Below are 113552 nucleotides of genomic sequence, written 5' to 3' on the forward strand. Positions count from 1 at the left end.
ATATGGCGGAGAGGGTGGGATTCGAACCCACGTACGAGCTATTAACTCGTAACTCGATTTCGAGTCGAGCGCGTTACGGCCGGACTTCGCTACCTCTCCAATATGTCCACTTGCGCTGTTGACGTGCTGCGGAAGGGGCCGGGAATTTCCAGGTTGTTCCTTCCGTCGCCCCGGTGCATGTGCTGAACTGTCTGTTTTGTTCAAAACATGCGGAGCGCGTTGTGGAATTGGGTTTATAAACAGAGTCGGCGCGGCTGGCAAGCACCTTTTGGGATTTGTCGGGGGCGGGATGCTGTTTTGTTGGCGGAAGATAATGAAAAACGCCTCGCGGTTTGGCCGGGAGGCGTTTTTGCCGGGGGTGCAAAGTTAATTTTAAAGCGGCTTCAGGTGGTTGTGGTCGTGACCTTCGTGATGGTCGCAATCGTGGTGATCGCAGGTGATCTGGTTGTCCTTCAATTCGCCGGACAGCCATTTGTCAAGGACGTCCTCGATGGGGCCGGAGCAGCCTCGGATTACTTCGATGCCGGCATTTTTCAGGATATTCAACGCCCCCTGGCCCATGTTGCCGGCCAGCATGACCTTGACGCCGCGTTCGGCCAGAACCGGGGCGATGTCGGATTTGCAACCGCACCCTTGGGGCGAGTCCATGCGCTCGCTGAAGGTGATCCGATTGTCCTCGATGGTTACGAGGGTGTAATGGTCGCAATGGCCGAAATGATCGTCGATGAGCCCTTCGCGGGTGGGCAGTGCGATTATCATATGTCTCTCCTGGATGGATGAATGGGTTCGAATGAAATATGATAAGACAAAATCATTCCATGTAAAGGGGACTATTTCCTGCGTTCCAGAAAGAACCGTTTGAGCAGGGACGAGCATTCGCTGCCCATGACGCCTTCCACGGTCCACAGTCGGTGGTTTGCGAACGGCAGGGAACAGCCTTGCAGATTGGAGACGAGAGCTCCGGCACGGTCGTCCCTGGCCGCGAAGACCACTCCGGCCACTCGGGCGTGAATGAGCGCACCCGTGCACATGAGGCAAGGCTCCAGGGTCACGGCCATGATGGTGCCGGGCAGCCGGTAGTTGCCCATTATCCGTGCCGCCTCGCGCAGGCAGAGAATTTCCGCGTGCCCGGTCGGGTCGTGGGTGGCGATGGGCTTGTTGTGGGCCGCCGCGAGCAATGTGCCCGTAGGTGTGAACAGGGCCGCGCCAATGGGGGCCTCTCCAGCCTTGGAACCCTTGCACGCCTCTTCGAACGCAACGTCCATAAGGGCGCGCCAGGTTGTTCCGGCGGGCGGCTGGGGGGCGACGGGCGCGGCCATGGGCGGTGACTACCTGTCCTTCAGGTAGCGCACCCCGGCTTCGAGCATGACCAGGCCAAGCGGCATTTCCGGGTCTGTGCCGCGCGTCCAGGACGGGTGATTGGTCTTGTGGTTGTACGCTTCGGGGTGGGGCATGAGGCCCAAAATACGGCCCGTGGGATCGGTCAGCCCGGCGATGCCGAGCGGCGATCCGTTGGGATTGTACGGATATTCCTGCGTCACTTCGCCGGTCTCGGGATGAATGTATTGGACCGCGATGAGATTATCTTTTTGCAGGGTCTGGAAGGTGGCTTCATCCATGGGGATGATCTTGCCTTCGCCATGGCGGATGGGCACGTCGAGGCAGTCGATGCCCTTGGTGAAAACGCAGGGCGAGGCGGGGTTGGCCTTGAGGCGCACCCAGCGGTCTTCGAACCGGCCGGAGTCGTTGTAGGACAAAGAAACCTGGCGTTCGAAATACCGCCCGCCGATGGCCGGAAGCAGGCCGAGCTTGCACAAAAGCTGGAAGCCGTTGCAGATGCCGAGGATGATGCCGCCTTTCTCGAAGAAACCCTTCAGTTGATCGAGAACGGGTTTGCCGTCCGCGTCGATGGACCACCGCCAGCGCAGGGCCGCCGCCTGGGCCGCTCCCAGATCGTCGCCGTCCAAAAATCCGCCGGGGCAGAGCAGGTAATTGTATTCGTCCATGCGGACATGGCCCGCTGCGAGATCGGAAAAGTAAACGATATCGGCATTATCCGCACCAGCCTGTTGCAAGGCGTAGGCGGATTCCTTCTCGCAGTTGGTGCCGTATCCGGTGATGACGAGTGCATTGACGCGGGCCATGAAATTCTCCTCTTCATATTGACTTTGTCGCAGTACCCTGCAAAATTCGCGAAGTAGCGACGTGCTGGGCAGGAACATACGTGTCCGGCGCACGACAGTCAACATGGCCGGTGAACGAGACCGGTTATGATATATCCTTACAATTCAAGCATAACCAAGGGGCTTTCTGACGCATGAAAACCAAGTTCATATTTATCACCGGTGGTGTCCTTTCTTCGCTGGGCAAGGGGTTGGCCGCTGCATCCATTGGAGCGCTTCTCCAGGCCAGGGGGCTCAAGGCCACCATCCAGAAGCTTGACCCCTACATCAACGTCGACCCCGGCACGATGAACCCTTTTCAGCACGGCGAAGTTTACGTCACTGACGACGGCGCCGAGACCGACCTCGACCTCGGCCATTACGAGCGCTATCTCGGAACGGCCCTGACCCAGCAGAACAACTACACTTCCGGCTCCATCTACAACTCGGTCATTCAGAAGGAACGCCGCGGCGACTACCTGGGCGGCACCGTGCAGGTCATCCCGCACATTACCGACGCCATCAAGGAAGCGGTCATCAACCTGCCCAACGGCGAGGATGTGGCCCTGATCGAGATCGGCGGCACCGTCGGCGACATCGAGGGACAGCCGTTCCTGGAGGCCATTCGTCAGCTCAAGAACGACCTGGGCAAGGAAAATGTCCTGTTCATTCACCTCACTCTGGTGCCGTTCATCAAGGCCGCGGGAGAGCTCAAGACCAAGCCCACCCAGCACTCCGTCAAGGAGCTTCGGAGCGTCGGCATCCAGCCCGATATCATCATTTGCCGTTCCGAAGTGGAACTGCCCGAGGACCTCAAGAAGAAGATCGCCCTGTTCTGCGATGTAGATCAGGACGCCGTCTTCACCTGCGTGGATGTGGATTCCATCTACAAGGTGCCGCTGAAACTTTACGATGAAGGCGTGGACCAGAAGATCGCGATCCTGTTGAAGCTGCCCGCCAAGAACGCGGAGCTTGGTCCGTGGGAGAAGCTCAACGAAACCCTTTCCAATCCCAAGGGCTCGGTCAAGATCGGCATCGTCGGCAAGTACGTGGACCTGACCGAGGCCTACAAGAGCCTGCACGAAGCGCTGATTCACGGCGGCGTGGCCAATGAGGTCAAAGTCGAGCTGGAATACGTGAACTCTGAAAAGGTCACACCGGCCAACGTCGAGAAGAAGCTCAAGGGCCTGGACGGTATCCTGGTACCCGGTGGCTTCGGTTCGCGGGGCATCGAAGGCAAGATCCTGTCCATCAAGTACGCTCGCGAGAACAAGGTCCCGTTCTTCGGTATTTGCCTGGGTATGCAGTGTGCCTGCATCGAGTTCGCCCGCAACGTTATCGGCCTGGAAGGCGCCAACTCCGAGGAGTTCGACAAGACCACCCCGCACAATATCATCTATTTGATGAAGGAGTGGTACGATTTCCGGACCAAGAAGACCGAGACCCGTTGCGAGGATTCCGAGAAGGGCGGCACCATGCGCCTGGGTTCCTACCCCTGCAAGCTCAAGAAGGACACCAAGGCTTACGAGGCCTACAAGGCCGTGAACATCGACGAGCGGCATCGCCATCGTTTCGAGTACAATAACAAGTACATCGAACAGTTCGAAGCGAACGGCATGGTTCTGTCCGGCACGGCTCCCGACGAGTCCCTGGTGGAAATTGTCGAACTGCCGGGTCATCCGTGGTTCTTGGGCTGCCAGTTCCACCCGGAATTCAAGTCCAACCCCATGAAGCCGCATCCCCTGTTCCGGGAATTCATCAAGGCGGCCAAGGACGAGAAGGCCAAGAAGTAGTCTATGGCGGACCTTTATCAAGTCAGCAGGTCCGGCCCGTTCATTCTGGCCGGACCCTGCGCCATTGAGAGCAGGGAAATAGCCCTCGAAACCGCCGGCGTGCTCGCCGAACTGGCTTCGAGACTGAATATCCCCATCATTTACAAGAGTTCCTTCGACAAGGCCAACCGGACCTCCGTGACCAGTTTTCGCGGCCCTGGCCTGGAAAAGGGCCTGGATATCCTGGCCGAGGTGAAGCGGACCACAGGGTTGCCCGTGGTCACGGACATTCATCATCCGGAACAGGCCGCGCCTGTGGCCGAAGTGGCGGATGTCCTGCAGATCCCGGCGTTCCTGTGCCGTCAGACCGACCTGCTGGTGGCCGCGGCCGAAACGGGTCGGGTGGTCAACGTCAAGAAAGGGCAGTTCCTGGCCCCCTGGGACATGAGGAACGTGGTGGACAAGATTCGGTCCGTCGGCAATGACAAGGTCTGGCTGACCGAGCGGGGTTCCACCTACGGCTATAACAACCTGGTCGTGGATATGCGTTCCATTCCGCAAATGAAGGCGTTCGGTGTTCCCGTCGTCATGGACGCCACCCATTCGGTTCAGCTTCCCGGCGGGTTGGGCGGAGCTTCGGGCGGACAGCGGGAATACGTGTCCGTCTTGGCCTCGGCCGCCGTTGCCGCCGGGGCGGACGGCGTGTTCATGGAAGTCCATCCGAACCCGGACAAGGCGCTGTGCGACGGTCCCAACAGCCTGCCGCTCGCCGAGGTGGAGAGGCTTTTGAAAAGACTTCTGGCCTTGTGGGAGATCAATCGTGGCTGACGTGACCGCCCTGGCGCGGAAAGTCCGTCTGTTGGTGCTCGACGTCGATGGCGTGCTCACCGACGGCGGCCTTTATTATGGCGAAGACGGCCTGCTCATGAAGCGATTCAATGTACAGGATGGTCTCGGAATCAAGGTGGCCCAGGCAATGGGGCTTGAGATTGGGGTCATTACCGGATTGAACCAAGCTCCTGTGGAGAATCGAGTCCGGGAGCTGGGCATCAAATTCTATTACGCAGGCCATCACCGCAAGCTCCCGCTGTTTGAGGAGATATGCGAAAAGGCCGGTGTCGATCCGAGCGAAGCCGCTTTCATGGGCGACGACTGGATCGATCTGGCGGTGATGAAGCGCGCCGGTTTGGCCCTTTGCGTGCCCAATGCCGTGCCCGAGGTGGTCGAGGCAGCCGATTGGATGTCCACTCGCAAAGGCGGGGAGGGCGCGGTTCGCGAAGCCATCTCTTTCATCCTCGAAGCCAAGGGCCTCAAGGAACAAGCCCTCAAATACTGGGTGGATTAGATGAAAAGCCGTCCGGCTCTGATTCTGCTCGTCATCTTCGCTCTTGGGCTGCTTCTTGGCGTAGGCGTCAACGAACTCTTTCTTTCCGATCCCATTCTGGAATCGAATGACGCCGCAGACCATGCCCCTGTGTCCCGCGAAGCCATGTTCGCCGACGCCGATATTTCAGCCGAGGACATCGAACTGGTGCAGGGCAAGCAGGGGAGTCTGGACTGGAAACTCCTGGCCAAGAGCGCGAAATATAATCAGGAGCTCGGTGTCATTGCCGTGGAATTCCCCCAGCTCACCGCCTTTTTCGGCGATGACCGCCAGGAGGTCTATGTCCAGTCCGAGCGCGGCGAGGTGGACCAGGGAAATGACAACCTCACGTTGTACGACAGGGTTCGCGGTCGATTCGGAGATCTGGCCCTGGACGCGCAGCAGCTTGATTATGTGGGGGCGATAGGTAAGGTGTACCTCAAGGGCGGCGTTTCGTTGCGTCGTCCCGACATGACCGTCCAGGCGAAGGCCCTGGAGATCGATCTTGTCACGAGACAACTGGTGGCCGCGGGCGGCGTGGAAGCGTTGCTGGCCCCCGAAGGGCTGGATGGAAGCCCTTTGCAAGACGACAAGGAATAAGACGTTGCTGAATACGGTTCGCCAAACGGTTCTTTTGCTGATGCTGGTTTTGCTCCTGGTTCCGGCAGGAGCCATGGCCCAGGATTGGGGTAATGTGTCCGAAGCCACTGTCAACCTCAATGTCCGCAAGGAGCCTGCGCCGGGTTCCGCTCATGTGGTCACCCTGACCAAGGGGGAGCGGGTGAGGACCGACTTTCCGCAAAATGGATGGGTGGCCGTATTCAAGCTTGAAGAACAGGAGCGGGACCTGTCCAAAGCCATCGGGTATGCCAACGCAAAATATTTCAAGACAGTCCAGGTGAAGAAGGCTGAGCCGACGCCCGCTGCCGCTCCGAAACTCGACTCCGGCGAAGGCGAGGTCAAGGCGCCTGTTGCCGTGACTCCGCCGCCCGCGCCGGTGCAGGTGGGCATTGATCCAAGCCGTGTGCCGGTAAAGATCACGTCCGATCGCATGACCTACGACGAGGCGGGCAAGATAATTTCCTTTGTGGGCAATGTGGTCGCCATTCACGGCGAGCTTACCCTTTGGGCCGACAAGCTTTCGGCCTACCTTCTGGCGAGCGGGCAGAGAAAATTCTCGGCCGACAGCATTGAGCGTATTGTCGCCGAGGGTAATGTCCGGGCGAAGAAGGGGAATACCGAGGGGACCTGCGGAAGGCTGACGTATATGGTCGGTCCGCAGCTTCTCAAGATGGAGCAGAATCCCAAATTGCAGGACGGTCCCAATTCCCTGACGGGCGAAGTCATCAATTTCCATATCAAGGACGACCGGTCCGAGGTCATCGGTGGCGAGCAGCGCGTCAAGGCCATCTTCATGACTCCCGGCAACGTGAAGGTGCAATAGATGGGCGAAGGTCTTCGCGCAACCAACCTGTCCAAGCGGTACGGCCAGAAAGAGGTCGTGCACGGCATCAACATTGAGCTTCACCCCCGGGAAGTCGTCGGTCTGCTCGGGCCAAACGGCGCGGGAAAAACCACGACGTTCTACATGCTTGTAGGCATCGTGCGGCCCAACACCGGAGTTGTGACCCTTGACGGGAAGGAGCTTACGGACAAGCCTCTGCACGAACGCGCGAGGCTCGGGGTGAGCTACCTCCCGCAGGAAAGCTCGATCTTCAAGAAACTGACCGTGCGCCAGAATTTGGAGATCATCCTCGAACAGACTTCCATGACTTCCAAGGAGCAGCGGGCCAGGGCGGACGAGCTGCTTGAGATGTTCACCATCACCAAGCTGGCGGATCAGGCGGCCATGTTCCTGTCCGGCGGCGAGCGCCGCAGGCTGGAAATAGCCCGGGCGCTGATCCTCGACCCACAGTTCATTCTTCTCGATGAGCCGTTCGCAGGTATCGACCCCATTGCCGTTATCGACATTCAGGAGATTATCTCCGTGCTCAAGTCCATGGAGATCGGCATCCTCATTTCCGACCACAACGTTCGGGAAACATTGAATATCTGCGACCGGGCCTACCTCGTTTACGAGGGTACGGTCATCCTGGAAGGTGCTCCGACCGATATCGTGAAGTCCAGCCGAGCCCGCCAGATTTACCTGGGCGAAGACTTCCGGCTCTAATCCAAAGACCGAATCTTTTTTTAGCTTTCTCGATTTACACCGTACCCAAAGGTTGGTACACTTTTTTCATGCCATATAGTGCCCGATGGATTGGCAGTAGAAACAGGATGTTATCACCATGGTGTTGCATCCTTTAATTCGTTGTGGCATAGTTCAATCGAAAGAAATGGCAGGCTGTGTAAAAAAATTTTCTTTATCCGTCAGCCGATAAACACAACCCTAAGTGAGTGACGAATCATGGGATTGGAACTTCGACAACAGCTCAAGCTCTCGCAGCAACTGGTCATGACGCCTCAGTTGCAGCAGGCCATCAAGCTGCTGCAGCTCTCCCGTCTTGAACTGTTGGAGACGGTGCAGCAGGAATTGTTGGAGAATCCTTTCCTGGATGAAACGGAAACGGAAACCGAGGTGCCCGACAAGACCGAGGTCCTGACCGAGTCCCAGGCGGAAGAGGAGTTGGTTCGGAACGCGGATTGGGAGAACTATCTCGGCGAATTTTCCTCCACTTCCAAGCAGGCGTTGTCACGCGACCTGGAAATGCCGGAAGAGGGTGTTTCCTTCGAGGCGCGGCTCGCTTCCAAGCCTTCCCTGGAAGGCCATCTCAATTGGCAGATGCGTCTTTCCAGCTTCACGGAAAGCGAGTTGGCGATTGGTGACGTCATTCTGGGCAATCTCGATTCCAACGGCTACCTTCAGGCTTCCATGGAAGAGATAGCCGCCATGGTTCAGGCTTCCGAAGAGGAAATCGAGAGCGTTCTCACCCGCATCCAGCATCTCGACCCGGTGGGAGTGGGGGCGCGCACTCCTCAGGAGTGTCTTCTGGTCCAGATGGAAGTCCTGGGCTATGACGATCCGATTCTTGTCTCCCTGGTGCAGGACCACTTGGAAGACCTGGAAAAGAACCGCTATAAGCCTCTCGCCCGCAAGTTCAAGATTTCCATGGAGGAGCTCAAGGATTATTTGGATTTGCTCCAGACCCTTGACCCCATGCCGGGCGCCAGCTTTTCCAGCACCGAGCCGCATTACGTAAGCCCTGATGTCTTCGTCTACAAATACGGTGACGACTTCGTCATCATCCTCAACGAGGATGGTATGCCCCGTTTGCAGATGAACACCTTCTACATGGATTCCATGAAGGGCGCTGCCGACAAGGAAAAGGAATATTTCCAGGAAAAGATGCGTTCCGCCGCATGGTTGATGAAAAGTCTGTACCAGCGGCAGCGAACCCTGTATAAAGTAGTCGAAAGCATTGTCGGATTCCAAAGAGCCTTTTTCGAGGAAGGCGTGACAAAGCTCAAACCCCTGATCCTCAAGGAGGTGGCAGAAGATATAGAGATGCACGAGTCCACCGTGAGCCGGATCACTACCAGCAAGTATGTTTCGACTCCTCACGGCATTTTCGAGTTGAAGTTCTTCTTCAATTCGGCCCTGGACCTCAATGACGGTTCCCAGGTGGGTTCGGAGAGCGTCAAGGCGCTCATCAAGCAAATGATCTCAGAAGAAGACACGAAGAAACCGCTCAGCGACGAGAGAATCGGCGAAATCCTCCAGGAAAAGCTGGAAGTGAACATCGCCCGGCGCACGGTCGCCAAATACCGCTCGGCCATGGGCATTCCTTCGTCTTCGAAACGCAAGCAGTATTTCTAGATTCTGCTTGCCGCAAACACAACCAGGAGGCAGCGTATGAACATCAGCTTCACTTTCAAGAATTTCGAGCCTTCCGATCACCTCAAGGGGTACGCGGAAAAGCGTTTTGAAAAGGTAGCAAAGTACGTTTCCGATGCGGAGGCAGATCTCCAGGTCAACCTGCTGGTCGATAAGTTCCGCCATAAGGCGGATGTGATCCTGAATTCGGATCGCATTCATATCTCGGCCTACGAAGACTCTGAAGACATGTACTCCACCATTGATATGGTCCTGGACAAGCTGGAAGCCCAGCTCCGCAAGATGCGGGAAAAGATGAAGAACCGCCCCAGACAGGCGCGTCCGAATAAAATGGTGCAGATGAACTACCTGTCCTTCGAGGACGGCAGCGGTTCCGCTCCCACCATCGTCGGCACCGATGCATACGAGCCCAAGCCCATGTCCGTGGACGAGGCCGCCATGCAGCTGGATGCCCTTGATAACGAGTTCCTGGTGTTTCGCAATTCGGAAACCGAAGGCGTTAACGTCATATACAAGAGAAAGAACGGCGATTACGGACTGATCGACCCCGGTAACTAAGCATGAAACTCAGTGACTACCTGGCGAAGGAGTTGATCCTTCCCGAATTGCAGTCCGAAGACAAATCGGACGTGTTGCATGAACTAGTCGCCCCCTTGGGCGAGCAATATCCAGAGATGGACACGGACCAGGCGGTCCGTGTCCTTCTCGATCGAGAAAGACTCGGCTCCACAGGCATCGGGGATGGCATCGCCATCCCGCACGGCAAGCTCGAGGACCTGGAGAAGGTTATCGTGGTCGTGGGGCGCAGCCGGAAGGGCGTGGAGTTCGAGGCGCTCGATCACAGTCCTTGCCATATCTTCTTCCTGGTGCTCGCGCCGGAACAGGTGGCGGGTATGCATCTGCGCGTCCTGGCCCAGATATCCCGCCTTCTCAAGGACGAGGAATTTCGCAAGGAGTTTCTTGCGGCCGAAGATCTCGAGGCCCTCTGGTCTCTCCTCAAAAGCGTCTAAATCGAAGGGTGGGCTCCTTTGACGTCGAACAATTCATTCCCCGTGGTCATCGTTACCGGACTTTCCGGTTCCGGCAAGAGTACCGCACTTCGGGTTTTTGAGGACCTCGGGTTCTTTTGTATCGACGGACTGCCGTCCGAGATGTCGCCCAAACTCGCCGATCTCATTCTCAAATTCGACACCAAATACCGTGGCCTGGCGCTCGGCATGGACCTTCGCCAGTTCGAGTTCGTTGACGGATGGGGACAGGCGTTGGAAGGGTTCCGGGAACTCGGCATCACGCCGCAAGTCCTTTTCCTTGAGGCTAAGATGGCCGAGTTGGTTCGCCGTTACGCCACGACTCGCCGTCCGCATCCGCTCGAGTGCCGTAATCTCGGGCTGGAACAGGCCCTTGAAAAGGAAAAGCAGCTCCTTGAGCCGGTGCGTTCCCAAGCCGCCCTGGTCTTGGACACCACGGACTATTCCATCCACGATCTGCGCAGGGTCATTCAAACCAAATGGTCGGCCCTGGAAGACGTGCGTATGGGGATGCGGGTGCACATCATCACCTTCGGCTTCAAGTATGGCGTGCCGTCCGAGGCTGATTTGGTCTTTGACCTCCGTTTTCTGCCTAATCCCTATTTCGACAAGTCGCTGCGCCCATTGTCCGGCATGGACAAGGCCGTGTCCGACTATGTCCTCGATAATCCCGCCGGGAGCGGGTTTATCAAGCGGTTTCATGAATTTCTGCTTTATATCCTTCCGCTTTACGCAGACGAAGGACGCTACAGGATAACTCTGGCGCTGGGTTGCACCGGAGGCCGACACAGGTCGGTATCCGTTGCCGAGTCGGTACTGGCGACACTCAAGGAAAAAGGGTATACAGTATCGATTGAACATCGACATATGGAACTCGGTTAGACATGGTTGCAAAGACTGAAAAAAAGGAAGGCGTGATCGGCGTGGTGCTGGTTACGCACGGAACTTTCGGCGAAACCCTGCTTCAGGCGGCGGAGATGGTCCTGGGTCCCCAGGTGAACTGCCTGGCCGTGGGGATCGACGTGCAGAAGGGTGTGGACGAGGCATTGGAGGGCGTAAGAAAGGCCATCCAGTCTCTTGAACAGGGGAAGGGCGTCCTGGCCCTCACCGACTTGTTCGGCGGTTCTCCCACGACCATGTCCCTGTCGCTTATGAAATCGGAAAATGTCGAGGTTATCACCGGCGTCAATCTGCCCATGCTCGTGGCGGCCCTGCAAGGGAGATCCATGCAGTTGCATGAACTGGCCGAACGGGCCATGGTCGCAGGTCAGCAGGGAATCAAGGTCGCCGGGGCGATGCTGCGTAAAAAAGCAAAGAAGTAGGAATAAAGCCGTGACTCTCGTTCGTATCGACAACCGCTTGATTCACGGCCAGATCATCGAGACGTGGCTGCCGTACACCGGAGCCAGGACCGTCATCGTAGCCAACGATGAACTGGCCCACGACATTTTGCAGCAAGAGATCATGTCTCTGGCCATTCCCCAGGCGGTGAAGAGCTCCTTCATCACCGTGGACGAAGTGCCTGAAGCCGTTACCAAGCTGAGTTCCAATCCCGGCGAATACGCCGCAATCATACTTTTTTCCAACTGTTCCGACGCGCGCCGGGCCTTCGATTCCGGCTTCGGCTTTCATGTGCTCAACATCGGGAATGTCCATTACAGCCCGGGCAAAAGGCAGATTTCCCCAAGTGTGGCCTTGTCCGATGAAGACGAGACCTGTTTGAGGCACCTCAACCGGAAGGGCGTTGAACTGGATTTTCGATGTGTTCCCAATGATCCCATACAGGTGAGGTTCTAGCCGCCATGATTTTGCACCACTCCTTCGCCTGGTTCGCTCTGGTCGCTTTTTTTTTGCCCTCTTCTCCCTCTTTCGATCAGCGCTAAGCATCGGGCTTCTTGAACGCCCTCTGGTGGTGGGTTTCTTCTGGGGCGCCGCTACGGGAGAATTTACCACCAGCCTTTATATCGCCATTTTCTTTGAACTGTTCTGGCTCGACCTGATTCCCGCAGGCACCTACATCCCCCCGCAACTCACTGCCGCGACGTTTTCCGCCCTGACTCTGACCACCTACTTCGGCCTGGAGCAACCGTCCCGAATAATGCCGGTGCTTTTTGCCAGTATGCCTTTGGCCTGGATTGGCACCAAGGTGGAAGGATGGTTGCGCGAAAGAGAGCAGGGCAGCTACAACTCGCTGTTGAATTGGGTTCGCAATCCCGGCACCGTCCATCTTCCAGGCGTACTCATTTTGCGTTCCATGACAAGAAGCCTGTTCATGAGCTGGATTTCTTTTCTGGCGGCGGTTCTCGTTCTCAAGCAGGGGTTTGAGATCATCTTCACATTGTATCCGGCGATTTTTTCCCGGCTCGGTGTTACCTGGGCCTACCTTTGGGTGGCCGCGTCCCTCGGGGGACTAATGGCACTGCGGCTGAAACGGGCATATGTCGTTCTTGCGACGGGTATAATTCTTTTCTCGCTTTTCTTGCTTTGGCCCTCCATTTTAGCTTGGCAGCCGGTATAGTTTGTGATATCTGTCACATTCTGTTTTAGATGCTCAAATTCCTGATAAAGGATAATTCAATTAGGAGGACTTGATATGGCTATTTTGGTTGTTGGACACAAGAATCCCGATACCGACACCGTTGCTTCCGCGATCGGTGCCGCCGACCTGTACAGCAAACGTGGCATGGAGGCCAAGGCCGTCACTCAGGGCGAAATCGCTCCCGAAAGCGCATTCGTGCTTGAGAAGTTCGGCTTCGCTGCTCCCGAGATCGTCACCGACGCCACCGACCAGAAGATTATCCTGGTCGACCACACCGACATTTCCCAGACCATCGACAACCTGGACAAGGGTGAACTCCTGGCCGTCGTCGACCACCACAAGCTGGGCGACGTCACCACCCCCGGTCCGCTGGAAATGTGGGTCTGGCCCGTGGGCTGTTCCGCCACTGTTTTGAAGTCCATGTATGACTTCTACAACGTGGAGATTCCGGCCAACATCGCCGGCATTATGCTGTGCGCCATCCTGAGCGACACCGTCATGTTCAAGTCCGTTACCTGTACCGACGCCGACAAGGCCGCCGTCGAAGCTCTGGCCAAGATCGCCGGTGTTGACGACGTTATGGCTCTCGGCATGGAGATGTTCAAAGTCAAGTCCGCCGTTGACGGTGCTTCCGCCAGCGAGCTGGTCTTCCGTGATTACAAGGACTTCGATATGTCCGGCAACAAGGTTGGCATCGGCCAGTTGGAAGTCGTGGACCTGTCCATGCTCGACGCCCACAAGGCCGCCCTGCAGGCCGAGATCGAGAAGGTCAAGGCTGAAGGCCGTCACTCCGTCTTCCTGCTCCTGACCGACATCATGAAGGAAGGTTCCGAGATGCTCATCGCCTCCGACGACCCCGCGGTTGTCGAGAAGGCCTTCGGCATCGCCACCAAGGGCGAGCCCGTCTGGTTGGACGGCGTCATGAGCCGCAAGAAGCAGGTCGCCCCCAACTTCATCAAGGCTTTCGAAGCCTAAGCTGAAGACTGCTGATTTAGTGCGCAAAGTCAGGCCCGCCAGCATTGTGCTGGCGGGCTTTTTGTTTTGTGGGGGGGACGCATTGGAAGAACCCATGGCCGCAATTGATTAAATTAGCCGACAATTAAAATCTTGGAATATGCAAATAAAATAATGCCTCGGCTTTAGTCAGAGGAGGAAATCAACTCCCCGCCTTCGCGGCTAAACGCTGATGATAAAAAAACGCGCCGAAGGCGCATATATGGGATGCAAGGGTGCGAACCCTTGCCCGCCGGAGGCGAAATTACCTGACTATTGCCGCGAAGCGGCTTTCAACTCCTGATTTTCCTCTTCAGGGAGTAACGGCGAAATCCGAACTTGATGAACATCAAGGCTCAATCAAGGGCAGGCGTTGTGTCAATCTTGATATGAACGGAGATGACACAGGCCGCCAGCGATAGCCGGTTCCGAAGCTCTGGCCCCTAGCCCGACTTTCAAGAGTGTTTAACGGCAACCAAAAAGGGACGGCTTTGGGGCCGTCCCTTCGGGGGAGATGACGAAAAAGGCCCCGGCAAAAGCCGAGGCCTTGGAATATCACAAAAGACCGGCAGTTTTCAGCACGGCTTCCAGTTTGGGTTTGTTCTCGTCCAGCAGGGGAACGATAGGCAGACGGAACTGGGCGTCCTTGAAAATGCCCATCATGGCCAAGGCTGTCTTGACCGGGATGGGATTGGTCTCCATGAACATGGCGCGGTTGACCGGAGCCATCTTGAGGCTCAACTCAAGGGCCTTTTCGTGGTCCTTATCAAAAAAAGCGCTGCACATGTCGCTCATGGCCTTGGGCATGATGTTGGAGACGACGGAGATGACTCCGACGCCGCCCACGGCCAGCAGGGGCAGGACCGTGAAGTCGTCGCCGGACAGCAACTTGAAGTCGCGTCCGCAGAGCTCGACCACTTCGGCTCCCTGACAGAGATTGCCGGTCGCTTCCTTGACGGCGATGGCTTCGGGAACCGCGTCCTTGATCATCTTGAGGGTGGACGGCAGGCAGTTCAGGCCGGTCCGGCCGGGAACATTGTAGATGACCAAGGGCATGGAAGCTGCTTCGGCAATGGCTTTGAAGTGAGCCACCAAGCCGCCGGGGGTGGGCTTGTTGTAGTAGGGGGTGATCTGCAGGGCAGCGTCGGCTCCGGCATCCTTGGCCATCTTGGTCAGCTCAATGGCTTCCTTGGTGGAGTTGGATCCGGCTCCGGCGATAACGGGAACGCGGCCTTTGGTCTGGTCGACGCAAATCTTGATGACCCGTCCCTGTTCCTCGTGGGACATGGTCGCCGCTTCTCCCGTGGTGCCGCAAGGCACCAGGCCGTCAATACCCTGCTCGATCTGCCATTCAATGAAATCGCGATAGGTCGGTTCGTCGACTTCGCCATCCTTGAAGGGCGTCGAGAGAGCTGTAAAAGCTCCTCTTAATTCCATCGTCATCTCCTCCTGAAGTATACGTAGCTATCCGGCATTTTCGCCGTTTCTATTCGAAGAGGGCGTTAATGTCCGGATTGTCCTTGATTGCGTCGTTCATGCCTACGGAAGCCGATGTATAATTCTTCGCTTCATCCCACGCAAATGAATTTTCTCTTTTCGGCCATTGCAGGACATTGACTTCGGATATGCTGCGCCCCTTATCATAGGGCCGGACCCACAGACAGCGGCCATCTGCCAGCACCCGTCCGTTGATGCCCGATCCGTTTCCGCTGCCGAAAAGCATGTCCGGCACGTACTCGGGATTTGATTTGAGATAGGCGTTTTCCGCAACCCAGCCCCAGTCAGTCAGGGCGATGAGCAAATCCACCTTGCTACGATTCTCTCGTATTTGCTTCGAGAGACGGGTCACAAGGTCTTGCGGAACTTCATCATCGGTCCCATTGGGCAGGGAAGGGAAACGCAGGAAGCCGATTTTGCGGCCGTCCTGTATCGTCACCACGGTGAAGGCCTCTTGCTCGGCGCTCTTTCTCCAGGATGGAAGTGGAACGTCGTCTTTTCGAAGAGCCTCGGCTTCCCTGGCGGAGAGCAGGCCGACGTCATAGCGCATGACGTTGAACGCCTCGTTCAGAGCCGCCAAGGTTTGGCCGGGTTCCGGATCACCTGTCGGGCGCAGGAATTCCCAAGCTCCGGAAACCAGCAGTCTTGGGGCGTCGGTGCGGCGAACGTCCATAAAATACGTGGCCCGACGGGCCACCCCTCCGAGGGTTTTACCGCCTCAAGTGGGGCATGGCCGCACCGCGCCATACGTATTCGCCGAATAAAGGATGGTCAGAACAGAACCCTGCGCGCGGGCGTCGCCGCACACAAGGATCAGAGCTGCCAGAAAAAGGCAGTATGAAAGTCGTCGCATCCTACTGGTTGATATATTCCTTCAGCTCTTTGCCGGGACGGAAGAAAGGAAGCTTTTTGGGCTTGACCGATACGACGGTCCCGGTCTTGGGATTGCGTCCAGTGTACCCTTCGTAGTCCTTGATCTTGAAGCTGCCAAAACCGCGAATCTCCACACGGTCGCCGCGAAGCAGGGCTTCCTTGACCGAGTCCACGAAGGCGCCAACCACTTTGGTGGCCTCGTCAACGTGCATTTTCTTCTGTTCCGACAGAGCCTTGATCAATTCGCTCTTATTCATGGTGTTCCCCCTGAAACAGGCATTTCCCGCTGGTCCCGACAATGGGCCTGCGAGGTAACTATAAAGGAATCAATTCCGTAATTCTCACTAACTATGCCGAAAAATGGCTCTTTTCGTCAACTATTATTTCCTGAATTTCATTCAGAGGGAAAATTTTTTAAAATGGGCCGTCCGGCGATGCGTTTCAGGTTGTCTTCACGGTAGCGAAGAAGCTTCTTGGCGATGCCGACGATATCCTTGCTGGCAGTAGTCTGCGGGGCGAATTTAAGGAGCGGGGTCTGGTGGCGAACGGCCTCGACCAGGGTTCGATCTTGATGCACGAAGCCGAGGCTGCGCAGCTCGATGTGCAGGAAATTGCGGCAGGCCGCGTCAAGCCTATCAAAGGTTTGCTTGGCCTCCTTGGCGCTGGTGGCCTGGTTGATGAGCACCAGGAAATCTTTCACGTCGTGCTGGGTGGTCAGTACTTTAATCATGGCGTAGCTGTCTGTCAGCGAGGTCGGTTCCGGAGTGACGACCACCACGCGTAGTTGGGTCAGCGAGGCCAGGGAAAGTACGGTGTGGCTGATGCCCGCTCCGAGATCAAGCATGAGAAAGTCGTATTCGCCTGCCAGGGTGATGAGTTTCTTGAATAGGATATCCTGGAGGTCTTCATCCATTTCAACCAACTCGGGGACGCCGCTGGTTGCGGGGAGCATGTCGAAGCCGTTTTCGATGGAGACCAGGACATCTTCGGCGTCCACCCCGGTTTGCAGCAGGTCATGCAGGTTGCGGTCGGGGGATATGCCGAGCAGGACATCAAGATTGGCCAGCCCGAGGTCGCAGTCCATGAGCAGGGACGTGATTTTCATGGCGTGCAGGGCATAACCCAGATTGAGAACTATATTGGTTTTGCCAACGCCGCCCTTGCCGCTCATGATCGAAAGGCTGAGTGTTTTGTTGTTGTTCATTATACGTCTCCGTTATTTCCCGCCGAACAGGAACTGCTTTTCGTTGGCGTGAACCAGGGTGTCGTTGGGGACATTGTCCGCAAAGGGGAGTCTGGATACCCTGATTTGATCCTTGCCAGCGGCTTTGGCGTCGTAGAGGGCGCCATCCGCCATTTCGATCAGTTCCTTGTCAGTGATATTCACGCTCCCCTTGTAGCAGGTGAGACCGATGGAGCAAGTGACGTTGAAGGTCTCGCTGCCATCCGGAGCGGTGAATTCCAGTTGCCTGAACTCGCCGAGCAGGCGGTCGAGCATCTGTTGCGCCCGGACCACACCGGACCCGGCCATGACCAGGGCGAACTCTTCGCCACCGAACCTGGCGGCCAGGTCGTAGCGTCGGGTGGTTGCCTTGAGATGCCCTGCAAATGCGCGGAGAACCTCGTCGCCCTTGGAGTGCCCGTAGGTGTCGTTGACGCTCTTGAAGTCGTCCAGATCGAAAATGGCCAGCGAAAGCGGGGTGCGCGCACGTTTGGACCGTTCGATCTCGATATCCAGAATACGGTCGAAGGCACGACGGTTGGCCAGTCCCGTGAGGGGATCGTGATCGGTCTGGTAGGCCAGTTTTTCCAGGGTTTCCTGGAAGCGCTTGAGATTCGGGTAGGCATCGCTGTCGATGGGCAGCGAGAGCCATTGCCCGAGGTCGTGTTCGGCGGCAAAGGCGTCCCAATCCTCGGGCGACATTCCATTGAGGAGCCGGAAGATCCAGACAGCCTGGTCGAGAGGCGCGGTGCACTCGTTGTAATGCTCGCACAGCTCCTTCTGGAGCGAAGAGAGTTCCGAAGCGAGCGCCGGCTCGGGGAAGTTAATCTTTTTGTCCGTGGGCATGGATGAATAATAGGTAGTTTCTGATCATTTCGTCCAGATCCCCATCCAAAAAGGCGTCCACGTTGCCGCTTTCGCAGTTGGATCGGTGGTCCTTTATCAGGCGATACGGTTGCAGCGTGTACGTCCGTATCTGGCTTCCCCAGGCGATGGCTCCCTTGGACTGGTAGTCCTGCCTGCGGCTTTCTTCGATCTTCTTGAGCTCCTGTTCGTACAGGCGGGCCTTCACCAGGCGCAAAGCGGTGGCCTTGTTGCGGTGCTGGGACTTTTCGTTTTGGCACTGGGCCACGATGCCCGTGGGGATGTGCGTGATGCGCACGGCCGAGCTGGTCTTGTTCACCGACTGGCCGCCGGGGCCGCTCGATCGGAATGTGTCGATGCGCAGGTCCTCGTCCCGGACTTCGATTTCGATGTCGTCATCCATGTCGGGATAGACGTCGACCGAAGCGAAGGAGGTATGCCGCCTGCCCGAAGAATCGAAGGGGGAAATGCGGATGAGCCGATGGACGCCGGTTTCGCCTTTGAGCAAACCGTAGGCGAACAGTCCTTCGATTTGAAGGGTCACGGACTTGACGCCCGCTTCGTCGCCCGCCTGGTAGTCGAGTTGCGTGACCTTGAATCCCTTGCGTTCGGCGTAGCGGTTGTACATGCGCAGGAGCATTTCGACCCAGTCCTGGGATTCGACGCCGCCCGCGCCGGGATGGATTTCGAGGATGGCGTCGCCCTTGTCGTGCTCGAAAGCGAACATGGTCGCCAATTCAGTGCCGGACAGCCGCTCCCTGAGCAGGCCGACCTGCTGATTCAGGGCGGCCAGGGATTCTTCCTCAGGATTTTCGTGGGCAAGTTCGAGCCATGCGTCCAGGTCGTCCTTTGCTTCGGACAATCTGTTATACATTTCGAGCTTGGAAGAAAGCTGGCTCTTTTCCTTGAGCAGCGGAGTGAGCGCTTCGGGGTTGTCCCAGGCCCCGGGCTTGGAGATCTCTTTTTCTATCTCGTCGAGCCGCGTTTTGGTCTCGGCATAGTCAAAGACGCCCCCAAAGGGATTCGTATTGTTCGATGAGATCCGCGGAGGCGGCTTTGAGTTCGGGATATTCCAACATTATTCAGTGATTCCTTTATTTCGTCTGGCAGCATAGGCGATAAAGCCGAAGGCGGCCACGGTCATGACGTACACGAATATCTCCAGCCTGCGGCTGACGGCATGATACACGGTATTCGCCGAGAGGGCAGCGATTTTCATGCTGAGGTTTTCCGCCCGGAACTGTTCGGCCTGCGCGGCCCTGCGTCCCACCGGATCGATGAAGGCGGAGATTCCGGTGTTGGTGCAGCGCGCCAGCCAGCGTCCCTGCTCCACGGCCCGCATGGTCGCCAAGTCGAGGTGCTGCCCGGGAGCGGATGTGTTGCCGAACCAGGCGTCGTTGCTGATGTTCACCAGCACGTTTGCACCGCGCTCCACCTGTTGCTGGGCCAGCTCCGGGAAGATGGCTTCATAGCAGATGAGCATCCCCAGCGCAACGCCGTTGAGTTTGAGCGGCCTGTTGTTCTCGCCCGCCTGGAAATTGCCCGCTGCCTGGACCAGCTTTTCGAAGGGCACCCATTTCTCGAAAGGCATGTATTCGCCGAACGGGACCAAATGCTCCTTGTCGTAATACTGTGTGGTTCGCCCTGTCGAATCCATGAGCCAGGCGCGATTGTAGAGAACGTAGGCGTTGGTTTTCGTGTCGGTCACGCGATAGGCGGGCGAGCCTGCGATGATCGGAGTTCCGGTCTCGCGGGCCAGGATTTCAACCGCCTTGCGATGGGGAGTCTGCTCCTGAAGATAGAAGGGCATGGCCGTTTCAGGCCAGATAACGACCTCTGGGTGTTCGGCAGTGATGGCCTCGATGCTCAGCTTACCGTATTTTTTGATAGTTTCCGCCTGGTAGGAGGGAACCCACTTTTCTCCCTGGTCAACATTGCCCTGCACCATGCTGACCATGTAGTCGCGGTTGCCGACATTGAAGGTGGCGGTCCGGTAGAAACCGAAGCCCGAGATGAAGGCGGCCAGGCCCACGGCCAGCCAGAGAGAACTGCGGTATGTCGAACAGAGCAGGATGGCCGTGGCCAAGGCGGCGAACACGCCGGACAGGCCGAAAGCTCCGACAAGCGATGCTCCCTGCACGGCAAAAGGCCAGGACGCGAAGGCCGAGGACAGTGTCATCCAGGGAAAGCCGGAAAACAGGCTGCCCATGAGCATTTCCATGCTTGACCAGGCGAATCCGGCCAGGAGGCAAAGGGGAATGCCGTCGATGAGCTTCCCCGCGTGATGGATGCCATAGGAGAAAAGTCCGAAATACAGGCCGATAAACGCGGCCAGAAGAACCGGGCAGGGCAGGGCCACAAACCACGGGAGGCCTCCGTATATCTGTACCGGAATGACCATCCAGTAGAAGCAACCCGTGGCGGCGAGCGTTCCCGCCAGCCAGCCGTATCGGAAGCTGCGCCCGCCGGAGGTGGCCCGCAACCCTATCCAGGCCAACCCCAGAGGGAAGGCGAGCGCGGCCAGGGGGAAATGGAAAAGGGGATTGGCGAATCCTATCCAGGCCCCCACGGTCGCAAGAAGAACCAGCTTGAGCACGGCTTACATTTGCCCCAGAGGTTCGACCTTGATGGTCCAGATCTGACGCTCGTCGGCTTCCATGATGGAGAACCGCCATCCGGAGAAAGTGTAAAGCGCGCCCGGCTCGGGAATACGTCCGGCCATGGCGGCCAGGTAGCCCCCGATGGAGTCCACTTCCTCGCTTTCAAGGTCGAGACCGAACTTGCGGTTGACATCCTCAAGGGGCGCACGGCCAGAGACCATGAAGGTGCCGTCCGGGAAATCCTGGATTTCGTCGGGACGCTGTTCATCGTATTCGTCAGAAATCTCGCCGACGATTTCTTCGAGCACATCCTCCATGGTTACCATGCCGGACGTTCCGCCGTACTCGTCCTGAACGATGGCCATGTGGAGCTTTTCCCGCTTGAAGTAGGCGAGCACCTCGTCCAGGGGCTTGTCCTCGGCCACAAAGAAGGCGGGCCGCAGAAGCTCCATCACGGACCGGTCCAATTCCCCCTTGAGCAGAGGCTCGAGGAGGTCCTTGGCGTGGACCACTCCGAAGATGTGATCCTTGTTGTCCTGGTAGATGGGGATGCGCGAGTGGGCGCCCTGGGTGAAGATGAGCTCGGCCACGTCCTTGACCGTGCTTGCCGCGTCGGCGCACACCATGTCCGTCCGTGGGACCATGATCTCTTCCACGAGCTTTTGGTCCAGTCCCAGAACGTTCAGGAGCATGGAAACCTCGTGGCTTTCCAGCTCGCCGTCAGCCTTGGCTTCGAGGATGTGCTCCTCTATCTGATGATCGTTATTGCCAAATAATTTCTTGAAGATAGTACGAAATCGACTGTCGGAACCTTCGTCCAAGACCAGACTCCTTGAAGGGGTTCAAAACGATGCGCATGGCGCAGATCCTTTTTCGTGCGAATGTCGCATCGATATTCATGTATTTAGACAGACTGCGACACCCTGTCAACTCGCGAAAATGAACGGTCTGTTACGATAGACCGAGTTTTTTCATGTGGATTTCCAGGCAGGAGAGCGCCGCAGGAGTGACGCCGGAAATACGTCCGGCCTGGCCCAGGGTCCTGGGCTGTATGCGGGACAACTTTTCCACGACTTCTCGCGTCAGGCCGGATACTGCGGAATAGTCCAGGTCCTCGGGCAGGACTTTGTCCTCAAGGGACTTGAACTTTGTCACCAGTTCCTCCTGCTTGACCAGATAGCCCTCGTAGCGCACCTGGACTTCGGCCTCGCACAGCACTTCTCCGTCCATATCGGCCAGTTCCGGGAGAAACGGGGTCAGTCTGCCGATTTCCATTTGCGGCTGACGCAGCAGGGCGGCCAGTTCCACAGCCTTGCCCGGCACGGACGCGCCGATACTTTCGAGAAGCTCACGCGTGGGCGCGTCGGGCTTGATGCGGATGGTGCGCATTGCTTCAAGCACTGCTTGAAGTTTTTCCCGCTTGTCGGTGAACAGCCGCCACTGGTCGTCATCGACGAGACCAATATCACGGCCCAAGGGCGTCAGCCGTTCATCGGCATTGCCTTCGCGCAGCAGCAGCCTGTGCTCAGCTCGGGACGTGAACATGCGGTAGGGTTCTTCAGTGCCCTTGGTCACCAGATCGTCCACCAGTACGGCCATATACGCCTGATCGCGGGAGAGCAGGAAGGGCTCCATCCCGCGCAGCTTGCAGGCCGCGTTCAGGGCGGCCCACAATCCTTGGGCCGCGGCTTCCTCATAACCGGACGTGCCGTTGATCTGTCCCGCGCAGTATAGCCCGGGGAGCGCCTTGGTCTCCAAGGTGGGCTTGAGTTGCGTGGGGGGGAGAAAATCGTATTCGATGGCATAGCCAGGCCGGACGATCTGGGCGTTTTCGAGGCCGCGAATGGCCCGGATCATCTTTTTTTGGACGTCGAAGGGCAGGCTGGTGGGGATGCCGCTCGGATACATCTCCGGACTGTCCAGTCCCTCCGGCTCGACAAATATCTGGTGCCGGTCCTTTTCGGGGAACCTGGCCACCTTGTCCTCGATCGACGGGCAGTAACGCGCTCCGGTTCCTTCAATGATTCCGGTGAACATGGGCGAACGGTCGAAGCCGGAGCGGATGGCCTCGTGCGCCTGCTCGTTGGTATAGGTCAGCCAGCAGGACACCTGGGGCAGGGAGACGGACTTGTTTCGGAAGCTGAAAGGCACGGGCGGGTTGTCGCCCGGCTGTTCCTGCATGGCCGTGAAGTCTATGGAGTCCCGGAGCAGGCGGGGCGTGGTGCCGGTCTTGAGACGGCCCAGCTCGAAGCCAAGCTCGCGCAGGTTGGCGGACAGGGAATTGGCTGCCGGATCGCCCATGCGTCCGCCGCTGAAATGCTCCAGGCCGATATGCATCAGACCGCGCAGGAATGTGCCGGTAGTCAGGAGGACGGCCCTGGCTGGGAATATCTCACCCAGTTTGGTGCGCAGACCGGACACGCGGCCGTTTTCGGCCAGCACCGCAGCGCCCATGTCTTGGAACACCCAAAGGTTTTCCTGTGAAAACACTGACCCTTGGACCGCCTGCATGTAGCGGGCGCGGTCTATTTGGGCCCGGCTCGATCGGACGGCCGGGCCCTTTCTTGTATTCAGAATGCGGAATTGGATGCCGGCGGCGTCGGCCCACAGTCCCATCATGCCGCCCAGGGCGTCGATCTCCTTGACCATATGGCCCTTGGCCAGGCCGCCGATGGCCGGGTTGCAGGAGAGGTGGCCGATGCGGTCGACATTGATGGTCAACAGCAGGGTTTTCAGGCCGAGCCGGGCCGAGGCCACGGCGGCCTCACAACCGGCATGGCCCGCGCCGACCACGATGAGGTCGAACTCGGCTGGGATCGCTCCTGTGCGCTGCATGATTCCTCGTCGCCGCTATTTGGTCAGCAGCATGTCCGCCATGACTTTGGCGTCATTGATGGTGTTCTTGATGGAAGACCACTCGTTGGGCTGGTGCGCGGCGTGGTTCAGGGTGGACCAGACCACGGCGGGATAGCCCTTGCGTCGCAGGATGGCGGCAACCGTGCCGCCGCCGACGCCCACGGTGCGCGGATTGTTGTTGTAGATCTTGCGCACGGAAGCCATGGTCCGGGCCACGATCTCGGTGTCGGCCGAGGTGGCCGGAGCGGCCTGTTCCCACTGGGCGGGCTCGCACTCGATGGTCACGCCGTATTTCTCGGCGACTTCGGCGGCAAACCCCTTGATGGTGGCCAGGACGTCTTCCAGATCGTATTCGGGCATCACCCGGCTGTCCACATAGAACACGTCCCGTCCAGGGATGGTGTTCACGTTGGCCACGTTGGCTTCGCGCATGGTGGGCTGGAAAGTGGAGCAGGGCGGGTTGTAGATGGCGTCCTCGGCAGGATACAGGGCTTCCAGTTCCTTGATGCGCAGAATGAGTTCAGCGCTGGGGTACATGGTGTTGATGCCCTGGGCCGGGGTGGACGCGTGGCACTGCTTGCCGATGACGGTGACTTTGAGCCAGAACATGGACTTTTCGGCGATCTCGACCATTTCGGAGGAGGGTTCGCCGGAGTCGGGAATCAGGAACAGATCGTTCTGGCGGAAAATGTCCTCATGCTTGGCGACCATGTATTCCAGGCCGAAAGCGGAGCCGGTCTCTTCGTCGGCCACGAAAATGAGGCCAAGATTGATTTCGGGGGTGATCTTCAGGTCAAGCAGGGCTTGGGCCGTCAGGATGGAAGAAACCATGCCCTGCTGGTTGTCCTCGACGCCCCGGCCGACCAGCGTATCGCCGTCGCGCTGAACCGCGTAGGGATCGGAATTCCAGAGGCCGAGGTCTCCCGGAGGGACCACGTCGATGTGGGAGATGATCCACAGGGTCCTTTCCGTGTTTTTGCCGGGGATGACGGCCACGATGTTGGGCCGGTACCCGCAGGGCACATCGGGAGCGGGCGCGTTGTACTCGCGGATGTCCTCGATACCCATGGATTTGAGATAGTCGAGCAGAAAGTCGGCCTTGGCCTTCTCGCCTTCGCCGCCATTGCGGGGGCCGAGTGCGGGAATGGCCGAAAGTTTGGTCTGTAGTTCGACAACCTTCTCGGTCTGGTTGTCCAATTCGGAAAAGAGCGCGTCCATGAGACCTCCGATGTAGTTTTCGATGAAGCTAGCCCAAAAACCGGCCCGCACAAACAAAAAAAAGGCGGGGACATCGCCCCGCCTTTTCTGCTTGCAGAGGTCTACCGACCGCGTGCGGCGCGCTTGGAAGCCTTCAGCGGGTTGACCTTGACCTTTCCGGCCTTGTCCATCTCGGCGCGCATGTGAGTGGCGAAGTTGCACACACCGGATGCCCACTTGCGGGAGGGCTGCGCGTAGGTCGGGCAGTAGTTCACGTCTTCGAAGGGAACGATACGATCGCAACCTTCGCATTTCTCATCAATGGGTTCCATGATGACGCCCTTGTAGGTCAGACCTTCAGCGGTCTTCACGGCGCCTTCCAGGGAAACGATACTTTTTTTCTTGGCCATGTCGTGCCTTCCTCCTAAAAATAATGCGGCTCACGGGATGCCAGCGGCATACGTAATTTCATATTGGTGCAAGAGCAGACTTCGATATGCACCCATGGTGGGTGTTGTCAAGCTATTTGCTGTCTTTTTCAATTTCCGGAGGCATGTCGGACCCATTTCGCGCAACGCATCGCCTCCTTGCGGAGGCCGTTGAGATCGAGGGTTCGGAACTCGCCGTACAGGTATAAAACCTCGCCCGCGACCATCGTCATGCAGACCTCCATGCCCGTCGCGGCGTAGACCGCGTGGGACACATGGCTGAATACGGGCATTAGATTCGGCGAGGACAGGTCCAGGGCGATCATGTCCGCCGGGTATCCCGCTTCGATCCGGCCCAGTTCGGGCCAGCCGAGGCAGCGGGCCGAGCGGCGGGTGGCCATGTCCAGGGCGGTCTGGGCGTTCAACGCCGAAGCGTCGCCATGGCGGACTTTCCCCAGCAGGGCGGCCAGCCCCATATCGCGGAACATGTTCAATTGGTTGTTGCTTGAAGCGCCGTCCGTGCCCAGGCCCACGTTGACGCCCGCGTCGAGCATTTTTTGCACCGGGGACATGCCGGAACAGAGCTTGAGGTTGGAGGCCGGATTATGGACCACGTTGACCCCGGCCCCGGCAAGCAGCTTTATTTCCTCGTCGGTCACGTCCACGCAATGGTGCAGTGTCGTGCGCGGCGAGAGAAGGCCGTTCCTGCGCAGGATTTCCACCGGGCGCATACCGTATTTGCCCAGGCAAACGGATGTTTCCGTGGGTGATTCAGCCAAATGGGTTTGCCACGGGACGTCCAGTCTCTCGGCCAGCTCGAAGCTCGCCTTGAGAATCTCGGGGGACACGGTGAAGGCCGCGTGAGGCGTGACCGCCGTGCGGATCAGCGGATCGCCGCGGAACCGTCCCTCCAGCTTCAGTATGGTCTCCCAACACGCCTCAGCCGTAGGAAAGAAGGGTGAGGGAAAGTTGAAGAACCCCTCGCCCAGGACCGCGCGCAGGCCGCAGTTCGATGCCGCCGCGCCAGTGATTTCCTCGTGGAAATAACCGTTCATGAAGGCCGTGCATCCGGTGCGTATGAGCTCGGCGCAGCCAAGTTGTGCGCCGACGCCGAGCAAATCCTCATCCAGATGGGCTTCCACCGGCCAGATGTGCCGCTCCAGCCACTCCATGAGCGGAAGGTCGTCGGCAAACCCTCTCATCAGGGTCATGGGCAGATGGGTATGCCCATTGACCAGTCCGGGCAAGAGCATCTTGCCCGACATGTCCAGCCGTTGAACGGGTGCGTAGCGCGCCTCAAGGCCCGTGTAATCACCCGTTTCGACCACAATGCCGTCGCGTATGGCGACAGCCGCGTCGGTCAGGACGCGGCGTGCGTCGTCCTGGGTGACGATCGCATCGGCGCGGACCAGCAGATCGCAGGCTATGGGCGAGATTTCAGCGGCGGGACTCGACATGCGTCAATCCATGTTGGAAATGACTTCGACCAGCAGCGACGTGACTTTTTCCACGTTGCCCTTGAAGACTTCGAGAATCTCCTCCCAGGTGACGGGAGCCTCATCGGTCTTCCAGCAGTCGTAGTCCGTGCTCATGGCCACGGCTCCGTACGGCAGGCCCGCCTCGTTGGCGAGGATGCACTCCGGAGCGACGCTCATGTTGATGACGTCCGCGCCCCACATGCGGAACATGTTCGACTCGGCCCTGGTGGAGAACCTTGAGCCCTCGATAGTGATGACCGTGCCGGTTTTGTGATGAACCAGGCCGAGCTTGTCGCACGCCTGGTTGAACAGGCCGCGCAGATTCTCGTCGAACGGATCGGCCATTGCCGTGTGCACTGCGCCATGGGGCGGAAATTCCTCGAAGAAGGAAACCGCCCTGCGTCGTGTGAAGTCGATGAACTGATCCAGGATGACCAGGTGCCCACGGTCGATCTCCTCGCGCAGGGAGCCGCACGCGGTGGTGGCGAGAATGCTTGTGCAGCCGACATCCTTGAGAGCCTGGATGTTGGCCCGGTAATTGACGAAGGTGGGCGGAATGGTGTGCTCGCGGCCGTGCCGGGCGAGAAGCGCCACGTCCCGGCCCGCGATGGTTCCCATCTTCAGGGGGGAAGAGGGCTTGCCGTAGGGGGTATCCACTTCGATGTCGCGGGCGTCGCGCAACAGGTCAGGGTTGTCCAGGCCGCTGCCTCCGATAATGCCTATTTTGGTCATGGCAGAGCCTTCCTATTCAATTTCCAGCAGAAAATCATGTTTCACATCGGCCGCCCGCATGACCTCGTCCCCATCCAGGAAAGAAAGCTGGATGACGAAGCCCGCTCCCACAATGTCGCCGCCTGCCTCTCGAACGAGCTTTATCATGCCTTCGGCCGTGCCGCCTGTGGCGAGCAGGTCGTCTATGAGCAGGACTTTGTCGCCTTCCTCAATGGCGTCCACATGCATACAAAGGGTGTCCGAGCCGTATTCGAGGTCGTAAGTGACGCAACGGTTCTTGAACGGCAATTTCCCCGGTTTGCGGATGGGCACGAAACTGACGCCCATCTTGAGCGCCAGGGGCGCACCAAATATGAATCCCCGGGCGTCGGCGGCCGCGATCTTGTTTACGCCGCAGTCCTTATACTTGTCATAGAGTTGATCGATGACATAGGCGAACGCCTTGGGGGAACTCAGGATGGGCGTTATATCGTAAAAAGTGATACCTTTCTTGGGATAATCCGGGATATCCCGAACATAATGGCGTAGATTCATGAATCCTCCTCATAGAATGAATACCGAGGATTCATACGTTTTTCATGGAGAATGTGTCAATGCTGTTGCCAGCCGGGCGGGCTTTCGCTATCCGTGGGCGACGGAGAATTCACATGCCACGACAAGACCCGCCGCATAGGGCCAAGAAAAGCCTTGGCCAAAACTTCCTGACCGACCCGAACATCTGCCGCAAGATAGTGGACGCCCTGGCGCCTTCCGCGGACGATTATATTATAGAAATAGGGCCTGGGCAGGGCGCGTTGACCGAGCACCTGGTGGAAACCGGCGCCCGCAGGCTGCGCGCGCTGGAAATGGACTACGATTTGGCCGACCGGCTCGCCGAGCGCTGGCCCCGGCTTGAAGTGGTCGGAACGGACGCCCTCAAGTTTCCTTGGGAGGAACTGAACGGAACTGGCCCGTGCAAGATTATCGGGAATCTCCCGTACAACGTCGGCTCCAAGCTCATCTGGGATATCGTCAGCAGGGTGGAGACCCTTTCGAGGGCGGTATTCATGGTGCAGCATGAAGTTGCGTTGCGTCTGACCGCCGACCCCGGCACCAAGGCCTACGGCGGACTGACCGCGTGGGTGAAGAACTATTGCGACACACGGTACCTTTTCAAGGTGCCGCCTACGGTCTTTCGACCGCGGCCCAAAGTCGATTCGGCCGTTGTCCGCTTCGATCCGTTTCCCTTGGAGGAACGTCCGTTGGATCGGGAAAGGCTGTCCGGCCTGGTCAAGCTGCTTTTCCAGCAGCGTCGCAAACAGATTTCGACCATACTGCGGAAGCACATGAAGCCGGAAATTGAAGAATGGTTTCAAAAAGAGGGCGTCAGCCCGTCGTTGCGGCCAGAAAACCTCACTCCGTCGCAATTCCGTTCACTTTCCTTAATATATTAGTACCAATTTTCACAAGTTCCCGCCGAATACCGATCCGCGACTGCGTAAACAGGGCGGCTTCGGGCTCGGAAAAATTGAGTACAAAAGGCCTCGAAAGCACCATATAGCGTAGTTTTTTCGATTTTTTCCAACACTCGGGCTGGACACGGCTTGAAAGTTCATTTAAAGGCCAAGAGGTGAGTTGGTGACGGAAACAAGGTGCAAAAGCATTTTGTGCTCTGGCTGCACTTAATTAATACCATCAGGTTATTATTTCACCGAGGAGGAAGGACTGATGACAAAGGCTGAATTGGTTGTCAAAATCGCGGAAAAGGCCAATCTGACCAAAGCGAACGCCGAGCGCGCGCTGAATGCGTTCTTGGAGACCGTCGAGAGTACTTTGGTTTCCGAAGGCAAGCTTACCCTGACCGGGTTCGGCACCTTCGTTGTGGAGCTCCGCAAAGCCCGCGTGGGCCGCAACCCCCGCACTGGCCTCGAACTCAAGATTCCCGAGACCAAGGTCGTCAAGTTCCGTCCCGGCAAGATCCTCAAGGACGCCATCAACTAGCCTGGAGATTAAGATGATGATTCACGGTGAAACCGTTCACAGCCCTCTGCCCATGGATCTTCCTTGGTGGATGCCTGACCATTTCGTTTTTTTCGGTGTCCTTTACATCGTCCTCGGCGTAATCGGAGTCGCCTTGACGGTCACGATCATGCAGTCTCTGCGCGACGCGAAAAAGGCGGAACACTAGTTCCCGCACTTCAACGATATTAAAGGGGCCTGTCGGCACATTGCCGGGCGGCCCTTTTTTCATGCGTGGAAAATTTCGCGCACTCCGGTTTTTGTGGTTGCTTTTTCTGATTTTTATATATATGAAGTGTCTCTTATTTCGCCAGCCCGACATAAAGGACGGGCGGTTCACCGAGGAGGTGATTTCCATTGCCCGGAGTGTATTTCGACGATAGCGACAATTTCGACATCTCCCTGCGTCGTTTCAAGAAGCAGGTCGAGAAGGCCGGAATTCTGTCCGAGCTGAAGAAACGTCAGCACTACGAGAAGCCCAGCGTGCAGAAGAAGAAAAAGAAAGCTGCCGCCAAGAAGAGGCTCGCCAAAAAAATGCGCAAAATGCGCAGCATGTAGATTATGAGTCTGTCAAAGCAAATAGACAAAGACTACATTGAGGCCTATAAGGCCAAAGCTACGGTAAAAGTGGCCGTCTTGAGACATCTCAAGACGGCCATTAAAAACCGTATGGTTGAAGATATGGTGCAGGATCTGTCCGACGAGGTCGTCCTTGATCTCATCGCCAAGCAGGTCAAGCAGCGTAAGGATTCCTTCGACCAGTACTCCAAGGCGGGACGGGACGACCTGGCTCAGGTTGAAGCCGAAGAACTCGCCGCCCTCGAGGTTTACCTGCCCACACAGCTCTCCGACGAGGACCTCTCCGCCGCCATCGACAAGGCCATTGCCGACCTTGGAGCATCTTCCATGGCCGATATGGGCAAGGTGATGCAGGTCGTGCTCGGCGCGTACAAGGGACAAGTCGACGGCAAGAAGGCCAGTGGGCTGGTAAAGTCCAAGCTCTCTTGAATTTTCAGCAGCCCGGCTCATCCATGGAGTCCAGAACTTTCCAGGTATTGGAGTTCCCCAAGATTCTTGGGGCGCTGTCCGGTTTCGCCGTGTCCGAACCCGGTGTTGACGCATGTCTGGCCGTCCGCCCTTATGACACCCTCGCGGACGTGCATCGGGCGGGTTCCCTGTTCGATCAGGCCGCGGCCTGGGTGGGCGAATCCGGCTTCCGTATGCGCGCATTTCCGGAGCTCGGCGGTATTTTCCCGCACCTGGGGAGCGAACTGGCGGTGCTCGATCAGGACGCGCTCTTCGCGCTCAAGGTCATTCTTGACCTGGCCCGGGACGCCAGAGACTCGCTGACAAGCTTTTCCGAGCGTGGCTGGGACGTGCTCGAAGAGGAACTCTTCGCCTATGCCTGGCCGCAAAAGACCGTGTCCGGCATCGGCCGCTGCCTGGATTTGGAAGGGCAGATCAAGGACGAAAGTTCTCCCGATCTGCTGGCCGTTCGCCAGGAGATTCGGGCCATTCATCAGCGTTGCACCAAACGGGTCAAGGATTTCATCCTACAGGAAAACCTGGGTGCGGCCATGCAGGACGAGTACATGACCATCTCGTCCGACCGTTACGTTCTGCCCATCAAGGCGAATTACAAGAACAAGACCAAGGGCATCATCCACGACTACTCGCAGACCGGCGAGACATGTTATTTCGAGCCCCTCTTCCTGGTAGAGACCAACAACAGGCTCCAGGAGCTCAAGCGTGAGGAGCGGGCCGAGGAGTACAAGGTCCTTCAATACCTGACCTCGCTGGTGCGCCAGGAGCAGGACCAGGTGCGCGAAGCCTACGACGGGCTGGTCACACTGGATGTGCTCATGGCCAAAATTCAGTTGGCCGCCGCCTACGGAGGCCGGACCATCCATGTGGTGGAGCAGGGCGCGCCCAAGCTTCTCAAGGCCCGTCATCCGCTGTTGGCCCTGACCGACGAATCGGTTCATCCGGTGAGCATTGAGTTGCAGGACGACCAGAAAGCCATGATCGTCAGCGGCGGCAATGCCGGCGGCAAGACCGTCTGCCTCAAGACCATGGGGCTTATCGGGCTGATGGTTTTTTCCGGGCTCCCGGTTCCGGCCGCAGAGGGCAGCTCCCTGCCTTTGTGGCGCGATATTTTCGTCATCATGGGCGACGAGCAGTCCCTGGAGGAAAACGTCTCCACCTTCACCGCGCAGATTCAATACCTGCGGCGGGTATGGGACAAGGTGGATGAACGTTCCCTGTTCATTCTTGACGAGTTCGGCGCAGGCACCGATCCGACGCAAGGCGCGGCCCTGGCCCAGGCGGTCATAGATTCGCTCCTTGAAAAGCGGGCAACCGCCTTTACCGCCACCCATTTTCCGGCCCTCAAGGCCTACGCCATGGCTACCAAGGGCGTGCGGGCCGCCAGCGTTCTGTTTGATCCGAACACCAAGAAGCCGCTGTTCAGGCTCGCCTATGACCAAGTGGGCGCGTCCATCGCCCTGGATGTGGCCCGCGAGCACGGCCTGCCTTCCGTAATACTGGAGCGGGCCGAGAAGTATCTTTTGCTGGACGGTTCGGACACCTCCGCAGTCCTGGACCGCCTCAACGCCATGGCCGTGAAGAAAGAGGCCGAACTGGACGCCATTGAAGAGGAACATCGGCGCATCGAGAAAAAACGGGCCAATCTCGAACAGAAATTCGAGAAGGAACGTACCCGGCTTCTCAAGGATGTCCAGACCAAGGCTCAGGAAGTCGTCAAGCAGTGGAAAAGTGAGCGCATCGGTCAGAAAGAGGCGCGCAAAAAACTCCATCAGGCTCGGCTGCGCATCGAGGACGTCGTCCCCGAACGCAAAAAAGAACCCGTCTTTTCTTTCTCGGATATTGTCCCGGGCCAAAAAGTATCGTATTCGGCATGGAACAAGTCGGGTACCGTGCTGGAAATCAACGAGAAAAAGAAGCAGGCCAAAGTCGACATCGGCGGGGTTGCCATGTGGGTCAAGGCCGAACATCTGGGCCCGGCGGACAAGACTTCCGTCGGGGCTTCCAAACCCCAGGCCAAGACGCCGTCTCCAAGCGATTTGGTGGTCGAGATCGACCTGCGCGGCAATAGGGCCGATGTGGCCATCAGCGAATTGGAGCGGGCAATGGACGGGGCTTTGCGCAAGGGCGCCGGCAAGCTGGAGATCGTGCACGGCCGGGGAACCGGTGCGCTCCGGCGGGAAGTTCACGATTTTCTGAAGCATTACCCGGCGGTGGAAAGTTTCACCCTGGCCCCTGAAGACCGGGGCGGAGACGGAATGACCGAAGTGACGCTCAAATAGCGGCGTCGCCGGAGGCTATTGGTGGACAGAAGTGATGTCGAGGCCGTCAAGGCCCGAATCAACATATCGGATATTGTGCGTCGGTATGTCGACCTGAAACCCGTTTCAGGCCGATGGATGGGCGCATGTCCGTTTCATCAGGAAACAAAGCCCTCCATGTCCGTTAATGACGACGAGGGCTTCTTCTATTGCTTTGGTTGTCAGGCGTCGGGCGACGTCATCGATTTTTACGGGCGAATCAACGGGCTGGATTTCCGTGAATCCCTTGAACAGCTTGCCGCCGAATGCGGAGTTGAACTGGGCTCTGCCCCGCGCGATCCGCACGCCGCTGAGCGCAAGGCCAAGAAGCAGATGCTCCTTGACATGCACGACGAAGCCAACAGTTTTTTCCAGCGGAATCTGTCCCTCGCATCCGGGGACCATTGCCGCCGCTACCTTGCCGACCGGGGGATGACTCCGGAAATGATCTCCAAGTTCGGTTTGGGCTATTCGCCGGACGATTGGCACGGGTTGGACAATTTCCTGCGCACCAAGGGAAGAAGCCCGGAAGCGGGAGTTGAAGCCGGACTTTTGTCGAAAAATGAAAAAGGTAATATATACGACCGGTTTCGGGGAAGATTAATCTACCCTATTCAAAATTTGTCGGGGCGGGTTATTGCTTTTGGCGGCAGAATTATTACTGATGGAGAACCCAAGTATCTGAACAGCTCGGATACGCCTATATACAAGAAGGGCGACCACTTGTATGGGCTTAACTTGGCCCGGTCCACCATGACTCGCACCAAGCGGGCCATTCTGACCGAAGGATACATGGATGTCATATCGCTCCATCAGTTCGGCTACACCGACTCCTGCGGCGTTCTGGGCACTGCCCTGACGGCCGATCAGGTGAAGAGACTGGCCGGATTCTGTTCGCGCGTTGACCTGGTTTTCGACGGCGACGGAGCGGGCCGCAAGGCGGCCATGAAATCCAGCAGAATGATTCTGCTGCAAGGCGTGGCCTGCAAGGCCATCCTCTTGCCTGACGGCGAGGATGTGGACAGTCTGCTCCAAACCAGGGGAGCGGAAGGATTCGAGGCCTGCATGAACGAGGCCCCGGACGGATTGACCTTTTGCATGAATACCCTGCGGGAGCAGTATGCCCCGAGGGATATCATGGCTTGGGCGAAGAGTTTTTTGTCGGAATTGTCCGACGCGTCCTTGAGGGCGTATTACCTGCCCCGTTTGGTGAGCGGGCTCGGGTTGTCGGAGGCTGATTTCAGGCGCGACGCAGGTGCAGCGGCACCGCAACAGCGCAGCGTACGGCAGCAGCCTCGGCATACACAGCGAGCCGCCCGGCAACCGGCTATGGGCGTCGGCAAGGATTATGCTGATGATAGGTATTTTTTGCGGTTTACGATCCAGTATCCGGACTATGTGCCGGAACTGGCCAAAAGAGGACTGACTCAGATTCTTCGTACCCCTTGGGCGAAGGCGCTGTGGGAGAAGCTCGAAACGACGCAGCAAGGCCATGTCGTGAGCCTGCTGAACGAACAGGAAAAAGGCTTCTACATCCAGTGCCGCGAAGAGCTGCATGAAGAAACCCTCTCCGGCCGGGAATTGCTGGCGGAATGGGATCATATTTGTCGCACAATTGCGCAGGAACAGCAAAAGCTGGACATGCGCCAGCTCACAGAGGCCATACGACAGGCACAGCAGAGCGGGGACACCGAAAGGGCGTTGCAACTACTGGCCTTGAAGGAATCTCGCAGGAGGGAAGATGAGCAACATTAAGGAAATCCAACAGATCAAAGATCTTATCGCAGAAGGTAAGAAAAAGGGATTCCTGACATACGAGGAGCTGAGCAAGGCGTTGCCTTCGGACTGCACCAGCCCGGAACAGCTCGAGGAAATTCACGCCATCTTCGACCAGATGGATATCGCCCTGGTGGATTCGGACGATTCCGACAAGAAGCTGACCGATGATGATGACGACAAGGAATTGGAATTCGACGACGCCGATGACGATTCCACGGAATACGCTTCGCGAAGCACCGACCCGGTGCGTATGTACCTGCGCGAGATGGGAGCAGTTCCGCTCCTGGATCGCGAGGGCGAAGTGGTTATCGCCAAGAAGATCGAAAACGGCGAAATGGACGTTCTGTACTCCCTGGTGGAGGTCCCCGTCGCCGTCGAGGAACTTATCGCCGTGGGCGAGGATCTCGAAGACGGCCGCATCAAGCTTAAGGACGTGGTCAAGACCATCGAGGAGGACGATCCGTCCGAAGATGAGATGAACCAGCGTCAGCGGGTCATCTTCCTGCTCGACGAGATCAAGAAGCTCTATCACAAGAAGAAGAAAATCTACGAAAAGCTCGACTACTGCGCCTGTCTGGACAAGCGCGTGTACGGCGTGCAGCAGGAGATTCTCAGCTACAAGGAAGAGATCGTCACCCGTCTGCGCGACATCAAGCTCGAAAAGACCCTCATTGATCGAATCATCGAGACGGTCAACGACTACGTGCGGCAGATGCACAACTGCCAACGCGACCTGTCCGCCTATGTCTTGTCCGTGGGCATGACCAAGGCCGAGATAAAGGATCTGTTCAAGCAGGTGGACGACCGCGAGATCAATCCCGTGGCGGCCGCCGACCAGCTCGGCATGACCGTGGAGGAGTTTTTCTCCTTCAAGGAAATGCTGGCCGGCAAGTTGGAGATCATGACCCGCTTGCAGGACAAGTGCTGCCACTCCGTACACGACCTCGAAGAGGTCCTGTGGCGGATCAAATCCGGCAACCAGACCGCGAGCCAGGCCAAGCAGGAGCTCATCCGCGCCAACCTGCGTCTGGTGGTTTCCATCGCCAAGAAGTACACCAACCGCGGCTTGCAGTTCCTGGACCTCATTCAGGAAGGCAACATCGGCCTGATGAAGGCTGTCGACAAGTTCGAGTACCAACGCGGCTACAAGTTCTCCACCTATGCGACCTGGTGGATTCGTCAGGCCATCACCCGCGCCATCGCGGACCAGGCCCGGACCATCCGCATCCCGGTGCACATGATCGAGACCATCAACAAGCTCATCCGCACCTCGCGATATCTGGTGCAGGAGCTGGGCCGCGACCCGTCGCCCGAAGAAATTGCCGAGCGTATGGATTATCCGCTCGAAAAGGTCAAGAAGGTGCTGAAAATCGCCAAGGAACCCATTTCCCTCGAAACCCCCATTGGTGACGAGGAAGATTCCAGCCTGGGCGATTTCATTGAAGACAAGAAGGCCACCGCGCCTGCTGAGGAAGTGGTTTCCACCAAGCTCAGCGAGCAGATCGCCTCTGTCCTGTCCGACCTGACTCCGCGCGAGGAACAAGTCCTGCGCAAGCGGTTTGGAATCGGCGAGAAGTCCGACCACACCCTTGAGGAAGTCGGTAAGCTCTTCAACGTCACCCGAGAGCGTATCCGCCAGATCGAAGCCAAGGCGTTGCGCAAGCTTCGCCACCCTGTGCGAAGCGCGCTCCTCAGGTCCTACTTCGAAAACTAGACGCTTACAGGGCCGGGAAGAATCTTGCTTCCCGGCCTTTTTTTTACTCCCAGTTCTCGCGGCAGAACGCCGCGGAGCAAAAAAAACGCGCCGAAGGCGCTTACAGGGGATGCAAGGGCGCGAACCCTTGCCCGCCGGAGGCGAAATCACCCGACTATTGCCGCGAAGCGGCTTTCAACGCCTGATTTTCCTCTTTACGAAGTAAAAGGGGTAGTCCCCTTTTTTTACGCTCATGAATCAATTCACCGCCATCTTCATCGTGCCTGCCGCCGCCGTCCTTCTGGATATCTTTCTTGGCGACCCCGCGAAGTTCCCGCATCCGGTCAGAATCATCGGAAAGGGTCTTGATCTCTACGAATCCTGTGCCCGCCGTCTGGGCGTGAATCTTCGATGGGCAGGCTGGGCCGCTGTCTTGATTTTCGCCGGGGCAGCCTGGTTCACCGTAAGCGCGCTCGCCCGCATCGCATACCTCGGCCCCCTGCTTGCCGTGTATTTCGCTTATGCAGGATTGGCCTTGGGCTGTCTGATGCGTGAAGCCGGGAAGGTGGCATCGCTTCTGGATTCCGGGAATATTCCCGGTGCGCGGCAAGCTTTGTCCATGCTCGTAAGCCGGGAGACCGCCGAACTGGACGAATCCGCCATACGCCGGACCTTGGCCGAAACCGTCAGCGAAAATCTCAATGACGGTTTCACGGCCCCCTTGTTCTATCTCGCGCTTTTTGGCCCTGGCGGCTTGTGGGCCTACAAGGCCGTCAGCACCATGGATTCCATGTGGGGATACCGCACGGACCGTTTTCGCGATCTCGGACAGGGCGGGGCCTTGACCGACGACCTCTTGGCCTGGATTCCGGCCAGGATTACGGCGGGCCTTTTGCTGTTCACCGGCAGGGGGCTTGGCCTGGATGCCGTCATGGCCAAAAGCCGATTCCGCGCCGACGCCGTCAAGATGGAAAGCCCCAATGCGGGTTGGCCCATGGCCGCGGCGGCCTGGCTTCTTCAGGGGCAAATGGGCGGTCCTACCGTTTATTTTGGAAAGGTGAAGGAAAAGCCTGTGCTCGGTCCGGAAGGACGGCCTTGGACGCGGCAAATGCTCCGCACGCTTTTCGAGTTGACGCGAAAAACCGGCATACGCACAGCTTTGGTGTTGATTCCGGTCCTTGGCCTGGCCAGGCTGTTACTGTTTTCCTGACGGCTTTTTCCTGGCCGGGAAGAGCCGCCTTGCTTGCGTGTATGGAGTCGGGGCCAGGACTGTTCCCGAACGACAGGCGTGTATAGCCGAAGTCTTTTTTCCCAGATTCGAATGGATGCGATATGAAAAACGGGTTGCCGGTTCAAGCCGACAACCCGTTGAAATCAAGGAGAAGTGATCGCCTCGCGAAAGCGTGGCTGCCGTTACCGGCTTCCCTTCCTTTTGGTCGTTATTGTTCGCCGAGTTCCATGCTCCGATAGTAGCACTCGAAGACGCCGTCGATGATGTCGCCTTTGAGGGCCTGCCTGTCGAAATGCATGAGGGCGCGGATGGTCGTTCCCCCGGGGGAGGTGACCATTTCGCGAAGTTCGGACACGGAGTGTTCGCTCTTGTCGGCCATGACGGCGGAGCCGAGGAACAGTCCCTTGACCATCTCCACGGATTGAGCCCGGGTAAGGCCCAAGGCTACGCCGGACTCGATCAGGGCTTCCATGAAATAGAAGACGTAGGCCGGTCCGGAGCCGATGACGCCGGTGAAGGCGTCAAAGAGCTTTTCAGGGAGAATGTGCACCTGCCCGACAGAGGCGAAAAGTTCGGGAACCAGCGCCTTGTTCTCGTCGGTCAGATTATGGTTGTCCAGACAGACGGCCGACACGCCGTGGCCCACCAGGGCCGGTGTGTTGGGCATGATGCGGACAACAGGGCAACGGTCTTCCGTCCAATCTTCGTAGGTGGACAGGGGAATGCCCGCGCAGATGGCGATCAGGCATTTGTTCATGTCCAGCAGGGGCGTCAACTCCTTGACCACGGGTTCGGCATGTTGCGGCTTGACTGCCAGGACAATGTAGTCGCACGCCTTGGCGAGGTCGGCCGCGCTCTCCTGCACGATAAGCCCCAATTCCTTGTTGAGCTTTTCAAGATTGGCCTTGTTGAAGTCAACCCCGTGCAGTTCGATGTCATCGCGGGAGGCCAGCCCCCTGGCGATGGCGGACCCCATATTCCCTACGCCTATGAACCCGATTTTTTTAGTCATTATCCCACCAGCTCGTCGTTATTGAAGAAGTAAGCCACCTCGGTCCTGGCGGTGTCGGGACCGTCGGAACCGTGGCAGGAGTTGTTTTGGATGCTCTGGCCGTACGTGGCGCGGATGGTGCCCTCGTCGGCATTTTCAGGATTGGTCGCGCCCATGAGGGTGCGGTACCGCTCGATGGCGTTTTCACCTTCGAGACAGGAGACGACCACCGGGCCGGAGATCATGTAATCGACCAGTTCGCCGAAGAAGGGGCGTTCCTTGTGCACCGCGTAGAAGCCTTCGGCCTTGGCGCGGTCCATGTGGATCATTTTCAGGCCTTTGATCTTGAGGCCGGAATCGGTGATCATTTTCAGTATTTCCGCGATGAGACCGCGCTCGACCGCATCGGGCTTGATGATGGAAAAGGTCTGTTCAATAGCCATGTGAGCCTCCGTTTGTCAGTTACTATCTTATACCTGTAGGCAGCGATTTGCCAGCATATGGATTGAAGCCCGCACCGGCCTCAACCCAACAACATGCGGTCGGAGACACCCTCGTCCCCGCGTAGGCGCGAGAAGCGTTCCAGGAGGTCTTCGACCTTGAGATTTCGTTTTTCCTCGCCTTCGATATCCAGCACCACCTGACCACGATGAAACATTATCAGCCTGTTGCCCAGGGCGATGGCCTGTTTCATGTTGTGAGTCACCATGAGCGTCGTCAGGTTGAGGGAACCGACGATTTCTTCGGTCAGGTCCAGAACCATGCTCGCTGTTTTGGGGTCCAGGGCGGCGGTATGCTCGTCGAGCAGGAGCAGGCGGGGTCTCACCAGTGTGGCCATGAGCATGGTCAGGGCCTGCCGCTGGCCGCCGGAAAGCAGGCCGGTGTGCGTTTTGAGGCGATCTTCGAGCCCAAGCCCGAGTATGGAGAGTTTTTCGCGGAAATATTCGCGGTCCCTGTTCTTGACCCCTCTGGAAAGCCCTCGGAATTTGCCGCGCTTGTTGGCCATGGCGAGATTCTGTTCGATGGTCGCTCCGGCGCAGGTTCCAAGCAGCGGGTCCTGAAAGACGCGTCCGATGAGCGCGGCGCGTTTGTGTTCCGGCCATTTGGTGATGTCCTGCCCGTCCAGAACGATCCTGCCGGAATCCACGGAAAACGTTCCTGCGAGGGCATTGAGGAAAGTGGATTTTCCTGCGCCGTTTGAGCCGATGATGGTGATGAAATCGCCATCCTTGACTTCGAGATCCACGCCGCTGAGCGCGGTGACCTCATTGACGTCGCCCCGGTTGAAGGCCTTGGTGACTTGGGAGACGGAAATCATTTGGCCCTCCCGGCAAGGAATTTGCGCTTCATCTTGGGCATAATCAGGGCGAAGACCACCAGGATGGCGGTTATCAGGTTCAGGTCGCTGGGAGTGATGGAGAAGGAGCCGAGTTTCAGCCCCAGGGCCAGGCCTATGGCGATGCGGTAGAGCACGGAGCCGAGCAGGGCGGCGATGAGCGCACGGGAGATGGTCTTGTCTCCGAATACGGTTTCACCGAGGATGACCGAGGCGAGCCCGGCCACGATGGAGCCGACGCCCATGTTCACGTCCGCCGCCCCCTGATTCTGGGCCACCAACGCTCCGGATGCGGCCACCAGCGCATTGGACAAGCCCACGCCGAAGATGATGATGTTGTCGGTGTTCACGCCCTGGCTGGTAATCATCTGCTGGTTGTCGCCCGTGGCCAGAAAAGCCAGTCCAAGCTCGGTATGCAGAAACCAGATCAGCACGGCCACCACGGCAAGGCAGATGAGGGCGAAGAGCAGCGGGGTGGCGTGCTGCGGCAGCAGGCCTGAAAAACCGACGAACTTGTCCACCACGGTTTCCTGCCCGAGCAGGGCCATGTTGGGCCTTCCCATCACACGCAGGTTGATGGAATAAAGCGCGGTCATGGTCAGGATGGAGGCGAGCAGATGAAGGATCTTGAACTTCGTGTTCAGGATGCCGGTGACCATACCGGCTAAAAGTCCGGCTCCGGCGGCCATGAATATGGACAGGAGCGGGGAATAGCCGGAGGTGATGGCCATGGCCGAGACGGCCGCGCCCAAAGGAAGGCTGCCGTCAACGGTAAGATCCGGGAAATCGAGCACTCGAAAGGTCAGGTACACACCGATGACCATGAGGCCGTAGGCGAATCCCTGCTCAATGGCGCCGAATAATGCGTAGAGAGTCATGTAGTAGTCCTAATGGTTGCCGGAGCCAAACCATAGCGGTCCGGCCAAAAACAAAAAAAAAGGCGCGTTGTCGAAGCAACGCGCCTTGTATCGTTTATAGGCTCGATTGGCAAATGCGATTCACTCTATTCAATGACCTTGGATGCGCGGTCAATGACGGATTGGGGCAGGGTCACGCCCATCGCCTGTGCAGCCTTGAGATTGACGTGCAGATTGAGATCGTTGAGGAATTCAACGGGCATGTCGGCGGGATTGACACCGTCCACCAGGATGCGGGCGGCCATGTCGCCGGTCTGGAGTCCCATCTTGTAGTAGTCTACGGCCACGGCCGCGATGGCGCCGCGAGCCACGGAATCCACATCGCCGACGATCAGCGGCAGCTTGTTGTCCGTACAGACCTTCACGGCGGACTCGATGGCCGAAACCACGGTGTTGTCCGTGCCGATGTAGACCACGTCGCAACGTCCCACAAGGCTCTTGGCGGCTTGATAAACGCCGCTGGAATTGGCGATGGTCGCCTCTTCGACATTGATGCCGACCTTGGCGGCTTCTTCCTTCAACGCCTTGAGATTGGGAACGGAGTTGGGTTCGCCGGAGTTGTAGATGATGCCGATGGTCTTCACGCCGGGAACGATCTCACGAATCAGAGCCACATGCTTGTCCATGGGGCTGAAGTCGGACATGCCGGTGATGTTTTTCCCGTCGGTGTTCTTGAGATCCTTGACCAGCCCCGCAGTGACGGGATCGGTCACGCCGGTGAAAAGGATGGGCGCGTCGTGAATCTTCTGGGCGCAGGCCTGGGCCCCGGGTGTGGCTATGGCAAGCACCAGGTCAGGACGCTCGCCGATGATCTGGCTGACGATCTGAGTGTTGGTGGCCATGTTGCCCTGTGCGATATGCACATTGTAGGTGAAGTCGATGCCCTTTTCCTTGAGGCGGTCGGCCATGCCTATGCGCATGGCGTCCAAGGCGGGGTGCTCCACGATCTGGGTCACGGAGATGACGTACGTCTTACCGGCAAAGGCGGTGGAGGCGACCAACAGCAAGGCCGCCGCAAGCAACAGAATTTTTTTCATCGGGAAAATTCCTCCTCGAAATGCTTTTCAAGATGGGACTCTGACCGTGTCGCGGGCTTTTCGTCAAGGCATTTCACTTTTGAAACGAATGAAAAGAGCCGCTTGAAGCGGCTCCGGGAAAAGAATGGGCAGGAAATCAGAAACGGATTTCCTCTTCCTTCACGACCTTGAAGGACTTGTTGCCCTTGACCCGGCCGGGCAATCCCTTGAACTTGCGGACGCCTTCGACCTCGGCTTCGAGGAGTTCATCCTCATCGGTGTCGAGCAGGATGATGTCGCCTTCCTGCAGGTAAAGGAGCTGACGGCCTGAAATGGTTGTCCTGCCAAGCCGCACGACCATTTCCACCGGCGTCTCCATGAGACGCTCCTTGAATCGGTTGATCCATACGTGATCCACTTCCAGGCGTTCGGACTGGAAGGACGCGTGCAGCTTGGAGCGGATCGGTTCCATGGTCGCGTAGGGAAGACAAACGATGAGCGAGCCGATGGCATTTTCCAGCTCGACCTCGAAAGTGACGACGATGACTACGTCAGAGGGCGGGACAATGGCCGCGAACTGCGGGTTCACCTCGGTACGGACCATCTCCACGTGGACCTCGTGCACCGGTTTCCAGGATTCTTCCATGTTTGCCAGGGCGATCTTGACCACACGTTCGACTATGGCCTGCTCGATGGGTGTGAAGTCGCGTCCTTCGACCTTGGGCTGACTCCCCGCGCCGCCGAAGAAGTTCTCGACCAGGGCGAAAACCAGACGGGAGTCGACGACCAGCAGGGCATTGCCGCGGAGGGGATCCATCTTGAAAATGGAGATGGAGGTCGGCACCGGCAGGGAGCGCATGAAATCGCCGAACTTGGACATGTCGATGGAAATGGGGTTGATGTCGACCCGCTTGCGCATAGTGTTGGCCAGCGCGTTGGTGCACAGACGAGCGAAGCGGTCGTTGACGATCTCGAGCACGGGCATACGGCCGCGAATGATCCTGTCCTGATTGGCCAGGTCAAAGGCGACCACGCCGGTATCATCTTCAGGAATCTCGGTCTCGGTTTCGACATCCCCGCCGGAAAGACCCCGGAGCAGGGCATCTACTTCATCTTGTTCGAGGATTTTGCTCATCTGGACAAAGCCTCATTGTCGCCGGTCATACGGCCCGTTTGCCCGGCCTGTGCCGGGAAATTGAACATCGTAATACAATAAGCAAAAAACGGGCCGCTCCGTCTTTTCCCTATCGACGGAATGCGTTCGATTCTTAAGGTTTATTGTACCTCTCCCGCGATTCGCTTGCAACGGCAAGACGACATTCACGCTCGATCAAGCTCTTGATACGTTGCGACGAACGGGGAAGACAGTCAAATAATACTATTAATGCATTCAGTCGGTTGACCGTAAAATACGTCGCGCGCAATGCGCAGCGAAGGTCTCCGGCAAACTGCACGGGCACGGATGAAACGGTCTGTGCGTATTCGGTTGCGCAAGGGGCGAAAACGGCCGGACAAATATTACTCGGGACGGAGTTTCGACAGGGAAATTACCTGGATGGACTGGTCACGGCTTTTCTGCCACTGTTTGAGAGCGGCCAGAGTTTCCCTGTAGGGATGGCCGATGGCGATGGCCCAACCCTTGCGTTTGGCTACCCGTTCGGTCTTGCGCAGTTGAAGCACTATGGCGTTCACGTCCTTTACGTTGTCCAGAAAAGTATCCCGCTCATAGAAGGGGATTCCCACATCCTTGGCCGTGGCGCGTCCCACGCTTTTGCCCGAAGTAAGGCTGTCCAGGAAGAACAGGCCGTGCCGCCGAAATTCGCCAAGGGCCGTCCGCATACCACGCGCATCGGCCGTGAAGCGCGATCCCATGTGATTGTTCACCCCGATGGCTTCGGGTATCCGGCCGAGGTTGTCTGCGATGCGTTTCCGCACTTGGTCCTCGGACATGGACACGAACAGGGCGTCGTCGCCCGGTTTGACCGCAGGGTAGCCCATGGGCTCCATGGGGAAATGGATGAGCAGGTCATGATGTGTGCCGGTGATGAGGTCCACGCATTCCCTCGTGTGGCTGGCATTGGGCCACACCGCGAAGGAGAGCGGGATGTCGAGGGCGGCAAGCCCCTGGAGCAGGGCATAGTTCTCGCCCACATCATCGATGACCACCGCCAGCTTGGGGCCTTTGGCCTCGGGCAGGACGATAACCTGCGGGGTGGCTTCGAGAAGCAGCAGATGGGTGCGCTGCCCATGAATCTCGACAGCCGCCTCGGTGTCGCCGTTGTCGAGCAGGGCGGCATCGGGAAGACGCTCATAGAGCCTTTTGCGTAATGTGACCAGGAAGAGATTGCGGTCGGAGACCTTGGGGAATTGCAATACCTGGTAATGGTACCCGCGGTCCTCGAAGCGGCGCAGCTCCACGTCAACCAACTCAAGATCGTGCATCTTGAGATTCAGGTCGCGCATGGTTTCGATGATGGCGAGATCGGCCTGCTTGACCTTGTCCTCCAGGTCGGAGACGACTTCCTCATACGCCTTGTCGCGTTGCGGCTCCTCTTCCCGTTCGGCGGTCACGGGAACGATGACCTGAGGCGGCGGCGTCTTCGCGGTCAAAAGCATCCAGCCCAATCCGGCCATGGCCAGAAAGGCGAGAGTGAACAGAAAAATGAGAGGACCGGGCCGATAGATCCTCTTGAGAAGTCCGTCGAGCCCGGTCTTTTTTTCGTTATTCGTTTCCGGAGCGCGTTCGTCCATTGGCGAAGCTCGGTTCCTTTTACTGGATTTCCTTCATCTTGGGCAGGCTCTTGACCAGTTCCAGGGCCATGCGCAACTGGTTATCCCGGGCGAGCATGTCCTTGGCCTTTTCCGCGTCCTCGTCCCGCTTGCGCTGGGTGGGCTTCTGGCCGTTTTCCAGATGGCCGCTCAGGTCCTTTTCGCGGACGGTAAAGCGGTCACGCATACCTGTCTCGTCCTCGCTCGGAGCAACGAACGGAATGCGCAGATCGGGCTCGATGCCCTTGGCCTGGATGGAGCGCCCGCTCGGAGTGTAGTAGAGCGATGTGGTCAGCTTGATGCCCGAGCCGTCGGACAGGGGAATGATCTGCTGGACCGATCCCTTGCCGAAGGAGCGCTCACCGATGATGAGGGAACGCTTGAGGTCCTGAAGGGCTCCGGCGACGATTTCCGAGGCCGAGGCCGAACCAGCGTTGATGAGCGTGACCATGGGGACCTTGACGTCGTCGGATTCCTTGGAAGCAAAGAAGTCCTTGCGGTCGGCTTCGTTCCTGCCCTGGATGTAGACGATGGTGCCGTCGTCCAGGAAGGTGTCGGCCACGGAAACCGCCTGGTTCAGGAGTCCGCCGGGGTTGTTGCGCAGGTCGAAGACGATGCCCTTGAGCGTGTGATGCTTGCGATATTCGGCAATGGCGTCGCGCAGGTTCTTGGTGGAGGATTCCTGGAACTTGGTCAGCCGCAGGTAGAGATAACCGTCTTCGAGGGACTGGGTCTTGACGTTGACGATGGGGATGGTGCCGCGAACGATGGCCACCTCGAGAGGCTTGTTGGAGCCCTTGTGGAGGATGAGCAGCGTGACGGTGGTGCCCTTTTCGCCGCGAATCAGCTTGACCGCGTCCATAAGGGTCATGTCCTGGGTGGATTCGCCGTCGATCTCGAGGATGATGTCGCCCGCCAGCAATCCAGCCTTGTAGGCAGGAGTGTCCTCAATGGGGGAAACCACGATGATGCGCCCCTGGTCCATGCTGATCTCGATGCCGATACCGCTGAATTTGCCTGCGGTGTCGACCTGCATGTCCTTGAAGTCCTCGGGGGAAAGATACGTGGAGTGGGGGTCAAGCTCTTCGAGCATCCCCTTGATGGAATTGTCGATGAGCTCCTTCTTGGTCACAGGCTTGACGTAGTTGCCTTCAACAAGGTCCAGCACCTGCGAAAAAGTCTTGAGAGCTTCGAACTGGTCTCCCTTGGCCGCTATGGTCGGGCCGGGGGCGACGGTAAGGGTGAAAAGAAGCAAAAATGTGACTATCCAAAGCGTGACACGCATGAATGCCTCCCGAATAACGGAGTCCTGAAAATGTTGGGTTAACGACGGTTCATCTTGTTGCGGTTAACCAAGTTTCTGGGTTAATTGGTTTTTGATGAAAACGCAATTCAAAATACAATCCGGTCCCGTCCACCTGGGGGAAATAGCCCACGGTACCCAGAGGCTCGTTCTTTTCGACTTCCTGCCCGTTACGAACGAATGTATCGGATAAATAGGCGTAAAGGCTATAATAATTATATCCGTGGTATATAATGACCACTCGCCCGAAGCCGCGCAGGGTGTCATTATGCACCACCTTGCCCCAGAAGACTGACTGCACGGTACTCCCTTCGGCCGCCCCGATGGCCAGGCCGCGCGCCGGAGGAGTGGCCTTGAGATTGAAACCGGAAACCACGCGTCCCCTGACGGGCCAGGGAAGGGCGTTCTTGTAAAGGGCGAATCGCTTGGTCTTCTGGGATTGCAACTGGTACTTGAGATCGGCGATGGTTCCTAGGATGGCCGTCAGCTCCGCCTCGGCGTTCTCCTTTTCCCGGTTGACCTTTTTCAGGTTGCGGCGCAGGGCGTATTGATTGTCCAGCAGCTTATCCTTGCTCTCATTGACCTGCGCCAGCTGCCTTTCCGCCTCTTCGGCTAGCCGCCGCTGGTCTTCCAGGTTTTGCGCTATGCTTTCCGAGTTGCTTTTCGCCTCGTCGAGCTTGCGGCTCGTGGCTGCATAGATGTCCGCCAGCCAGTTGAAGCGGCGATCGAACATGGCCCAGTCTTCAACTCCGTTGAAACGAGACCTGACGTTTTGCATGTGTACCGGCCACAGGGTGCGCATGAGCCCGGAAAGCTCCATGGAAATGCGCTCCTTGTCCTTTTCCAGGGCCAAGTAATCCCGTCGCGCCAGCGCTTCCCGTTCATGGATGGAGGCCAGCGTTTTCTCCTGGTCGCGGATGTGTCCCTTGAGCCTGGAAACTTCGTTCCCGATATCCGTAAGCCGGGTGGATATCTGTCCGGCTTTTTCGGTAAGGGCGCGTACTTTCTGCTCGTTTTCGTCGGCCTTTTGATGTTCCTTCTGCAATGATTCGCTCAAGACCTCGTCGCGCGCCTGCCCAAAAGCCCCGGAGGGCAGCAGAATGAGGCAGCACGCTATGACGACAAGAATCTTGTTCATGAGAACTATTGTTCAAGGAAAGGTTGAAGGGGACAGGACTCGCACAGGCCGGCCTTTTTTCGACACCAATTCGCGCCTACGCGAACGATGAGGGCATGGTATTCATTGTATAATGCCACATCTTCCGGCAAGGCGTCCATGAAAACGGCTTGAAGCCCGTGGTAGTCGACGTCTTCCCATGCCAGCCCATGACGTCCGACGATCCTGGCGGTATAGGCGTCCACCACGAAAGTCGGAAAGTCCAGGGCGTAGAGCAGGATGCAATCCCCGGTCTCAGGTCCGATTCCGTTGATGCCGAGAATCTTGGGGCGGAGCTCGGCCAGATTCCTGTCCTTGAGCGAAAGCAGGTCAAACTCCGCCTCAACCTTGAGGAATTCAAGGAAGTTGTGAATGCGCCGCGCCTTGACGTTGTAATACCCGGCCGGCCGAATCAGCTCGGACAGCTTCGGGACAGGCAAGTCGTGCAGGGGCTCCGCCTCAAGCACTCCGGCGGACTTGAGGTTGTCCAGGGCCTTTTCGACGTTCTTCCAGTTGGTATTCTGGGTGAGAATGGCCCCTATGGCTATCTCAAAGGGCGTTTCACCCGGCCACCACTCACTCGGGCCGAGCGTCGCCAGCATGGCGTCGTACATGTCCATCAGCAGGCCGGACCTGGACATGCGGCTATCTCCCCAGAGTCTCCCAGACCAGGCAAATCCATTCACCCTCGATGAATCGCTGCGGTTCGCCGAGGCCATGCCTGCCGTAGGCCTCGGCCACGGCGTCGGATTGTTTGTCGGCTAGAATACCGGAAAGGACAAGAGAACCGCCGGGAGCGACTCTGGCGAGGATATCGCCCGCCATTTCGATGAGCGGCCCGGAAAGGATGTTGGCCACGACGAGGTCGAAAGTGCGTCCCTCTTCAACGCAGTCAATGGAGCCCACGGCCAGGTTGAAGGAGTCGGTTACGCCGTTGGCGTCAACGTTTTCCACGGCGCAGGCCACGGCCTGCGGATCAATGTCCAGTCCGATGCCGGTCAGGCCGAGTTTGGACAGCCCGATGCCGAGAATGCCGGACCCGGTGCCCAGATCCAGGAAAGTCTGGCCCGCCTGGAGGGTCCCCGCCTTGGACAGCCTGCCGATGGTCGCCAGACACAGCGAGGTGGTGGCGTGATGGCCGGTGCCGAAGGCCATTTTGGGCTCGATGACGATGTGGGTGGTTCCGTTCTCTTCGTCGTCGTTCAGCCACGGGGGATAGATGCGGAAGGTGTCCCCGCAGTTGACCGGAACGAAAAAGTCCTTCCAGGCCATGGCCCAGTTTTCGGACTCCTGCTCGGAAAAGGTCACGCCTCCTTCGGGGAACCGTTCCCGGAAAGCCTCGACCATCTCATGCCCGAGGGGATGGTCTTCAAGGTACAGCGTAAACTTGCGGCCGTCCGCGGTGGGAGTCTCCTCCCAGCCATGGGGGACCTTGGAGGCGATGAACACACCGGCTTCATCGGCGGTTTCTTCGGGGATGGTAAATTCGATCTTCAGAAGGGTGGACATGTGGTGGGTTGTCTCCATTTGATATGACAAGGCCGGGAGCGTGCCCCGGCCTTGATTGATTTGCAGCGTCAATGAGCCAAGCTAGAATACCTTGTCGATGAACGAGCCTTTGCCCGTATATCGAAAGTCGTTGAGAGTGGTCTTTTCGGCCTGCGCGACTGCATCCGCCTGGACTTCGGCAGGAGTTTTCACGTCGTCGGACGTCCTTTCGGAAGGAATGATCCGTTCCGCCGGTTCTTCGCGTCCGGACCAATGTTCCGACGCGGGGCCCATGGGAGCGACGCCGTTCATGACTCGATACCTCGATTTACGGAATACGCCTTAGCCTCCGGACGGTCAAGCCGACCGCTTATTCCTCAATTGAGGTCAGGACCTCGTCCAACGCCTGGACAAAGGCGGTGATGTCGTCCTCGGTAATGGTCAGGGGCGGCACGAGGCGCAGAATGGTTCCCTGGGTCAGGTTGCAGACCATCCTGTGCTCCAGGAGGCCATTCCATATCTCTCGGCCGTTCTTGGCCAGTTCGATACCCAAGAGCAGTCCAAGCCCGCGCGTTCCGGCGATGGTTTCGGGATGCTTCTCCTTGAGCTTGAGCACCTGTGCCCTGGCGAATTCGCCCATCTTGAGAGCGCGCTCGGCCATCTTGTCCTCGATCATGATGTCGATGACCTTTGCCGCAACGGCCGAAACCAGCGCGCCGCCGCCGAAGGTGGTGGCGTGGGAGCCGGGCGTGAATCCCTTGGCGACTTCGTTGGAACACAGAACCGCGCCCATGGGCAATCCGTTGGCCAGGGCCTTGGCCGAGGTGAAAATGTCGGGGGTGATGCCGTAATGCTGATGGGCCCAGAAACGGCCCGTGCGGCACACGCCGGTCTGCACCTCGTCCACGATGAGCAGGATGCCGTTTTCCTTGCACAGCGCCACGATGTCGTTGACGTAGTCCGTGGGCAGGGGACGCACGCCGCCTTCACCCTGAATCATCTCGACCATGATGGCGGCGGTATGCGCGTTGATGGCTCCGCGCAGCGCGTTGACGTTGCCGAAAGGCACGGTCACGAATCCCTCGGGCAGGGGGCTGTACCCTTCCTTGATGGGACCGGCCTGGCCGGTGGCGGTCAATGTGGACAACGTCCGGCCATGGAAGGATTTTTCGAGGGTAATGACCTCGTAGCGGTCCTCGTTGCGCACGGTGCGCATATATTTGCGGGCCAGCTTGATGGCGCCTTCGTTGGCTTCGGCTCCGGAGTTGCAGAAAAAGACTTTGCCCGCAGCGCAGGTGGAAAGCAGCTTTTCGGCCAGATTGAGCTGGGGCTCCTGGTAAAAGAGGTTGGAAACGTGAACCATCTTCCGCGCCTGCTCGACCATTACGTCGGCCAGATCGTCGCGGCTGTGGCCCAAAGAACACACGGCGATGCCCGCCAGGAAGTCGCGATACTCGACGCCGTCCAGATCGTAGAGGCGGCAACCCTTGGCATGGGACACGGCCAGGGGATACCGGCCGTAGGTATTACATAAAAGATTCGATTCCCGTTCTTTTATCGCATCGAATTTCTGAGACATTATCGTTCTCGCTATTTAGTGTTTCCCGGTGGAGCCGAACCCGCCCGCGCCGCGCGCGGTCTCGCCGAGTTCCTCAACAGGGGTGATTGTCGCTTGGAATATGGGCATGAACACGAGTTGGGCAATGCGTTGCCCGCGTTTGATTCGTCGCATCTCGCCCGAAGTGTTGAGCAGCGAGACTTTGATCTCCCCACGGTAATCCGGATCGATGACGCCGACGCCCTGGCTGACGGTCAGTCCTTCCTTGGTGCCCAGGCCGCTGCGGGAAAAAACGTATCCGGCCACACCGGGCTCGCGGATTTCGATGGCGACTCCTGCGGGGATGGCCGCTTTTTCGCCCGGTCCGATCTCGACTTCATCCGAGTCGATACAGGCGCGCAGGTCCAGTCCAGCGGAGTGCTCCGTGGCGTAGGCCAGTTTGTTTTCCTTCCAAACTTCATGCAGGAACTTCACGTTCACGTCGATCTTGTTCATTGTGCGTCTCTATACTTGGTGTTGAACGAATGGTTGTTTATGTTCGCATTGAAAGCAACTGTCAATCGGCGGAAATAAAGGGGTTCGAGTCGTAACCGCAACATCCTTCCGCAACAAGCCCATCCGGTCGCGTTCGGCTCACGCCTTTCTCAATGTAAAGGGCGCCGCTTCATCGAAGCGACGCCCTGGAATCACATCCGACACGGCGGATCAGCGCAGTCCCTCCCAGCAAAGGTCCAGGTGCTTTTCCTCGATTCGTCGGGTGGCCAGGCTGACGCCCACCGCCAACGCCAGGGACACGGGCAGGGCGACCACGTTGGGGTCCACCCACTGCATCAGCCACGTCCAGGAGCCCGGGGCGGCATCGGCAACCAGTGTCGCCTTGCCGAACATGGCCTGGCACAGGCCGATGAATCCCGCCTCCTTCACGTGAATGAAGAGCAGCCAAAACATGGAGAAACAAAAGCCGCCGACCATGGATACTTTGGCGCCGGTCTTGGTCATGCCTTTCCAGTACAGGCCGAGCACGTAAATGGGCAGGAATGAGGCCGCGCACAGTCCGAAGAAAAAGGCGGTGGCCCGGGCGATGACTCCGCCGGGCAAGAGCCAGGCCCAAACCAGGGTGGCCACGATGGCCACGGTCACGCCGAGCCGGTTGAGCTTCATGGACGACCCGCCGTTGCCCACGCTCACGTACTGCTCCAGAAAGTCGCGGGAGAGCGATGTCCCGCCGACGTGATACTGGGAGCTCATGGTGGACATGGCCGCCGCGAACATGGCCACCAGGAACAACCCGGAGAACCAGCCGGGCATGACCTTGTCGATATACAGCGGAATGATGCTGTCGAAATTGTTGTCAGCAACGGCGATGGCGACCTTGCCGAATTCCTTGTAGAAGACAACGTTCGACAGTGCGCCAGCGACAAAGGCCACGCCGGTCATGAGCAGGATGAAAATGCCGCCGATGGCGACGGCCCGGTTCAGTTCCCGGTCGGAAGGCACGGTCATGTACCGGATGGCCAGTTGGGGCTGCGCCAGCACGCCGATGCCCACCCCGTAGATGATGGTCGTGTAAATGGTGAGTCCGATGGGCGATTCGAGCTTCGGCCCCGTGGTCCACCCCGTCATGCCTCCCTTGGCCAGGCCAGCCGGGACCAGACCTGCAAGATCGGTCAAGGCCTGGTGCGCTTCGGTCACGCCGCCGAGTAGGGCATAGGTGGTGACGATGAGAATGAGCATCATGGCGGCCATGATGGTCCCCTGGAACGCGTCGGTGTACATGACTGCCTTGAGCCCGCCGGTGACGACGTAGACGGCCACGATGGCGGTGACGACGAGCAGCCATACGCCATAGCTCACGGCAGGGAAGGCCACTTCAAGCATCCGGCAGATGCCGATGAGCACCGCTGCCGCGTAGACCGGAATGAAGACGAAAATGACCACGCCGGAAAACTGCTGAATGAATTTCGATCCGTACCGCCTGCCCAGGAATTCCGGAAAGGTGTGGGAATCGAGCGCCAGCCCCATGCGCCGGGTGCGTTTCCCAAAAAAGACCATGGCTACGAAAATGCCTACGAAAATTGTCAGAAAGGTCAGCCAAAGCAGCGACATGCCAAACATGCCGGAGACGCCGCCGAAGCCCACGATGGCCGAAGTAGAGACGAAGGTCGCTCCGTAGGACATGGCCAAAACAAAGGGGTTCATGGACCTTCCGGCAAGCATATAGTCCGTGGACTCCCTGGTTTTGAGCCAGGCCTTGTAGCCGAGATAGAAAATGACCACGAGGTAGACGAGAACGCCGATGATTTTGCCGGTCATCACGCGCCCCCTTCGTTTTTGTCGTTGCCCTTGTTGTTCCAATTCACAATTCCGTAAACGACGCACAAAATCGTCGCCCCCACGGACAGCCAGAAGGCCAGCGCAATTTCTACACTTCCCAGTCCAAGCATCATGATGTTGCCCCTTGATTGCGGGCCGGGAACGCGCCTGCCGCCGGAAACAAAAGGGCCGCAGGCTTGTCGCCTGCGGCCCTGGTTGTGGATGAAACTAGTGATCAGCTACACGCACACCTCGAAACCGCAGGCGCTTCTAAAAAAGCGAAAGCTAAAAAAGAAAAAGAAGCCGAAGCGGTTGTGGCGTGTTTGCATTTGTGTTTCATTAGACTTGAATCCCCCGAAAGTCAAGGCTGGCGCGATTTACGGCGGGTTGGGCGGAGGTTCGGAACCGGGATCGGGCATCAATATGATTCCGATATGGTTCAAGACGTTTCTCAAATATATACATTTACAGTAAAATCAATGACTTAAAACTTTTCTTGACAGGGAATACGGACTTGTGGTTTTGTGACTCCCCTTTGTAATTCGGTAATATTACCCGAATTGTGAAATTTTTGGAGAAGTGCTCCGAACATCTTGTCCGCGAGATGACTTTTTTGGCAACTAACGAGAGAGGTTACCTGTCTTGCTTTTTCAGCCCATCAACAAGAATTACCATGAGTTCTGTATTGAGCGGGACCCGGAGCTGTGCATCAACTGCAAGGTCTGCGTCCGCCAGTGTTCGTACGAAGCTCACTATTGGGATGAATCCCGGCAAAAGGTCGTGCACGACAACACCAAGTGCATCGGCTGTCACCGTTGCGAGGCGCTGTGTCCCACCGCGGCCCTGAACATCGTCAAGAAGCCGTCGGATTTCCGGACGAACAGCCTTTGGCGGCCGGTGTTCCTGCAGAACATCTACAAACAGGCCGACACCGGCGGCGTGCTGCTGGCAGGAATGGGTTCCCCGGTGGACATTCCGGTCTACTGGGACCGCATGTTGCTCGACGCAAGCCAGGTGACCAACCCGTCCATCGACCCCCTGCGCGAACCTATGGAGCTCAAGACGTTCCTGGGCGCGAAGCCCCGCAAGGTGGAGCTGGCCAAGGACGAAAAGACCGGCAAACCCAAGCTCAAGACCAAACTGACTCCGCAACTGGAGCTGGACATCCCCATCATGTTCGCGGCCATGAGCTTCGGGGCCATCAACTTCAACCTGCACCGGGCCATGGCCCGCGCGGCCACCGAGACCGGGACCTACTACAACACCGGTGAAGGCGGTCTGCACAAGTCCTTATATAAGTACGGCGAGCATACCATCGTGCAGGTGGCTTCCGGCCGGTTCGGCGTGCACCGCGACTACCTGCGGGCGGGCGCGGCCATCGAGATCAAGGTGGGGCAGGGCGCCAAGCCCGGCATCGGCGGGCACCTCCCCGGTGAGAAAATCAACGACAAGGTGTCCGAGACCCGCATGGTTCCCATCGGTTCCGACGCCATTTCTCCGGCTCCCCACCATGACATCTACTCCATCGAGGATCTGCTTCAGCTCATCTACGCCCTGAAGGAGGCCTCCGAATACAAGGCCCCCATCTCGGTCAAGATCGCGGCCGTGCACAACGTGGCCGCCATCGCTTCCGGCATCGCCCGGGCGGGTGCGGACATCATCACCATCGACGGTATGCGCGGCGGAACGGGCGCGGCTCCGGCCATGATCCGCGACAACGTCGGCATTCCCATCGAACTGGCCCTGGCCCAAGTGGATCAGCGCCTGCGCGACGAGGGCATCCGCAACAAGGTTTCCGTGGTGGCCGCCGGCGGCATCCGCTGTTCCGGTGACGTCATCAAGGCGATCGCTCTCGGCGCGGACGCCGTTTATATCGGCACCGCCACCCTGATCGCCGTGGGCTGCACCATCTGCGGCCGCTGCTACACCGGCAAATGTCCGTGGGGCATCGCGACCAACGATCCCAAGCTGTCCAAACGGCAGAACCCGGACATCGCGGCCAAGAAGCTGGCCAACCTGATCCGCGCCTGGGGGCATGAGATCGAGGAGATGCTCGGCGGCATGGGTCTCAACTCCATCGAATCCCTGCGCGGCAATCGTGACAAGCTCAGGGGCATCGGGCTTTCCGACACCGAACTCGACATCCTCGGCATCAAACATGCCGGACGTTAAACGGAGAAGCGTATGAAGAGAGTCTATCCGGACAAAGAATATTGCATCGGCTGCCACCTCTGCGAAGTGGCCTGCATTACCGCACACTCCAAGTCCAAGGACCCGATCATCGCTTTCCGCGAGGAGCGGGGGAAGGATGGCCTGACCGCCTGCAAAAAAGTCTTTGAGAAAGGCGACATCTGCGTGGCCATTTCCTGCCGTCATTGCGACGAACCCTCCTGTGTGGCCGCCTGCATTTCCGGTGGCCTGCACAAGGACCCCGAGACTGGCCGCACGGTTTATGACCGCGACAAGTGCGTCGGCTGCTGGTCTTGCCTCATGGCCTGTCCCTATGGGGCCATCAAGCGGCATCCCACGGAGAACAAGATCGTCAAATGCGACCTTTGCGAAGGGCGGGAGGGCGGACCGGCCTGTGTGGCCGCCTGCCCCAATCAAGCCCTGAAATTCGAGGAGAGATAGGGAGCTGACCATGAAATACGTCATCATCGGCAACGGTATCGCCTCCATCGGGGCCATCGAAGGCATCCGCAAGGTCGACACCGAAAACGAAATCCTGGTCATCGGGGCTGAAAACGCTCCGGCATACGGCCGTCCGCTCATCTCCTACCTCCTTGCGGGCAAGATCGGCCCGGATCGTCTGGCCCTCAGGCCCCAGGAGTTCTACGAAAAGAGCAACGTCTCCCTGATGCTCGGCACCAGGGTCACGGGCATCGACTCTTCGGCCAAGACCGTGACCACGGACAAGGGCGATACCGTGGAGTTCGAGAATCTGCTCGTCGCCACGGGCGGCATTCCGTTCACTCCGCCCATTCCGGGGTCGGACGGCGCCGACGTCTACAACTTCACCAACCTGGCGCACGCCCAGACCCTCATCTCCAAGGCCAAGGATATCAAGAGGGCGGTGGTCATCGGCGGCGGGCTCATCGGCCTGAAGGCCGGTGAATCCCTGTTCGACCGCGGCGTCGACGTAACCATCCTGGAATTGTCCCCGCGCATCCTGAGCCTCGCCTTTGACGAGAATGCGGCCTCCCTGGCCGGTTCCCGCCTTGCCGAGGTCGGCCTGAACGTGCGCTGCGGCGTTTCCGCCAAGGAAATCCAACGCGATTCCGAAGGCAATCTCAAAGGCGTTCACCTGACCGACGGCGACTTCCTGCAATGCGACGTTGTCGTCATCGCCATCGGCGTGGTTCCCAACTACAACCTGGCCAAGGACGCCGGGATCGAAGTGGACCGCGGCATCAAGGTGGACGACCACATGCGCACCAGCGCGAAAGGGATCTTTGCCGCGGGCGACGTCGCCCAGGCCAAGGACCTGCTGTTCGGCGACGATCGCGTCATTCCCATTTGGACCAACGCCTACAATCAGGGATTCTGCGCAGGCAAGAACATGGCCGGCGCGGACATTCCGTTTACCGGTTCCTTGTCCATGAACTCCATTTCCTTCTACGGCCTGCCGACCATTTCTGTAGGCACGGTCAACCCGCCCGAGAACGACGAAGCATACGACATGGCCGTCGCGCTGGACGAGAAGAAGAAAAGCTACCGCAAACTCGTCTTCCACAACGACCGCCTGGTCGGCTACGTGCTGGTGGGGGACATCGACATGGCGGGCATGTACACCGCCTTCGTCAAATTCCAGATGGCCGTTCCCGAGGATGCCAAGAAGCAGATCCTGGCCGGTGAGCCCGACGTGCTCATGTGGCCGGACGATTTCTTCAAGGAGACCTGGAACCCCGGCGTCGTGGAACCCGACTAGAGAGAGGATAGAATGAAAGCGCCTGAAAGATATTATGATTTCCAGAAGGATATCTCCGGCTGCGGGATATTCGGAGTCATCAACAAGAAGCGGGGCCTGATCCCCGGAGACATGCCCATCCAGGCCATGACCTGTATGCACGACCGGGGCAACGGCCTGGGCGGCGGTTTCGCGGCCTACGGCATTTACCCCGAGCACGCCGAAAAGTACTGCTTCCACATGATGTGCGACGACGATGCGGCCATCAAGGGCTCCGAGGAGATGATAAAGCAGTATTTCGATCTGCACTTCTATGAGCCCATTCCCACCCGCCGGACCCTGGCCATCCCCAATCCGCCGAAGTTCAACCGCTATTTCGTGACCGTGCCCGAAAGGCCCGAAAACGAATTCCGCGAACTTCCGGAAGAAGACTACGTGGTGGCCGTGGTCATGAAGATCAACACCACCGTTGGCGGAGCCTTCGTGGTTTCCTCGGGCAAAAACATGGGCGCCTTCAAGGGCGTCGGCTTTCCCGAGGACATCGCCGACTTCTTTCGTCTCGAAGAGTACAGCGCCTACATCTGGACCGGCCACAACCGGTTCCCGACCAACACCCCGGGCTGGTGGGGCGGAGCGCATCCGTTCACCATCCTGAACTGGTCCATCGTGCACAACGGCGAGATCTCATCCTACGGCATCAACCGCCGCTACCTGTGCGAGCACGACTACCTCTGCACCATGATGACCGACACCGAAGTCGTGGCCTATGAGCTGGACATGCTCATCCGCAAGCACGGCCTGTCCTGGGAGATGGCCGCAAAATGCTTCGCCCCGCCTTTCTGGGACGAAATCGAGCGCATGGACGAGGAGGACAGGGAACTCTACACCACCTTGCGCGCAACCTACGGACCGGCCATGCTCAACGGTCCCTTCGCCATCCTGGTGGCCGACAACACCCGGCTCATGGGCCTCAACGACCGCATCAAACTCCGGCCCCTCCTGGTTGCCGAGAAGGACGACATGGTCTTCATGTCGAGCGAAGAATCGGCCGTGCGCGACGTCTGTCCCGATCTGGACCGCGTCTGGATGCCCAAGGCGGGCGAACCCGTCATCGTTGATCTGGAGGATTAGATGACAGCCAAGAGAAAACAGAAGACCCTCACGGCAGGGCGGACGTACTACAAGCAGTTCAACGAGGAAATCCGCGATCTCGTCCGGGACGGCGTGACCGACTTCGTCATCAAGGAATGCAACGGGCAGCGATACCTGGCGACGGCCTTGGACGGTGACCTCAGCTTCGATATCTATGGCGTCCCCGGACAGGATCTCGGCGCGTTCATGCGCGGGCCCAAGGTGCGCGTGCATAATAACGCGCAGGACGGCGTGGGCAATACCATGGACAACGGCCGGATCATCATCGAGGGTCTTGCCGGAGACGTCATCGGCTACGCCATGCGCGGCGGAGAAATATTCATCAAGGGCGACGTAGGGTACCGCGTCGGAATCCACATGAAAGCCTACCTCGAACACCAGCCGAAAATCGTGGTCGGCGGCAAGGCGGGAGACTTCCTCGGCGAGTATATGGCCGGAGGAATTATTTTGCTCTTGGGTATGTTTTCTGATAAGCCAGATGCGCCCATTGCGGGACGGAGTCTCGGAACGGGTATGCACGGCGGCGTGATCTATGTTCGCGGCACCGTTCCCGAAGACCAACTCGGTCCCGGTCTGACGGCTAATCCCGTGGACTCCGACGACCTCAAGGTCATCGAAGGGCTGGTCAATGAATACGCCAAGGAATTGAAGCTGGACAGCAAGGCGATTTTAAGCGAGAACTTCGTGAAAATTCGTCCGTTTTCGCACAGGCCGTATGGGAACCTGTACGTCCCTTGCTAGACGGCGGGGAAGATACAACACTCATTACCTTTGGAGGAACCAATGTTCTTCGATTCCGTAGCCTATGCCATGGCTCCGCCCGCTGGCGGCGGTGAAGCAGGCGGCCTCGGCGCCATCCTCGGCGGCCCCCTGCCCATGCTGATCCTGATGTTCGCCATTTTCTACTTCCTGCTCATCCGCCCCCAGCAAAAGAAGCAGAAGGCCCACCGGGCCATGCTCGAAGCACTCAAGAAGGGCGACAAGGTCTGGACCAACGGCGGCATTCTCGGCACCATCACCGATATCGATGGCGACAACATGACCATCGAAATCGCCTCCGGCGTCAATGTTGTTATCAAGCGCGGTTTCGTTGCCGACAAGGATGGCGGCGCTCCTGCGACGGACAAGAAGAAGTAGGTTCTTGCACCAGTTACCTGAGACTTCGTGCGGATCGGACCACCACGACGTGGCCCGGTCCGCGCTTGCGTTTGTCGCTGGCGTTCTCAGGTCGGTAGCAACCAGTTTGTATTACAGGGAGATTTCATGCAAAGTTTGCGTTTGAGAGCCGTCATCGCTCTCGCTGTCGTGCTCCTGGGACTGGCCTTCATGCTGCCGTCCCTGCCCGGCGTAAAGGACTCGTCCCTCGGCAAGATTCTGCCGGGCAAAGGGGTCAGCCTCGGTCTCGACCTCAAGGGCGGCATTCACCTGACCCTCGGCGTGGACATGAAAACGGCCATGGACAACAGTCTGGCCCGTTTGGGCGACGACCTTAAGGCATCCGCCCGCGAGCAGGAAGTTTACATCCTGCGTCCGAACGTTCTGGACGAAAATCAGATTGAGGTCACGCTCATCAAGGCTGAGCAGAAGGACACCTTCGAAAGCGTCATCAAGGACTCCACGCCGTTCGCCATCGAAGAGAGCACTCCGCTCGAAGGTGACAAGGTCAAGTACGTCCTGTCCGTTTCGCCCAAGTACCGCAGCGAAATTGAAAAGCTGACCATGGAACAGGCCATCAAGACCATCCGCAACCGGATCGACCAGTTCGGCGTTGCCGAACCGGATATCCGCAAGCAGCAGGATAACCGTATCCAGGTGCAACTGCCCGGTCTGCAGGACCCCGAACGGGCTATCAAGATCATCGGCCAGACCGCGCATCTCGAATTCAAGATGGTCGACGATTCCGCCGACCTCAAGAAGGCCCAGCAGGGCATTCTGGCCCCCGGCCGCGAACTGTCTTCGCTGCTGCACCGTCAGGCCAACGGCTCCTATGCCGAATCGCCCATCGTCCTCAAGAAGGACGCCGTGCTGACCGGCGAATATGTTTCCGACGCCCAGGTCCGGCTGGACCAGTGGAACACCCCTTACGTCTCGCTGACCTTCAATGCGCGCGGCGGCAAGATCTTCACCGACCTGACCGGTGAAAACGTGAACAAGCGGATGGCCATCGTCCTGGACGGCAAGGTCTATTCTGCTCCGGTCATCCGTGAACGGATTTCGGGCGGCAGCGCCTCCATCACCGGCAACTTCACCCGTGAGGAAGCCCGTGACCTGGCGGTCGTGCTGCGCGCCGGTTCCCTGCCCGCGCCCGTGACCATCCTGGAACAGCGTTCGGTGGGCCCGTCCCTTGGACAGGAGTCCATCGACAACGGCGTCATGTCCGCCATGGTGGGCATGGCCCTGGTCCTCGCCTTTATGGTCATCTACTACGGCTTCAGCGGCATGGTGGCCGACATCGTGCTTATCCTGAACATCATGCTCATCATGGGCGGTCTGGCGGCCTTCGGCGCCACTCTGACCCTGCCGGGCATTGCAGGCATCATCCTGACGATCGGTATGGCGGTCGACGCCAACGTCATCATCTACGAGCGTATTCGAGAGGAACTCAGGCGCGGCCTGTCTGCCAGCCAATCCGTGTCGGAAGGCTACGGCAGGGCCACCTTGACCATTCTCGACGCCAACGTGACCACGGTCATCGCCGCAATCATCCTGTACCAGTTCGGTACCGGCCCGGTCCGCGGCTTCGCCGTCACCCTGACGCTCGGCATCATAACCTCCATGTTCACGGCCATCTTTGTGTCGCGCATCCTGTTCGACCTGTACCTGAAAAACCGCAGCGACAAAGCGAAGCTGAGCATCTAGGGGGACGATAATGGGACTTCAAATAATCAAACCCGATACCAATATCGATTTCGTCGGCATCAGGAAGATCGCCTTCATTATTTCGGCGATCCTCATTCTCTGCGGCCTCGGCTCCCTGCTCATCAAGGGCGGCCCCAAGTACGGAATCGATTTCGCCGGCGGCATGATCGTCCAGGTCAGAATTGATAAGGCCACCGACGCCGCAGCCGTCAAGGACGCCGTCAACGAGGTCAACCTGCCCGGCCTGGTGGTGCAATCCATCGGCCTGGAAGGGGACCACGAATACCTGATCCGCACATCCTCGTCGGACATTACCTCCGAAGAGGTCCGGGCGAAGATCAACAACGCGCTGACCGACAACCTCGGCGCAAGCTTCGAGATTCAACGGCTCGAAATGGTCGGCCCCAAAGTGGGCGCGGACCTTCGGTCCCAGGCCCTTGAAGCACTGTTCTACGCGGTCCTGCTCATTGCCGTGTACATCTCCGGCAGGTTCGAGCAGCGCTGGACCGCAGCGGCGGTCATGGCCGCGGCTCTGGGCGGTTGCGTGTACGGCCTCGGCCTTCTCGACCTGGATATGGGCTGGCTCATTCTGGCGGCCCTGTTCATCACCGTGGGGCTGTGCTGGTACCTCAAGCTGAACTACGCCCTGGGCGCGGTTGCAGCCCTCATCCATGACGTGCTCATCACGGTCGGCCTGTTCTCCATCATGGGTAAGGAATTCGACCTGACCATCATCGCCGCGCTGCTGACCCTCGTTGGTTACTCACTCAACGATACCATCATCGTCTTCGACCGCATTCGCGAGAACACTATCGCCAAACAGGGCAAGATGCCGTTCGGACAGATCATCAACCTGTCTGTCAACCAGACTCTGTCCCGAACCATCATGACCTCTGGCACCACGCTCTTGGTCGTGTTCTGCCTGTACGTCATGGGCGGATCGGTTATCCACGACTTCGCCCTGGCTTTGCTCATCGGCATCACCGTGGGTACCTATTCCTCCATCTTCGTGGCCAGCCCCATCCTCTATGGATTCGGCCCCAGCGAACTCCCCAAGACTGAAGAAGACTAATCCGTTAGTCCACATTCACTGAATCAAAAGGGAAGGCCTCACGGTCTTCCCTTTTTTGTTGTCCGACATTGGAATGACGGCTCCGCAATCCAAACAAGCAGTTGAGTCTGGCGCAATCAATCAATGGCCTTTAGTTGCAGACGGCAAGGGCTCCCTTGCAACCTGATGGCCCCACGTGGACGCGAAGAGTGTACTATTGGGAAAACTGCCGTTTGGATATCACGCAGCCCTCGCCGTATCAGCCGGAATAACACTCTATTCAGTAGAACAAATCCTTCGGCGTATATGCCCAATGAACGGCAAAGAGGAATTCCGGATGAATATGAGAGAGGAGAGGGGAGGTACAAATTCAAAAAGCCCCTCCGGAAGAACCGGAGGGGCTTTTCAATATTATCGTTCGGCCTAGCTTAGTCGAGCTGGCTGATGAGGTATTCCTTGATCTCGTTGATGGACTTTTCACCATCGAGCTGGATGTATTTGAAGCCGCCGTCCTTCAGGTCCTTGAAATAGTTACAGGCAGCCATGGTACCGGTCTTCTCGTCATAGTAGATGTCATGACGCTTGTTGATGGCATCCTCGTCCTGATCGTCTTCGCGGGCGGTCAGCGCGCCGCCGCAAACGCGGCACTTGTCGCCGTCAGGAGCGATGACCGGAATGCCGACGTTGTTGGGATGGTTCGGGTTGTTGGCGCAGAGACGACGACCCATGATGCGGGCCTTGGCGATCTCGCGGGGCAGTTTGATCTCGATGACGTAGTCCAGCTTCACGCCGTCCTTCTGAAGGGCTTCCCAAAGCTTTTCGCCCTGGACCAGGGAACGGGGGAAACCATCAAGGAGCCAGCCGCTCGTGGAGTGGGACAGCACGTCCAGGACCATGGGGATGGTGATATCATCAGGAACCAGTTCGCCCTTGTTGATGTACTCCTTGGCCTTCAGACCGAGCTCGGTGCCGCCGCCGATGTGCTTGCGGAAGATGGCGCCGGATTCGATGTGATCCAGGTTGTACTTATCCTTGGCGATATCGCCCTGGGTGCCTTTACCGGAGCCATTGGGGCCGAAAATCAGAATGTTCATAATTCCTCCTGATGATGAAAAACGAAATGCCTATTGGTCATCTCGACACATTGTGCAAAAGATCACATGCTCTTATACCGCGACTGCCTGGAAGTCAATCCTTGGACGAGAAAACCACGCCTGAAACGGTCACGGTGGCTGTTTTGTCGCCAGGGAACTGGAAGACGGCATTATTCCGATGATCCTGCCACGCCTCGTCAAGCTTGAACAGCGTGTCGGCCAGGGCTTGTCCCGAGCCGAGACGGTCCAGGCACGCCTTGTAGAGGTGAAGGCGTTGCGCCTTGTGCAGAGCTTCGAGGCGGGCATTATCCAGGATTTCACAAGCTTCGGTTTCAAGCTCGGACCAAAAATCCTGCTCCACGCGGCCAATCCGCCACAACCGGGCAACGGATTGCCAAAAATTCGGGTTTTCCCGCTCAATGAGCGGGAGAATCTCGTTGCGCACACGGTTGCGGGTCATGGACGGATCGGTATTGGTATGGTCTTCGCGCCACTGAATGCCCAACTGGGTTACGAAGGCCGCAAGCGTGGACTTGGGTATGAGCAGCAACGGACGAATCAGGGCGCGTTGCGGGTCGTACCCGGCCATACCGGACAGGCCCGGCCATCCGGTACCCCGGATAAGGCGCATGAGCACATCCTCGCTCAAATCGTCCAATTGATGTCCAAGGGCCACGTAATCATAGCCGCCGGACCGGAGCAGCTCGGCGTAAAGCCTGTAGCGCGCCTCGCGTCCTGCCTCTTCGCAACCGATGCCGCGAGTTTCGGCAATTCGGGCAACATCGCACTTTTCGACGACGCACTCGATGCCGAGAGTTTCGCACAACGAACGGGCGAAAGCGGCGTCATCCGCAGACTCTTGACGCAAGCCGTGGTCGAGATGTACCGCACCCACGGTAAAATTCGCACGTTTGGAAAGATAATGCAGGACCATGAGCAGGGCGGTGGAATCCACCCCGCCTGAAAATCCGACCAAAACACGGCGTCCTTCAAGATCGATTCCCAGCTCTTCTTCGACGAACCGCCCAACATAAAGGCAGAAATGCGCCCATTTGGGTAAAAGGTCCTGCAATGAGGAAGGGATATCGGCAGGCGTGCTGGTCATGCTAGACGGAAACTTCCAGTTCCTCGATGAACTGGTCGAGGTATTCGATCATGTGTTCGCGCTGGGCCGGGGTGGCGTAGGAAACGCAGGAACAGCGGAGCTTGTTGCGGGCGCGGACGAGCAACTCAAGGCGCAGGTTGTTCTGGTCCGGAGACTCGACGGCTTCCAGGGCCATGAAATAGGGACCGCAATCGCCGAGATGCGCCTTTTGTTCACCCTGAAGGAGATTTTCAGGCAGCGGCAGATAATAGATGCCGTCCAAGGAACCGCGCAGACCAAGATCGTCAAAGGCTTTGATTACGGTCCGGTAATCCTTGTCGGTCAAATCATCTATGAGATATGTGCGCATTATTGTTCCTTTTTAGACACTTCAACGTACTTTTCGATTTCTTCGGGCGAACAGGTGGCCGACTTGCGGTCCAGGTGTGCGTCCGGCGGCACGGTCTCATCGTCAAGGTTGAACATCCTCCGGGCCAGATCGACGAATCGGTCGGCCGATCCCTCTTCCTGGGTGCGCCGCTTGAGAAAACAGATGGGCTCGTGCAGGGACTTGTGAGCGATGGACAATACCAGCCGCTCCAGAGAGTTGCGGGTCCTTTCGTCCACCGGACCTATCTTTTTCAAGGTCTTGTGCAATTCTCTCATGGCCACATCCTCAGCCTTGCCCACCAAATCCACGATGGTGGGTTGGATATTCAAGGAGTTGAGCCAGTTGCCGAAAGTCTCTGTTTCGAGATCCACCACGGCGCGGGCCTTGGTGGCCTCTTCCTGTCGGTGGGCCATGTTTTCGTCGACCACTTCGGTGAGATCGTCGATGTCGTAAAGATAGACGTTGTCCAAGGTGTTGACGTCCGGATCGATGTCGCGAGGAACCGCGATGTCGATGAAGAACATGGGCTTGTTCTTGCGCTTGCGCAGCACGGACTTGACGTCTTTGGCCCGTATCACGGCCACAGGAGACCCTGTGGAGGAAATGACGATGTCCACCTCATGCAGGCGTTCGGGCATGGTTTCGATCTGGATGGGCTCGCCGCCCAGACTGTCGGCAAGCTCTCTGGCCCGCGAAAGGGTGCGGTTGGCGATGATGATGTCCTGTACGCCGTTTCTGAGAAGATGCATGGCAGCCAGCTCGGCCATTTCGCCCGCACCCACAAGCATGGCCTTGGTGGGCCTGAGATCGCCAAATATCTTGCGGGCCAGCTCCACGGCCGCAAAGCTGATGGATACCGCGCTGGAGGCGATGGCCGTCTCGGTGCGAATACGCTTGGCCACGGAAAAGGACTTGTGCAGCAACCGGTTGATAATGGTTTTGGCTGTCCCCTTTTCCACGGCGGACCGGTAGGCATCCTTCAGCTGTCCCAGAATCTGCGGCTCTCCCATAACCATGGAGTCGAGGGAGGAGGCCACAGTGAAGATGTGCTTGACCGCGTCCAAATCAGAATACTGGTAAACATCTTGAACCAGCAATTCCGGCGAACCGTTGCACGCCCTGGCCCAATACTGGACAACGGCATCCATGGCCTGGTCCGCCGGGACATTCTTGGCCACCGCCACGATTTCCACGCGGTTGCAGGTTGAAAGCGCGAGACATTCCTGCACGGGACAGTTGGCCATAAGCCCCTGTTCGAAATTGTCCACGTCGGTCAGGGCGAATTTTTCGCGCACTTCTACGCCCGCGGTACGGTGGTTGAGGCCTATGAGAATTATCTGCTTGTTCATGGCACGGCCCTGAATGTGATGGTGTGATGAATGAGGGAAATGCACATTCCCGCAAAGACCCAGATGGCCAGGATGGCGGGCTTGCGTCCGCGCCAGTCAAGCACCAGGCGTTGATGGAAGAGGAATGCGTAAAGGAACCAGACCGCCAGCGAACCGATCTTCATGATATCCCAGCTGAACGGCTTGAACGGAGCGATCAGGTACCAGAAAAAAGTGGAGAAAAGCCCCAATGTATAAAGCGGGAAGCCGATCAGCACCGCCCATCGGTTGACGGTGTCGAACTTGTCGAGGGACGGAATGTTCTGCCCCATGCGGGCCAGTCCTTCCTTGGTCTTGAGCTTGCGGTTGTAATAGATGAAGGCCGCTCCCGCACCGAAGGCCATGATGAGCGCCCCGAGGGTAAGTACCAATGCGCCGATGTGCAGGCCGAAGAAAAGGGCGGTCAGATGCGGAGGCATGACCACCTTGATGCCGCCCAGGGCCAAGGACGCGACAAACAGCAGCAGGGCGAAGGGCAGGGCGGTGATGGCGAGATATTCTAGACGCAGCCGCCACCAGAGAAGAAAATACAAAGCCAGCGCGCACCAGCCGATGATATTAAAATAGAAGGTGCCCCCGCTCAATGCGGACGGATTACGAGTCAGGGTGAAGGCCAGGTCCGCGGTATTGAAAGTAAAGCCGAGGACGGCGAGCCAGATGGCTATGCGCTTGAGCCTGTCGTTCTCCGTGAACACGGACGTCAGGAACAGCACGGTGCCGAGCGCGTAGAGCGCAATAATCACGATATGGAGCGAATCAAACAAGCCCATCAAGCAACTCCGGGATGTTGTCGTGCAGCGGGTCGGGCAAAGATTCTTTAAGAATTTGCGCGGCCGCGTCAAGATCGCGGTTCTTCATGGCGTCGAGCAGGGCTGAATTCACCAGGGTCCGAAAGACCGCCGTGTTGTCCGCCGTGGTCAGCCCCAAACCAAGCATGAGAGGCCTGATGCGGCCCATGGCTGTCAACAGGTTGGCATACTCGTCGCCGAAATTTTCTTGCAGTTCCTTACGGATGCGCTTGGCCATGGCCGGACTGCGGCCCGCCGTGGAGATGGCCACGGTCAAATCGCCGCGCTTGACTGTGGCGGGAACGATGAAACTGCATTTTTCAGGCTGGTCCACGATATTGCAAAGGATGCCCCGATCGCGGCATAGATTGCTGATGCGCCAATTGACTTCTTCGGAAGAGGTGCAGGCGATGACCAAGAATTTGCCGTCCAGGTCGCTGTCCGCAAACTCGCGGCAATGAAATTCCACGTTGGGCAGGGCCACGACAGGCGCCATTTCCGGGGCTGCGTCGCGGGTGTCGATGATGGTTACGCTGCCGGCCCCGGAGTCGATCAGGGACTGAATCTTGCGTTTGCCGACCTCGCCCGCGCCAACGACCAGGCAACCCTTGTTTTCCAGATTCACGAAGATGGGGTAATATCGCATGGCTCTTGATAACCAATGCACGGGAACATGTAAAATGGGAAATTGCCCGGTTCTTGCAAGAATCATTGAAATTACGCTAGGATTTTGACGCACGCGAACTCAACATGAAGAATTACCTCGTCATACAACTCGCCCGGTTCGGAGACCTCGTCCAGACCAAACGGTTGATGAAAACGCTTCTGGCCCGACCCGGAGCAACGGTTCATCTCTGCCTGGATGGTTCCCTGGCTCCGCTGGCCCGGCTGATCTACCCCGATGCGATCCTTCATCCGATCACGGCCCATGGCACAGGAGCGGATGCAGGGAGCGGGGTTATGAAAATGCTTGTGGAGAATCGGCGTACCTTTGCGGAACTCGCCGGTTTGGATTTCGCCGCCGTTTACAACCTCAATTTTTCCGGCCTGAATTTCCGCCTGGCCGCCCTGTTCGACCCGGATAAAGTGGAAGGATATGCGTGGCGCGACGGCCAGGAACTCATCGGCCGCTGGCCCGCCATGGCCATGCGCTGGTCAGCTTTCCGCCGACTGGGCATCAACCTGGTGGACTTCTGGGGCGCGTATTGCCCGGACATGCTCCCTGCCGAAGCCGTCAATCCCGAAGCTTCGCCCAAAGGAGGCGGCATCGGCGTCGTCCTGGCCGGACGCGAATCCCGCCGCTCGCTGCCCGCGCCCTTGCTGGCGCAGATCGCGGCCACGTTGGCCGGTTCGCGCAAGGCGCAACGCCTCGTCCTCCTGGGCGGGCAGGGCGAGCACGCTGTGGGGCAGGCGGTACTCAAGGAGCTGCCGACCGCCGTGCAACGCAACACCGAGAACCTTGCCGGCGGAACCGACTGGAAACAGCTTGTCGAGACCGTCGCCGGGTTGGATCTGCTGATAACCCCGGATACAGGGACCATGCACCTTGCCGCTCATTTGGGCACGCCCGTGGCCGCGTTTTTTCTCTCTTCGGCCTGGTGCCACGAAACGGGACCGTACGGCCTCGGACACATTGTTTACCAGGCCTCGACAAACTGTTCGCCGTGCCTGGAAACCGCGCCTTGCCAGGAAAACGTCAAGTGCCTGAGCGGTTTTGCGGCCCCCGGATTCCGGCGGTTTCTCGTCACGGCAAAACCCGAGCACTCTCCGGGCGGCATTTTGACCCTGCATTCGGGATTCGACGCATTGGGGCAGACTTACACTCCGATCGCCGGGAACGATCCTGACGCGCCTCGGCGAGAGGTGATGAGACGCTTCCTTCTTCATCACCTCAGCGGCTCGAAAACGCGTTTCGACGAGCTGGAACTGAATTTCGCCCGGCAATTATACCGGGAAAAGGACTGGATGACCGCTGACACGCCCCACAGGACACAGGGATAACCAATGGAAACGCTACGCATTCTCGTAATACTGCCGCTCTACGGCGGCTCCCTGCCCATCGGCCGGTATGTGGCCTCGGCACTGAAACAGGAAGGGCACCTGACCGAGGTATTCGAGGCTCCGGCCTTTTATCCGGCATATACCGCCCTCAACGACCTCAAGGTAACCACCGATCGTTTGGATTATTTGCAGAATTCCTTTCTTAACGTGGTCAGCCAGTCCATCCTGGCAAAGGTGGAGACCTTTCAGCCCGACCTGGTCCTGGCCATGGCGCAGGCCCCGCTCAATCAGCAGGCCTTAAAAAGACTTCGCCGCGACGGAGTGGCCACCGCCATGTGGTTCGTCGAGGATTACAACCTTTTCACCTATTGGAAGACGTTCGCCCCGTTGTACGACGTCTTCGCGGTGATCCAAAAGGGAAGTGTTTTCGAAGACCTGGCCGCCATCGGCCAAGCGAATGCGCTCTACCTGCCGCTGGCGGCGCAACCGGACTTCCATCGACCGATGGACTTGTCGTCCGTGGAACAACGCAAATTCGGCTCCGAGGTCTCGTTCATGGGCGCCGGGTACCCCAACCGGCGCAAGGCCTTCCGCGAGCTGGTCAACTTCGATTTCAAGATATGGGGCACGGAGTGGGAGGGCGACCATGTCCTCGAGCCGCTCGTCCAGCTTAAGGGAGCGCGTGTAACTCCCGAAGAATGCGTGAAAATATTCAACGCAACCAAGATCAACCTCAATCTCCATTCCAGTGTCCAGGCCGACGAGCTGGTCACGTTCGGCGATTTCGTCAATCCGCGTACGTTCGAGCTGGCCGCCTGCGGCGCATTTCAGTTGGTGGACAGGCGAACCCTCATGCCGGAGGCCTTTGCGGAAAACGAACTGGCTACCTTCTCTTCCATGGAGGAACTCGCTGAAAAAATTGAATACTTTTCTTCCCGTCCCGAGGAGCGGCAGGCTTATGCGGACAGGGCGCGCGCCCGGGTGCTCAAGGACCACACCTATGCACAGCGCATGAACTCATTGCTTGAGTTCACGGCCGAACGAATTCCCGGCTGGCCAAAACCGCGTGATGCTTCGCCTGCCTTCGACGCGAATTATCCCCCCGAACTGAAGCGGGACATTCTTGATCTGCTGTCCCGGCTCGGTCTGCCCGAAGATGTTTCTTTCGAAGACCTGGTCTGGGCGGTGCGGCAGCAGCAGGGCAAGCTGAACGACCTGGATACAGCCATTCTCTTTTTGGACGAATGGCGCAAATTGTATAAAAAAAGGTCCCAGTAAAAACCTAAAGTACTTCATGAAGAAAAAGCCTGGTCAATTTGCTAACCAGGCTTTTTTGCAGAATTTAATTACCGCTGTTTTTTGAATTGGCGCAACCAGGCATTGAGTCGCGGCTCTTCGCCCTGGTCTTTGGGGTGATAGAACCGACGCCCGGCAAGCTCGACGGGAAGATAGTCCTGATCGGCCCAACTGCGCGGGAAATTATGGGGGTAAAGATAGCCTCGCCCATAGCCCCATTCCCGCTGTAGCGAACTGGTCGCGTTGCGCAGATGGAGCGGGACAGGTTGCGGCCCGTTTTCTCGCACTTCCTTTTGGGCTGTACGATAGGAGGCGTAAGTGGAGTTGCTCTTGGGAGCGAGAGCAAGATACACGGCGGTCTGAGCCATGGGGATGAATCCTTCCGGCATACCGATGGCTTCCACGGCCTGATGGCAGGCCATGGCCTGGTTCAAGGCGAACGGATCGCCGAGGCCGACATCCTCCGAAGCGGAAATGACCAGTCGTCTGGTGACGAAACGCGGGTCCTCACCGCTTTCCAACAGGCAGGCGAGATAATAGAGTGCCGCGTCCGGGTCCGAACCGCGAATGGACTTAATCATGGCCGAGACCAACTCATAGTGGGAATCGCCGTCGCGATCGCCCCTGACAACGATTTCCGGCAGAGAATCGCGCAGACATTCCGGGCACCGTTTGTCTTTGGGGAGCTCAGCAGTATATTCAAGTAAATTCAAGAGAGTGCGGGCATCTCCTCCAGCCATGGCCGCGAGCATCTTGTGGCTTTCCTCCTCAAGATCAACGCCAAGTTCCTCGGCTCCGCGATGGGATACGCCTATCAGTTCCTCACGGCTGAGCTGGCGCAGCCGCAGGACATGCAGCCGGGAAAGGAGCTGACGGGTGACGCTGAAGGAGGGGTTTTCCGTGGTAGTGGCCAGCAGGGTGATCTCGCCGCTTTCGAGTATGGGCAGAAAAAAGTCCTGTTGAGCCTTGGAAAATCGGTGCAACTCGTCAAGAATGAGCACTTCCTGCCCAGGCAGCATCTTGCGGAGCGCGGTAAGTCCGGCCTCGGGGGCGCTGACTCGCAAATATTTCTTCCCGGTCAATTGCGCCAGCAGAAGCGCCAGAGTGGACTTGCCGCAGCCGGGAGGCCCAAAGAGCAACAGGCTGGGCATACGTTTGGATTTGGCAAAAGCCTCGATCCGATTGCGGATATGGCTCTGGCCAACGAAATCGTCCATCGAGACAGGCCTGATCCTGTCGGCAAGTGGTTGGCTTTCTTCTATTTCAAGCTGCATGACCTATCCTGTGCGCCAAACAAGGCGAGACTGAGGCAGTAAACGGCGGCAGTCTCCCATCGCAGAATGGAAGGCCCGAGCGTAACCGGAGCGAATCCGGCACCGATAAGCCTGTCCGCTTCGGCGGAGTCGAAACCGCCTTCGGGACCGATTACTACAAGAGTGCGTCCTTTGGAAAGCATTGAAGGCGACAGGGCGACGGAGGCCTCTTCCGCCTCCCAGGCCAGATACAAGCTGTCAAAATCCCCGGCAAGGGAGAGCAGACCCTCCAGGCCGCCGGAAACCGTTTCGAGAGCGGGCAAACGGACGGCCCCGCACTGCTTGGCCGCCTGGATGAATTTCTCGTTCCAAGTGCCCTTGGGGTCGTCGGGAGGGGTTCCCTGACTGCGCGCGGCCCGCCAGAAAACAATGCCGCGCCCCTGGAGTTCCACTGCCTTTTCCAGAAGATAGTCCCGTCTTTTGGATTTGCCCCAGCCTATAGCCAGGGTCAGGCCGCCCTCGGGCTCTGGATGCTCGGTCAGTTCAACGGCCTCCAGCTCAGCGCGATTCTTGGCAATATCAAGCACCTTGAAGAGCCCGTCGCGCCCTTGCCCGTCAAAAAAACGAACCACCTGGTCGCGTTCCGTACGCAGGATGGTTCCCATGTGCCGAGCCTCGGGGCCGGTGAGAATAACGATGTCCCCGCAACTTGCGGGCCATTGATCCGGCGGCAGGTGGAAGGTGTTCAATCGCGCCATGGCAAATCCGAAAAAAAGGCCGGAGGCGAACCTCCGGCCCTTCGCGCTAGAGTTCGTTTTCTATAAGGTCTTCATACGTTTCCCGCTTCCGGGCGACAATGACCTTGTCTCCATCCACCAGCAATTCGCAGGCGCGCGGCCTGGAGTTGTAATTGGAAGACATGGTGAAGCCATAGGCTCCGGCCGAATAGAGAACCAGCCTTTCGCCCTGTTCGACGGCGGGCAGTTCCCTGTCGCGGGCCAAAAAGTCGCCGGACTCGCAGATGGGGCCGACCACGTCGTAAACCTTGGGATCGCGTCCCTTGGGCTCCACTTCCGCGATGCGATGGTAGGAACCATAGAGGCTCGGGCGGACCAGGTCGTTCATGGCCGCATCAACGATAAGAAAGTTCTTGGTCGGATTGGACTTGGTGTAGACCACTTCCGTGACCAGGATGCCCGCGTTGCCCGCAATGACACGCCCCGGTTCGAGGATGACCTTGAGAGGCAGCGCCTTGAGCCGCTCGCTCAACGCCTTGCCGAATTCGGCGGGGTGGGGCGGTTCCTCTTCGTTGTAGGGGATGCCCAAACCGCCGCCCAGATCAAGGTACTTGATCTTGATGCCGAGTTCGCCGAGCTTTTCGTAGAAGACAAGGAGCTTGTCCAGAGCTTCCAGGAACGGGTCAAGGCTGGTCAGCTGGGAGCCGATGTGGCAATCCATGCCCACAGGCTCGATGTGTTCAAGTTCGGCGGCACGCTTGTAGGCCTCCATGGACAGGTCTATGTCCAATCCAAACTTGTTCTTCTGCATTCCGGTGGAAATATAGGGATGGGTTTGCGGGTCCACATCCGGATTGATGCGGAAGCTGATCCGTGCGACGGTGCCCATTTCACCGGCCACCTGATTGATGCGCTCCAATTCCGCCATGGATTCCACGTTGAACATGAGAATGCGCGCTTCCAGGGCCTCGCGAATCTCTGAATCCCGCTTGCCCACGCCGGAATAGACAATCCGACCGGGGTCAACCCCGGCCCGCAGGGCGCGATAGAGTTCGCCGCCGGAAACGATATCCATGCCCGCGCCTTCTTTGGCGAGCATTTTGAGCACGGACAGATTGGAGTTGGCCTTGACCGAGAAGCAGGTCAGATGGTCCAGCTCGTTGAAAGCGGAATCAAAAGCATGAAAATGCCGCTTGAAGGTCGCGGTGGAGTAAATATAAAGCGGTGTGCCATACTGGCTCGCCAGTTCAGGAACACTCACTTCCTCGGCAAAAAGGACGCCGTCCCGATGTTCGAAATGATGCATGAGGTTCGATCTCCTGATAAAGATGTATGGGGATCAATACGCCCTAAAAAACAATATCATCCAATACTTTTCAGATATAAAAAGAAATGCCCGGCCCTCTAGGGCTCGGCCTGGAACACGTCGGTATACTCCAAGGCCATGGTCGGAAGCTCGCTTTTCCCGGACACCCGGAATCGATACTCGACCCCCGGTTCAAGCCCGCAGATGCTCAGCTTCAGGACATTGCCGTCCAAGTCGAACCCCTCCTGGCCGCGAGTGAAATGCCGGGCATTGCGCGGGACGAACGGACATCCTGCACACCCCTGGCCCGCGCCGTCGCCAACCGCTTCATAAAGGACGCTTGCCCGCCACAGCCGATTCGTCGCGCCGCGAACGTCCACTTCAAGGACCAGACATTCATCCTGCCGGACGCCTTCGATAAGCCTGAGGGTGAAGCGGTCCTCGCTTCTGGCAGCCTGTGGCCACTGTTTGCGCCCCATGGCGCAGCTTGACAGCGAGGTCAGCCCGAAGAGGAGGAGAGCGGTTATGACGACGAATTTGCGCATGGATCAGTCCTTAATCATGTCCTTCCACTGATTGAGAAGCATGAGCGCCTGAATGGGGGGCATGCCGTCCACATCCAGATCCGTGAGCTGGGTGATGATCGGGTGCTCGCACAGCTCCCGGTCGATCTTGATGGGCGGTGCGCCGAAACCGGGCAACAACGTCTGGGACGCGCGGTCCACCGCCCCTTTAGCTTGGCTATCCTGCGATTTTTCTTCGAGCTTCGCAAGAATTTCCCTGGCGCGTTCCACCACGGGGCGGGGCACTCCGGCGAGACGGGCAACTTCAATGCCGTAGCTGCGGTCGGCCGGACCGGGAACAAGCCTGCGTAAAAACACGATATCCCCTTTCCACTCCTTGACCGCGATGTTGAGATTCCGCAATCCCTCGATCTTGCCTTCCAGGCTGGTCAGTTCGTGATAGTGGGTGGCGAACAGGGTACGGACCGAGCCCCCGGCGCGCGTGGACAATTCCTCGACCACGGCCCAGGCGAGCGAAAGGCCGTCGTAGGTGCTGGTGCCTCGGCCGATCTCGTCGAGAATAACCAGGCTTCGTTTGGTGGCTTGTCTCAGGATGCGCGCGGTCTCGGTCATTTCGACCATGAACGTGGAATGCCCCTGAGCCAGGTTGTCCGAAGCGCCCACCCGGGAAAAAACGCGGTCCGCCAGACCGATGCGAGCGCTGCGGGCCGGAATGAACGAGCCGATCTGGGCCATGATGGTTATGATGGCCACCTGGCGGAGCACCGTGGATTTACCCGCCATGTTCGGCCCGGTGATGAGCAGGATACGGCGGCTTTCGTCCATATGGAGATCGCCGGGAATGTAATTCGACGCCCCCATGGCCGCTTCAACTACGGGATGGCGTCCTTGTTCGATATCGATTTCAAGCCCTTCGTGCAGGACGGGACGGGTCCATTCGTTGACCCGGGCCGCCTCGGCCAATCCCTGCCAGTAATCCAGCGAGGCGATCACATCGGCCATGAACAGGAACCGGGACCGGGCCTTGGCCAGCAATTCGCGCAAATCCTGGAACAACTTGTATTCGAGGCTCTTGCGTTCTTCGCTTGCGGAAATGATCCTATCTTCCAGTTCCTTCAGCTCGGGAGTGATATACCGTTCGCTGTTGACCAGGGTCTGACGGCGGATAAAGTGATCCGGTACCTGTCCTTTGTACGCCTTGGAGACCTCGAAATAATAGCCGAAAACTTTGTTGAAGCCGAGTTTGAGCTTCGGAATGTCGCTTTTGGCCATTTCGGCCCGGTGCAGCTCCTTGAGCCGGTCCTCGCCGTGCTCATTGAGCTCGATCAACTCGTCCAGAACCGGATCGTATCCCTTACGGAACAGGCCGCCGTCCGAAATTACGGGCGGCGGACAGTCGACAAGGGCGCTATCCAGCAGGGCGCACAGGTCCTCCATGGCATCCCATTTATTGAAGATACGCTTCAAGTCCGGAGCGGGCTCTAGAGATTCCTCGGCGGCAAGGAGCTTGCGGAGCGGAGGTAGCATTGTCAAACTGCGCCGCAGAGCGATGAAATCCTTGGGATTCGCTCGGCCAAGGAAAATGCGTGTGGAAAGCCGTTCCAAATCGTAGACCGAGTCAAGGCCATGCCGGATATCGCCGCGCAGACGGTCTCGGTCGAAGAGAAACGCCACGCACTCCTGGGTCTTTTCGATGGGTGTGAGGTTGCGCCAGGGTTGACGCAGGCGGGCTTCAAGCAAGCGGCCGCCCATCGGCGTCATAGTCCGGTCCATGACCTGCCACAGGGTGCCGAGACCGGTTCTACCGTCAAGCCTGCGGAAAATTTCAAGATTGCGTTCGGTGACTTCGTCAAGCAGGAGATGCTTGCCGAGGTTCAACGGCTTGAATTCGCCCAAGTGGCCGAATTCGCCTTTCTGCGTCTGATCCAGATAGGTGAGAAGCGCTCCGCACGCCCTGACCAGTTCGTCTTTGCCCGTCAGCCCGAGGGCTTCCAGATCGGCGACTTTCTGCACCTCCAGGACGCGGTTTCTCGCCCCGGCCAAATCAAAGAATGCGCCGGCTGCCACGGATGTGACCTGACCGGCCAGGTCATTGAACTGGGGCGGCACCTTCACGCCTTGAGGCAGAAGCAATTCGCTCGGGTCGATCTTGACCATCCACTGCCACAGTTCCGGCTCCCTGCGGCTGTATAAACCGGACCACTGCCCCGTGGAGAAATCGACCCAGGCTATCCCTCCGGCATCCTTGGCGCTGTCCCAGTAGAGCGCGCCGAGATAGTTGTTGGCCTTGGACTTGAGATTGGAATCCTCAACCACGGTGCCGGGAGTGAGAACGCGGGTCACGTCGCGCTTTACCAGCCCCTTGGCTTCCTTCGGGTCCTCAACCTGGTCGCAGATGGCGATCTTGTATCCCTTGTCGAGGAGCTGACTCAAATACGGCTCCACGGAGTGGTGGGGCATACCGCACATGGGGATGGGATTTTCGTCGTTGGGATTGCGGCTCGTAAGAGCGATCTGAACCGCGCGGGAAACTACCTCTGCATCCTCGAAGAAGAGTTCATAGAAGTCGCCCATGCGAAAAAACAGCAGGCAGCCCGGATTTTCCTCCTTGAAGCGGAGGTACTGCTCGAGCATAGGAGTCAGTTTCTTTTGTACCACGAGAAGATCTGTACGCTTGAATTATTCGTTGATCTCGGTTCTGAAGGCAATGGAGTGCCAGCTATGGCAACGCGGGCAGTTGAAGAAAATCTGATCGCGCTTCAGGCCGCAATGGCGGCAGAAGAACCGCCGGACCTGCCTGGCCCGGTCGATGAAAAAGGAGAGCTGTTCCTTGAAAAAAGGCGTCAGGGTTTGCTCGGTCCGGGACAGGTCGAACAGCTCAAGCCGCGCCTGCCAGAAATCGGCGTTGAGCATGAGCGCCTTTTCAAGCCAGGGGCGGGCGTTTTCCGTGTCCTCGATGCGAAGGAGCAATAGGGCCCCGTAGTGAAGCAGCAGGACGTCCGGCTCCTGGGTCTCAATGATGGGGACCACCACACGGACGACCTTTTCGTCAGGACACGTCCCTGACCATTCCGTTTCTTCGCCGAAAGAGTTGACCCGGGCTCTTTCCGCCTGGTCCAGAGCCTGCAACAGGCCCTCGAAGAGGACGAAACGCAATTCCGGGGCCACATACGCCAGGGCCTGGGCGAGGATGTCGCCGACCTTGGCCGCATTGCCGCTCTTGTACGCCTGAACCATCTGCTCCAGCCATGCCTCCACAGCACCCGGATAGGCGCGAATGGCATGGCGAAGGGCGCGATGGCCCTGGGAGGCATTTCCCTCGGCGAAACGATCCTTGGCCAGACGGACCAGGAAATGCGCCTGCGGCAAGGGCAGATCAAGCTGGCCATAGGATTCGGCGGCTTTTTCGTAGTCACCGCGCTCGGCCGTCAGCCGGGCCATTTCCCTATGTATGGAGATGGGGTCCTGCCCGAGAGAGCGGGCCTGATGAAAGGCTTTTTCGGCCCGGTCCAGAAAACCGGCGCGACGAAAATCGCGCCCCAGTTCAAACCAGGCGCGGGCCTTGAACTCGCGGTCCAGGCCCGGCCTGACAATGAGACTGTTTCTAATCTGGATGGCGCGCTCAATCTCGCCCTGAGATCGGTAGAGACTGCCGAGAGCCAGGTAGATTTCAACCGCTTCCGGGTCGTTCTGGACGACCTTGCTGAGTTCCTCGATGGCCGCACGGGTATCCTGCACCGGCAGGGATTCCCCGTTGCCAGCGGCCCGAGTCGCATCACTCGTGAAGCTCGGTGTCTTCTTGCGGTTGAATATATTCCAGCCCATGGCGATTCCTAGGCGTTTTCCTCTTCCTTGTTCTCGACGGAGGAGAAGGAAGTGTCAGCGCTGATGGGCATGTTGCGCAGGGAGTTGAGCTCCTGCTCCAGGCTGGCCATGCGGGTGCGGCATTCCTTGAGCTTGGAGGCGCCGCGGAATTTGTCCACCGCGAAATAGATCATGGTCAGCAGGGCGCCGGCCACGAAAGCGGTCAGGATCAGAAATCCGAAGGGCAGGGGAATGGAATGCAGGGTGGCTACGTAGGGAATATCGAGAACCAGTACCAGGTTCTGAAGCAGGACATCATTGTTCTGGCTGAAGAACAAGATGGAAAAAACGAAAAGCACCAACAGAAACAGGACCTTGATAAAACGCATGCGGTTCTCCTTAAGCTGTTATCGCATCAAACAGCGGCTTGAGACGGCTGTAGGTTGAAGACAGGTGTTCGGGGATGACCGTGGTCTCGCCGAAGACGGCCATAAACGACGCGTCCCCATTCCACCGGGGGACAATCTGAAAATGCATGTGCTGGGCGATACCGGCCCCTGCCGCCTCACCCAGATTGAGCCCCATATTGATCCCTTGGGGGTGGAATGCCTTTTCCAGCACTTCGATGCAGCGCCTGATCCAGAGCATACAGTCTTGGGACTCTTCCAAAGTCAGATCCGTCAAGTGGCTCACATGACGGTAGGGGGTGACCATGAGGTGCCCGTTGTTGTACGGGAACTTGTTCATGATTACGAAACAATGTTCGCCTCGGGCGAGGATGCACCGCTCCTCGTCCTCACTCGTGCCCTCGGGAATGCAGAAGACGCACTCCTCGGGTTTGGGACCGAGTATATATTCAAGACGCCAAGGCGCCCACAGAACATCCATTATCCACTTCCGTTTCAATTTCATGAGGTTGAAGGTTGTATTCGCGACAACCGCTCACACATACCAACACCTTGATTTTCTACACGGCTTGTCCGTAGAGGGCAAGGGGGTAAAGCGTCTAGTCCTCACCCTTTTCAGCGTAACTCGCCGAGAGCTCCCTGTTCAACCTCTTGGCCAGATTCAATTGTTCGTGACGGGTTTCAGCGCGTCCGTCGATCTTGGCGATCATCAGCTTGTCCAGAATGGCCGTGTAAATGGGGCCGGGCTCAATACCGATGTTCTTGAGGTCCTTGCCGTTAACATCTATTTCAATATATTGCAATCTAGCGAGATATTGAGAAATATTCCTTCTGATATATTCCTTTCGGCTGCGCGCCATGAGGAAGAGAACCCCCTCGACAGGGACGGGGTGAAGAATCTGATAAAGACGGCTCAATTTGGAGCGTCCCTCTTTCCAGCCCATGAGCTTCATCAGCGCTTCGCCGATCATATCCCGCAGTTGGAAGAAATCCCGTTCCTCTTTTTGGGTGAAATGCAGCCGCTTCGTCACCTGGCCGAGATCCTCCCGCTTGATGCCCATGGTCATGCCCAGAATGTAGAGTTTCCAAGGGATAACAGACGGCTCCAGGTAAAGTAGCTTGTACCAGTTATGGACCTTGGCCAGTTCTGTCAGAATCTGGATTCGATCACGGTCGAGGCTCAAAAGAGGGTGGATGGCTTCCATGATGCCCAGTTCCTGCATACGCAGCAGGCAGGAAAGAGGGTCGTCCTCATTCATGATGAGCTGCAACTCGTGCATGACGCGGGTCCCGGAAAGCTTGCTGAAAAGCTTGAGACTGAGCGCGTTCTTGATAAGCCGCATGGTCTGACCGCCGATCTGGAAATCGAATCGCCGCTCGAACCGTATGGCCCTGAGAATGCGTGTAGGGTCTTCCACGAAGCTCAGGGAATGGAGCACGCGGATGGCCCGGTTGCGGATGTCCCGGTCCGCCCCGAAAAAGTCCACGAGTTGACCGAAACGGCCGGGGTTGATGCGCAGGGCGAGGGCGTTGATCGTAAAATCACGCCGATACAGGTCCATCTTGATGGACGAAAGCTCCACCGTGGGCAGGGCTGCGGGGTATTCGTAGTATTCCAGCCGGGCCGTGGCCACGTCCACCCGTTGGCCGTCCTCAAGAATGACAAGGGCGGTCTTGAACTTGGAATGCGCCTTGACCCGGCCGCCGAGCCTGTCCGCAAACCGTTTGGCGAAAACAATGCCTTCCCCCTCGACCACCAGGTCGAGATCGAGATTGGGCCGTCCCAGCAGGATGTCACGCACAAAACCGCCGACCGCATAGACCTCCCAACCCAACTCGGCTCCCAGGTCGCCCGCTTCCTTGAGCAGATCGAGCATACGCTGAGGCAGCCGATTCCTGACCTGCGCGGCGATATTCCGCTCCCTGCGGCGGTCAGGCATAAGTGAATCGGGGATGCGCGCAGGCTCCTCGATCAGCATGTTCATGAGGTCCGTACGGGTGATGACCCCCACCAGGTTTTCGTCTTCCACCACGGGAAGCATCCGCTGGCGGTTGTTCAGTATTATTTCCATGACCCGATAGAGATCGGTCTTTGACTCCACCGTCTCGAAATTCCTGGTCATGTACTCGCTCAGCCCCACCTCGCCGAGATGGTGGGAAAGGGCCTTGTCCGCGATCTTGTGGCCGATGATGCCGATGCACCGCATGGTCCCGCCCGCCACAACCGGCACATCCTTGAGCCCGTAACGGGTCATCAGTTCGACCGCGTCCGCAATGGTCTTGTCGCCCTCGATGACCACGGGAGGGCGGGACATGAGGGATTCCACCACGATCTGCGGATTGATCTGGGAATAAAAGAGGGCGAACAGGTCGTCGCGCACCTCGGCAAGGGTGCGGTCCTTGATAGTGGCCGAGGCCGCCGAATCATGCCCGCCGCCTCCAAGGGACGAGCAGATGCGGCCGACATTGACGTCCGGGCTTTTGGACCGGGCCACCAAATGGATGCGGTCGGCCATGCGCCCCAGCGCAAAGACAACCTTGATCTTCTCCATGTCCATAAGCTTATGCACCAGCAGGGCGAAATCCGGAACGAATTTGTCCGTGGACATCTCGGTGATGACCACATCCACGCCATGGATGTCATAGGTCTTTGCATTCTTGAACAATTCACCAAGATACGTAACCTGCATGGCCGACAGGTCATGGGACAGCAGATCGGCGATAACCTCGAGATTCATGCCCTGGGACTTGAGCCAGCCCGCAGCTTCGAAATCCTGTGGAGTAGTGGTGTTGAAACCGAAAGAGCCGGTGTCCTCGTATATGCCGACACCAAGCAGGGTGGCTTCCTCTTCGTTGAGGGAGAGGCCACGCTCCCGTATCTCATGCACTATTATAGTAGTGGTGGAGCCCCAATCCCGGACCACGACCTTCTCTGCGGGCAAATCCTCCTCGCTGTCCGGGTGATGGTCGTAGAGATGTATGCGTAAGCCCTCGTTGTCCAGAACGGGCCGCACGTGGGAAATCCGCGATCGCTGCCGGGTATCCACGACCACCAGCAGCTTCACGGAGTCGGGATCAATATCCTTAAACGCCTTGAAATTGAAAAGATATGTGGTGCTCTCGATAAAGAAGTTTCGCAGGTTGGATTCCTGGCTGCCCGGGAAAATAAGCACTGCGCCGGGGTAGAGCTTGCTGGCCGCGACCATGGCCCCCAGAGCGTCGAAGTCCGCATTGGCGTGGGCCGTGATCACGGTCGGGGCCTTTATCTTATCTGGCGTGTTTTTCATAAGGTGTTCTGGCGGTTGCAGTGATCACATGGTTGATCTTGGATGGAATTTGCGGTGCAGGGCCTTCAACCTGCTGGACTCCACATGGGTATAAATCTCGGTGGCGCTGATGTCCGCATGGCCAAGAAGAATCTGCACGGTTCGCAGGTCCGCGCCGCCCTCCAGCAGATGCGTGGCAAAGGAGTGACGGAAGGTGTGAGGGGAAATCGGGCGCTTTATGCCCGCCGCCTCGGCGTATTTCTTGATGAGTTTCCAAACTCCCTGGCGGGTCAGTCCCTTGCCCGAACGATTGAGGAACATGAAGTCCGCGCAAGGCTTGAACCCGGGCCGGGTAAACTCCAGATAATGGTTGAGATAGTCCTGGGCCGTGTAGTGGATGGGGATGAGGCGGTCCTTTGCGCCCTTGCCGAAAACCTTAAGCATCCCCACCTGTGGGTCGTAGTCCAAAACCTTCATCCCGATCAGTTCGGAAACCCGCAGGCCCGCCGCATAGAGAAGCTCCAACATCACCTTGTCGCGCATACCGAGCGGAGTGGAGGTGTCAGGCAGGGCAAGCACCCGCCCCACCTCCTCACGGGTCAGGAATTCAGGCAACTTGCGCGGCAGTTTTGGGTTTTCGAGGAGCTGGCCGGGGTCTTCCTTGTACCATTTCTCTCCCACGGCAAAAGCGAAAAAGCCGCGTAGGGAGGAGAGGTGACGCGCCAGGGAGCGGCTTTTCAGACCTCTGGCACGAAGATGCGTCAGATAAAGGAAAAGAGTCCTGTCGGTCAGATCCTTCAGGGCGAAGGAGCGTTCTTCCAGAAAGGCGAGGAGGGAACTAAGGTCGTTGGCGTAACCCGTCAGACTGTTCTCGGACAACCCCTTTTCGATCAGCAGGTACTCAAGATAACGGTCCACCCAGGGATGATTGTACTCGTTGATGTTTTTTTCTTTTTCCGGGTGTGTCATAATCACTGCCGAATCGGTTTGATACTATTAAAGTATTGGATGATATCCCGTATAAAAAGGTAATTGCCGCACTGCACGGGAAACAAGCACGATCGCCAGCATCCTTGCTACCAAGGTGAGGGTCAAAGCGCAATGGTTCGCATTGACACAGGGTCATGCCCCCATTATGAAAGTGCTTCAATATCGGATTCCAAGGAGAGACATACATGTCTGAATTCAAACTGGCCGACCGTTTGTCGACCCTGCCTCCGTACCTTTTCGCCGCCATCGACAAGGCCAAGGCGGAAGTAGCCAAAAAGGGCATGGACATCATCAGCCTGGGTATCGGCGACCCCGACCTGCCCACCCCTGACTTCATCATCGAAGCCCTGTACGAGAGCGCCAAGAAGGCTCCGAACCATAGGTACCCCGACTACATAGGCATGTTGGCTTTCCGCCAGGCCGTGTCCGACTGGTACAAACAGCGCTTCAACGTCGACCTCGATCCCAAGACCGAGATTGTCAGCCTGATCGGCTCCAAGGAGGGCATCGCCCACTTCCCGCTGGCCTACGTCAATCCCGGCGACACGGTCCTGGTGGCCACTCCCAACTATCCGGTATACGGCATCGCCACTGAATTCGCGGGCGGCAGGGTGGAATACCTGCCTCTGCTCGAGGAAAACGACTTCCTCGTCGACCTGGACGCGATTTCCGACGACACCTGGGCCAAGGCCAAGATGATCTTCGTCTGTTATCCGAACAACCCGACCGCGGCCACGGCGACCAAGCCGTTCTATGAGAAGCTCATCGAGAAGGCCAAGGAATTCAACGTAATTGTTGTTTCCGACGCAGCCTACACCGAAATTTACTACGATCCCGAGAACAAGCCCCTGTCCATCATGGAATGCAAGGACGCCAAAGACGTCTGCATCGAATTCCATTCCCTGTCCAAGACCTACAACATGACCGGCTGGCGTATCGGCATGGCCGTCGGCAACGCGAGTCTCGTCGCGGGCCTGGGCAAGATTAAGGAAAACGTGGACTCCGGCATTTTCCAGGCCGTGCAGGAAGCCGGCATCGCCGCCCTGAGAGAAGGCGAGCCTTTTGCCGAAAGCTTCCGGGCCATCTACAAGGAGCGCAGGGACGTCGTCAGCGCCGCCCTGACCAAAATCGGCATCAAGCACCGCGTCCCGGACGCGTCCTTCTACCTTTGGTGCAACGTTCCGGAAGGGCACAAGTCAGCTGAATTCGTTACGAACGTCCTCATGAAGACCGGCGTTGTCCTGACTCCCGGAAACGGCTTCGGCACGCCTGGAGAAGGGTACTTCCGCATCTCCCTGACCGTGAACAACGACAAGCTCGAGGAGGCAGTATCCAGAATTTCGAAACTGTGATCTGCTACGTGAGCCTAGGCTCGAACGTGGGAGACACTGAAGAAAACCTCCACGAGGCTTTGGTCCTGCTTGAGGACTACGGCGACGACATCCGCTTGCGGAAGGTCTCTGAATGCTACGTGACCGAGCCTCAGGGGCAGGTCAAGGATCAGCCGTGGTTCACCAACCAGGTGGTGGAGCTCGAAATCGACGCCGAGATCTGGTCGCCGCCGGGCTTTCTGTCCACCTGTACGGCCATTGAGGCCAAAATGGGCCGCACCCGGGCTGTCCCGGGAGGTCCCAGGCCCTTGGATATGGACATCATCGCGTGGGGCGACACCGTTATGGATATGGATTTCCTGACCCTGCCGCATCCTCGCGCCAAGGAAAGGGCGTTTGTTCTGGTGCCGCTCAAAGAAATCGCGCCGAATTACGTCTTTCCGGACGGCACGACCATAGACGAGGCCCTGGACGCCATCGAATATCGGCTGGAAGATCGAAAGATCTGGCAGGACTCCTGATAAAACCAACCAACGAGGCTACCCATGCTTAAATTTCTTGTCATCGCGGCTGCATTGTTTCTGGTCTACAAGCTCTTCATGGGCGACAAGCAAAAACGGGAAATGCGAAAGGACAAGTCCATCAAGCAGAAGGTTGCCTCCGGCGAAATGGTCAAGGACCCGTCCTGCGGGACCTATGTTGACAAGGATGGAGACATCCGCGTCCGTGAAGGGGACAAGGTCCACGTCTTCTGTTCCTACGAATGCCGTGACAAGTACCTGAAACGCATCGGCGCATCGGTTCCGAAAGAAGAAGAATAGGCTTCCAGACCACATCCTAAAATCAAAGGCCCGACTCAGGGCCTTTTTTTACGCCCTCAGTCAGCCCTTAAGACGATTTGGCCTCCAAAACGCCCCTTGCCTGCAAGACCCAACAAAACTCGGCTCAGACGAGTTCCCGAAGGCAGGGCGGCTTCCTGTCGGTTAACGGCTCAATCAAGGGCTAACACGACCTGAAGCAAGGCATCCGCACATGCCAAGACGCGGAGGCTGTCGATGGCGAATCCTTCCCATGCCAAGGGACCGCCTGGAGCGTGATGTCGACGTCTGTGCCGACTAGGCATTCTTATCCAGATTACGCTCAATACGACCCGCATATAAATTTAGCTCTCAGTTCAGCGGAGAGCGATTTTCCCTTTCAAAACAATGTCGACATCGGCCGCAACCCCAAAAACGCAGCACAGAGCATTTGTCGCAACCGATCTTTCGTGAAGTCATCAGTAGGCGACGATGTGACCAACTTACAAAGTGAGCTTTAAGAATTTTAATCTAACTTTCCAGTGTGTTATATATTTGTCTCATAATGTAAATTATGTAAACTTTTAACAAATAAAGTCCCAAAAGGGACAATCGTAACCGTTCGGATTCACCCTTCGGCTTCTTTGCGGATCAGCAACGAAACGACTCCCAAGCACCTGTCGGACATTCGAGATGCCGACCAAGGGACCCATTGAGCATTTTTTATGCGGCTGATAATGATGCCCCATCATGAACAGATAAAAAGGCCATTCCGGCCGGATTCGAGGAACAATGAAATCGAGACTCGTATTTTCGCTTCTGGTGGCTTTTTTGGCAGTGGCTGGGCTCAACCCCGCCCATGCCGAAGAAAAACAGTCCTTCGAGCAATGGCTTGAACACTACCGGGCCTGGGACAGACTGGAAAAGGAATACGCGCACGAGCCCTCCGCCGACACGCCCGAGGCCGTGCTCAAACGCGCTCAGGTCTATCTGAATCTCAATTCACCAGAGAAAGCCCTTGAACTCATTGAAATGACGCCTGCTTTTACCGGCCAGTCGGAAGCCGACCGTCTGTGGCTCGGAGGACAAGCCCATCGAGGGCTGGGTGATCTGACCAAAGCCGTACTTTGGTACACTCAAGCCGCCAGGTTCATGCCCGACGAGGAACTCCGCTCCCGTTTCAAGGCCGAATCGGGCCTGGAGCCCATCTGGCACGATGTATGGCTCAAGATGTACTGGTCCTGGCTTGCCAATCACACCATTTCAAGAGATTCCCAGCGAGAAGCCCTGGACCTGATAATGGCCGTGGGCATCAAAGTCTGGCCCAACGAATTCTGGAACGGTGTCCATTCTCTCCTTCAGAACCAACCGTTGGCCAATGCCGCGCCGCCCGCTTCCGCCCTTGTGTCTTCCGCCGATACCATGCTCATCGCCAAGGCCATGGCCTCGATTTCTCTTGAAAAATTCGATGAAGCATCGACTCATATCACCAAGCTGTCCAACGAAACAGTCCGCCAGTTCTGGGCTTCGACCCTGTATTTTCTCAATAGCGGCAACACGCCGACAAACATTGATGTTTTCCTCGAAGGAAACTATCTGAAGGCGTATGCATTCTGGTCGGGCAATGTCCTGGCGCCTTATTCCAAGTCCCGGACCGATTGGTTCCTGGGCAATCCGGACTCCGCCGCCTGGACAAAATTCCGCAACAACATCCTGAACATGCCCCCGGAAGCGGCGGAAAAAGCTATCGACAACGAGCTGGGCTCCATGCTCATTTCAGAGCAGACCGCCGCCTTGTTGCGTAATTTCAAGCTCGCCCTGTCTCTTGCCAACGGCAACACCTCTGCTGCGGCAACCACCTGGAACAGCACGGATAAAAGCACTTTGCCAATCTGCCTCAGGCTGGCCGGGACCCTGGCCTTCAAGGAAAGCTTGAACAAAGTTCTGCCCGAAAATCCGGGCGAAGCCTTTGCTCTGTACCCGGTTTTGGCCGCCCTCTCCGGGGCCGCCGGTATGGATGTTCACCCCAAGACCGAAGCCCCCTTCTGGACCGCCGCCCCGCAGGACCAGTTGCAATCCCTTTCTACCGTCAGGTATCCCCTGGATCGGCTGCTGCTTTTAGCCTATTGGCAGCAACGCTTCACCCAATCTCCGTCCGTTGAACTGGCCAAACGCGGCGCTTATCTTTTCGACGACACGTCCTTCGGCATACGCAGCCTGATTCATCTCGCCGACGACGCGGTGAAGAACAAGCAGTTACAACACGGGGCCTTTTATCTGAACCGGATAGACGACACCGCCCTGCCACCCGAGTTGCGGATGGCCTGGCTGGATATCAAGACCCGCCTGGAACTGGACGCCGGAAGCCAAGGCAAGGCGCTTGAGACTTATCAGGACATGGTCAAGACCGATGAACCTATCCCGGTGATGACCCGGCTGCGCATGGCACTTCTTTACCAGCAGCGAAGGGAATATGAGGCTGCTCAAAAGGAATTGCTGGCCATGTGGGACGCCCGGGCGAGCATGACCACCGCTTTGCAGGCCGAGACCTTGTTCTGGCTCGGCGAGGGCGAACAGGCCATGCGCAACCCGGATAAGGCCTTGGACTATTACCTCAAATTGGCGTGGCAATATCCCCAGGAAAACATCTGGGCCTTGACCGCCATGTATCGCGCCTCCCTGATCTATGAAAAACGGGGCAAATACGAAACCGCCAAAAAGCTGCTCGGAACCGTGGTGCGCAACGCTGCCCGCAAGGAACAGCGAGTCGCCGCCCAAGCCCGCATCGACGCCATCGACAAGAAGATGGGCGAGGAAAAGAACGAGGGTGAAAGCACGCTGGTCTACCCGTTCTAGGCGAGACGACCGGACTGACCATTGAATCGGCCATCGGCAGGGTGCCTTGAGCACCCTGCCGATGGCCCTCAGCGTCAACGTCCCGGCTATTTCTCATTGTAACTCTCCGCCCACCTGTCCATAGGCTCATCCCAGACTCCATGGGTGCAGAGGCCCCCGCTACTCCCCTCCACCTGCCAGACCATTTTGTGTTCGACGGCCTCTCCGGCGAATTCCCCCCGACTAGCTGCCGCCAATTCCCGAATAACATGGAGACCAACGGCAAATAATGCGTTTGGGAATGAGACTTCATCTCATCCTCGATTTGCCGAAAGTACAGGGTGGCCCAACGTGGGACATGCAAATCTCAAAACACACGCACATCTTTCATTGAGATCTTCGGACAGGGCATACACATGAAGCTTGACGGCTATAGCCTTAACGAATAGCCGACTAAGAAAAGGAAAGGGTTGCAACCAACCGGCTGCAACCCTTAATTTTACTCTTTATGGAGAGGTGATACTTGGTATTTATCCGAGCATAGCCCTACTCGGCTGATCTTTTGGCCTTCAAGCCCACTACCGAATGTACCGCTTTTCATTTTCCTTCATGGCCGCCACGTCCTGCAACCTGAAAATTTCCGTTACCGGAACAACGTGGCTGTCGGCATTTTGGATACCGCCATCCCGCCGTATCTCGGCAAAGACATCCTGCATCGCCTTGACCGAAGCGCGTATGGCGTGATTGCCGTATATGACGACGCCGACCTTTCCGGTCCGCTTCATTTTCTCTTCGGTCAACTCGGGATAGCTGGTAGGGATCAGGACCACGGGCACCCGTCCGCTCCACTTGTCCAGAAAACCGAGGATTTCATCGGGACTCTTTGATTTGGAGTGCACAAGGATCATATCGGCTCCGGCCTCAACGTAGGCATCGGCGCGGGCCAGAGCCTCTTCGATCCCCTTTCCCGCAATCAGCGCTTCGGTACGGGCGATTATTACAAAGTCGGGCGATCGCCTGGCTGCGACAGCCGCCTCCACTTTGCCTTGAAATTCCTGAATGGGAACCAATTCCTGCCGCCCCCCTTTCAAGAGGCTTGTATCCTTCGGGAACTTCTTGTCTTCCATGACGACCGCTGCCGCCCCAGCCTGCTCGTAGGCGCTGACCACATGCATTACATTGATGGCATTGCCGTACCCTGTGTCGATGTCGGCAATAATGGGTATCGACACTTGCGAAGCCATGGCCCGTGTGTTGTCGAGATGCTGCGTCAACGACAGCAGGCTGGCGTCAGGGATGCCGTATGCCGCCGACAGCTCAAAACCGCTCGCCCAAATCCCATTAAATCCGGCCTCTTCGGCAAGCTTGGCGGAAAGGGGGTTATGCGCGGCCATCGCATGAAAAATGCCGTTCTGCTCTATGATGCTTTTAATTCTGTTCATAATGGCCCTCCCGTTATTTCAACTCGGCGCAGGACGCTTCTATCCGGTCGATTCCCTTGGAAAGGTTCTCCAGGGAAGCGGCGCAGGAAATCCTGAAATGCCCGGGAGCGAAGAACGCCGAACCCGGTACAACGGCGACGCCCGCCGATTCCATGAAGTGCATCCCAAGCTCTATGTCATTGGCTATGGTTTCGCCTTCAGGCGTCTTTTTACCGATCAAATCGGAACAATCGACAAAGACATAAAAGGAACCGCTCGGCATCGAACAATTCAACCCGTCTATCTTGTTGATTCTTTCGACTGTAAACTGGATTCGCCGATAGTAATCCTCGATGAACTGAGTGATGTGCTCCTGCGGACCGTTGAGCGCCTCGATTGCGGCCACCTGCGAAATGGAGCAGGCATGGGATGTCGTTTGGGACTGGACCAGATTCATCGTTTTTATCAGATGCGCCGGACCCGCGCCGTATCCTACCCGCCAACCCGTCATGCAGTATGTCTTCGAAAGACTGTTGACCACCAGGCAGCGATCGGCCAAATCAGGCGCGACTTCGGCCATGGTGGCGAATCGGGTCCCGGGATAGGTAAATTTTTCGTATACATCGTCAGACATGACGGAGACATGGGGATAGCGCCGAAGCAGCTCGGCGATGATCTTGAGGTCCCCTTCCTGATACACCGCGCCCGACGGATTGTTGGGCGAATTGAATATGATCCATTTTGTCCGGTCTGTAATTTTGGCTTCAAGCTCTTGGGGATCAAGCAGATAGGAATTATCCTTGCGGCATTCCACGAAAATCGGAGTTCCCCCTGCGAGTGAAACCATATCGGGATAGGACACCCAGCACGGCGTGGGGATCAGGACCTCGTCCCCCTTGTCCAGGGTCGCCACCAGGGCGTTGTACAACACCTGCTTGGCGCCCGTGCCGACCGTTATCTGGTCGGGCGTGTACCTGAGGTTGTTATCCTTCGCCAATTTGTCGCATATGGCTTCCCGAAGAGGGAGAATGCCGGGGACGGAGGTGTATCGAGTATGCCCTTCACGCATAGCCCTTTCTCCCGCATCGATGATGTTCATGGGAGTATCGTAGTCGGGTTCGCCGAGGCTGAGGGAAATGACTTCCCGCCCCTGCGCGTTCAGGTTGGCGGCGATCTGTGCGATCGCCTTGGTCTGGGAAGGCTTCACGTTGGCCAATTTTTTCGCGATATTGATCATTTAGGTACCTATGCCCATGAAAGTCTTCCGAACGAAACCTTCGAATGGGATAAAAGTTGAGGGGGAAACAATTCAGGGCGCCCTTCCCTAGGCGGATTCGAGGTTACGGCCCCGAATCCGCCTCAAAAGAGGGATTTATCTTTTATTTGGAAGCGAGCGCATCCTTCCAGATCTTGATGACCTTGTCCTTTTCGGCTCCGGCCTGCTGCTGATCAACGGGGAAGACCTTGATGTCCTTCATGTTGGGAAGCGCCGAAGATGCGGAGACATCGACATCGGCTCTCGTAGGTCTTCTGAAGCTCTTCTCGAAAATCGTCTGCTGAGCCTCTTTGGACATCATGATATCAAACAGCTTCTTCGCGTTTTCGGCATGGGGCGCGCCCTTGATGATGAACATGCCTTCGGGAGACAGGAACGTTCCTTCCTCGGGGTACACAAGCTTGATGGAACGCTGTCCGCTGGCCACATAGCGATAAGCGGCGTATTCAATCGTGACGCCGATCGGATATTCACCCTGGGCCACGCCCTTGTAGACGCTGCTGGAACCACCGGTGACCGTGACGCGCTTCGCCAGTTTTTTCACGCCCTCTTCACCGTACTTCTTGTAAATGCCGTAAAGCTGAAGATAGGCGGAACTGGATGCGGACGGATCGGCAAAGGCTATTCTGTCCTCGCCTGCACCGTTGAGAATGTCGTCCCAGCCCTTGGGCATTTCCCCTTTGACCTGATCTTTGTTGACCATCAAAACGACCACATGGACATTGGTGCCGAGCCATTTGCCGTCAGGTCCGCGCAGAGATTCAGGGACGGTTTTCCCCTGTTCGGAATCATACGATTCCGCCATGTCGACGTAACCGGCGAGGGTGCCGAAACCGCTGCTCCAAAAGACATCACCGCTCGGCGCACCCTTTTCCGCGACAACGCGCTGAAGCAATACGCCAGTTTTTCCTCTGATGACGTTCACATGCATATCCGGGGCCTGCTTTTTGACCGTTTCGAGAATGACCTGAACGGAGTCTTCGCTATTGGTAGCGTAAAGCGTCACATCTTCCCCGGCGCGGGCTTGCGTTGCGAACGCCGCAAGGCAAACAAGAAAGGCGGCTAACAACTTTTTCATTGGAATCTCCTTTTGCTCTTTTTCAATTATTTTAGGGGTTATTTAAACAATTCCACTTTAGTGAATTTGGTGACCAGGAAAATGGGCGTCAGAATAAGGACGATCATGACCACTCCATAAGCGGAGGCTTGCGCCATGAGATCGCTGTCGATCAAATTGTAGATTTTTATGGGCAATGTTTCCTGGCTGGGGTGATACAGCAGGAGTGTCGACGCCAGTTCCGCCATGGTCATCGCCCACATCAGAACCGCGGCGGAAGTAATGCCGGGGGCCATGAGCGGGGCAACCACCTTCCGGAAGCTCTTCATCGGAGAGGTGCCGAGGCTGATGGCGGCCTCCTCTATCGAGTCGGGTATGTTGAACAAGTTGGCGGAAGCATTTCTGACGGAAAACGGCAGTCGCCGGAGGGTCAACGCCAAAACCATAATGATGGGAGTGCCGGTTAACGGAATCAATCCCGCATTGAAGGTTTGAGAAAGGGCTATCCCCAGCACGGTTCCGAAAATGGCCATCGGAAGCATGACCATGAAATCAAGGGCTTCGGTCAATGCATTTTTCTTCTTGATGATCAGATAGGAAGCAGTCGTGCCGAATACGACGCCCAAGACCGTTGCCGAAAATGCGTATGAAATGGAATTGACTATGATTTCCACTCCATAATCGGCTACGTTGGCGAAATGTTTCAGGGTGAAATGGCCCCAATGCATCACCGGCCCGGTGGAATCGGTGATCGAACCGGCCAAGACAAGCCCGAGGGGAAGCAGCGTCACAGCCAAAAGGGCAAGCACGGCCACATACGCGGCAACGCCCCATGCTCCTTTGATCGGAAGCGCTTTCATGGAGCGGCCCTGCCTCATTTCAAAACGCGATTTTCCGACAAACCGCTTCTGAACGAACAGAATCAACCCGACGAGGACTATGGAAATGGTTGCCAATGCGCTCTGCATCAAAGGATTCAAGCCTACCTCGCTGAGAAAGCTGTTGTAGGTCATAACCGACAGGAGCGGGACGCTCGGTCCCAGTATGATCGCGATCGAGAAATTTCCCAAAACGAGAGTGAACACAACAAGAGCGCTGGAGAGAATTGCCGGCGCCATCAGCGGGACCATGGTCCTGATCCGTGCGGAAATCGGCGATCGGCCCAAACTTTGCGCGGCCTCCTCCAGTTGAACGTCGAAGCTCCTCAAAGCTGCGAGAGACGCCATATACACATGAACATAATAAGTAATGGCCATGACGAAGATCAGCCCGGTCCACCCGTAAAATCGAGGGGCCCTGATGCCCAATTCGAGCAGCATCTGCGTAACGAACCCATTGTAGCCGAAAACAAGCAGCCAGGATTGAGTGGTAATCAATTCCGGAATAATAACGACGGTAATCGGCAGGATGCTCAACAAGGATTTGAAAGGGAAATCATAGTAAACGGTGACATAGGCAAGAGGCACACCGATAAGGACGGTTACGACGGTAACGGCGGCCGCAAGAAACAAGGAGTTGAAGAGACCTTGGAGGTAATCCCCTTCCGTAAAGAAAATCTTAAACCCTTCCAGAGTTAATGCCCCGTCGGCATTCTGAAGGCTCGCCAGAATCACCTTGAAGATCGGCAGGAGCAGAAACACTGCCAGGAAAAGGCAGGAAAGAAGGGTCAGGGCTCCCCAAGGCATGAATTTATTCATCGTCCTTAGCTCCTGACACACCGCAGAGAGGCAGGCAGCGTGGCGTATACCCTGCTTCCCTGAGCTATTTCACCGCTGGCCTTCGTCAGCGCATCATCCACGACCAGGAATTGATCTTCCGCTAATTTTACAAGGTATGACATGCTCCGGCCATGGTACCGGACCTGGACAACCCTACCCTCCAGTTGTTTGATGCCTGGAGCGGGCCTGGTTGCCACTAAAATGTCTTCAGGTCGAACAATCAGTTTTGTCCCGCCGATTTCCTCTATTTCCTGATCGTTATCGATGTGAATATCCTGCCCGCAGGACAAGGCGCAGCAAATACGATTCTCGGGGGTAAGCCGCATGGATTCAACGTCCAGAATATTGGCAGCTCCGATGAAGTCCGCAACAAAAGCCGTTTGCGGCTTTGCATAGACATCCCTTGGCGTACCAAGCTGTTCGATGGCCCCCTTTCTGATCACGGCCACGTCCGTTGCGAGTTCAAGCGCTTCCTCTTGATCGTGGGTGACCAAGACCGTTGTCGTGCCGATTTCACGCTGAATCTCCGCGATGAGCGAACGCATTTCGATTCTGAGTTTGCAGTCTAAGCTGGAAAGAGGCTCATCCATCAACAAGACGGAAGGTTTGACGACCAAAGCCCTGGCCAAAGCCACACGTTGTTGCTGACCGCCGCTCAACTCGGACGGGAACCTGTCGAGCAAATCCCCGAGGCCGACTTTTGTAGCGATATCCATGACTTCGGCATTGATGGACTTTTTACGGAACTTCCGCACCTTGAGCCCGTACGCGATATTGTCGTGAACCGTCAGGTTCGGGAAAAGCGCATGGTCCTGAAAGACAAAGCCTATGTTGCGCAAATGTGCGGGAACATGCGTCAAATCCCGATCATCGAAATAAAGGTTGCCGGAGGTGGGCTTGATAAAACCTGCAATCGTTCGCAACAAAGTGGTCTTTCCGCACCCGCTAGCCCCTAACAGCACGAAAAAACTCCCGTCTTCAATATCCAGACTGAGACGATCAATCACGGTTGTTGCGCCGTATTGAATCGTAAGATTGTGAAAATGAATAGCCGACATAAGGTCCCCAGGTTAATAGTGCCTAAAAGTGTTGCCACGAACACTTCGTAGAATCAGAACACGACTGTAACAATTCGCATTCAATTTTAATGTAAAATGAACAAATTTATTGTTGTAATACCAATATGCATTGAAATTCTCTGCACAAGAGAAGTACAACATTAAATTTTACGCTTTTCAAACGATAATATCGAATGCAAACCGTTGAGAAAATCTCAACAGTAACGACTTACAGCTTGTTTATACAGAGAAAAAAGTGTCCAGCAATTCTCCACTGAATGCGATAAATGTATTTGAAGTATCAGCACGATTGGGTAGCTTTCAAAAAGCCGCAAAAGAGCTGTGCGTAACTCCCGGTGCTGTAAGCAGACAGGTCAAACACCTGGAAGACTACGTAGGGAAGAAGTTATTCAGGCGAAAATCAAGGCGAATCGAACTCACGACCGCCGGGCGGATGTACTATTCCAAGGTGGGAGTTTCACTGGATGTTCTGCACAAGGCCACCCAGGAAATTCAATCTGCGGACGAAAAGGAAATCATTTTGATCGAGACGCCATTGACCTTTGCGATGCACTGGCTCATCCCGCGTCTCGCGGACTTCAAAAAACAATTTCCAAAGATTGACCTTCGATTGAGAACCAGCTCGGAACCGATACTGGTGCACAGGGAAATCGACCTGTTCATCCGGCGAAGTCCGAATCAGTTTTCAGGCCTTAAGGGTAAGAAATTCCTTACGGAAAAGTCGCGGCTGGTATGCGCGCCCGAAGTACTTGGAGACTTGCAGTCCTGGTCCGACGAAATGATCTATTCCTTGCCGGTTATTTCCATGCGTTCCCGACAGGACTTGTGGCCAATGTGGTTCAGGAAAGCGGAATTGAACATGAACTCGGTTGAAAACCAGATTCTCTTGGACAACACGGTTCTGGCTATCGAAGCGGCAATCCAAGGACTGGGAATCGCGCTGATTCCGGAACTTTTCTTGACGCAATACATCGACAAAGGAAGCCTTGTTTACATTCCGAAATCGCAAAAGATTACATCAGGGGCATACTACTACTTGAAATCACCCATGCATGATGAAGATAAAGCGGCCAAATTTCTCAAGTGGATCAAAAATACAATAAAAACAGACTGACATTATCAGGCATAAGAAACACACAGCCACAGGAAATCTAAAAAAATCCATCACGAGCAATTCACTCGTTTTTCCCTGCCCCCCCCATTCGTCCGCCGCGCAATCCATCAGCTTTTGCAAAAACGCCACAGAGTAACGCCGAGTGTCCAACAACAAAGCTCGCAACGCACAACCTCAGGTCGACTAAACCCTTCCGGCGACTTGATTTGATATGTAAGAGGACACGAAGATAGAATAAAATTGCGCGTACTTGCGCAGACAAAGATGCGGAAAGGCCGACAGCTTGGGACAATCCAGCCGAGACTGCTGAGAATCTTTGGTTTGATGGAAGGACGGCAAAAAGAAGGCGGAGGCGAATGTATTTGTACGGTTGTGCCAAGAGGAAGCCTCATTCGCTCCCTTTCCCCCAAAGGCCGTCCCGACTTACCGGCACAAACAACGCGACCGAAACCAGAGCCCTACATTCAATTCAAAATGAGCCGATTCAGAACAAACAATCATATCGCCAAAAAAGAGGAAGGGTTGCAGCTTGTTAGCTGCAACCCTTTTGATTTCGTGGTGCCGAGGGGGGGATTCGAACCCCCACGGAATTTCTTCCACTGCCCCCTCAAGACAGCGTGTCTACCAATTCCACCACCTCGGCACGATATGCTTTGAGCTTATTCGCTCTTGGCGTCGTCGCCGGTATCCTTGAAAGTGACTCCGGGCTTGGCCGGAGCGGCCGGCGCCTCAGTCTCAGCCGCAGGGATATTCTGCTGCAGCATGATGGAGTCCTGGCTGGATACCTTGTTGCCCGTAAGGACATTGTACCCGAGGGAAGTTACCAGAAAAACCGTTGCAAGTCCAGCGGTTACCTTAACCAGGAGTCCGCCTGCGCCGGTGCTTCCGAACATTGTGCTGCTCCCGCCGCCGAAGATGACTCCCATCCCCTCGTGACCGGACTGAAGCATTACAGCACCGATCAGAAAGATGCAAGCCAAAACATGGATGACGATGACGATGGTTTCCACAATTTTTCCCTTTTCTTAAAACTTCTTTCCGCTTACAATATCAAGCCAGTACGATTCGGCTGAAGCTTTCGCCGTGCAAGCTCGCGCCTCCTACCAACACTCCGTCCACGTTGTCAAGCGCAATAATGTCGCCGCAATTATCCGGCTTGACACTTCCACCATATAAAATCCTAATTTCATTAGCTTTTTTCCCAAAGAGAGAAATAAGATTTTTCCGGATAAAAGCATGAGCTTCGACAATTTCAGTCGGCCCCGCCACCTCACCGGTGCCGATAGCCCAGACAGGTTCGTAGGCTACCGACAATTGCTCGGGATCAAGGTCCCCGGGAACACCCCCAAGACCTATCCGCAACTGGCGTTCCAGGACTTCATGCACTCGGCCCGCCCTGCGTTCCTCGATAAGCTCTCCGATGCACAGGATGACCTTCAGCCCACGGGAGAGCCCATAGGCGGTTTTGCGGCCAACACACTCATCATCCTCGCCCAGGACGTGCCTACGCTCGGAATGACCGGTCAGGCCGTATGCCGCTCCGACGTCCGCAAGCATGACCGGCGATATCTCTCCGGTAAACGCCCCTTCATCTTCATAATAATAGTCCTGTCCGCCCGTGGAGAAACCGTCCACCGGGTTCAGGATATCGCTCACCGCCTTGAGTGCCGTGAATGGAGGGAAGACAAGCACTTCCCTGTCTTCAGGGAGCTTGCTCGCGGCCAGGTCGACCAGATCCCGGGCCGTGGCTTCAGCCTCGCCCCAGGTCTTGTACATCTTCCAATTGGCTGCCATCAGCTTCTTCATTATTAAACGCACTCCTTTAAGGCTTTGAAGGCCGGAAGCTCCTTACCTTCAAGAAATTCCAGGAAAGAACCGCCGCCGGTGGAAATGAAGCTGAATTTATCTTCCAACTTCATCAGATGAACAACGGCATCGGTATCTCCGCCGCCCACAATGGTCAGGGACTTGTCCAGTCCGGCGATGGCTTCGCAGACCGCCAGCGAACCGTTCGCGAAGGCGGTGGTCTCGAAAAGCCCCATGGGCCCATTCCATACGACGGTTTTGGCCAGCTTGAGGATGGAGACGAAGTAGGTGATGGTTTCCGGGCCGATGTCCAGAACTAAGGCGTCCGACGGGATAGTCTTGGCCGAACACACGCCTTCAGCCTGCTTTGCCTTGGGCGTTTTGGCGTAGAGAAAGTCCACAGGCAGATGCAGCTCCGACCCCATCGACTTGGCTTTGGCCATGATCTCCGCGGCCGCATCCACCAGGTCCGGCTCAACCAGCGACTGGCCCACGTCGTATCCCTGAGCCAACAGGAAGGTATTGGCCATGGCCCCGCCGATGATGATGTCGTCCACCTTGCCCAACAGGTTGTTCAGAATACCCAGCTTGGTGGACACCTTGGCGCCGCCGGAAACGCAGACGTAAGGCCGTTTTGGGGACTTTAACGCTTCGCCGAGATACTCGTACTCACGTTGCAGCAAAAAGCCGCAGCAGCAGACCTTGGCGTACCTGGGCACATCCACCACCGAAGCATTTTCGCGATGCGCGACTCCAAAGGCGTCGTTCACATACACGTCGGCCAGGGAAGCCAGCAACTTGCCGAAATCGCCCCGCTCTTCCGGCGTCTTGCCGGTCTCCTCCGGATTGAAACGCAGGTTGTCGAGCATGATGACTTGCCCAGGCTGGAGGTCGGCGGCCATCTTTACGGCCTGATCGCCGATCCGTCCCGGCACCAGGGGAACGCCCTTGCCGAGCAATTCGCCGGTCCGATTGGCCACAGGACCAAGGGAAAGCTCGGGCACGACTTTGCCCTTGGGCTTGCCCAGGTGCGCGCAAAGAATGACCGAAGCCCCCTTGTCCAGGGCGTACCGGATGGTCGGCAGGGCCGCGCGGATGCGGTTGTCGTCGGTGATGACGCCGTCTTCGATCGGAACGTTGAAGTCCACTCTGAAGAGCAATTTTTTCCCTGCGATATCCACCTGATCTATAAACAGCATACGTCAAATCCTCACGCTTCGTTGTTTTGAAAGTCGTACCGGAACAACAGTGCGTCTTCCCTGGTGTCCGGGTAATATTTCTTCCTTACGCCAATCTTCTTGTATCCGAACTTGCGGTATAAAGCCAAGGCCGGATCATTGGAGACCTTTACATCCAAAAAACTCTTGGTAATGCCGCTTTGGCTGCAAATTTCAAAACTCCTGGCCAGAAGGGCTTCGCCGAGCCCCTGCCGTCTGAAATCAGGATGCACGGCCAGATTCAGAATTTCCATCTCGTCGGCAATAAGGGAAAAGGCCATGTATCCGGCGAGAACACCGTCCCGACGCACGCCGATCACCTTGAAGGCTCCCGCCTCCAGGCCAAGCAGAAACTGCTCCCTGGTCCAGTGGTAGTCGAAGCAAAGCGCCTCAAGCTCGATGAGATCGCCGACGTCCGGCTCCCCCAATTCGACGACTTCGTCTTTCATGGCCTCTCCGTGCCCATATGGGGCTGGATATGTTGAAACATTGCGTGTATACAGGGTTTGAAAGCAAAACAAAAGAGCACACGGATATGATCTCTCCCCAAGACTCCCTCGAACAAGACGCGGACCATCTGGTCGAAGTCATCGACAAGGACAACCGCCCGCTGGCCGTGCTTTCCAAGCGCAGCGTACACCGGCAGTTGCTGATGCACCGCTCCGTCCAGGTGCTCGTTTTCAACCCCGAAAAAAAAATCTTCCTGCAAAAGCGCAACCAGAACAAACTGTTCTTCCCAGGCAGATGGGACATCTCCGCCCGCACTCATCCCAGGGCCGGTGAATCCGCGTTCGATGCCGCCGTGCGTGCTCTCAGGGAAGAGTTGAACCTGGAGATCGAACATCCTCAGTTGGTCAAAGAGCTGCCCGCCGGACCGGAAACGGGTTTTGAGCACGTTTCCCTGTTCGAGGTGACCAGAAACATCTTGCCGGTTGTTCCCAATGAGGATTCGGCATCGGAAGGATTCTACTACTCTCCGGAGGAACTGACCTGCCTGGTCAAGGAATTCCGGGAGCTGCTCACGCCGAACCTCGTGATTCTCTGGGAATCCGGCCTGCTCGTACCGGCCTAACTCCCGGCGATAAGTCCGCTCACCTTTCCGTGAATTCGGCCGTTGGTGGCCAGGATGCAGGACGATCCGAAAGCATACGGCCTGGAGGCATCATACTCACTCACCATGCCGCCCGCCTCTCGGACTAGCAGCATCCCCGCAGCCGTATCCCACGGATTGAGGGCGCGCTCGTAAAAGCCATCCAGCCGTCCGCAGGCGACATATGCCAGATCCACGGCCGCGGCACCCGCCCGGCGAATGCCCTGGGTCAAAGGCAGCAGCGTACGAAGGTTCTTCAGAATGTCTTCGAGGTGCGTCTCAATATCGTAGGGAAAACCGGTGGCCAAGAGGCATTGCTCAAGATCGCCCTCACCGGTCACGCTGATGGGTGCGCCGTTCAAGAAAGCGCCCCGCCCTTCCATTGCGGTGAACCGTTCATCCATGAGCGGCATGTTGACCATGCCGAGAACCACCCGATCACGACGCCACAAGGCGATGGAGTTGGCCACGAACGGAAGTCCGTGAGCGAAATTCGTGGTCCCGTCCACCGGATCAATGATCCAGGTCAATTCTCCAAGGTCGGTATCCTTGGCCGTCTCCTCGGCCAGAAAATCAGAACCGGGCAGAAGTGCGGCCAATTCATCCTTGAGCATGGTCTCCACGGCCATGTCGGTCTCGGTGACCAGGTCGATGCGGCCCTTGTGCCTGATCTTCCGAGTCCGGCCCGCGCCTTCCCGCACTATTTCACCGGCCCTGTCCGCAACGAGCTCAAGCCCTTGCATAACGCGCGCGACATCGAAATCACCCGTCATATATACCTCTTCTCAAGAAAAAGGGCGGTCAACCGGCCGCCCTGCTTTAATATCCCGGTAGCGCGGGTTCAGGACCTGCGCTGAATGAAAAATTCCAAGGACCTGTTGAAGGTTTTTTCCTCTTCCTTGGTGAAGTAGCAGGCAGGGAGCTCCCCCCTCTGCCGATGGTAGTGCAGACATTCGCAACAAATGCCGTGCCTGTCACAGTTATGGGTGCAAGTACAATATTGCTCGTTGATTTTCGATCGCGGGCATTGATCCTTCTTTTTCATGACAACCCCTCTGGTCACGCAGATGTGCGGTACGATTGATGCTCAAAAGCTTTGTCACAGTAGCCAACAGCAGGCAGAGAGTCAATTATTCAGGCCAATTGTTTCATCCCGGCCGGGCTGACCCGCATGAGCGCCCGGCGTGCCGCCAGGAAGCGTTTAACGCGATAAGAATACGCTAATCATTGTATTTCAGGGCAGATGAGTATAAAGATATGTGATGATCACATGAGGCTGAACGCCTCTGCTCTTTTGACTCGACCCGGACTGCTTCCGATGTGGAAAAAAGCATTCAGCCAGGCGCCTGGCTACAAAAGACAAGGGAAAAAGAAGTCCCGCATCAGGCTCGAAACCCTTGAGGAGTTCAAGGAGTTCATCGATTACGAGCACATCAAGCACTGCCTGCTGAGACCCTATTTCGAAGAGCAGGACTACCCCCTTGTTGAGGCGCGGGAGCTGCTGCCCTCCTTCGAAGTCGATCTCTATGAGCACAAGAACCTGCCCGGGTTCTCCATGGTTGCCTTCGAACGGCAGCTCAACTCCTTCCAGGAAATTTTTCAGTTCGACGCCCTGCATTCTCCGTCCGACTGGAAAGAAATGATGGTCCAGGACTCCTGTTCAGTGGAAGAAAACGTCCGGGCCACCAACATCCGCACCTTTCTGAGCCGCCTTCCCAAGCGTTACCATCCGGACTTTCAAGGCAAATTGGAATCCCGGGATATTTGCAGCATCCGCCACTACGACAAGATGCTGCCTTTTCTTCTGCAATTGGAACGGGCTCACGTCCTGGCGCTGAACTCCGCCGGGGAATTTACGCTGCAAGGAGTATACGCCTCTCTGCCGTCCAACCTGGACAGCGAGCTCAAGCAATTCGGGCTGAAGATCGGCAAATTCAAGCCGGGCAACAATCTGCTCTACGAATGCAACCGCCTGTTCGTCTACCAGTTCATGATGGAATTGTACGGCTTTCCCATCGTCTCGGAACGGCGCACTTCTTCGGCCATGTTCGCCATCCGCCTGCTGCGCCAGCATGAACGATTCATCGTGCGCGTGCTGGGCCAGAGCGACCGGACCATTACCACTCTTATGTCCCCCCCCAAGGGAACGCCGAGACGGTCCACGAAATACCCCAGGGTGGAAAAGATCGCCTTGGTCCAGGTCAACGAGAACCAGAAGGAACTGGCAGAAGTCCTTAAGGACCAGGGATTCTTCGTCGACCCTAAAAAACGGGTGGTCATTCTCAGGGTCACCTACCAGCAACACGACTACAACCCCAAGAACGTGCGTGAAGACCGCGCCCTGTCCGTGTTCAAGCAGGAAATCATCCATCCCGTGACCGGGCGTACCATCGAGGGCCTGAACATCATTCAGAACGTGCGCAACATGCTCCTGCGCCTGAACGACATCGTACGGGGCGAATACCGCATTCCCGTAAACTACAAGCGCCAGGAACTCCTCGAAAACACCGAAACGCACGAGAACCGCCTCAAGGTCCTGTTCGTCTGGCTTTCCAAGCATATGCACCGTATCGTCGATTACTCCGACGACTACTACGCCCAGTTGGTCCGCGTCCTGGACGCCTATCTGCTGGCCCCGGACAACTACGACGTTTTCAACGAATACCATGACCTGCACCAGGAAGTCTGGTCCCGGTACGGGCAGATTCAGCAAGCAAGAAAAATCAGGGTCCTTGAAGATCTGCGCTGTCGCAAGTACAAGGGTGAGACCATTTCATACAAGTGTATGCTGGAACTGATGACCGAGATCCTAAACGATCTCAAATTTGAAATCGTCAACTATTTCGACAAGCTTGTGGTTAAAATATTGATCATAGGCAATGACGTTGTCTCCGACCCATACCTTTTGCGCAAGTACGTGCATCGGGAGGACAAGGACCTCTCGCCCTATGGGCGGGACATCAAGAAACTGTACCAACAGCTGGTCATGCTGCTCGATGAGTTCCGTTCCATCCGGAAGTCCCGCATATCGAGCCAGGCCGGTTCGGGACAATAGCAACACCCCAAGGAGCATACATTGGAAAACCTGCAGACCACCCCGCTCACCCGATGGCACAGGAACAACGGCGCCAAGATGGCCCCGTTCGCCGGTTTCGACATGCCCGTGCAGTACAAGGGCATCATCATCGAGCACAAGCACACCCGGGAAAAGGCCGGCATCTTCGACATTTGCCACATGGGCGAATTCACCCTCTCCGGCAAGGGCGCCAAGGACGGACTGAACAAGATCGTCAGCCACGACCTGGATACGCTGGGTCCCGGCAAGTGCCGCTACGGCTTCCTTCTCAACGAAAACGGCGGCATCAACGACGACCTGATCGTTTACTGCAAGGCCGAAGATGAATACATGCTCGTGGTCAACGGCGCATGTCGCCAAAAGGATTTCGACCACATCGCGGCCAACCTGCCCGAAGGCCTGGTTTTCACCGACATCAGCGACGAAACCGGCAAAATAGACGTGCAGGGCCCCGAAAGCCTGGAAGTGCTCAACGATCTCTTCGGATCGAAATGGAATCATTTGAAATACTTCAATTTCGAATCGACCGACGAAATGGGATTCCCCATGATCGTCAGCCGCACCGGCTATACTGGCGAGCTGGGCTATGAACTCTACCTGCCTGCAGACAAGGTCCAGGAAATCTGGGAAAAACTGATCGCCGACGAACGGGTTGAGCCGGTCGGCCTGGGCGCTCGCGACACCCTCCGCCTGGAAATAGGCTATCCGCTCTATGGCCAGGACCTGGACGAGCAACGCACCCCCGTTGAAGCCGGAGCCGGATTCTTCCTTAAAAAGGAATCCGACTACATCGGCAAATCCGGCCTGGACCGGGTGGACGAGACCTTGATTTCCCTGACCATCGAGGGCCGTCGAACCGCCCGGCATCACGATGAGGTCTTGCTGCCCGGCGGCGAGAAGACCGGCGTGATAACCAGCGGCTCCTTCGCCCCCAGCCTTGGTCACTGCGTCGCCCTGGCCTATGTTCGGGCCGAGGATGCGGATAAGGACACCTTCATCATCAAGACCGCCCGCGCCGAACTGGAAGCGAAAAAAACCAGCCTGCCCTTCTACAAGGAAGGGACGGCCAGAATGAAAACGGAATAACCGCTTCCTACCGATCAAACGAAAAGCCCCCGACCTTTGCGCCGGGGGCTTTTTTTACAGTGCAATCGCTCGAAATGACTTCAACCGCTCAGGGAATAAAGGAAATAAAGCCCCTACTCCGGACCGAGGGAAAGCATCCGCGCCTCAAGTTTCGCGGTCTCTTGGGCAAGGACCTCTTTGGTCAACTTTTCAGTGGTCACGGTCATGGGGTCTCCGATGTAAACCGGGCAGCGCGTAAACGGCATGGGCAAAACGAAATGATCCCATGATTTGTCGAAGATTTTTTTGCGCTGGGGGTAGGCTCGAAGCGGAATGATCTTGGCTCCGGTTCGCTGAGCCAGATAGATGACGCCTTCCTTGGCCTTGTGGCGAGGGCCCTTGGGGCCGTCTATGGTGAATACGGCCATGCGGTTTTCCCGCTCCATAACCCGTTTTGCCTGAAGCAGCGCCTTGACTCCGCCCCGCGTGCTCGACCCGCGCACCGTAGTGTGGCCGATCCGCTCCAGGACCCGGGCGATGAACTCCCCGTCCTTGCTCTGGCTGACGAAAGTCACCAAATGGGAGCTCGTGATGTGTCCATAGGCGGTCACCGGAAAAATTTCACCATGCCATAAGGCCAAAACAGTGGGAGCGCCGTCCCTGTTCGCTTCAAGGAGTCTTTCGGGTTCGCCAAAGGGCTCGAAACGAATGGTCCGCGCCCACAACTTGAACAGCGAGGCGATGACAGGGGCGAATACGGCGGGATCAATCGGTATTTTCATTAGGTCGCTCTTTTTCGGATTTTTCTTTCTCTACCGGCTCGCAGGACGAAGGGCAAGAGGCTGTGGTCATTGAAATGATCTTTCGAATAACGTCGAAAGATGCATCTTATCGATTTGACCAGACAAGAAATTCTGTGCTGAGTTCAAAAGCAAAGGAGGAGACATGTCCGACATTTCCATTGATTGCAAAGGACTTCCCTGCCCTCAGCCCGTACTGCGCTGCAAGGAAACCATTGAAAAGGACGGCCCGGCCAAACTGGTGGTCGTCGTGGACAACGACGCCGCCAGGGAAAACGTATCCCGCTTCATGACCATGCAGGGGTATACGGTGCAAACGGAACGCTCCGGTTCGGAGCAGATCGTTACCGGCCTGCGTGAGGACGGGACCGGGAGCGGCACGGAATCCGATGAATGCGCCGTCATTGCCAAGGCCGAACTCAAATCCTCAGCCAACGAGAAAACGCTGGTCTTCGTGCCGGCCGAGACCATGGGTTCCGGCGACGACGAGCTTGGCGCCAGTCTTATGTTCAACTTCATGGTCACCTTGAAGGAACTCGGAGATGAACTCTGGCGCATCATCCTGGTCAATGGCGGCGTCAAGCTCGCCGTGCCCGGCAGCCGGTGCTTCGAAGAACTCAAGAAGCTGGAGGAAAGCGGCGTCTCCATCCTGGTTTGCGGCACCTGTCTGGAGTTCTTCGGCCTGACCGATCAACGCGGAGTGGGCGACGTGACCAACATGCTCGACGTGGTCACAAGCTTCCAGCTTGCCACCAAGACCATTCGGGTCTAGAAGACGGGGCATGATCAATGCCCCTTCCGAATCCATACGGCTGAACAAGTTCATCGCCCAATGCGGCGTCGCATCCCGTCGCGGCGCAGACGAAATGGTCTTTGCGGGCCGGGTGACCGTCAACGGCTCCGTGGCCGACTCGCCCGGCGTCAAAATCGACCCTGCCTGTGATGAAGTCTGCGTGGACGGCAAGTCCATTGGCCAGAAGGCAAGCGCCGACGACGTGACGCTCATCCTGCACAAGCCGGTGGAGACAGTGACCACCGCCAAAGACCCCCAGGGCCGCAAGACGGTTCTGGACCTTCTGCCTCCGGAAATCCGCAAAAGACGCCCTTTTCCGGTAGGAAGGCTGGACTTCTTTTCCGAAGGCCTGCTGCTGCTGACCACGGACGGCGACCTCTGCTACAGGCTGACGCACCCCAAATACCATCTTCCCAAGGTCTATCTCGTGACCATCCGGGGCAGTGTGCCGCAAAGCGCGGTGCTGACCATGCGCCAAGGCATGACCCTCAAGGAAGGCGAAAAGCTCGCACCGGCCAAAGTACGGGTAAAAAAACCGATAGCTGGAACACAACAGCTTGAAATAACGCTTATCCAAGGGATCAACAGACAGATTCGCAGGATGTGCGACGAGCTCGGCCTGACCATCCTGCGCCTTATGCGGGTCAGCCAGGGGCCTGTGGCGTTGGGCGACCTCAAGCGCGGCGCGTGGCGGGAACTGACCGCCGAGGAAATAGCCGCGTTAAAAAAGAACGTCGGGCTTTAAACGGGAAACACTCTCTTCAACTCTCTGAAGAGTTGGCTCAGGCGATGAAAGCCGCTTCGCGGAAAAAATCGGGTGATTTCGCCTCCGGCGGGCAAGGATTCATCCCCCTTGCTTCCCCTGTAAGCGCCTTCGGCGCGGCCGTTTCCCGATCTACGCCGTTCTGCCCCGAAGACGGGGCGTTAACGCTATAGGTCTCTTTAAAATCCTTGGGTATTGTCCTCGACCTGCGTCCCCTGAGGCGGGGTGAACGTGAACATCTCGGGGGCGAGGTCCACATCGATCTCCACGTTGTCGAGCCTGACCTCGTTGCCGTTCCCGTAGAAATCCACGATCATGACCTGCTTGAGCAGGCCGGTGTCCGGCACTACGCCGATGAAAGCCAGAACCATGCCGGGTTCGGCCTCCTTGGGCAGAAGCTGCAACACGGTCAAATCCTTGCCCCATTTGGAGCGGACTTCGTCCGAGTTCGGCCAATCCGTCCTGACCACGAAGTCTTCCTTGATGTTGGCCTGTCCCGAAAGAAAACGCAGAATGGTTTTCGAATCGAGCAAAGTCCTCACCCCGTACTTGATGGCCAGTTCCTCGTCCGGAATATAATCCCAGGCGAACTCTGGACCGACGACGAGGAGTTCCTTTTCCGGGGCCGAAGTCTCCCAACGGACCTGAGAAGGCTGGCGAAACCAAATTTTCCCTTCGCGCTTCTCAACTTCTCCGCTGGCCACATTGGTCAGTTCCTGGGAAAAATTAGCCCGAAAAGTTTTAAGGGTCTCATATCGCTTCTGAATGAGGTCAGGCAAATCCTGCGCCGGAATGGACTCCGCCGCCTGCGCGAAGACGGGCAGCAACAAGACTAATGCAGTGGCGAAAACGGTAGTGAAGACTCTAGACATAGGATTTGCTCCAATTATTCCGGCTTGATGACCTTGCGCGGTTTGCTCCCCTCCTGGGGACCGAGAATCCCATCCATTTCCATCTGCTCAATGAACCGCGCCGCGCGGTTGAATCCGATGCGCAACCTGCGCTGCAACAGGGATATGGACGCCTTGCCCTGAGAAAGCACGAACTGTACCGCTTCGTCGTACACGGGATCGCCCGTGGCCCCGACACCGCCGGAGTCGCCGTCATTCCCGCCGCTCGGGCTCCAGTCGCTGAAATCCAGCTCAAATTCCTGGGGAACGGCCTCTTTCCAAAAATCGACCACATGCGCAATTTCCGTTTCATCCACGTACGCGCCATGCATTCGCTGGAGCTTGCCGCCGCTCGGTTTGAAGAGCATGTCGCCCTTGCCGAGCAGCCGCTCGGCACCAACAGCATCGAGGATGGTCCGGGAGTCGAACTTGGACGTCACGAAAAAGGAAATACGCGTGGGGAAGTTGGCCTTGATAAGGCCGGTGACGACATCCACGCTGGGCCGCTGGGTGGCGAGGATCATGTGGATGCCCGCAGCGCGGGCCAACTGGGCCAGCCGCACGATGCACTGCTCCACATCCTTGGCCGCAGTCATCATCAGGTCGGCAAGCTCGTCGATGATAATGACCAGGTAGGGCATATGCTTCATATTCTCGAATTCCTCGGGAACGTCATCGCCCATTTCCGCCAGCTTCTTGTTGTACCCCTCGATATTGCGCACACCGAGCTGCGCCATCTTCTCATAGCGGCAGTCCATCTCGAAAACCGCCCATTCGAGCGCACTCTTGGCCATATTCATATCCGTGACCACGGGATGGACCAAATGCGGCAGGTCGGCATACGGGGCCAACTCAATACGTTTCGGGTCCACCAGGAGCAACTTCACATCCTCGGGCCCGGCCTTGTACAGCAGGGAAAGCAGGAATCCGTTGATGCCGACGGACTTGCCCGCGCCGGTTGCTCCGGCCACCAGAAGATGCGGCATACGCGCCAGGTCGGCCACCTTGGTGGCGCCTTGGATGTCCTTGCCCAGCGCCAGGGTCAACGGAGACTTGGAGCCGGTAAACTCTTTGGATTCCAGGACCTCACGCAAATAGACCATCTCCCGCTCGATATTCGGGATCTCGACGCCCACGCTGTCCTTGCCCGGAATGGGAGCTTCGATGCGCACGGATTCGGCGCGCAGGGCCAAAGCGATATCGTCGGTCAGGTTCTCGATCTTCGAGACCTTGATGCCGGGCGCGGGCTTGAACTCGAACATGGTGACCACCGGGCCGGGAACCACTCGCTGCATTTCGCCCTGTACATTGAAATCATTGAGGCATTCCTTAAGCCTGTCGGCCAGGGGTTGCAACACTGCCGAGGTCTGGGAAGTCTGCTGGGCTGGCGGCGCGGTGAGCAGGTCCGCACTGGGCAGACTGCCGGGCGCAGCCGCGACTTTGGATACCGCAGGTTTGGCCGGGACGGGTTTGATCTTCGGCTTGACGGGCTTTGGAGCTTGCGCGGGTTTGTCCGCACGGCTCTCCTCACCCGCATACAAATCCACAAACTGGAGCTCAAGATCCTCTTCTTCGGCAGGTTCCTCTTCCCGTTCTTCGGCCAGCGCCTTGGCTGCCCGGCGTTCAGCCCGCCGCTCGGCCCTTTTTTCGGCGCGGGCCATGGCTCCGTCGCGGAACACTCCCCACCAGTCGGCCAGCAGGGACCAGACGGAAGCCCAGGTAAAGCCGATTACGGCCTGGAGGGAAACAATGGTCACGAACAGCCAGACCAGGAACGATCCAACAGGCCGCAGATACGGCATGGTGTACTTGGTAATGATGGACCGACCGAAGAAACCGCTGCCGATGAGACCGTAGGCGTCTTCAGGCACGTCGAAAAACCAGGGATGCATGGCCCAGGCTTCGATGGCCACGAACAGACCGGTCAGCCCAAGCCAACGCAAGGGCGAAAGCTTGAGCCGCGACACAAAACGGGCCAGACCGAGGTACAGGAAGTACAAAGGCCAAACAACCGCCCCCACGCCAAACATTTCCACGAGAAAACCGGCGCAGTAGGCTCCGGCGTACCCGACCACGTTCTGCACCTTCCGCCCGGTGGTGACGGCTTGATTGAAGCTCGGATCGCCTGGGCTGAAGGATAGAATGCTCAGAAAAAGAAAAGCGGAGAGAAAAAGGAAAAAGAGTCCGACGGCCTCATTGCCCCGACCTTTCCGTTTCTCTACCTGAACCGTGGTTTTCCGTCGTCTCGCCATTGAGCCTCACTTGATGAAAAAGGTCCTGGGCGGCAACCCGCCCACGACCTTTTTACGCAATTTACACAAGGTGTTGCAAGTCCGCTTTATTCGCGACCAAGGTACTCTCCGCTCCGGGTGTCCACCTTGATGACGTCGCCCTCGTTGATGAAGAGCGGAACGTTTACCTTGAGCCCGGTTTGCATGGTGGCGGGTTTGGTGGCGTTGCTCACACGGTCGCCCTGAATGCCGGGATCGGTCTGGGATACGGTCAGGCTGACGTTGGCGGGCAGGTCGACACCGATGAGCTCGCCGTTGTACAAAAGGACCTTAACGGTGTCCCCTTCCTTGATGAAGCCGCCCTTCTCGCCCACGTTGGCGCCGGGCACATGCATCTGCTCGTAGGTTTCGAGGTCCATGAAGACGAAGTGGTCGCCTTCCTTGAAGATGTACTGCATCTCGGTGACGGTCATGTCAGGCTTGTCGACCTTTTCGCCGGAACGGAAGGTCTTGTCGAGCACCTGGCCGGACATCATCTGACGCAGCTTGGTGCGGACCATGGCGCCGCCCTTGCCGGGCTTGAAATGCTGAAATTCGATAATTTCGAAGGGTTTGCCGTCAATCTCAATCTTCAGGCCGGTCCTGAAATCCTTGGTTGAAATCATATATTGTCTCCAAATGGTTTCCGGGATTTCCCCGGGTATTTTTACGAATCAGCCCCGGAGCCGTTGGAACAGCGCCTGGACACCGAGGGCATAACCTAGAATCCCGAATCCGGCAATGACGCCGACGCACCTCTCGCCCATCAGGGATTGCTGCCGCAAGGGCTGGTCGGTACGCGCCCAGATATTGCTGATATGCACTTCAACGCAGGGGATGCCGATCCAGGCAAGGCAATCAGCCAAGGCCAGCGAGGTATGCGTGTAGGCTCCGGCATTGAAAACAACGCCGTCCACCTCCTCTTCCCGGGCCTGCTCCAGCCGGTCGATGAGTCCGCCCTCGGAGTTGGACTGGAAATAATCCAGATCCACCTCCGCGGCTTTGCCCCCCATGACCTGCTCCAGCAGTTCAGGCATGTCGTACATGGTCCGGGTTCCGTAAATCTCGGGCTGGCGTTTGCCTATATGGCCGAGGTTGGGTCCGTTCAGAATAAGAATTTTGAGTTTGTCCATGCGTCTTCCCTTGTGCGGCGGGATGGTGTATTGCCCGCATCCTTGACGCGCCCCGAGAAAAAAAGAACAGTAGGGCGAGAAAAAACAACTGTAAAATGGTACCTAGTTATGAACCGAACTATCGAGTTAGTCAAAACAATATACGAAATCAAGCAGCTTGAAGACTTCGAGGAGCCCCAAATCGCCTTGGCGGGCCGCTCCAATGTGGGCAAGTCTTCACTGGTCAACCGGCTGGCCGGGCGCAAGGCCCTGGCCAAGATCAGCTCCAAGCCGGGCAAGACGCGCAGCCTCAACTATTACCGTGTCGAACCGGATGGCTACTTCCTTGTGGACCTGCCAGGCTACGGCTATGCCAAGTGTTCCAAGCAGGAGCGAATCAAGTGGGCCAAGCTCATCGAAGCCTATATGAAGGACAACACCCGCCTCAAGGCCGTGGCCGTTCTTCTTGATTCGAGACTCTCCCCGCAAAAACTCGACCTGGAGCTCACATCCTACGTTCGCGGCCTTTCCATCCCGGTCATACCCATTCTGACCAAGGCGGACAAACCGAAGCAGAGCGAGCTGGCGAAACTGCAAAAGCAGTGGCAGGACATTCTGCAGCAGGACCGCCTTCCCCTGCTCTTTTCGAGCAAAACGGGAAAGGGCGAGGAAAAGCTGTGGGCAAGGCTCGGGGAATACGCCGGGGCGTAATCACGCCCGCCGGGGAATAATTCCCTCGATAGCGGTCAGGATCATGGGCTTGAAACCGGGCATGGCCACCCAGGCCAAGCGCGCGCAAGCCAATGCGCCCATTATGCCGTTGCCGAGCCAGGAAGCCAGGATAGGCGGCAGGACGCCCTTCTCTCCTGCCGTCTCTCCAACCACATGGATGCCATACTGTATAAATATGATAATAAGCGACAGGCCGATGTTGGCGTAAACGTTCTCGGAGTAGGTTACGAGCGTAAGGGCCAGCAGAGCCATTATCACCATTGAGAATGCATAGGACAGCTTGCCGTGCCATATGGTCTGGAGCATCTCGACGTTGGAGCCCGAATCCTTCAGCCGCTGTATGGCCTTTGACAACTCAAGCAACGGCAATTGCGCCGTGTCACCCTTGAGCTCCACGGCGGCATAAGCCTTGAGATTCTGGCGCACGGACAAGAATTGTGACTGCCGGGACAAGGTGATGAACGTCCGGGTATCCAGTTCATGCACATCCAGAAGTCCCCAACCGTGGTCGTCGATGAGCGCCTTTTTGGCGGTCAGAATGCGGATCAGTTCCAGGTTGTCCGTGGTAAATTCGTAAACAGTGATGTCGCTCGCCCGGCTCTTGCTCGGCTGGGCCTCCTTGGCGAGCACGATGAACGGACCGTCCCTGAACCACAGGTCGCGAATTGTCATCTCGTCCAGTTGCTTGTTGCGGACGTCCTCTTTCCAGATTCGATTGGCCTCCTGCTCGCCGAACACGCCGAGGACTTGGGAAAAGACCAACTGTCCGGCGCTCCAGATCAGGGCGTACACGACGAAGAAACGGATGAACCAACCGAAAGGCACGCCCCCGGCGCGCAGGGCCAGCATCTCCCTTGATCGAGTCAATATCCCCAATTGAATGACCATGGACAAAAGAAACACCGCGGGCATGAGCTGAGAAACTATGAGCGGTATCTTTACTATGAAATAGAACAGGATCGTCTGCGCGCCCAATTCCGCCCGAACAAAATCGTCCAGCCGGTCAAACACGTCCGACAAAAGATAAAGGCTCGTGCCCACGGCCAAACAAATGGCCATGAGATAAAGATTCTGCCGGATGAGATACCGGCTCAGAACGCCGACAATCTTCACGCCTCGGCCCTCCTGCGCAACCGCAGATGCAGCAGCCGGTGGACTAGCGAAGGCGTCCGCTCCAGGTTGGCGTAGCGCATACCGAACAGAGCCACGAACACGAAAAGGATATTCGGAGCCCACATGCCGTACTGTGGCGGAATCGAGCCGGATTCCCCCATGCTCACGCCGACGGAAAACATGGTGTAATAGACCATGAACAGGCCCATAGCCAAAAGCAGTCCGTATTGCTGCTTCAACCCTCTGAAAACCGAGGCGATGGGAATGGCGAACATGCCGAGGACGAAACATCCCATAGGCAGATTCAGCCGCTTGTAGTACTCGGTATCCACCTTTCTGAAAAAGCGGTCGCTCTCATTCGGCATCAGGCTGTGATCCTTGCGGATGTCCCGCAAAAGGAAGAACGGCATGTCCTTGGCCTTCTGTTCGGCAAAGTTGAAGCCTTTCAGCAGCTTTCCGAGGTCGAGTTTGATGGCGTATTTGCCGAAACGGAGAATGTTCAGTTCGTCGCCATCCTGCCGAAAAATCCGGCCGTTATGGAAGACGACATGAATTTTCGCCTCCTGCGGGTTGGAGACGATCTCGGCCTCCGGGGCTACCACGACCACGGAAACGCCCTTGACGGAATCGTCGCGGACAAAGGCGAACTTCAACTCGCCCTTCTCGTTGTCCACCTGATGGGCGTAAAAGGTAATTCCTGGGAATTCCTTATTGAACACACCTGGTTGCAAGGCAAATTTGGAATGCGTCTTGGCGAACTGATAAAGCTTGGTCTTGAACATATCCATGCCCCAAGCCAATCCCCAGAAGGAAATGAAGAAGGCGAACAGCGTACACAAGCTGCAAAAAAGCACAGGAGCGGGAAGCATCCGGTACAGACTCACCCCACTGGCCTTGAGCGCTACGAGTTCGTTGTCCGAACTCATGCGCAAAAAAGTCAGGAAAACGCTGAGCATTGTGGCGATGGGCGTTATCAGCAGCAGAAAAAAAGGCGTCAGAAAAAAGAATAGCTGAAGAATATTCAGCACGCCTATGTTCTGCGAAAGAAAAAGCGAACGCAACTGAAGCATCCGACCCACAAGAATAAGACCGAGCAGGCAGGATACGGTCAAGCCGAAAAGCTTGAGAAGTTCGAAAAATATTTGGCGCTGGAGAAGCTTCACAGATTGAAATCAGCCCTTGTTTTCCTTGAAGAAACGCAGGAGGAATTCCATATCCTTCGGGCCGAGATTGAAGCGGACGCCCGCTTCCTCGATAAGAGCGGAGAGGGGTCTCTCGTCTCCGTTGTCCCGCATCTCGCAGACCCACGCCACGGCTTTGCGGTTCAATTCGCTTTGAGGCATTACGGTCGTCATGAATAGGCTCCTGTCTTTTAACGTACTCTCAGCGAAAGGAAGTACACCAGCTTACGAGGGGTTGCAAGACGGTGTTAGTTGGTCTAGATCGTAGCCTAATACGCATTCCAACCCCACATTACCCCTGAGGATCATATGGCACCCTGGTATGTTGCGATCATTCTCGGCATTGTCGAAGGCCTGACGGAATTTCTGCCCATATCAAGCACCGGGCACTTGATTATTGCGGGCAACCTCCTTGATTTCACCGGGCCCAAAGCCGAAACCTTCGAGATCGTCATCCAGCTCGGAGCCATCCTGGCTGTGGTGGTTCTGTACTGGGACCGCTTCGTGGGACTGCTTTTCCCAGACAAAAACCGCAAGTTTTCCGGAATATACGGTCTCTGGCTTCTGTTCCTGACGTCCCTGCCCGCCTCGATCGTCGGCCTGCTGGCGCACGGCTACATCAAGGAGTTCCTGTTCTCCCCCTTCACCGTGGCCGTGGCCCTGGCCGTGGGCGCGGCGCTCATTTTCATTGTAGAAGGGATGAACAAACGCGCCGTCACCCACTCCCTGGATGAGGTCACTCCGAAGATGGCCTTCGGCATCGGCCTGTTCCAATGCCTGGCCCTGTGGCCGGGCTTCTCCAGATCGGCGTCCACCATAATGGGCGGTATGCTTCTGGGAGCAAAACGAACCGTCGCCGCCGAATACTCGTTCATCGCCGCCGTGCCCATCATGTTCGCCGCAACCGGTTACGATTTTCTGAAAAACTACAAACTGTTCGAAAGCAGCGACCTTGTTTTCCTGCTCATCGGCTTCATCGTTTCCTTCATTTCAGCCTGGCTTGCGATCAAAGGATTCATTGTCCTGCTCGGCAGGCTTACCTTGCGTCCTTTCGCAGTCTACCGCGTTATCCTCGCCGCCTTGATTCTCCTGTTTTTGTAATATGTTCCATTTTTTTGCCTAAACAGGGATTTTCCACTTGCCAAGCCCAAAAAGACGGTCTATAGACTGTGACCGCTTCGACGGAACAAACGTGGCGAGGTAGCTCAGTTGGTTAGAGCATGCGGCTCATATCCGCAGCGTCGGAGGTTCAAGTCCTCTCCTCGCTACCACGAATGAAATTGGAAGTCCTTGAAATCAAATAGGTTTCAAGGACTTTCTTTTTCCCTTTTCTTATGGCCGCACGCGCTTCATGCGCCCGCCGCAGAAAATACCCCAATAGATTCAG

At 57.3% G+C, this 113552-nt stretch carries 114 protein-coding genes and 3 tRNA genes; 47 read left to right on the top strand and 70 right to left on the bottom strand.

The genetic code is table 11. The annotated features are described in order from the left end of the window. Positions 1 to 3: 3 nt before the first annotated feature. The 4 genes from PSN43_RS05350 to PSN43_RS05365 all read right to left on the bottom strand — a co-directional run bounded on the left by PSN43_RS05350 (position 4) and on the right by PSN43_RS05365 (position 2144). Positions 4 to 99, bottom strand: a tRNA-Ser gene (locus PSN43_RS05350). A gap of 273 nt (positions 100 to 372) precedes the next feature. After that, positions 373 to 759: a NifB/NifX family molybdenum-iron cluster-binding protein gene (locus PSN43_RS05355; protein ID WP_272699696.1), complete on the bottom strand. Its 387-nt coding sequence runs from the start codon at positions 757 to 759 to the stop codon at positions 373 to 375. A gap of 71 nt (positions 760 to 830) precedes the next feature. Further along, positions 831 to 1319, bottom strand: coding sequence for a nucleoside deaminase (locus PSN43_RS05360; RefSeq protein ID WP_272699697.1), 489 nt, complete (start codon positions 1317 to 1319; stop codon positions 831 to 833). A gap of 9 nt (positions 1320 to 1328) precedes the next feature. Continuing rightward, positions 1329 to 2144: a phosphoribosylformylglycinamidine synthase subunit PurQ gene (locus PSN43_RS05365; protein ID WP_272699698.1), complete on the bottom strand. Its 816-nt coding sequence runs from the start codon at positions 2142 to 2144 to the stop codon at positions 1329 to 1331. 173 nt (positions 2145 to 2317) lie between these two features. Here PSN43_RS05365 and PSN43_RS05370 point away from each other — a divergent pair, with 173 nt between their 5' ends. The 14 genes from PSN43_RS05370 to PSN43_RS05435 all read left to right on the top strand — a co-directional run bounded on the left by PSN43_RS05370 (position 2318) and on the right by PSN43_RS05435 (position 13674). Beyond that, a complete protein-coding gene (locus PSN43_RS05370; protein WP_272699699.1) occupies positions 2318 to 3955 on the top strand; it encodes a CTP synthase in 1638 nt (545 codons plus the stop codon). A gap of 3 nt (positions 3956 to 3958) precedes the next feature. After that, a complete protein-coding gene (gene kdsA, locus PSN43_RS05375; RefSeq protein ID WP_272699700.1) occupies positions 3959 to 4762 on the top strand; it encodes a 3-deoxy-8-phosphooctulonate synthase in 804 nt (267 codons plus the stop codon). Then, entirely contained in the window at positions 4755 to 5279 is a 525-nt protein-coding gene (locus tag PSN43_RS05380) for a KdsC family phosphatase (RefSeq protein ID WP_272699701.1), read from the top strand. Before kdsA ends, PSN43_RS05380 begins: the two co-directional genes overlap by 8 nt. Next, on the top strand, positions 5280 to 5897 hold the full coding sequence (lptC, locus tag PSN43_RS05385) for an LPS export ABC transporter periplasmic protein LptC (RefSeq protein ID WP_272699702.1): 618 nt from the start codon (positions 5280 to 5282) through the stop codon (positions 5895 to 5897). Between the two features lie 40 nt (positions 5898 to 5937). Then, positions 5938 to 6741, top strand: a complete 804-nt coding sequence (locus PSN43_RS05390) for an LptA/OstA family protein (RefSeq protein ID WP_272699703.1) — start codon at positions 5938 to 5940, stop codon at positions 6739 to 6741. Then, a complete protein-coding gene (lptB, locus tag PSN43_RS05395; RefSeq protein WP_272699704.1) occupies positions 6742 to 7467 on the top strand; it encodes an LPS export ABC transporter ATP-binding protein in 726 nt (241 codons plus the stop codon). A gap of 237 nt (positions 7468 to 7704) precedes the next feature. Continuing rightward, positions 7705 to 9114 (top strand): RNA polymerase factor sigma-54, encoded by a 1410-nt coding sequence (gene rpoN / locus PSN43_RS05400; RefSeq protein WP_272699705.1) that lies wholly within the window; start codon positions 7705 to 7707, stop codon positions 9112 to 9114. A 36-nt stretch (positions 9115 to 9150) separates the two neighbouring features. Next, entirely contained in the window at positions 9151 to 9690 is a 540-nt protein-coding gene (gene hpf / locus PSN43_RS05405; protein WP_272699706.1) for a ribosome hibernation-promoting factor, HPF/YfiA family, read from the top strand. Between the two features lie 2 nt (positions 9691 to 9692). Beyond that, the gene (locus PSN43_RS05410) at positions 9693 to 10142 is read left to right on the top strand and encodes a PTS sugar transporter subunit IIA (RefSeq protein WP_272699707.1); all 450 of its coding nucleotides are present in this window, start codon (positions 9693 to 9695) and stop codon (positions 10140 to 10142) included. An 18-nt stretch (positions 10143 to 10160) separates the two neighbouring features. After that, complete coding sequence (gene rapZ / locus PSN43_RS05415) at positions 10161 to 11042, top strand: RNase adapter RapZ (protein WP_272699708.1); 882 nt, start codon at positions 10161 to 10163, stop codon at positions 11040 to 11042. 2 nt (positions 11043 to 11044) lie between these two features. Beyond that, positions 11045 to 11482, top strand: coding sequence for a PTS sugar transporter subunit IIA (locus tag PSN43_RS05420; protein ID WP_272699709.1), 438 nt, complete (start codon positions 11045 to 11047; stop codon positions 11480 to 11482). Positions 11483 to 11492: 10 nt separating this feature from the next. Beyond that, positions 11493 to 11957: a PTS sugar transporter subunit IIB gene (locus PSN43_RS05425; protein ID WP_272699710.1), complete on the top strand. Its 465-nt coding sequence runs from the start codon at positions 11493 to 11495 to the stop codon at positions 11955 to 11957. A gap of 28 nt (positions 11958 to 11985) precedes the next feature. Then, entirely contained in the window at positions 11986 to 12678 is a 693-nt protein-coding gene (locus PSN43_RS05430; protein ID WP_272700003.1) for a PTS sugar transporter subunit IIC, read from the top strand. Positions 12679 to 12753: 75 nt separating this feature from the next. After that, complete coding sequence (locus PSN43_RS05435; protein ID WP_272699711.1) at positions 12754 to 13674, top strand: manganese-dependent inorganic pyrophosphatase; 921 nt, start codon at positions 12754 to 12756, stop codon at positions 13672 to 13674. 573 nt (positions 13675 to 14247) lie between these two features. On the opposite strand, the gene dapA is transcribed toward PSN43_RS05435, so the two are convergent. The 14 genes from dapA to PSN43_RS05505 form a co-directional block, all read right to left on the bottom strand. Further along, positions 14248 to 15129 (bottom strand): 4-hydroxy-tetrahydrodipicolinate synthase, encoded by an 882-nt coding sequence (gene dapA, locus PSN43_RS05440; RefSeq protein WP_272699712.1) that lies wholly within the window; start codon positions 15127 to 15129, stop codon positions 14248 to 14250. Positions 15130 to 15178: 49 nt separating this feature from the next. Next, a complete protein-coding gene (locus PSN43_RS05445; RefSeq protein WP_442874864.1) occupies positions 15179 to 16042 on the bottom strand; it encodes a UshA-like (seleno)protein family 2 in 864 nt (287 codons plus the stop codon). Between the two features lies 1 nt (position 16043). Further along, entirely contained in the window at positions 16044 to 16319 is a 276-nt protein-coding gene (locus PSN43_RS05450) for an HU family DNA-binding protein (protein ID WP_272699714.1), read from the bottom strand. Between the two features lie 137 nt (positions 16320 to 16456). Continuing rightward, positions 16457 to 17266 (bottom strand): MinD/ParA family protein, encoded by an 810-nt coding sequence (locus tag PSN43_RS05455; protein WP_272699715.1) that lies wholly within the window; start codon positions 17264 to 17266, stop codon positions 16457 to 16459. A 12-nt stretch (positions 17267 to 17278) separates the two neighbouring features. Then, a complete protein-coding gene (locus tag PSN43_RS05460) occupies positions 17279 to 18130 on the bottom strand; it encodes a GGDEF domain-containing protein (protein ID WP_272699716.1) in 852 nt (283 codons plus the stop codon). Then, positions 18108 to 19227, bottom strand: a protein-coding gene (prfB, locus tag PSN43_RS05465) for a peptide chain release factor 2 (RefSeq protein WP_272699717.1) whose coding sequence is annotated in 2 segments (ribosomal slippage) — positions 18108 to 19151 and positions 19153 to 19227 — 1119 coding nt in all. Because the reading frame shifts where the segments join, the coding sequence is not laid out codon by codon here. The genes PSN43_RS05460 and prfB overlap by 23 nt, the downstream gene beginning before the upstream one ends. Next, complete coding sequence (gene lnt, locus PSN43_RS05470) at positions 19227 to 20744, bottom strand: apolipoprotein N-acyltransferase (RefSeq protein WP_272699718.1); 1518 nt, start codon at positions 20742 to 20744, stop codon at positions 19227 to 19229. The genes prfB and lnt overlap by 1 nt, the downstream gene beginning before the upstream one ends. A 3-nt stretch (positions 20745 to 20747) precedes the next feature. Beyond that, positions 20748 to 21569 carry a hemolysin family protein gene (locus PSN43_RS05475; RefSeq protein WP_272699719.1) on the bottom strand — a complete coding sequence of 274 codons (822 nt, stop codon included), beginning with the start codon at positions 21567 to 21569 and terminating at the stop codon, positions 20748 to 20750. A 130-nt stretch (positions 21570 to 21699) separates the two neighbouring features. Then, positions 21700 to 23583 carry a tRNA uridine-5-carboxymethylaminomethyl(34) synthesis enzyme MnmG gene (gene mnmG, locus PSN43_RS05480; RefSeq protein ID WP_272699720.1) on the bottom strand — a complete coding sequence of 628 codons (1884 nt, stop codon included), beginning with the start codon at positions 23581 to 23583 and terminating at the stop codon, positions 21700 to 21702. Between the two features lie 15 nt (positions 23584 to 23598). Next, on the bottom strand, positions 23599 to 24822 hold the full coding sequence (locus PSN43_RS05485) for a M20 family metallo-hydrolase (RefSeq protein ID WP_272699721.1): 1224 nt from the start codon (positions 24820 to 24822) through the stop codon (positions 23599 to 23601). A gap of 101 nt (positions 24823 to 24923) precedes the next feature. Beyond that, on the bottom strand, positions 24924 to 25211 hold the full coding sequence (locus PSN43_RS05490) for a PxxKW family cysteine-rich protein (protein WP_272699722.1): 288 nt from the start codon (positions 25209 to 25211) through the stop codon (positions 24924 to 24926). Between the two features lie 128 nt (positions 25212 to 25339). Continuing rightward, positions 25340 to 26686, bottom strand: coding sequence for an amidohydrolase (locus tag PSN43_RS05495; protein WP_272699723.1), 1347 nt, complete (start codon positions 26684 to 26686; stop codon positions 25340 to 25342). A 3-nt stretch (positions 26687 to 26689) separates the two neighbouring features. After that, positions 26690 to 27439, bottom strand: a complete 750-nt coding sequence (gene mtnP / locus PSN43_RS05500) for an S-methyl-5'-thioadenosine phosphorylase (RefSeq protein WP_272699724.1) — start codon at positions 27437 to 27439, stop codon at positions 26690 to 26692. Between the two features lie 12 nt (positions 27440 to 27451). Next, entirely contained in the window at positions 27452 to 27973 is a 522-nt protein-coding gene (locus PSN43_RS05505; RefSeq protein WP_272699725.1) for an adenine phosphoribosyltransferase, read from the bottom strand. Positions 27974 to 28086: 113 nt separating this feature from the next. On the opposite strand from PSN43_RS05505, the gene rsmA reads away from it, so the two are divergent. The 9 genes from rsmA (at position 28087) to cbiB (ending at position 37463) form a co-directional block, all read left to right on the top strand. Next, a complete protein-coding gene (gene rsmA, locus PSN43_RS05510; RefSeq protein WP_272699726.1) occupies positions 28087 to 28872 on the top strand; it encodes a 16S rRNA (adenine(1518)-N(6)/adenine(1519)-N(6))-dimethyltransferase RsmA in 786 nt (261 codons plus the stop codon). 274 nt (positions 28873 to 29146) lie between these two features. Continuing rightward, on the top strand, positions 29147 to 29419 hold the full coding sequence (locus tag PSN43_RS05515; RefSeq protein WP_272699727.1) for an HU family DNA-binding protein: 273 nt from the start codon (positions 29147 to 29149) through the stop codon (positions 29417 to 29419). 13 nt (positions 29420 to 29432) lie between these two features. Next, positions 29433 to 29606 carry a hypothetical protein gene (locus tag PSN43_RS05520; protein WP_272700012.1) on the top strand — a complete coding sequence of 58 codons (174 nt, stop codon included), beginning with the start codon at positions 29433 to 29435 and terminating at the stop codon, positions 29604 to 29606. A gap of 188 nt (positions 29607 to 29794) precedes the next feature. Beyond that, positions 29795 to 29995: a 30S ribosomal protein S21 gene (gene rpsU / locus PSN43_RS05525; RefSeq protein ID WP_272699728.1), complete on the top strand. Its 201-nt coding sequence runs from the start codon at positions 29795 to 29797 to the stop codon at positions 29993 to 29995. A 3-nt stretch (positions 29996 to 29998) separates the two neighbouring features. Next, positions 29999 to 30445: a GatB/YqeY domain-containing protein gene (locus tag PSN43_RS05530; protein WP_272699729.1), complete on the top strand. Its 447-nt coding sequence runs from the start codon at positions 29999 to 30001 to the stop codon at positions 30443 to 30445. Between the two features lie 23 nt (positions 30446 to 30468). Next, a complete protein-coding gene (locus PSN43_RS05535) occupies positions 30469 to 32763 on the top strand; it encodes an endonuclease MutS2 (protein WP_272699730.1) in 2295 nt (764 codons plus the stop codon). A 21-nt stretch (positions 32764 to 32784) separates the two neighbouring features. Further along, complete coding sequence (dnaG, locus tag PSN43_RS05540) at positions 32785 to 34536, top strand: DNA primase (protein WP_272699731.1); 1752 nt, start codon at positions 32785 to 32787, stop codon at positions 34534 to 34536. After that, on the top strand, positions 34523 to 36274 hold the full coding sequence (gene rpoD / locus PSN43_RS05545; protein WP_272699732.1) for an RNA polymerase sigma factor RpoD: 1752 nt from the start codon (positions 34523 to 34525) through the stop codon (positions 36272 to 36274). Before dnaG ends, rpoD begins: the two co-directional genes overlap by 14 nt. A gap of 232 nt (positions 36275 to 36506) precedes the next feature. Further along, positions 36507 to 37463 carry an adenosylcobinamide-phosphate synthase CbiB gene (gene cbiB, locus PSN43_RS05550; protein WP_272699733.1) on the top strand — a complete coding sequence of 319 codons (957 nt, stop codon included), beginning with the start codon at positions 36507 to 36509 and terminating at the stop codon, positions 37461 to 37463. Positions 37464 to 37692: 229 nt separating this feature from the next. Here cbiB and proC read toward each other — a convergent pair whose 3' ends face one another. From proC to PSN43_RS05630, 16 genes are all read right to left on the bottom strand, one after another. Then, positions 37693 to 38496, bottom strand: a complete 804-nt coding sequence (gene proC, locus PSN43_RS05555; protein WP_272699734.1) for a pyrroline-5-carboxylate reductase — start codon at positions 38494 to 38496, stop codon at positions 37693 to 37695. Beyond that, positions 38496 to 38918 carry a nucleoside-diphosphate kinase gene (gene ndk / locus PSN43_RS05560; RefSeq protein ID WP_272699735.1) on the bottom strand — a complete coding sequence of 141 codons (423 nt, stop codon included), beginning with the start codon at positions 38916 to 38918 and terminating at the stop codon, positions 38496 to 38498. The genes proC and ndk overlap by 1 nt, the downstream gene beginning before the upstream one ends. A gap of 80 nt (positions 38919 to 38998) precedes the next feature. Further along, on the bottom strand, positions 38999 to 39793 hold the full coding sequence (locus PSN43_RS05565) for an ABC transporter ATP-binding protein (RefSeq protein ID WP_272699736.1): 795 nt from the start codon (positions 39791 to 39793) through the stop codon (positions 38999 to 39001). After that, a complete protein-coding gene (locus PSN43_RS05570) occupies positions 39790 to 40689 on the bottom strand; it encodes an ABC transporter permease (protein WP_272699737.1) in 900 nt (299 codons plus the stop codon). Before PSN43_RS05570 ends, PSN43_RS05565 begins: the two co-directional genes overlap by 4 nt. Positions 40690 to 40814: 125 nt before the next feature. Further along, positions 40815 to 41765 (bottom strand): ABC transporter substrate-binding protein, encoded by a 951-nt coding sequence (locus tag PSN43_RS05575; RefSeq protein WP_272699738.1) that lies wholly within the window; start codon positions 41763 to 41765, stop codon positions 40815 to 40817. Positions 41766 to 41901: 136 nt separating this feature from the next. Next, positions 41902 to 42879 carry a flagellar motor switch protein FliM gene (gene fliM, locus PSN43_RS05580; RefSeq protein ID WP_272699739.1) on the bottom strand — a complete coding sequence of 326 codons (978 nt, stop codon included), beginning with the start codon at positions 42877 to 42879 and terminating at the stop codon, positions 41902 to 41904. 383 nt (positions 42880 to 43262) lie between these two features. Continuing rightward, entirely contained in the window at positions 43263 to 44495 is a 1233-nt protein-coding gene (locus tag PSN43_RS05585) for a divergent polysaccharide deacetylase family protein (RefSeq protein WP_272699740.1), read from the bottom strand. Positions 44496 to 44514: 19 nt separating this feature from the next. Next, entirely contained in the window at positions 44515 to 45798 is a 1284-nt protein-coding gene (locus PSN43_RS05590; RefSeq protein WP_272699741.1) for a S41 family peptidase, read from the bottom strand. Between the two features lie 49 nt (positions 45799 to 45847). Further along, the gene (locus tag PSN43_RS05595) at positions 45848 to 46954 is read right to left on the bottom strand and encodes a murein hydrolase activator EnvC family protein (protein ID WP_272699742.1); all 1107 of its coding nucleotides are present in this window, start codon (positions 46952 to 46954) and stop codon (positions 45848 to 45850) included. 5 nt (positions 46955 to 46959) lie between these two features. Beyond that, positions 46960 to 47613, bottom strand: a complete 654-nt coding sequence (locus tag PSN43_RS05600; RefSeq protein ID WP_272699743.1) for an endonuclease III domain-containing protein — start codon at positions 47611 to 47613, stop codon at positions 46960 to 46962. Positions 47614 to 47617: 4 nt separating this feature from the next. Next, on the bottom strand, positions 47618 to 48481 hold the full coding sequence (locus tag PSN43_RS05605) for a 50S ribosomal protein L11 methyltransferase (RefSeq protein WP_272699744.1): 864 nt from the start codon (positions 48479 to 48481) through the stop codon (positions 47618 to 47620). A gap of 81 nt (positions 48482 to 48562) precedes the next feature. Then, positions 48563 to 48772 (bottom strand): hypothetical protein, encoded by a 210-nt coding sequence (locus PSN43_RS05610; RefSeq protein ID WP_272699745.1) that lies wholly within the window; start codon positions 48770 to 48772, stop codon positions 48563 to 48565. Between the two features lie 58 nt (positions 48773 to 48830). Next, positions 48831 to 50039 (bottom strand): aspartate aminotransferase family protein, encoded by a 1209-nt coding sequence (locus PSN43_RS05615; protein ID WP_272699746.1) that lies wholly within the window; start codon positions 50037 to 50039, stop codon positions 48831 to 48833. Between the two features lie 15 nt (positions 50040 to 50054). Next, a complete protein-coding gene (gene dut / locus PSN43_RS05620) occupies positions 50055 to 50513 on the bottom strand; it encodes a dUTP diphosphatase (protein WP_272699747.1) in 459 nt (152 codons plus the stop codon). Positions 50514 to 50723: 210 nt separating this feature from the next. After that, positions 50724 to 52331 (bottom strand): sodium:solute symporter family protein, encoded by a 1608-nt coding sequence (locus tag PSN43_RS05625; protein ID WP_272699748.1) that lies wholly within the window; start codon positions 52329 to 52331, stop codon positions 50724 to 50726. Further along, positions 52331 to 52465 carry a symporter small accessory protein gene (locus PSN43_RS05630; protein WP_272699749.1) on the bottom strand — a complete coding sequence of 45 codons (135 nt, stop codon included), beginning with the start codon at positions 52463 to 52465 and terminating at the stop codon, positions 52331 to 52333. The genes PSN43_RS05625 and PSN43_RS05630 overlap by 1 nt, the downstream gene beginning before the upstream one ends. Between PSN43_RS05630 and PSN43_RS05635 the strand changes: the two genes are divergently transcribed. The 9 genes from PSN43_RS05635 (at position 52464) to secF (ending at position 61321) form a co-directional block, all read left to right on the top strand. Then, positions 52464 to 52805, top strand: a complete 342-nt coding sequence (locus PSN43_RS05635) for a hypothetical protein (protein WP_272699750.1) — start codon at positions 52464 to 52466, stop codon at positions 52803 to 52805. The two genes, PSN43_RS05630 and PSN43_RS05635, sit on opposite strands and share 2 nt — an antisense overlap. A 168-nt stretch (positions 52806 to 52973) precedes the next feature. After that, a complete protein-coding gene (locus PSN43_RS05640) occupies positions 52974 to 54503 on the top strand; it encodes a glutamate synthase-related protein (RefSeq protein ID WP_272699751.1) in 1530 nt (509 codons plus the stop codon). A 12-nt stretch (positions 54504 to 54515) separates the two neighbouring features. Continuing rightward, positions 54516 to 54962, top strand: a complete 447-nt coding sequence (locus tag PSN43_RS05645) for a 4Fe-4S dicluster domain-containing protein (RefSeq protein ID WP_272699752.1) — start codon at positions 54516 to 54518, stop codon at positions 54960 to 54962. A 10-nt stretch (positions 54963 to 54972) separates the two neighbouring features. After that, positions 54973 to 56259: an NAD(P)/FAD-dependent oxidoreductase gene (locus tag PSN43_RS05650; protein ID WP_272699753.1), complete on the top strand. Its 1287-nt coding sequence runs from the start codon at positions 54973 to 54975 to the stop codon at positions 56257 to 56259. 12 nt (positions 56260 to 56271) lie between these two features. Then, on the top strand, positions 56272 to 57369 hold the full coding sequence (locus tag PSN43_RS05655; protein ID WP_272699754.1) for a class II glutamine amidotransferase: 1098 nt from the start codon (positions 56272 to 56274) through the stop codon (positions 57367 to 57369). Next, positions 57370 to 58131 carry a hypothetical protein gene (locus PSN43_RS05660; RefSeq protein WP_272699755.1) on the top strand — a complete coding sequence of 254 codons (762 nt, stop codon included), beginning with the start codon at positions 57370 to 57372 and terminating at the stop codon, positions 58129 to 58131. It begins immediately after the preceding gene. 42 nt (positions 58132 to 58173) lie between these two features. Then, the gene (yajC, locus tag PSN43_RS05665) at positions 58174 to 58527 is read left to right on the top strand and encodes a preprotein translocase subunit YajC (protein WP_272699756.1); all 354 of its coding nucleotides are present in this window, start codon (positions 58174 to 58176) and stop codon (positions 58525 to 58527) included. A 126-nt stretch (positions 58528 to 58653) separates the two neighbouring features. After that, complete coding sequence (gene secD, locus PSN43_RS05670; protein ID WP_272699757.1) at positions 58654 to 60249, top strand: protein translocase subunit SecD; 1596 nt, start codon at positions 58654 to 58656, stop codon at positions 60247 to 60249. 10 nt (positions 60250 to 60259) lie between these two features. Continuing rightward, complete coding sequence (gene secF, locus PSN43_RS05675) at positions 60260 to 61321, top strand: protein translocase subunit SecF (RefSeq protein WP_272699758.1); 1062 nt, start codon at positions 60260 to 60262, stop codon at positions 61319 to 61321. Positions 61322 to 61728: 407 nt separating this feature from the next. Here the strand turns inward: secF and PSN43_RS05680 are convergent, their stop codons facing one another. The 6 genes from PSN43_RS05680 to PSN43_RS05705 all read right to left on the bottom strand — a co-directional run bounded on the left by PSN43_RS05680 (position 61729) and on the right by PSN43_RS05705 (position 66691). After that, on the bottom strand, positions 61729 to 62394 hold the full coding sequence (locus tag PSN43_RS05680) for an adenylate kinase (RefSeq protein ID WP_272699759.1): 666 nt from the start codon (positions 62392 to 62394) through the stop codon (positions 61729 to 61731). Positions 62395 to 62488: 94 nt separating this feature from the next. Continuing rightward, a complete protein-coding gene (tilS, locus tag PSN43_RS05685; RefSeq protein ID WP_272699760.1) occupies positions 62489 to 63499 on the bottom strand; it encodes a tRNA lysidine(34) synthetase TilS in 1011 nt (336 codons plus the stop codon). A 1-nt stretch (position 63500) separates the two neighbouring features. Then, positions 63501 to 63848 (bottom strand): hypothetical protein, encoded by a 348-nt coding sequence (locus PSN43_RS05690; protein WP_272699761.1) that lies wholly within the window; start codon positions 63846 to 63848, stop codon positions 63501 to 63503. Next, the gene (gene hemA / locus PSN43_RS05695; RefSeq protein ID WP_272699762.1) at positions 63848 to 65218 is read right to left on the bottom strand and encodes a glutamyl-tRNA reductase; all 1371 of its coding nucleotides are present in this window, start codon (positions 65216 to 65218) and stop codon (positions 63848 to 63850) included. Before hemA ends, PSN43_RS05690 begins: the two co-directional genes overlap by 1 nt. Next, positions 65215 to 66027, bottom strand: a complete 813-nt coding sequence (locus PSN43_RS05700; RefSeq protein WP_272699763.1) for a cytochrome C assembly family protein — start codon at positions 66025 to 66027, stop codon at positions 65215 to 65217. The genes hemA and PSN43_RS05700 overlap by 4 nt, the downstream gene beginning before the upstream one ends. Then, positions 66014 to 66691, bottom strand: coding sequence for a precorrin-2 dehydrogenase/sirohydrochlorin ferrochelatase family protein (locus tag PSN43_RS05705; protein WP_272699764.1), 678 nt, complete (start codon positions 66689 to 66691; stop codon positions 66014 to 66016). The genes PSN43_RS05700 and PSN43_RS05705 overlap by 14 nt, the downstream gene beginning before the upstream one ends. 104 nt (positions 66692 to 66795) lie before the next feature. On the opposite strand from PSN43_RS05705, the gene PSN43_RS05710 reads away from it, so the two are divergent. Then, positions 66796 to 68046, top strand: coding sequence for a glycosyltransferase family 9 protein (locus PSN43_RS05710; protein ID WP_272699765.1), 1251 nt, complete (start codon positions 66796 to 66798; stop codon positions 68044 to 68046). A gap of 3 nt (positions 68047 to 68049) precedes the next feature. Next, complete coding sequence (locus PSN43_RS05715; RefSeq protein WP_272699766.1) at positions 68050 to 69324, top strand: CgeB family protein; 1275 nt, start codon at positions 68050 to 68052, stop codon at positions 69322 to 69324. Between the two features lie 68 nt (positions 69325 to 69392). Here the strand turns inward: PSN43_RS05715 and PSN43_RS05720 are convergent, their stop codons facing one another. The 10 genes from PSN43_RS05720 to xerD form a co-directional block, all read right to left on the bottom strand. Further along, on the bottom strand, positions 69393 to 70616 hold the full coding sequence (locus PSN43_RS05720) for a replication-associated recombination protein A (protein WP_272699767.1): 1224 nt from the start codon (positions 70614 to 70616) through the stop codon (positions 69393 to 69395). Continuing rightward, positions 70601 to 71353 (bottom strand): RsmE family RNA methyltransferase, encoded by a 753-nt coding sequence (locus PSN43_RS05725; RefSeq protein ID WP_272699768.1) that lies wholly within the window; start codon positions 71351 to 71353, stop codon positions 70601 to 70603. The genes PSN43_RS05720 and PSN43_RS05725 overlap by 16 nt, the downstream gene beginning before the upstream one ends. Before the next feature lie 46 nt (positions 71354 to 71399). Continuing rightward, a complete protein-coding gene (gene lysA / locus PSN43_RS05730) occupies positions 71400 to 72638 on the bottom strand; it encodes a diaminopimelate decarboxylase (RefSeq protein WP_272699769.1) in 1239 nt (412 codons plus the stop codon). 98 nt (positions 72639 to 72736) lie between these two features. Beyond that, entirely contained in the window at positions 72737 to 73183 is a 447-nt protein-coding gene (locus PSN43_RS05735; protein ID WP_272699770.1) for a hypothetical protein, read from the bottom strand. Positions 73184 to 73186: 3 nt separating this feature from the next. Continuing rightward, the gene (gene mutS, locus PSN43_RS05740; RefSeq protein WP_272699771.1) at positions 73187 to 75796 is read right to left on the bottom strand and encodes a DNA mismatch repair protein MutS; all 2610 of its coding nucleotides are present in this window, start codon (positions 75794 to 75796) and stop codon (positions 73187 to 73189) included. Positions 75797 to 75841: 45 nt separating this feature from the next. Next, positions 75842 to 76987 carry a tetratricopeptide repeat protein gene (locus PSN43_RS05745; protein ID WP_272699772.1) on the bottom strand — a complete coding sequence of 382 codons (1146 nt, stop codon included), beginning with the start codon at positions 76985 to 76987 and terminating at the stop codon, positions 75842 to 75844. 8 nt (positions 76988 to 76995) lie between these two features. Continuing rightward, complete coding sequence (locus PSN43_RS05750; protein WP_272699773.1) at positions 76996 to 77355, bottom strand: LapA family protein; 360 nt, start codon at positions 77353 to 77355, stop codon at positions 76996 to 76998. Positions 77356 to 77365: 10 nt separating this feature from the next. Beyond that, entirely contained in the window at positions 77366 to 77854 is a 489-nt protein-coding gene (locus PSN43_RS05755; RefSeq protein ID WP_269943677.1) for an HIT family protein, read from the bottom strand. Positions 77855 to 77972: 118 nt separating this feature from the next. Continuing rightward, positions 77973 to 80660, bottom strand: a complete 2688-nt coding sequence (locus tag PSN43_RS05760; protein WP_272699774.1) for a CBS domain-containing protein — start codon at positions 80658 to 80660, stop codon at positions 77973 to 77975. A gap of 24 nt (positions 80661 to 80684) precedes the next feature. Further along, complete coding sequence (gene xerD / locus PSN43_RS05765; protein WP_272699775.1) at positions 80685 to 81608, bottom strand: site-specific tyrosine recombinase XerD; 924 nt, start codon at positions 81606 to 81608, stop codon at positions 80685 to 80687. A gap of 206 nt (positions 81609 to 81814) precedes the next feature. On the opposite strand from xerD, the gene PSN43_RS05770 reads away from it, so the two are divergent. From PSN43_RS05770 to PSN43_RS05785, 4 genes are all read left to right on the top strand, one after another. Next, positions 81815 to 82981 (top strand): LL-diaminopimelate aminotransferase, encoded by a 1167-nt coding sequence (locus PSN43_RS05770; protein WP_272699776.1) that lies wholly within the window; start codon positions 81815 to 81817, stop codon positions 82979 to 82981. Between the two features lie 8 nt (positions 82982 to 82989). Beyond that, positions 82990 to 83481 (top strand): 2-amino-4-hydroxy-6-hydroxymethyldihydropteridine diphosphokinase, encoded by a 492-nt coding sequence (folK, locus tag PSN43_RS05775; protein ID WP_336314022.1) that lies wholly within the window; start codon positions 82990 to 82992, stop codon positions 83479 to 83481. A 24-nt stretch (positions 83482 to 83505) separates the two neighbouring features. Continuing rightward, positions 83506 to 83781 (top strand): transcriptional regulator, encoded by a 276-nt coding sequence (locus PSN43_RS05780; protein WP_272699778.1) that lies wholly within the window; start codon positions 83506 to 83508, stop codon positions 83779 to 83781. 768 nt (positions 83782 to 84549) lie between these two features. After that, entirely contained in the window at positions 84550 to 86613 is a 2064-nt protein-coding gene (locus PSN43_RS05785; RefSeq protein ID WP_272699779.1) for a tetratricopeptide repeat protein, read from the top strand. Between the two features lie 557 nt (positions 86614 to 87170). Here the strand turns inward: PSN43_RS05785 and PSN43_RS05790 are convergent. From PSN43_RS05790 to PSN43_RS05810, 5 genes are all read right to left on the bottom strand, one after another. Continuing rightward, positions 87171 to 88034, bottom strand: coding sequence for a phosphonopyruvate hydrolase (locus tag PSN43_RS05790; protein ID WP_272699780.1), 864 nt, complete (start codon positions 88032 to 88034; stop codon positions 87171 to 87173). A gap of 13 nt (positions 88035 to 88047) precedes the next feature. Beyond that, positions 88048 to 89250: a pyridoxal phosphate-dependent aminotransferase gene (locus tag PSN43_RS05795; protein ID WP_272699781.1), complete on the bottom strand. Its 1203-nt coding sequence runs from the start codon at positions 89248 to 89250 to the stop codon at positions 88048 to 88050. A gap of 142 nt (positions 89251 to 89392) precedes the next feature. Beyond that, complete coding sequence (locus PSN43_RS05800; RefSeq protein ID WP_272699782.1) at positions 89393 to 90367, bottom strand: extracellular solute-binding protein; 975 nt, start codon at positions 90365 to 90367, stop codon at positions 89393 to 89395. A gap of 38 nt (positions 90368 to 90405) precedes the next feature. Next, complete coding sequence (locus PSN43_RS05805) at positions 90406 to 92043, bottom strand: ABC transporter permease (RefSeq protein ID WP_272699783.1); 1638 nt, start codon at positions 92041 to 92043, stop codon at positions 90406 to 90408. Between the two features lie 5 nt (positions 92044 to 92048). After that, entirely contained in the window at positions 92049 to 93122 is a 1074-nt protein-coding gene (locus PSN43_RS05810) for an ABC transporter ATP-binding protein (protein WP_272699784.1), read from the bottom strand. Between the two features lie 256 nt (positions 93123 to 93378). Here PSN43_RS05810 and PSN43_RS05815 point away from each other — a divergent pair, with 256 nt between their 5' ends. After that, positions 93379 to 94257: a LysR substrate-binding domain-containing protein gene (locus tag PSN43_RS05815; protein WP_272699785.1), complete on the top strand. Its 879-nt coding sequence runs from the start codon at positions 93379 to 93381 to the stop codon at positions 94255 to 94257. 556 nt (positions 94258 to 94813) lie between these two features. Here the strand turns inward: PSN43_RS05815 and PSN43_RS05820 are convergent. The 5 genes from PSN43_RS05820 to rimI form a co-directional block, all read right to left on the bottom strand. Beyond that, positions 94814 to 94900 (bottom strand) — tRNA-Leu (locus tag PSN43_RS05820). 16 nt (positions 94901 to 94916) lie between these two features. Then, the gene (gene secG / locus PSN43_RS05825) at positions 94917 to 95267 is read right to left on the bottom strand and encodes a preprotein translocase subunit SecG (protein WP_272699786.1); all 351 of its coding nucleotides are present in this window, start codon (positions 95265 to 95267) and stop codon (positions 94917 to 94919) included. A gap of 40 nt (positions 95268 to 95307) precedes the next feature. Beyond that, positions 95308 to 96063 (bottom strand): triose-phosphate isomerase, encoded by a 756-nt coding sequence (gene tpiA / locus PSN43_RS05830; protein WP_272699787.1) that lies wholly within the window; start codon positions 96061 to 96063, stop codon positions 95308 to 95310. A gap of 2 nt (positions 96064 to 96065) precedes the next feature. Then, on the bottom strand, positions 96066 to 97262 hold the full coding sequence (locus PSN43_RS05835; protein ID WP_272699788.1) for a phosphoglycerate kinase: 1197 nt from the start codon (positions 97260 to 97262) through the stop codon (positions 96066 to 96068). A gap of 11 nt (positions 97263 to 97273) precedes the next feature. Further along, on the bottom strand, positions 97274 to 97729 hold the full coding sequence (gene rimI, locus PSN43_RS05840; RefSeq protein WP_272699789.1) for a ribosomal protein S18-alanine N-acetyltransferase: 456 nt from the start codon (positions 97727 to 97729) through the stop codon (positions 97274 to 97276). Between the two features lie 86 nt (positions 97730 to 97815). On the opposite strand from rimI, the gene PSN43_RS05845 reads away from it, so the two are divergent. Further along, a complete protein-coding gene (locus PSN43_RS05845; protein WP_272699790.1) occupies positions 97816 to 98352 on the top strand; it encodes an NUDIX hydrolase in 537 nt (178 codons plus the stop codon). Here PSN43_RS05845 and PSN43_RS05850 read toward each other — a convergent pair. Then, complete coding sequence (locus PSN43_RS05850) at positions 98349 to 99143, bottom strand: inositol monophosphatase family protein (RefSeq protein WP_272699791.1); 795 nt, start codon at positions 99141 to 99143, stop codon at positions 98349 to 98351. The genes PSN43_RS05845 and PSN43_RS05850 overlap by 4 nt on opposite strands. 68 nt (positions 99144 to 99211) lie before the next feature. Continuing rightward, positions 99212 to 99415 (bottom strand): DUF6485 family protein, encoded by a 204-nt coding sequence (locus tag PSN43_RS05855; protein ID WP_272699792.1) that lies wholly within the window; start codon positions 99413 to 99415, stop codon positions 99212 to 99214. A gap of 273 nt (positions 99416 to 99688) precedes the next feature. Here PSN43_RS05855 and PSN43_RS05860 point away from each other — a divergent pair, with 273 nt between their 5' ends. Together PSN43_RS05860 and gcvT are read left to right on the top strand one after the other, a co-directional pair. Continuing rightward, complete coding sequence (locus PSN43_RS05860; protein WP_272699793.1) at positions 99689 to 101425, top strand: hypothetical protein; 1737 nt, start codon at positions 99689 to 99691, stop codon at positions 101423 to 101425. 21 nt (positions 101426 to 101446) lie between these two features. Then, the gene (gcvT, locus tag PSN43_RS05865; protein WP_272699794.1) at positions 101447 to 102532 is read left to right on the top strand and encodes a glycine cleavage system aminomethyltransferase GcvT; all 1086 of its coding nucleotides are present in this window, start codon (positions 101447 to 101449) and stop codon (positions 102530 to 102532) included. A gap of 113 nt (positions 102533 to 102645) precedes the next feature. Here the strand turns inward: gcvT and PSN43_RS05870 are convergent, their stop codons facing one another. Continuing rightward, the gene (locus PSN43_RS05870) at positions 102646 to 103293 is read right to left on the bottom strand and encodes a lysophospholipid acyltransferase family protein (RefSeq protein ID WP_272699795.1); all 648 of its coding nucleotides are present in this window, start codon (positions 103291 to 103293) and stop codon (positions 102646 to 102648) included. 163 nt (positions 103294 to 103456) lie between these two features. Here PSN43_RS05870 and yedF point away from each other — a divergent pair, with 163 nt between their 5' ends. Both yedF and PSN43_RS05880 read left to right on the top strand, forming a co-directional pair. Next, on the top strand, positions 103457 to 104083 hold the full coding sequence (gene yedF / locus PSN43_RS05875; RefSeq protein ID WP_272699796.1) for a sulfurtransferase-like selenium metabolism protein YedF: 627 nt from the start codon (positions 103457 to 103459) through the stop codon (positions 104081 to 104083). A gap of 10 nt (positions 104084 to 104093) precedes the next feature. Further along, entirely contained in the window at positions 104094 to 104849 is a 756-nt protein-coding gene (locus PSN43_RS05880; protein WP_272699797.1) for a pseudouridine synthase, read from the top strand. A 197-nt stretch (positions 104850 to 105046) separates the two neighbouring features. Here the strand turns inward: PSN43_RS05880 and PSN43_RS05885 are convergent, their stop codons facing one another. The 4 genes from PSN43_RS05885 to PSN43_RS05900 all read right to left on the bottom strand — a co-directional run bounded on the left by PSN43_RS05885 (position 105047) and on the right by PSN43_RS05900 (position 109160). Further along, the gene (locus tag PSN43_RS05885) at positions 105047 to 105739 is read right to left on the bottom strand and encodes a LolA family protein (protein WP_272699798.1); all 693 of its coding nucleotides are present in this window, start codon (positions 105737 to 105739) and stop codon (positions 105047 to 105049) included. A 14-nt stretch (positions 105740 to 105753) separates the two neighbouring features. Beyond that, the gene (locus PSN43_RS05890; RefSeq protein ID WP_272699799.1) at positions 105754 to 108009 is read right to left on the bottom strand and encodes a DNA translocase FtsK; all 2256 of its coding nucleotides are present in this window, start codon (positions 108007 to 108009) and stop codon (positions 105754 to 105756) included. Positions 108010 to 108095: 86 nt separating this feature from the next. Continuing rightward, positions 108096 to 108653, bottom strand: coding sequence for an elongation factor P (gene efp / locus PSN43_RS05895; protein WP_272699800.1), 558 nt, complete (start codon positions 108651 to 108653; stop codon positions 108096 to 108098). 48 nt (positions 108654 to 108701) lie between these two features. Then, complete coding sequence (locus tag PSN43_RS05900; RefSeq protein ID WP_272699801.1) at positions 108702 to 109160, bottom strand: type II 3-dehydroquinate dehydratase; 459 nt, start codon at positions 109158 to 109160, stop codon at positions 108702 to 108704. Between the two features lie 108 nt (positions 109161 to 109268). Between PSN43_RS05900 and yihA the strand changes: the two genes are divergently transcribed. After that, positions 109269 to 109850 carry a ribosome biogenesis GTP-binding protein YihA/YsxC gene (gene yihA, locus PSN43_RS05905; protein WP_272699802.1) on the top strand — a complete coding sequence of 194 codons (582 nt, stop codon included), beginning with the start codon at positions 109269 to 109271 and terminating at the stop codon, positions 109848 to 109850. Here yihA and PSN43_RS05910 read toward each other — a convergent pair whose 3' ends face one another. Genes PSN43_RS05910 through PSN43_RS05920 form a run of 3 tightly spaced genes read right to left on the bottom strand, consistent with a single transcriptional unit; the run spans position 109851 to position 112339 of the window. After that, positions 109851 to 110984, bottom strand: coding sequence for an LptF/LptG family permease (locus PSN43_RS05910; RefSeq protein WP_272699803.1), 1134 nt, complete (start codon positions 110982 to 110984; stop codon positions 109851 to 109853). Then, entirely contained in the window at positions 110981 to 112147 is a 1167-nt protein-coding gene (gene lptF, locus PSN43_RS05915; protein ID WP_272699804.1) for an LPS export ABC transporter permease LptF, read from the bottom strand. The genes PSN43_RS05910 and lptF overlap by 4 nt, the downstream gene beginning before the upstream one ends. Before the next feature lie 9 nt (positions 112148 to 112156). Further along, positions 112157 to 112339 carry a hypothetical protein gene (locus tag PSN43_RS05920; RefSeq protein ID WP_272699805.1) on the bottom strand — a complete coding sequence of 61 codons (183 nt, stop codon included), beginning with the start codon at positions 112337 to 112339 and terminating at the stop codon, positions 112157 to 112159. A 135-nt stretch (positions 112340 to 112474) separates the two neighbouring features. Between PSN43_RS05920 and PSN43_RS05925 the strand changes: the two genes are divergently transcribed. Beyond that, positions 112475 to 113266, top strand: coding sequence for an undecaprenyl-diphosphate phosphatase (locus PSN43_RS05925; RefSeq protein WP_272699806.1), 792 nt, complete (start codon positions 112475 to 112477; stop codon positions 113264 to 113266). Positions 113267 to 113359: 93 nt separating this feature from the next. Continuing rightward, positions 113360 to 113436: transfer RNA gene (locus PSN43_RS05930), tRNA-Met, on the top strand. Positions 113437 to 113552 lie beyond the last annotated feature (116 nt).

This window comes from Desulfovibrio sp. Fe33, assembly GCF_028532725.1.
GTDB lineage: Bacteria > Desulfobacterota > Desulfovibrionia > Desulfovibrionales > Desulfovibrionaceae > Pseudodesulfovibrio.

Coding starts and splice junctions, on each gene's coding strand:
- PSN43_RS05885 (WP_272699798.1), bottom strand. CDS start 105,739: ATGTCTAGAGTCTTCACTACCGTTTTCGCCACTGCATTAGTCTTGTTG.
- yedF (WP_272699796.1), top strand. CDS start 103,457: ATGTCCGACATTTCCATTGATTGCAAAGGACTTCCCTGCCCTCAGCCC.
- lptC (WP_272699702.1), top strand. CDS start 5,280: ATGAAAAGCCGTCCGGCTCTGATTCTGCTCGTCATCTTCGCTCTTGGG.
- tilS (WP_272699760.1), bottom strand. CDS start 63,499: ATGACCAGCACGCCTGCCGATATCCCTTCCTCATTGCAGGACCTTTTA.
- PSN43_RS05735 (WP_272699770.1), bottom strand. CDS start 73,183: ATGCGCAAATTCGTCGTCATAACCGCTCTCCTCCTCTTCGGGCTGACC.
- PSN43_RS05715 (WP_272699766.1), top strand. CDS start 68,050: ATGGAAACGCTACGCATTCTCGTAATACTGCCGCTCTACGGCGGCTCC.
- yajC (WP_272699756.1), top strand. CDS start 58,174: ATGTTCTTCGATTCCGTAGCCTATGCCATGGCTCCGCCCGCTGGCGGC.
- PSN43_RS05750 (WP_272699773.1), bottom strand. CDS start 77,355: ATGCGTTTTATCAAGGTCCTGTTTCTGTTGGTGCTTTTCGTTTTTTCC.
- rsmA (WP_272699726.1), top strand. CDS start 28,087: ATGCCACGACAAGACCCGCCGCATAGGGCCAAGAAAAGCCTTGGCCAA.
- PSN43_RS05370 (WP_272699699.1), top strand. CDS start 2,318: ATGAAAACCAAGTTCATATTTATCACCGGTGGTGTCCTTTCTTCGCTG.
- PSN43_RS05635 (WP_272699750.1), top strand. CDS start 52,464: ATGATGTTGCCCCTTGATTGCGGGCCGGGAACGCGCCTGCCGCCGGAA.
- secD (WP_272699757.1), top strand. CDS start 58,654: ATGCAAAGTTTGCGTTTGAGAGCCGTCATCGCTCTCGCTGTCGTGCTC.
- PSN43_RS05360 (WP_272699697.1), bottom strand. CDS start 1,319: ATGGCCGCGCCCGTCGCCCCCCAGCCGCCCGCCGGAACAACCTGGCGC.
- xerD (WP_272699775.1), bottom strand. CDS start 81,608: ATGACACACCCGGAAAAAGAAAAAAACATCAACGAGTACAATCATCCC.
- PSN43_RS05770 (WP_272699776.1), top strand. CDS start 81,815: ATGTCTGAATTCAAACTGGCCGACCGTTTGTCGACCCTGCCTCCGTAC.
- PSN43_RS05610 (WP_272699745.1), bottom strand. CDS start 48,772: ATGAACGGCGTCGCTCCCATGGGCCCCGCGTCGGAACATTGGTCCGGA.
- PSN43_RS05810 (WP_272699784.1), bottom strand. CDS start 93,122: ATGTCGGCTATTCATTTTCACAATCTTACGATTCAATACGGCGCAACA.
- PSN43_RS05565 (WP_272699736.1), bottom strand. CDS start 39,793: ATGATTTCCGTCTCCCAAGTCACCAAGGCCTTCAACCGGGGCGACGTC.
- PSN43_RS05800 (WP_272699782.1), bottom strand. CDS start 90,367: ATGAAAAAGTTGTTAGCCGCCTTTCTTGTTTGCCTTGCGGCGTTCGCA.
- PSN43_RS05725 (WP_272699768.1), bottom strand. CDS start 71,353: ATGGCGCGATTGAACACCTTCCACCTGCCGCCGGATCAATGGCCCGCA.
- PSN43_RS05515 (WP_272699727.1), top strand. CDS start 29,147: ATGACAAAGGCTGAATTGGTTGTCAAAATCGCGGAAAAGGCCAATCTG.
- PSN43_RS05615 (WP_272699746.1), bottom strand. CDS start 50,039: ATGTCTCAGAAATTCGATGCGATAAAAGAACGGGAATCGAATCTTTTA.
- PSN43_RS05805 (WP_272699783.1), bottom strand. CDS start 92,043: ATGAATAAATTCATGCCTTGGGGAGCCCTGACCCTTCTTTCCTGCCTT.
- fliM (WP_272699739.1), bottom strand. CDS start 42,879: ATGAGCAAAATCCTCGAACAAGATGAAGTAGATGCCCTGCTCCGGGGT.
- PSN43_RS05530 (WP_272699729.1), top strand. CDS start 29,999: ATGAGTCTGTCAAAGCAAATAGACAAAGACTACATTGAGGCCTATAAG.
- PSN43_RS05420 (WP_272699709.1), top strand. CDS start 11,045: ATGGTTGCAAAGACTGAAAAAAAGGAAGGCGTGATCGGCGTGGTGCTG.
- PSN43_RS05680 (WP_272699759.1), bottom strand. CDS start 62,394: ATGAACATTCTGATTTTCGGCCCCAATGGCTCCGGTAAAGGCACCCAG.
- PSN43_RS05835 (WP_272699788.1), bottom strand. CDS start 97,262: ATGCTGTTTATAGATCAGGTGGATATCGCAGGGAAAAAATTGCTCTTC.
- mnmG (WP_272699720.1), bottom strand. CDS start 23,583: ATGCAGCGCACAGGAGCGATCCCAGCCGAGTTCGACCTCATCGTGGTC.
- PSN43_RS05495 (WP_272699723.1), bottom strand. CDS start 26,686: ATGTCGAGTCCCGCCGCTGAAATCTCGCCCATAGCCTGCGATCTGCTG.
- PSN43_RS05505 (WP_272699725.1), bottom strand. CDS start 27,973: ATGAATCTACGCCATTATGTTCGGGATATCCCGGATTATCCCAAGAAA.
- PSN43_RS05880 (WP_272699797.1), top strand. CDS start 104,094: ATGATCAATGCCCCTTCCGAATCCATACGGCTGAACAAGTTCATCGCC.
- PSN43_RS05855 (WP_272699792.1), bottom strand. CDS start 99,415: ATGAAAAAGAAGGATCAATGCCCGCGATCGAAAATCAACGAGCAATAT.
- PSN43_RS05745 (WP_272699772.1), bottom strand. CDS start 76,987: ATGGGCTGGAATATATTCAACCGCAAGAAGACACCGAGCTTCACGAGT.
- secF (WP_272699758.1), top strand. CDS start 60,260: ATGGGACTTCAAATAATCAAACCCGATACCAATATCGATTTCGTCGGC.
- PSN43_RS05710 (WP_272699765.1), top strand. CDS start 66,796: ATGAAGAATTACCTCGTCATACAACTCGCCCGGTTCGGAGACCTCGTC.
- PSN43_RS05450 (WP_272699714.1), bottom strand. CDS start 16,319: ATGAATAAGAGCGAATTGATCAAGGCTCTGTCGGAACAGAAGAAAATG.
- PSN43_RS05535 (WP_272699730.1), top strand. CDS start 30,469: ATGGAGTCCAGAACTTTCCAGGTATTGGAGTTCCCCAAGATTCTTGGG.
- PSN43_RS05860 (WP_272699793.1), top strand. CDS start 99,689: ATGTGGAAAAAAGCATTCAGCCAGGCGCCTGGCTACAAAAGACAAGGG.
- PSN43_RS05520 (WP_272700012.1), top strand. CDS start 29,433: ATGATGATTCACGGTGAAACCGTTCACAGCCCTCTGCCCATGGATCTT.
- PSN43_RS05390 (WP_272699703.1), top strand. CDS start 5,938: ATGCTGGTTTTGCTCCTGGTTCCGGCAGGAGCCATGGCCCAGGATTGG.
- PSN43_RS05650 (WP_272699753.1), top strand. CDS start 54,973: ATGAAATACGTCATCATCGGCAACGGTATCGCCTCCATCGGGGCCATC.
- PSN43_RS05570 (WP_272699737.1), bottom strand. CDS start 40,689: ATGACTCTCTACGCATTATTCGGCGCCATTGAGCAGGGATTCGCCTAC.
- PSN43_RS05645 (WP_272699752.1), top strand. CDS start 54,516: ATGAAGAGAGTCTATCCGGACAAAGAATATTGCATCGGCTGCCACCTC.
- kdsA (WP_272699700.1), top strand. CDS start 3,959: ATGGCGGACCTTTATCAAGTCAGCAGGTCCGGCCCGTTCATTCTGGCC.
- dut (WP_272699747.1), bottom strand. CDS start 50,513: ATGAACAAGATCGACGTGAACGTGAAGTTCCTGCATGAAGTTTGGAAG.
- proC (WP_272699734.1), bottom strand. CDS start 38,496: ATGACTAAAAAAATCGGGTTCATAGGCGTAGGGAATATGGGGTCCGCC.
- rpoN (WP_272699705.1), top strand. CDS start 7,705: ATGGGATTGGAACTTCGACAACAGCTCAAGCTCTCGCAGCAACTGGTC.
- PSN43_RS05785 (WP_272699779.1), top strand. CDS start 84,550: ATGAAATCGAGACTCGTATTTTCGCTTCTGGTGGCTTTTTTGGCAGTG.
- PSN43_RS05625 (WP_272699748.1), bottom strand. CDS start 52,331: ATGACCGGCAAAATCATCGGCGTTCTCGTCTACCTCGTGGTCATTTTC.
- PSN43_RS05870 (WP_272699795.1), bottom strand. CDS start 103,293: ATGAAAATACCGATTGATCCCGCCGTATTCGCCCCTGTCATCGCCTCG.
- lysA (WP_272699769.1), bottom strand. CDS start 72,638: ATGCATCATTTCGAACATCGGGACGGCGTCCTTTTTGCCGAGGAAGTG.
- PSN43_RS05845 (WP_272699790.1), top strand. CDS start 97,816: ATGATCTCTCCCCAAGACTCCCTCGAACAAGACGCGGACCATCTGGTC.
- PSN43_RS05925 (WP_272699806.1), top strand. CDS start 112,475: ATGGCACCCTGGTATGTTGCGATCATTCTCGGCATTGTCGAAGGCCTG.
- PSN43_RS05410 (WP_272699707.1), top strand. CDS start 9,693: ATGAAACTCAGTGACTACCTGGCGAAGGAGTTGATCCTTCCCGAATTG.
- yihA (WP_272699802.1), top strand. CDS start 109,269: ATGAACCGAACTATCGAGTTAGTCAAAACAATATACGAAATCAAGCAG.
- PSN43_RS05790 (WP_272699780.1), bottom strand. CDS start 88,034: ATGAACAGAATTAAAAGCATCATAGAGCAGAACGGCATTTTTCATGCG.
- lptB (WP_272699704.1), top strand. CDS start 6,742: ATGGGCGAAGGTCTTCGCGCAACCAACCTGTCCAAGCGGTACGGCCAG.
- PSN43_RS05355 (WP_272699696.1), bottom strand. CDS start 759: ATGATAATCGCACTGCCCACCCGCGAAGGGCTCATCGACGATCATTTC.
- hemA (WP_272699762.1), bottom strand. CDS start 65,218: ATGAACAAGCAGATAATTCTCATAGGCCTCAACCACCGTACCGCGGGC.
- mutS (WP_272699771.1), bottom strand. CDS start 75,796: ATGCTCGAGCAGTACCTCCGCTTCAAGGAGGAAAATCCGGGCTGCCTG.
- PSN43_RS05850 (WP_272699791.1), bottom strand. CDS start 99,143: ATGACGGGTGATTTCGATGTCGCGCGCGTTATGCAAGGGCTTGAGCTC.
- PSN43_RS05655 (WP_272699754.1), top strand. CDS start 56,272: ATGAAAGCGCCTGAAAGATATTATGATTTCCAGAAGGATATCTCCGGC.
- rimI (WP_272699789.1), bottom strand. CDS start 97,729: ATGAAAGACGAAGTCGTCGAATTGGGGGAGCCGGACGTCGGCGATCTC.
- PSN43_RS05890 (WP_272699799.1), bottom strand. CDS start 108,009: ATGGCGAGACGACGGAAAACCACGGTTCAGGTAGAGAAACGGAAAGGT.
- PSN43_RS05755 (WP_269943677.1), bottom strand. CDS start 77,854: ATGGATGTTCTGTGGGCGCCTTGGCGTCTTGAATATATACTCGGTCCC.
- PSN43_RS05700 (WP_272699763.1), bottom strand. CDS start 66,027: ATGGGCTTGTTTGATTCGCTCCATATCGTGATTATTGCGCTCTACGCG.
- PSN43_RS05900 (WP_272699801.1), bottom strand. CDS start 109,160: ATGGACAAACTCAAAATTCTTATTCTGAACGGACCCAACCTCGGCCAT.
- tpiA (WP_272699787.1), bottom strand. CDS start 96,063: ATGAAGAAGCTGATGGCAGCCAATTGGAAGATGTACAAGACCTGGGGC.
- mtnP (WP_272699724.1), bottom strand. CDS start 27,439: ATGACCAAAATAGGCATTATCGGAGGCAGCGGCCTGGACAACCCTGAC.
- PSN43_RS05690 (WP_272699761.1), bottom strand. CDS start 63,848: ATGCGCACATATCTCATAGATGATTTGACCGACAAGGATTACCGGACC.
- efp (WP_272699800.1), bottom strand. CDS start 108,653: ATGATTTCAACCAAGGATTTCAGGACCGGCCTGAAGATTGAGATTGAC.
- PSN43_RS05455 (WP_272699715.1), bottom strand. CDS start 17,266: ATGAACAACAACAAAACACTCAGCCTTTCGATCATGAGCGGCAAGGGC.
- PSN43_RS05660 (WP_272699755.1), top strand. CDS start 57,370: ATGACAGCCAAGAGAAAACAGAAGACCCTCACGGCAGGGCGGACGTAC.
- dapA (WP_272699712.1), bottom strand. CDS start 15,129: ATGGAATTAAGAGGAGCTTTTACAGCTCTCTCGACGCCCTTCAAGGAT.
- PSN43_RS05705 (WP_272699764.1), bottom strand. CDS start 66,691: ATGCGATATTACCCCATCTTCGTGAATCTGGAAAACAAGGGTTGCCTG.
- hpf (WP_272699706.1), top strand. CDS start 9,151: ATGAACATCAGCTTCACTTTCAAGAATTTCGAGCCTTCCGATCACCTC.
- PSN43_RS05920 (WP_272699805.1), bottom strand. CDS start 112,339: ATGACGACCGTAATGCCTCAAAGCGAATTGAACCGCAAAGCCGTGGCG.
- PSN43_RS05720 (WP_272699767.1), bottom strand. CDS start 70,616: ATGCAGCTTGAAATAGAAGAAAGCCAACCACTTGCCGACAGGATCAGG.
- PSN43_RS05605 (WP_272699744.1), bottom strand. CDS start 48,481: ATGTCCACCCTTCTGAAGATCGAATTTACCATCCCCGAAGAAACCGCC.
- PSN43_RS05435 (WP_272699711.1), top strand. CDS start 12,754: ATGGCTATTTTGGTTGTTGGACACAAGAATCCCGATACCGACACCGTT.
- PSN43_RS05585 (WP_272699740.1), bottom strand. CDS start 44,495: ATGGACGAACGCGCTCCGGAAACGAATAACGAAAAAAAGACCGGGCTC.
- PSN43_RS05600 (WP_272699743.1), bottom strand. CDS start 47,613: ATGTCCAGGTCCGGCCTGCTGATGGACATGTACGACGCCATGCTGGCG.
- PSN43_RS05460 (WP_272699716.1), bottom strand. CDS start 18,130: ATGCCCACGGACAAAAAGATTAACTTCCCCGAGCCGGCGCTCGCTTCG.
- rpoD (WP_272699732.1), top strand. CDS start 34,523: ATGAGCAACATTAAGGAAATCCAACAGATCAAAGATCTTATCGCAGAA.
- PSN43_RS05595 (WP_272699742.1), bottom strand. CDS start 46,954: ATGAACAAGATTCTTGTCGTCATAGCGTGCTGCCTCATTCTGCTGCCC.
- PSN43_RS05575 (WP_272699738.1), bottom strand. CDS start 41,765: ATGAAAAAAATTCTGTTGCTTGCGGCGGCCTTGCTGTTGGTCGCCTCC.
- PSN43_RS05780 (WP_272699778.1), top strand. CDS start 83,506: ATGCTTAAATTTCTTGTCATCGCGGCTGCATTGTTTCTGGTCTACAAG.
- PSN43_RS05795 (WP_272699781.1), bottom strand. CDS start 89,250: ATGATCAATATCGCGAAAAAATTGGCCAACGTGAAGCCTTCCCAGACC.
- PSN43_RS05590 (WP_272699741.1), bottom strand. CDS start 45,798: ATGCGTGTCACGCTTTGGATAGTCACATTTTTGCTTCTTTTCACCCTT.
- PSN43_RS05490 (WP_272699722.1), bottom strand. CDS start 25,211: ATGGCCAAGAAAAAAAGTATCGTTTCCCTGGAAGGCGCCGTGAAGACC.
- cbiB (WP_272699733.1), top strand. CDS start 36,507: ATGAATCAATTCACCGCCATCTTCATCGTGCCTGCCGCCGCCGTCCTT.
- PSN43_RS05365 (WP_272699698.1), bottom strand. CDS start 2,144: ATGGCCCGCGTCAATGCACTCGTCATCACCGGATACGGCACCAACTGC.
- PSN43_RS05630 (WP_272699749.1), bottom strand. CDS start 52,465: ATGATGCTTGGACTGGGAAGTGTAGAAATTGCGCTGGCCTTCTGGCTG.
- ndk (WP_272699735.1), bottom strand. CDS start 38,918: ATGGCTATTGAACAGACCTTTTCCATCATCAAGCCCGATGCGGTCGAG.
- PSN43_RS05760 (WP_272699774.1), bottom strand. CDS start 80,660: ATGAAAAACACGCCAGATAAGATAAAGGCCCCGACCGTGATCACGGCC.
- PSN43_RS05485 (WP_272699721.1), bottom strand. CDS start 24,822: ATGGACGCGCTCTTTTCCGAATTGGACAACCAGACCGAGAAGGTTGTC.